The following is a 113,763-nucleotide window of genomic DNA, read 5'->3' as shown; positions in this document are numbered from 1 at the left end:
GACGGTGCGCATCTGGCCCGGCCAACTGTCGGTGATGCACAGATTGCCCGAGACAGCGCCGACCAGTTCCTGGCCCTCCGCATCGACGATCTGCAACTCCACGCCGGGCAGGGGCAGGGTGGCCGAACCCGGCTTCAGGTCGGTGGCGCCGGGCAGGGGGGTGATCAGATGGCCGCCCGTCTCGGTCTGCCACCAGGTGTCCACGATCGGGCAGCGCCCGTCCCCGACCACCTCGTGATACCAGCGCCAGGCCTCCGGATTGATCGGCTCGCCGACCGTGCCCAGCAGGCGCAGCGATTTGCGCGACGTGGCCTTCACCGGCGCGTCGCCTTCACGCATCAGGGCGCGCAGGGCCGTGGGGGCGGTGTAGAAGACCTCCACCTTGTGCTTGTCCACCACCTGCCAGAACCGGCTGGCGTCGGGATAGTTGGGCACGCCTTCGAACATCAGGGTGGTCGCGGCGTTCGCCAGCGGACCATAGACCAGATAGGAATGGCCCGTGACCCAGCCCACGTCGGCGGTGCACCAGAAGACCTCGCCCGGGCGATAGTCGAACGTCAGCTCATGGGTCCAGGCGGCCCAGAACAGATAGCCGCCCGTCGTGTGAAGAACGCCTTTCGGCTTTCCGGTGGAACCTGAGGTGTAGAGGATGAACAACGGATCTTCCGCCTTCATCGGCTCGGGCGGACAGTCGGTCGAGGCCTCGGCCGCCTCGACGGCGTAGTCGATGTCGCGGCCTTCGATCATCGGCACGTCGGCGCCGGTGCGGCGGACCACCAGAACCGTATCGACCTTCACCTTTTCCAGGGCCGCATCGACATTGGCCTTCAGCGGCACGATCTTGCCGCCGCGCACGCCCTCGTCGGCCGTGATGACCAGGTTGGAGCCGCAGTCCTCGATCCGACCGCACAGGCTGTCGGGCGAAAAGCCGCCGAAGACCACGGAATGGACCGCCCCGATCCGGGCGCAGGCCAGCATGGCGTAGGCGGCCTCGGGGATCATCGGCAGATAGATGGTGACCCGGTCGCCCTTCTTGGCCCCGTGGGATTTCAGTACATTGGCCATGCGGCAGACCTGCGCGTGCAGCTCGCCGTAGGTGATGTGACGACTGTCCGCCGGGTCGTCGCCCTCCCAGATGATCGCGGTCTCATCCTTGCGGTGGGGCAGGTGGCGGTCGATGCAGTTGGCGGCGACGTTCAGAACGCCGTCCTCGAACCAGCGGATGCGGAAATCCTCCTTCCTGAAGGAGACGTCCTTGATCCTGGTCGGCGCCTTGATCCAGTCGAGGCGTTTCGCCTGTTCGGACCAGAAGGCCTCGGGCGTCTCGCGCGCCGCGATCCGCGCCGCCTCATAGGCTCGCCGGTCCATATGGGCCTTGGCGGCGAAGTCTGCGGGAACGGGGTAGAGGTCGGAATCGGGCACGCGAGACGTCTCCAGCATCTTTAGAATCCGTATTTGGCGAACAGGATCAATCGGGTCATGTCGCCGCTCGCGCCGGATTCGATTTCGCGGTCGGCGAACATCAGCTCGGCGCCGACATCAAACGCCGTAACCGGCGACCAGATCAAGTTGGCGTGGACGCTCTGGGCCGACCGGTTGACGGCCAGACCGGTCACGCTCGTGTCATTATCGACCGACTGCGCCGACCAGATCAGGCTGGAGCGCCAGCCGGGCGCCCAGACGTGACGATAGGCGGCGAAGCCGGCGACGACGCCGATCGCGTCCAGTTCGCCCGAGGCGTCCAGCACCGCGTCGTTCGAGAAGTTCAGCCCGACGTATCGGCCGATCCCTTCGCCGCCCGTCACCATCAGGCGCAGATCGTCCTTGGCGCCGACCTTGATCTTGGTCGAGGCGGACAGACCCCAGCCGGCGGCGGTGGAATCGATGCTGGTCGACGGGTTCTGGTACTTCAGCTGACGCAGCAGACCGGCGAGCTGCAGATCCCCCCAGGGCCGCGCCAGGGCGTAGCGGGCGGTGAAGTCGGGCAGGCTGTTGTCATCGGCGATGATCCGCGCGCCGCCGCCGAACGGGGTCACGGTCGTCTCGGGGTTTTCCACAGAAACAGAGAAGGGACCGCGCGTGTAACGCACCTGGACCTGCCGCGCGAAGACCGTGCCCTCGGCCGCGCCGATGAAGTCGGCGGATTCGGGCAGGACGGCGGTGTTCTGGAAATTGGTCCACTCCTGGCCGATCAGCCAGTTGTCGATGGTCACGAAGGCGCGGCGCAGGGCCGGGTTGGCGGGGCTGGTGGTGCGCTGGTCCGCCGTGCCGGGCAGGGTCTGGAAGTCCATCTCCAGCCGCGTGCCGACCTTGTGGCCGCCGACCAGGCCGTCGGTCGTCAGCCAGAACCGGGTCTGGCGGGCGTTGAAGTCGGTCGCCGTATCCTCGTCGGCGCCGCCGATGGGGATGGAGCCGGGGATATGGAACTCACGCAGGGCGTCGCCATTGGCGGGATCGCCGCCGGAATAGCTGGAGGCCGAGGCGTCCACCTTGACGAAGCCGCCGAACTTCACTGTGTGGTCGCCGATCCGGAAACCGTCGCTCGGTGCGGCGGCCTGTTGGACAGGCGCCGGCGCGGGCGTCGGGCGGGTCTCAAGCCGGATGATGTCCTGCTGCTGCGCCGCCTGCTGGGTGCGGGCGGCCACGACTTCGGACTTGAGGGCGTTCAGCTCGGCTTCGAGCTGAGCGATTCGGGCTTCGAGGGCGGCCTGGGCGTCTTGCGCCGAGGCGACGCCGGGGGCCAGAAGCAGGGCCGCCGCCGCGCATCCTGCCGCCAGGCTGGATTTGATCATGATGGTTCCTCCCTGGCTCGTCTGTTGCGAGCGTCCGAATGAACCTTTTCCCCAAGGGGCGTATGCGGCCATTAGCCAATGGTCTAGTTTCGACCAAAGTCGAACCGCGTCATGCTGCCGCCGACGTGGCCGCCAAGAACGCCGCGCGAAGGGAAGGACGCCTGATGGATCGAATCGTCATCGCCGACGATCACCCCCTGTTCCGCGCCGCGCTGCGGTCCGCCGTCTCCAAGGCCTCGCCCGAAGCGACGATAGAGGAATGCGCCAGCCTGGCCGAGGCGCGAGCGGCCCTCAGGACGCCGACCGACCTGCTGCTTCTGGATCTCAAACTCTCCGACAGTGAAGGCATGGCGGGCCTGGCCGCCGTTCGGGCCGAACATCCCGTCGTTCCGGTCGCCGTCGTCTCGGCCAGCGAGGAGGCGAGCGTCGTGCGCCGCGCCCTGGCCCTGGGCGCCGCAGGCTTCATCCCAAAATCCGCCGCCCTTCCGCAGATGGTGGAGGCGATCACGGCTGTTCTGGCCGGCGACGCCTGGGCGCCCGAGACGCCGGAGACGGCCGGAGAGGACGACCTCGCCGCCCGGGTCGCCAGCCTGACGCCGTCGCAGCTGCGCATACTGGAAGGGTTGAAGGCGGGGCGGTTGAACAAGCAGATCGCCTTCGACCTGGGCGTCTCCGAAGCAACCATCAAGGCGCATCTGACCAGCGTGTTTCGAAAGCTGGGCGTTTATAATCGGACCCAGGCGGTGATTCTGGCTCAGCAGATGGACCTGACCCGGTGACCCTGGTTTAGGCCCTTTTCAGCTCCGCCACGCCGCGATTCGCCAACTGGTCCGCGCGCTCATTCAACGCATGGCCGGCGTGGCCCTTGACCCAGCGCCATTTGACCTCGTGCCTCTGGCGCGCCTCATCGAGACGTCGCCAAAGGTCGGCGTTCTTGACCGGCTTCTTGTCGGCGGTCAGCCAGCCGCGCGCCTTCCAGCCGCGCATCCATTCGGTCACGCCCTGCATGACATATTTGCTGTCCGTATGAAGCTCGACCTTGCACGGGCGTTTCAGCGCCTCCAGCGCCATGATGGCGGCCGTCAGCTCCATGCGGTTGTTGGTCGTATTCGCCTCGCCGCCCCAAAGTTCCTTCTCGTGACCGCCCGCAGTCTGGAGCAGGGCGCCCCAGCCGCCGGGGCCCGGATTGCCCTTGCAGGCGCCGTCGGTGTGGATGATGACGTGATCGGAGAGACTCATGGTCGCGCACACCTACAGCCTCCCTTGGCGTCGGGCCATGACTCCGCCTATATGCGGGACGAAGAAGAGTGGATGGGGCCGATCATCGGCCTCTTCGAGGAGATTACCCATGGGCTCCATGAGCATCTGGCACTGGGCCATCGTCATTGTCGTGGTCGCCGTCCTGTTCGGCGGACGCGGCAAGCTGTCCAGCATCATGGGCGACGCCGCCAAGGGCATCCGCGCATTCAAGGACGGCCTGTCGGACGACGGCAAGAAGGACGCGACGCAAGACGGCGTCGGCGCCCTGCCGCGCACCGAGGCGGAGAAGGAAAAGCACTGAAGTCCGCGTCGGGTCTTTGAGGGCTGACGCATGGGCGGGCTCGGCCCCGGTATCGGGGGCTTCGAACTATTGGTGATCGGTCTGGTGGCCCTGCTGGTGGTGGGGCCCAAGGACTTGCCTGTGCTCATGCGCCGCGTGGGCCAGATGCTGGCCAAGGCCCGGGCCATGGCCAATGAGTTCCGCTCCAGCTTCGACGAGATGGCGCGCCAGTCCGAGCTGGACGAGCTGCGTAAGGAGGTCGAGGCGCTGCGGAGCGGGCAGGGGGCCATGTACCCCCTGGGCGCCGAGGCCGATGCGGCCTTCAAGGAGATCAACGCCGGTCTGACGACGCCGCCGCCCCTCGCCTCACTGCCGACACCGGCGGTGGATGAATGGCCCGATGCGTCGCCTGTCTCCCCGCTGGAGCCGGAGCCGGAGGCCAAGTCGAAGCCCGATTCAAGGCCCAGGTCGAAGCGCAGCAGTTCGACCGCCGAAACCTCAGCAACGCCCGCTAAAACGAAGAAGACCGCCAGGGCGGGCGGGGCGGTCGCGGCGAAGACTCGCGCCTCGGCCAAGGGCGCCGCCAAGACCAAGACCCCGCGCAAGAAGGCCGTCGAGCTTTGACTATCTCCGACCGCGACGAGGCCGAGATCGAGGCGTCGCGCGCGCCCCTGATGGACCATCTGATAGAGCTGCGCAGCCGGCTGCTGGTCTGCGTGGTCGCCTTCGGTCTGGGCTTCATCCTGTGTTTCGCCTTCGCCAATCAGATCCAGATCGCCCTGATCAAACCCTATCAGGCGGCGGCGGCCATTCATGCGGCGGCGGCGGCCTCTGGAGGCCACGCCAATCCGCTGGAGCTGATCGCGATCATGACCGGCTTCAAACCCTATCCGCCCGGTTCGGCCGCCGTGGTGCAACTGATCGCCACTGCCCCACTGGAACAGTTGTTCACCAAGATGAAGATCGCCGCCTTCGGCGCGGCCGTCCTGACCTTCCCGGTCATGGCCTGGCAGGTTTACCGCTTCGTCGCGCCCGGCCTGTACCGTAATGAGCGGGGCGCCTTTCTGCCCTTCCTGATCGCCGCCCCGGTGATGTTCTGCCTGGGCGGAGCCCTGGTCTATTACGTCATGCTGCCCTTCGTCATGCTGTTCTCCCTGGGGCAGCAGGTGGTCAGCGACGGCATTTCCGTGGCTCAGACGACCAAGATTTCGGACTATCTGAACCTGGTCACCTCGCTGCTGCTGGCCTTCGGCCTGTGCTTCCAACTGCCGGTCGTGACGACCCTTTTAGGCCTGGCCGGCTTGATCAATTCCAAGATGATGGCCTCGGGCCGCCGCTACGCCATCGTCGCCGTGGTGGTGGTCGCCGCCGTCGTCACGCCGCCGGACCCCATCAGCCAGCTGATGCTGGCGGTGCCCCTGGTCATTCTCTATGAGGTCTCGATCTGGTGCGTGCGGCTGATCGAACTGCGCCGCAAGAAGGCGGACGATCTGGAAGCCGAAGCGGCCTGAGGCCGGTCCAGCCACTCCCTGCTCACCCCTTGAAAACGGCCGCCGCCTCGCTTGGCGCGCTGGACGACAAAAAGGGCGCCGGCGGTTCGCGCCGGCGCCCTTTGTTCGCCTCTGATATGTCGATCAGCAGCTGTAGTACATGTCAAACTCAACCGGGTGCGGGTGCAGTTGCAGGCGCATCACCTCTTCCATCTTCAGCTCGATGTAGCTGTCGATGAAGTCGTCATCCATGACGCCGCCCTTCTTGAGGAAGGCGCGGTCCTTGTCGAGGTTCTCCAGGGCTTCACGCAGCGAGCCGCAGACCTCGGGGATGGAGCCGCGCTCTTCCGGCGGCAGGTCGTAGAGGTTCTTGTCGGCGGGCGCGCCGGGATCGATGCGGTTTTCGATGCCGTCCAGGCCCGCCATCAGCAGGGCGACGAAGGTCAAATAGGGGTTGCCCATCGGGTCGGGGAAGCGGGCTTCCAGACGCTTGGCCTTCGGCGAGGAGACGTGCGGAATGCGGATCGAGGCCGAACGGTTGCGAGCCGAATAGGCCAGTTTCACCGGGGCTTCATAGCCGGGGACCAGACGCTTGTAGGAGTTGGTGGTCGAGTTGGCGAAGGCGTTGATGGCCTTGGCGTGCTTGATGATGCCGCCGATGTACCACAGGCATTCCTGCGACAGGCCGGCGTATTTGTCGCCGGCGAACAGGGGCTTGCCGTCGCGCCAGATCGACTGGTGCACGTGCATTCCCGAGCCGTTGTCGGCGAACATGGGCTTGGCCATGAAGGTCGCGGTCTTGCCGTAGGCGGCCGCGACGTTGTGGATGACGTACTTATACAGCTGCAGCCGGTCGGCCATGGTCAGCAGGTCCGAGAACTTCAGGCCCAGTTCGTGCTGGGCCGGCGCCACCTCGTGGTGGTGCTTCTCGGGCTGGAGGCCCAGGTCACGCATCACGCCCAGCATTTCGCCGCGCAGATCCTGACCCGAATCGACCGGGTTGACCGGGAAATAGCCGCCCTTGGGCCCAGGGCGGTGGCCCATATTGCCCTCGGTGTATTCGGCGCCGGTGTTGGCGGGCAGCTCGGTCGAATCGTAGCTGTAGCCGGTGTTGTGAGGCTGGGTGTTCCAGCGCACGTCGTCGAAGATGAAGAACTCGGCTTCCGGGCCGAAATAGACCTGATCGCCCACGCCCGAAGACTGGACATAGGCCAAGGCCTTCTTGGCCATCGAACGGCTGTCGCGGTTGTAGGGCTCGCCGGTGTCCGGGTTCAGCACGTCGCAGAACAGGAACATGGTCGTCTGCTGATAGAAGGGGTCGATATAGGCCGTGGTCAGGTCCGGCTTCAGGAGCATGTCCGACTCATTGATCGCCTTCCAGCCGGCGATGGACGAGCCGTCGAACATGGTGCCTTCGTTCAGAAAGTCCTCATCGACTAGGTCGACGTCGAAGGTCACATGTTGCAGCTTGCCGCGGGTGTCGGTGAAGCGAACGTCGACGTATTTGACGTCCTTTTCCTTGATCTCTTTGAGGATCTTGCTGGCGCTCATTCTCGGAAGTCCTGTTTCTTGGTCGTTGGGGAGGAAGAGGGGCAGGTGAAGTCAGACCGCCTGAGCCCCGGTTTCGCCGGTGCGGATGCGGATCACGTCGGCAACGTCGGAGACGAAGATCTTGCCGTCGCCGATCTTGCCGGTGCGGGCCGAGGTCTGAATGGCCTCGACGACCGCAGGCGCCAGGTCGTCGGCGACGACGACCTCGATCTTGATCTTGGGCAGGAAGTCGATGACGTATTCGGCGCCGCGGTACAGTTCGGAATGGCCCTTCTGGCGGCCGTATCCCTTGGCCTCCAGCACGGTCATGCCTTGCACCCCGACGTCCTGGAGCGCCTCTTTGACGTCATCCAGCTTGAAGGGCTTGATGATGGCTTCGATTTTCTTCATGGCGACCCCTGAACGGCGTGCGAAATGCAGCGGCGTTCGGGCGGGAATGGGACACATCAAAGCCATCGAAGGCAAGCAGTTTTCGCAGAAAAGTCACGGATATTCGGAGTTCGGATGATTGAAACCAACGACCCGGCGATCTGGCGCAATTTTCTTCCGTGGCCTGGGCCGGAAACGCATAAGCATGCGCGGGGACGTTTGGGGGTGGTGTCCGGTCGGGCGCATCAGACGGGGGCGGCCCGTCTGGCGGCGCGCGCCGGTCTGAGGATCGGCGCCGGGGTGGTGCGGATCCTTTGCCCGCCCGACGCGGTCGCGACGATCGCCTCAACGGTCACGGCCGTCATGCTGACCCCCTTCACCTCGCCCGAGGCCCTGGGGCGGGAGGTCGAGGAGATGGACGCCGTCGTCGCCGGCCCCGCCGCCGGGCTTGACGAGGGTACGGTGGCCAACATCCAGGCCCTTGCGCTGAGCGGCGCGGCCTTGGTGATCGATGCGGACGGTCTGTCGGTGTTCAAGGGCCGTAGCGCCGAACTGTTCGCCGTTCTGGACCGCGACGACGTGCTGACGCCCCATGAGGGCGAGTTCGAACGGCTGTTTCCCGGCCTGTTGAAACAGGGCAGGGCGGTCGCCGCCGTTGAGGCCGCCCGCCGCGCCCAGGCTGTCGTCGTGCTGAAGGGCGCCCAGACCCTGATCGCGGCGCCGGACGGCCGTGTGCGCCTCAATCCCAACGGCTCGCCCTGGCTGGCGACGGCTGGAACCGGCGACGTCCTGGCCGGCATGATCGGAGGCCTGATCGCCCAGCGTATGGACAGTTTCGACGCCGCCAGCGCCGCCGTCTGGCTGCATTCCGACGCCGCCGCGCGGTTTGGTCCGGGTTTGATCTCCGAAGACCTGTGCGACGTGCTGCCGCAAAGCCTGAAGGCGTTGCGGTGAAGCCGTATCAAGCGCCGCAGCAGCCTTCCTTCAGTGACGATGGATTCGCCGAAGGCGCCCTAATCCCGGCCCATTAGGCGCTCGAGTTCGCAAAGGATGAGTTCCATCGCCGAGAGGAGCGTGGCTTTTCCGTCATCATCGGGCTGAGCCGCCCATACGCATGTCCTTGCGCATGCCTCGCAAGGCCCCACGAATCCGTCAAGACGTTGGCGCGTAATCGAGCGGAGCGCGCAGCGGACTTGTACGTCGAAGGCGCTGGTGCAGCATCTCGAGGATGGGCCCGGTGCGGGAGCCTTGCAAACTCAGTCTCAGCGTTACGGAACAGGAGTCTCAGGCTTACGGCGCCAATCCTGCGGAAATGCTGAAATCTCAGGATTAGCGAAACTCAAAGCAACACCGACCAACTTGGGCTTTCTTCGCATAATATATCTTAGGCGAGAAAAGGACACTCGACCAAAGTCGCCCTGACGCTTGTCTCAGCCCTGCGTCACTCTCTCGGCCAATCGCGCACTTGCGGCGTGAAAACGGTCGGAAAGACCAGACAGCTGGGAGGCTACGCTATGACGGACAGCGCCATCGGTGCGCCGGTCGATGAGTATGTGGTGGGTAAGAACGACAAGCTGGTGATTTTGGCGTCGTCGGTCGGCACCGTTATCGAATGGTATGATTTCTATCTGTACGGGTCGCTGGCCGCGATCATCACCGTGCAGTTCTTCTCGGGCGTCAATGAGACGACCGGCTACATCTTCGCCCTGATGGCCTTCGCCGCCGGATTTGCGGTTCGACCGTTCGGGGCCGTCGTCTTCGGGCGTCTGGGCGACCTGTGGGGTCGCAAGAACACCTTCCTGGTGACCATGCTGCTGATGGGGCTGTCGACCTTCGTCGTCGGCCTGTTGCCGCCCTACGCGGCCATCGGCATCGCCGCGCCGATCATTCTGGTGCTGATGCGGCTGATCCAGGGTCTGGCCCTGGGCGGCGAATACGGCGGCGCGGCCACCTATGTCGCCGAACATGCGCCGCATGGCAAACGCGGCTTCTACACCTCGTTCATCCAGATCACGGCTACGGCCGGTCTGGTGCTGAGCCTGGTCGTCATTCTGGGCGTCCGTGTCTCGGTCGGCGAGGAGGCCTTTGCGGAATGGGGCTGGCGGATCCCCTTCCTGGTCTCGATTCTGCTGCTGGGCGTGTCGCTGTGGATTCGTCTGAAGCTGTCCGAAAGCCCGTCCTTCAAACGGATGAAGGCCGAGGGCAAGGGGTCCAAGACCCCGCTGAAGGACTCCTTCGGCAAGTGGCCGAACCTGAAGCTGGTGCTGATCGCCCTGCTGGGCCTCACCGCCGGCCAGGCCGTGATCTGGTACACGGGTCAGTTCTACGCCCTGTTCTTTCTGGAACGGGTGATGAAGCTGGACGCCACCCTCGTCTATGTGATGCTGACTATCGCCCTGGTCGCGGCCTCGCCCTTCTTCATCTTCTGGGGCTGGCTGTCGGACAAGGTGGGACGCAAGCCGGTCATCCTGGCCGGGTGCCTGATCGCCGCCCTCACCTATTTCCCGCTGTTCAACGCCCTGACCCAGGCCGCCAATCCGCGGCTGGCCGCCGCCGCCGCCTCGGCGCCGGTCGTGGTCTATGCCGATCCGGCGGACTGCAACGTCCAGTTCGATCCGATCGGCAAGACGGTGTTCAACCACTCCTGCGACCTGGCCAAATCCTATCTGGCCAAGGCCGGGGTGACCTACACCAATGTCGAGGCGCCCGCAGGCACGGTGGCTCAGGTGCGGATCGGCGACCAGGCCGTCGTCCAGAGCTTCCGTGGAGACGCCATGGCGCCTGCCGATTTCGCGGCTGAGAAAAAGGCCTGGGACAAGCAGTTGGGCGAGGCTCTGACGGCCGCCGGCTATCCTGCCAAGGCGGACAGCGATCTGGTCAACAAGCCGATGGTGGTGCTGATCCTGTTCATCCTCGGCTTCTATGTGACCATGGTCTACGGCCCGATCGCTGCGGCCCTGGTCGAGATGTTCCCGACCAATATCCGCTACACCTCCATGTCCCTGCCCTATCACATCGGCAACGGCTGGTTCGGCGGCTTCCTGCCGACCACGGCCTTCGCCATCGTGGCGGCGACCGGCAACATCTATTCCGGCCTCTGGTACCCGATCATCGTGGCGCTGGGGACGGTCGTGCTGGGCTTCCTTCTGGTCAAGGAAGGAAAGGATGTCGATCTAAACGCCTGAATTCCTGCAATCAGGCGTGGATGAGGGGCGGGTCGTCGCAAGACGGCCCGCCTTTCCCTTGTGAAAGCCCCCCTGCCTGGTTCAGATGCCGCCATGTTCAGCCTGATGATCCTCGGCCTGGTCGTCGCCTATATGGCGGTGCTGTTCGGCGTGGCCTGGCACCAGGAGCGGCCGGGCGCGCGCGGGCGCGGCCTGGGTCCGTCGGTCTATGCCCTGTCGCTGGCCATCTACTGCACCTCCTGGACCTATTATGGCGCGGTGGGCACCGCAGCCCGTGAGGGGTGGGAGTATCTGCCCATCTACATCGGCCCGGTGCTGGGGCTGACGGTGCTGTTTCCTCTGTGGCGTCGGATCGCCGCCGCCGCCCGGCGCGAGAACGTCGGCTCGATGGCGGACTTCGTGGCGTCCCGCTATGGCAAGAGCCAGACCCTGGGCGCGGTCGTGACGCTGGTCGCCATACTGGGCTCCCTGCCCTACATCGCGCTGCAGCTGAAATCCCTGTCCATGGCGGGGGCCCTGTTGACGGCGGGGACGCCGGTGGCCGGTTCCGAGAGCCTGACCGTTCTGGTGCTGGCGGGGGTGCTGGCGGGGTTCGCCATATTGTTCGGGGCGCGGCGGCCGGATCTGACCGAACACAATCGGGGCCTGATCCAGGCCGTCGGGTTGGAGTCCCTGGTCAAGCTGGGCGCTCTGCTTCTGGTCGCGGCCTTCGCCCTGTTGCTGCTGGTTCAGAACGGTTCAGGCGCGACAATCCGAGAGGGGCTGGGCGCCCTCGCCGCCCCGCCGGAGCTGACGCCTCGATTCCTGGCCATCGCCCTGATCGCCACCCTGGCCATCTTCTGTCTGCCGCGTCAGTTTCACGTTGCCTTCGTCGAGGGCGCCGACCCGAGCCATGTGCGCCGGGCCCGCTGGATTTTTCCGGCCTATCTGGTGCTGACAAGCCTGGCGGTACTGCCGCTGGTGGCCGCCGGCGCCCTGTTCGCACCCTCGACTAACCCCGACCTGCTGGTTCTGGCCCTGCCGTTCGGGCGGGGCGAGACGTGGCTGACCGCCGTCGTCTTCGTCGGGGGGTTTTCCGCCGCCACGGCCATGGTCATTGTCGAGGCCGTGGCCCTGTCGGCCATGGTGTCCAACAGCCTGATCCTGCCCTTCCTGGCGCGAGACCGATGGCGGTTGCGCGGCGACGCCTCGGACATGTCCGGCATCATATTGCAGGTGCGACGGGGGGCCATTGTGGCGGTGCTGCTGCTGGCCTGGCTTTACTATCAGGCGACTGATCAGTCGCGGGGGCTGGCGGCCATGGGGCTGGTGTCCTTCGCCGCCATGGCGCAACTGGCGCCCGCCCTGTTCGGCTCCGTACTGTGGCGCGGCGGTCACGCCCACGGCGCCCTGGCGGGCGTGACAGTCGGGATCACGGTGTGGATCGCCATGCTGGCCCTGCCCCAGCTGGCGCCGGCCGCGCCCTGGCATCTGCATGTCATGTTGGGGGTTAAGGACCCGCTGGCGTTGGGCGTCTTCGTCAGCCTGGGGCTGAACCTGGCCGCCTATGTCGGGGTGTCGCGGTTCGCCCAGCCGCGGCTGATCGACCGAGTCCAGGCGCGGGCCTTCGTCGATCGTCTGGGGCCCGACTGGCTCGAGGCGCGGCCGTCGCCGGCCGGCGCCTCGGTCGGCGATCTGCGCGCCCTCGTCGCCCGCTTCATCGGGGACGAACGCGCCGAGCGGGCCTTTGCGGCCTGGAGCGCCGAAACCGATGTCCGGTTGCGAGACGCCGATCCGGCCAATGCGAGTTTGGCAAGGGCGGCGGAGCGGATGCTGGCCGGCGCCATCGGGGCGGCCTCGGCTCGGCGGGTGATCGCCGCCGCCCTGGCCGGCGGCGGCCGCGCGCCCGAGGATGTGGTGCGGATGCTGGACGAGGCGTCCCAGGCCGTCCAATTCAGTCGGGACCTGCTTCAGACGACCCTGGACAATATCGACCAGGGCGTGATCGTCGTGGACGAAGATCTGCGCGTAACGGCCTGGAATCGCCGATATGTGTCTATGTTCGATCTCCCGGCCGGCTTCGTTCACGTCGGCTTGCCGATCGCCAGCATCTATCGACTGAACGCCGAACGCGGTGAAAGCCCCAACGACATCGACACCTGGGTGGAGCGGCGGCTGGAAGCCTTGAGCCGACGCATTCCCCATGACCATGAACGGCTTCAGCCGGACGGGCGGGTGCTGCGTTCGTCCGGGGCGCCGATCCCCGGCGGCGGCTATGTGACCAGCTATACGGACATCACCGCCCTGCGGCGGGCGGCCAGCCAGTTGGAAGAGGCCAACGAAAGGCTGGAAGCTCGGGTCGCCGACCGGACGGCTCGGCTCGAGGAAGCGCGGCGCGCGGCGGAGGAGGCGACGGCCTCCAAGACCCGCTTCCTGGCCGCCGCCAGCCACGACCTGTTGCAGCCTTTGCATGCCGCGCGGCTGTTCATCGCCGCCCTCAAGGAAGAGCCGGCCGTCTCGGGACCGGAGGCGGGGCCGGCCGGCCGCACCCTGGCCCTGAATGCGGACCGGGCCATAGACAGCGCGCACCGGCTTCTGACCGCTCTTTTGAACCTGTCGAAGCTGGAGGCCGGCGGGGTGAAGGCGGCCGTGACACAGGTGTCGCTGGACGGACTGTTCGACGAGCTGGAGCGCGAATATCTGCCGGTGGCGGAGGCCAAGGGGCTGCGGCTGACTCTGGTGCGGAGCGGTCTGTGGGTGCAGTCGGACCGGGATCTGCTGCGGTCGATGCTTCAGAACCTGATCGCCAACGCTCTTCGGTATACGGACGCCGGACGGGTGCTGGTCGGGGCGCGGCGCAAGGCCGAGACCGTGCAGATCCTGGTGTGCGACACCGGTCGAGGCATCCCCGACGCCGATCGTGAGACCGTTTTCGGGGAGTTCGTCCGCCTGCCCGGAGCGCCGGTCGATGAACCGGGCGCGGGGCTGGGTCTGGCCATCGTGCGGCGATTGTCCAGCCTGCTGGATCATCCGCTGACGCTGACGTCCCGCGTCGGGGCCGGAACCGCCTTCCGCATTACGGCGCCGCGCCGTCACGCCGATCGTCCGCCTGAGCCGGCGCCGCTGAAGGAGACGCGGCTGCCTCTGTCGGGTTTGCGGGTGCTCTGCGTCGACAATGAGCCGGTGATCCTGGACGCCTTGACGGCCCTGCTGACCCGCTGGGGCGCCCGTCCGGTCACAGCGTCCAGCCTTGAGGCCGCAAAGGCCGCGACGGGGCCGTTCGACGCCGCCTTGATCGATCTGCATCTTGGCGAAGGGCCGGAAGGGTTCGCGGTGATCGACTGGCTGAGGCCGTTGGGGGTGCGGCGGATCGCCCTGGTCACGGCCGATACGCGCGACGGCCTGAACGATCAGGCGACCGCCGCCGGAGCGGTGCTGCTGCCCAAACCCATCAAGCCCGCGGCGCTGAAAGCCTTCCTGTCCAGCTGAAGGGCCGGCTTTGGCTCAGACGGCAGGGCGCACCGTCAGCACCGATCCGCTGACGCCCTTGACCACCACGTCCTGCCCCGGTTCGGGCGCTTCGCCCTCGATCACGGCAGCCCATTCGGCGCCGGATACGAACACCCGCCCGCGGCCGGCGACGAAGGCCTCCACGACCCGGGCGCGCTGATCAAGCAGACGACTGTCCCGATCGTTGATGTCCTGGCCGGGCGGATTGGCTTTCTGCACCAGACGCCGCGACAGAATGGTGGCGATCACGGTCAGAACGGCGAAGACGGCGACCTCGCCCGGCAGGCCCAGACGCAGACCCACCGCCGTCATCACCGCCACCAGTCCCGCCGAGACCGCAGGCCACAGCAGCCATTCGGTCGAGAACATCGCCTCCACCGCCAGAAGGAGCACGCCCACGCCCAGCCAGATCCAGAACGGCTGGGCGGCATAGAGATCGGCCACAAGGGTCATGTCGCGCGCTCCGATCAGGCGGTCGGCGGAACCGACGAACGACGTGCGGTCGTCGTTGGCCGAGCAGGCTGCGGCGCGTCCTGCTGCTGAGCCTTGGCCAAGCCGACCATCTCGCCGATGCCGGCGATCGTGCCGACGAGGGCGCCCATTTCCGCCGGAACGATGACGGTCCGCTGCTGAGGGCTGCGGGCCAGGTCGGCGAAGGCCTCGACGTATTTCTGGGCGACGAAATAGTTGATGGCGTTGACGTCCCCTCGGGCGATGGCTTCCGACACCATGGCGGTGGCGCGGGCTTCCGCCTCGGCTTCCCGCTCGCGCGCCTCGGCGTCGCGGAAGGCGGCCTCCTTGCGGCCTTCGGCCTCCAGAATGGCTGCCTGTTTGGCGCCCTCGGCGCGGGCGATGGCGGCCTGTTTCTCGCCGTCGGCTTCGGTCACCACAGCGCGGCGTTCGCGCTCGGCCTTCATCTGACGGGCCATGGCGTTGGTGACGTCGGTCGGCGGGGTCAGGTCCTTGATCTCGATCCTGTTGACCTTGACGCCCCAGGGCTCGGTCGCTGCGTCTATGACGTGCAGCAGGCGGGTGTTGATGCTGTCGCGCTGGCTCAACACCTCGTCCAGCTCCATTGAGCCGACCACAGTTCGCAGATTGGTCATGCACAGTTGAGCGATGGCGTAGGTCAGGTCGTCGACCCGATAGGCGGCGCGGGCGGCGTCCATCACCTGGATGAAGACGATGCCATCCACCCGGACCATGGCGTTGTCCTTGGTGATGACTTCCTGAGTCGGTACGTCAAGAACCTGCTCCATCATGTTCATCCGCTTGCCGATTCGTTCCACGAACGGGGTCAGAAAGCCAATGCCGGGGCTCAAGGTCTTGGTGTATTTTCCGAACCGTTCGACTGTGAATTCGCGCCCTTGGGGCACGATCTTGATCACGCTGAACAGCAGCGAGACGGCGAGGAACAGCAGAACGCCGGCGAAGATGGTGAGCACGTCCATGGGGGTCCTCCTTGAGAACCCCAGGTTACGCCGCGGCAGGCGGCTGCGCCATAAAAACCGGACGCGAGACGACCGTTTCAGCCCGCCCGAGCGGCGTAAACCGCCAGACGCTCCGCAACATCTTCTTCAATATCACCATAGAACAAGTTGTAAGGGCGGGCTTTTCGTCGATCCGCCCAACTCCCTCTTTCCTTGAAGGACTCCAGATCAGGCCAGCTGTGGCGCAGCAATCCGTCGCGGCACTGGGTCTCGACCTCCCGCGCCATCAGGGCCGGCCTTGCGCCCCATTCCAGGCCGGTGGCGTTGGTGGCGCCGCGATGAAGCCGTGCGGGGACGCGCGCTTCGCCCGTTCCGCCCGTCACCGGATTGACGCAGACCGGGCGGCGGCCCGCAAGATCGACGAACTGTCCGCGCTCGTCCCAAACCGTCGCCCGTCGAAGCCGGCGATGCGCGGCCGCATCATCGGGAGCGCCGACTTGAGACCAGGCGACGACGCAGTGGATCTGCCGCCGGTCGGCGCAGGGCGGCGTGTCGGCCGGCAGGTTTTCGACGGCGATGATGGCGTCCATCAGATAGGCCGCGACCATCCGGCTTCTGAGCACGGGATCAGGCGCGATCCGTTCCCGGATCAAACGATCCAGAAGATCGGCCCCCTGCTCCACCCCCGCCAGGACGAAGGGGCCCGTCGGATGGCGACCCAACCAGACGTCGAAGGCGGACAGAATATCGTCATAGGCGAAGGCGCGCGCTTCGCGCGCGTCGTCGCGCAGGGTCAGCCGCGTATAGAGGCTGGCCTGCCTATAGCGGGGCGCGCTGACGGCGCCGGCGCGAGCGAAGGGTCCGGCGTAGTTCGGCAGAACCACGCGCTCCAGATAGGCGTCGGCCTTCTTGTCGCCGATCGCGCCGTTCCAGTCGCGGCCGCCGTCGAAGGTCGTCGAATGGACGAAGAAGACATTGGCCGCGCCGGACCCTTGCACCCGCGCGTCCAGAAGGGCCCAGGCCGAGGGCTGGGCGTAGTCGGGCGCCGGGGGCGGGCGATAGGTCTGAAACGGAATCTGCGGATCAAGGGCGGCGCGCAGAATGTCGCCCCGCCAAACGGCCACCGCCGCCGTCAACAGAAAGACCAGGACAAAGCCGCTGTATCCAATCCATTGACGCAATGTCAGATGTTTCATCGATAAGGGTCTGGCTGAGAAAGGAATTGCTGAACATAGCGCCGCACTCCCTCTTCCAGAGGCGTCGCCTGTCCCTCAAAACCCGCAGCCCGGATGCGATCCATCCGCGCCTGGGTGAAATACTGGTATCGGTCGCGGATGACTTCGGGCATGTCGATATAGGTGATCGCCTCAGGCTTGCCGGCCGCGGCGAAGGTGGCGCGCGCCAGGTCGGCGAAGGAGCGGGCCTGGCCCGAGCCGGCGTTGAAGATCCCCGAAACCTGAGGCGATTGCAGCAGGAACTCGATCACGTCGACCACATCGTCCACATAGACGAAGTCCCTCAGCTGCCCCCCGTCGGCATAGGCGGGATTGTGCGAGCGGAAGAGGCTGACGGTCTCGCCCGCCGCCACCTTGGGCCAGATCTGGGCGACGACCGACTTCATCCCGCCCTTGTGGCCCTCGTTCGGTCCATAGACGTTGAAAAATTTCAGCCCGGCCCATTGCGGCGGCGCCTGGTCCCGGTCCGCCTGTCGAACCGCATATTGGTCGAACAGCAGCTTGGAATAGCCATAGGCGTTCAGGGGCCGCAGCTGCGTCAGGGACAGGGCGTCGTCATCGTCGTTGAACCCCGTCTCGCCGTCGCCGTAGGTGGCGGCGGAGGAGGCGTAAATCAGGCGGACATTGCGGATGGCGCACCAGTCCCACAGATCGCGCGACAGGGTGAAGTTGGTCCGAAGGATCAGGTCCGCGTCGGGCTCGGTCGTCGAGGAGATCGCACCCATATGGACCACGGCCTCGATCCGTTCGGCATGGCGCTCCAGCTGGTCGAACATCTCCTCGGGAGACCAGAAATCCGCGATCGGATGTTTGGCCAGATTCCGCCACTTGCCCAGATCGGCCGTCTCCAGCCGATCACAGACGACGACGTCATAGGCCGTCTCCTCCGTCAGCCGGGCCACGATGTTGGAGCCGATGAAGCCGGCGCCGCCGGTCACCACGATCATCCGGGGCGTCATGTCAGACCTGAGGCGTCTTGGCGCCGATCTGAATGGCCAGATCGTCGAAAGCGATCAGCTGGGCCGCCAGGGCCTCGAACTGATCCAGCGGCACCATGTTCGGGCCGTCCGACGGAGCGTTGTCGGGGTCCGGGTGGGTCTCCATGAAGACCGCGTCCACGCCCACCGAAACGGCGGCGCGGGCCAGAACCGGCACGAACTCGCGCTGACCGCCCGAAGACGTGCCCTGCCCGCCCGGCTGCTGGACGCTATGGGTCGCGTCGAACACGACCGGGCAGCCGATGTCGCGCAGCACCGGAAGCGCCCGCATGTCGCTGACCAGGGTGTTGTAGCCGAAGCTGGCGCCCCGCTCGCAGGCCATGACGTTCGGATTGCCGGCCCCGACCACCTTGGCCACGACGTTCTTCATGTCCCAGGGAGCCAGGAACTGGCCCTTCTTGATGTTGATCGCCTTGCCGGTCGCGGCCGCGGCCAGCAGCAGGTCCGTCTGGCGGCTCAGGAAGGCCGGGATTTGCAGCACGTCGACCACCTCGCCGACGGGTCCGCACTGGGCCTCGGAGTGGACGTCGGTCAAGGTCGGCAGGCCGGTGACCTCGCGGATCTCGGCGAAGATCGGCAGGGAATCCTTCAGACCGATGCCCCGCGCCGCCGTCGCGCTGGTGCGGTTCGCCTTGTCGAAACTGGTCTTGTAGATGATGCCGACCTTCAGCCGCTCGCCGATTTCCTTCAGCGCATGGGCCGTCTCCAGGGCGTGCTGGCGGCTCTCCATCTGGCACGGGCCGGCGATGAAGACGATTCGGGCGCCGCCGCCGATGACGACAGGCGTCCGAAGACCTTCGGACAACGTAATGACGGCGTTGGGTCGGCTCACGGGGCGGCTCTTTCGATAGTCAGGCTTTATGGGCGCGGCCTTTGCCGCATCTATGAGGCCATCAGGTGGCGTGCATTCGCCGCAGACGCAAGTTTTCATGGAGTCGCCTGCGTGGCCGTCAAGCCTGTCGTCCTTTGGTTTCGCCGCGACCTGCGCCTGAACGACAATCCCGCCCTGAACCAGGCCGCCGCGACCGGACGGCCGATTCTGCCGGTCTTCATCCTGGACCGCGACCCGGACCGTCCGGCCGGCGCCGCCTCCCTGTGGTGGCTGGACAAGTCCCTGCGCGCCCTCGACGTTTCGCTGCAGGAGCGCGGCGCCCGGCTGATCCTGCGCCGCGGCGATTCCCTGATCCAGCTCCGCAGCCTGATCGAGGAGACCGGCGCCGACGCCGTCTTCATGAACCGGCTGTTCGAACCCGCCGCCTTCGCCCGCGACGCCGAGATCGCCCATGAGCTGAAGTCGGACGGCGTCGAATGCCGGGGCTTCAACGGGTCGCTCCTGGCGCGGCCCGGCGCCGTGCTGAACGGCTCCGACGCCCCCTACAGGGTCTTCACCCCCTTTATGAAGGCCCTTCTGGCGAGCGCCGAGCCGCCGCCGCACACGACCGGACCGCGCCGGATCGAGACCCCGGCCGAGGTCGCGAGCGAGGCCATGGACGACTGGGCCCTGCACCCGACCCGGCCCGACTGGTCGAAAGGCTTCGACTGGACGCCGGGCGAGGCCGGCGCCGCGGCGGCCCTGTCCGACTTCCTGGCGCGCGGCGCGAAGACCTACGCCGCCGACCGCGACCGCCCCGGCCTGCCGTCCACCAGCCGCCTGTCGCCCCACCTGCACTGGGGCGAGATCAGCCCCTGGCGGGCGGCTCAGCGCGCCCGCGAGGCGGCGTCGGCGGCCGAGGCGGCCAAGTTCGTCTCAGAACTGGGCTGGCGCGACTTCTCGGCCCATCTGCTCCACCATTTCCCGACGATCGTCGACCGCGCCTTCCGCCCGGAATACGAGTCCATGCCCTGGCGAAACGATCCCGAGGGCCTGGAGGCCTGGAAGCGCGGCCGCACCGGCTATCCCTTGGTCGACTCCGGCATGCGTCAACTGTGGACGACCGGCTGGATGCACAACCGGGTGCGGATGGTCGCGGCCTCCTTCCTGGTCAAACATCTGCTGATCGACTGGCGCGAGGGCGAGGCCTGGTTCTGGGACACCCTGGTCGACGCCGACCTGGCCAGCAATGTGCAGAACTGGCAGTGGGTCGCGGGCTCGGGCGCCGACGCCGCCCCCTATTTCCGCATCTTCAATCCCATAGGCCAGGGCGAGAAGTTCGACGCCGACGGCGCCTATGTCCGCCGCTGGGTTCCCGAGCTGCGCCGCCTGCCCGACCGCTGGCTCCACGCGCCATGGACCGCCCCGGCCGAAGTCCTGCGCGACGCCGGATTGCGTCTTGGCAAGGACTATCCCCGCCCTATCTTGGATCATGCCCAGGCGCGCGCCCGCGCCCTCGACGCCTTGAAGACGGTGTCGGGCCGCGACCTGCCCGCCGGCCATGACCGATGACGCCCAGACCGCCGACGCCAAAGCCGACGACGAACAGAGAGGTATCCGCATGACTGTCGCCACCCTGGACATCGAGGCCGCCGCTGCCCGCACCCCGCGCGTCTTCGCCATGCTGCTGCGTCTGCTGGCGTCGAACTGGACCTTCGGCCGGCTGACGGTCCATCTCCCGAACGGCGAAACCCATGTGCTGGAGGGCGCCCGGCCCGGCCCCAGCGGCGTGCTCGAGGTCAAGGACTATCGCTTCGCCCGCCGCGTCCTGGCCGCCGGCGACATCGGCTTCGCCGAGGCCTATATGGCCGGTGAATGGGACAGCCCCCATCTGGCCGCCCTGCTGGAGACCCTGGTCGAGAACTATGACCACATCCGCCGCCTGTTCGACGGCAACTGGCTGATGAAGGCGGTCAACTGGCTGGCCCACCGGCGCAACCGCAACAGCCGGACAGGCTCGAAAAAGAACATCCAGGCCCACTACGACCTGGGCAACGCCTTCTACTCGACCTGGCTGGACCGTTCGATGACCTATTCCTCGGCCCGGTTCGACGGCGCCGACCGGTCGCTGGAGGCCGCCCAGCAGGCCAAATACGCCGCCCTGGCCCGGATGATGGACCTCAAGCCCGGCATGTCGGTGCTGGAGATCGGCTGCGGCTGGGGCGGCTTCGCCGAGTTCGCCGCCCGCGAGATCGGCGCCCAGGTCACCGGCCTGACCATTTCGAAGGAACAGCACGATTTCGCCCGCCGGCGCCTGTTCAACGCCGGCCTCTCGGACCGGGGGACGATCGAACTGACCGACTATCGCGACGTCCAGGGCCGGTTCGACCGCGTCGCCTCCATCGAGATGTTCGAGGCGGTCGGCAAGGAATACTGGCCCGCCTATTTCGGCAAGATCCACGAGGTGCTGAATCCCGGCGGCCGCGCGGGGCTTCAGATCATCACCATCCAGGAGCCCCTGTTCGACGAATACAACGCCCGCACTGACTTCATCCAAAAATACGTCTTCCCCGGCGGCATGCTACCGTCGGAAGAGCGGCTGAAGCCGGTCGTCGCCGCCGCCGGCCTGACCTGGGGCCCCATCGAACGCTTCGGTCTGGACTATGCCGAGACGCTGAAGCTCTGGGACGATCGCTTCCAGGCCGCCTGGTCCGACATCCGGCGCATCACCGGTTTCGACGAGCGGTTCCGCCGGCTGTGGCGCTTCTATCTGGCCTATTGCGAGGCGGGCTTCCGATCGCGGCGGACCGACGTGGTGCAACTGGTGCTGGACCGCGCCTGACATTAGGCTGGGCCCATGACCCAGACCTCGCCCCTCTTTCCCCTGATCTCCACAGAGGATCTCGCCGCCCTGACGGATGATCCGTCGCTGCGCATCCTGGACGCCAGCTGGCATCTGGACGGCCGGGACGGCCGGGCCGAGTTCGCGGTCGAACATATTCCCGGCGCCCGCTTCTTTGATCTGGACGGCGTCTCTGACGGCTCCAGCGGCCTGCCCCACATGCTGCCCTCGCCCGCTGCCTTCGCATCCGCCCTGTCGGACCTGGGGATCGGCGAGGAGGACCGGGTGGTGGTCTATGATTCCGTCGGCCTGTTTTCGGCGGCCCGCGTCCGCTGGATGCTGAAGGTCATGGGCGCCGCCCATGTCCAGGTGCTGGACGGCGGTCTGCCGAAGTGGAAGTCCGAGGGACGCCCCGTCGAAGCCGGGACCCCGCCTCCGCCTTCGCCCGCCCGTTTCACCCCGGATTTCGACGCGGGCGCAGTCGCCGGGCTGGATGATGTGCGCGCCGCACTCGCAGAGGGGATTCAGGTCGCCGACGCCCGTGGTCCCGCCCGCTTCGCCGGCCAGGCGGCGGAACCCCGACCCCGCGTCCGTGCGGGCCATATGCCCGGCGCGATCAACCTGCCCTACGCCGCCCTGATCGACGGCGACGGTCGGCTGAAACAGGGGGCGTCCCTGAATGACGTCCTGGCCGACGCCGGACTGGACCCGGCCCGACCGGTCGTGACGACCTGCGGATCCGGCGTCACGGCCGCAATCATCAGCCTGGCGCTCGAAACCCTCGGGCGGCCGTCGCGCCTGTATGACGGATCATGGGCCGAATGGGGATCTCGAACCGACACCCCCGTCGCCACCGGGGCCTGACGCCGCTCAGGCCAGGATCGGCGGCGAGGCCGGGGTTTCGGTGATCGACTCGACCGGCTCGTCCTTCTCGCCGCGCGAGACGACGGTGGCCAGCACCAGGTCGCCGGTGACGTTCAGCGTCGTGCGGCACATGTCCAGGAAGCGATCGACGCCCAGGATCAGACCGATCCCTTCAGGCGGCACCTTCACCATGACCAGGATCATGGCCACCACGGGCAGTGAGCCGGCCGGAACGCCCGCCGTGCCGATTCCCCCCAGGATGCAAACCAGCATGACGATCACCTGCTGGGTCAGACTCAGCTCAACATTGAAAAACTGGGCCAGGAACAGAACCGTGACGCCTTCGAACAGGGCCGTGCCGTTCTGGTTTGCGGTGGCGCCGACGGTCAGAACGAAGCGGGCGATCTTGCGCGGGAGTTTCAACTCGTGCTCGGCCGCCTTCAGCGACACCGGCAGGGAGGCGTTGGACGAGGCGGTGGAGAAGGCCACCACCATGGGCTCGCGCACCGCCTTGAAGAAGCCGAACGGCGAGCGCCCGCCGAGAATCCAGATGACGAGGGGATAGACCACGAACATATGGATCGCCATGGCCCCGACGGCGACACCGACGAAGGCGGCCAGACGCACCAGCAGATCCCAGCCGAACAGGGCCGCCAGATTGAACATCAGGCAGGCGATGGCGATGGGCGCCAGTTTGATGAAGAGGTTGATCAGCTTCATCGTGACTTCGAGAATGCCTTCGATGACCTGCTGGAGGCGGTCGGTGGCGGGGCTCTTGGCCATGACCAGGCCGATGCCGAAGAAAAGCGCGAAGACCATGAGCGGCAGGATCTGGTTCTCCGCCGCCGCCGTGACCGCGTTGGACGGAACCAGGCCTAGGAAGAAGTCGCCGAGCTGGATGGTCTCCGGCGCATTCTGGACGATCCCGGCCGCGCCGTCGCGGCCTTGCTCCAGCAACTGTTGAGCCATGGCCGGATCGACGCCGCGACCGGGCTGCAACAGATTGACCATCACCAGCCCTATCACCACGGCGATGCCGGACACCAGTATGGTCAGAAGCAGGGTCCTGATCCCCGCCCGGCCAAGGGCGTTCAGATCCCCCATCTCCGCCACCCCGATCACCAGGGCCGAGAACAGCAAGGGGATGACCATCATGAACAGCAGGCGAAGGAAGATCTGCCCAGCCGGGCCGGTGACGTTGTCGGTCAGCCAGACGACCCAGGGCGTGTCGGCGCCGAGGGTCAAATTGACCCACAGGCCGGCGCCCAGGCCGACGGTGAAGCCGATCAGCATCAGCCAGTGGAGCGCCAAGCCCCCGCGTTTGGTCTCAGTCATCTGTCCCCCAGAAAACGATGCAAGTCGTCGCGCTTAACGGATCGGCAATCCATAGATCAAGCCGGGCGGCCGTCCGTTCCACTGTGCGTTCAATCCGCGGGCGAGGTCGAGCGGCGATTGAGAGCCCAGGTTCCGATCGAAGATTTCGCCATAGTTGCCGACTGCGGAAACAGCGTCCTTCGCCCAGGTCTTCGACAGGCCCAGCATGGCGCCGAAATCCCCTTCGGCGCCCAGCAGACGCCGGATGCGCGGGTCTTTTGCGTCTTCGGCTTGGGCTTCGACATTCTCCTGGGTCACGCCCAGTTCTTCGGCCAGGATGACGGCGTTGAGGGTCCAGCGGACCACGTCGGCCCAGCGTTCGTCTCCTGCGCGGACGACTGGTCCCAGCGGCTCCTTGGACACCACGTCTGACAATATCGTGTGCGCCTGGGAATCGGCCAGGACGGCGCGCGCAGCGGCCAGGGCCGAAATGTCGGCGCTCAGGGCGTCGCAGTCCTCGCGGCCATAGGCGTCGCGCGCCGCCTCCTCCGTGGGCAAGACGACAGGCCGGTACGGGATCCCCCGTGACCTGAAGAAGTCGTCGGCGTTGGCCTGGGCGGTCGAGCCGGCCTGGACGCAGACCCGCGCCCCATTCAGCTCAGTCGCGCTGTTCAGGCTGAGTGACCGCCGCACCAGAAAGCCCTGGCCGTCGTAATAGTTGACGCCGGCGAAGACGAAGCCTTCTCCGGCGTCGCGGCTCATGGTCCAGGATGAGTTGCGCCAAAGGACGTCGATCCTGCCCTCATCCAAGGCGGCGAACCGGTCTGAGGCCGACAGGGGCACGAAGCGCACCGCCTCGGCGTCGCCCAGGATCGCCGCCGCCATGGCCCGGCAAAAGTCGGCGTCGAAACCTCGCCATTGCCCGCGATTGTCGGTGTGGGCGAAGCCCACCAGACCCTGATGCACCCCGCAATTGAGCCGCCCGCGGCGCTTGACCGCCACCAGGGTCGGACTTTCGGGACGATCGGTCGTCACCGCCGGCGCCGGGACCGGGGGGGCGTCGTCTTCGGCGGCGCGTCTCGTGTCGTCGCGGCCGCAAGCCGCCGCCGCCAACAGCAGGACCGTCATCGCTCCGATCGCCATGATCCGCATCGCGTTCGTCTCCTCCGCTTGCGCCCGGCCGACTTTAGAGGCCTTTAGACCCTGATCCGCAAGCCATCGGAGAGGCCATGTCGCCGCATTCGGACCGCACCCGCCTGATCTCGTCCGCCACACGCCGGGGGCAGGGCCGCCGTCCGGTCAATCCGCCCGTCGAGCGGGCCTCGACCATGCTCAGCGACCGTGCGGCGGCCATGCGAGATAACGCTGATGGCCCGACCTACGGCCTGGACGGCGGGACGGCCGCGCGCCAGCTGCGGGCCGCCCTGGCCGATCTGGAAGGGGCCGAGGGCGCCTTTATCGTCCCCTCCGGCCTCGCCGCCGTCACCGTGCCTTTGCTGGCCCTGACCCGGCCGGGCGACGAGGTGATCACGACCGACGCCCTCTATGGTCCGTCGCGACGCTTTCTGTCCCGCTACCAGGCCGCGCGTGGCGTCACGTCACGATTTTTGCCGGCCGATGCGGATGCTGAAACGGTGATCGCCGCGATCGGGCCGCGCACCCGCCTGGTCCTGATGGAGTCGCCCGCCTCCCTGACGTTTGAAATGATCGACGTCGAGGCGGTGGCTCGGGCCTGTCGAGAACGCGGCGTTCTCAGCATGATCGACAACACCTGGGGCGCCGGCCTGGCCTTCAAACCCCTGGCCCACGGCGTGGACGTCAGCGTCCAGGCCCTGACCAAATATGTTTCCGGCCATTCCGACGTCCTGATGGGCGGGATCGCCGTCACGGATTCAGCCTGTCGCCGGGCGATCGCAGATACGATCGAAGACCTGGGCTGGCACGTTTCGCCCGACGACGCCTGGCTGGCCCTGCGTGGCCTGCGCACCCTGCCGCTGCGCTACGCCGAGCAGGGTCGGTCGGGTCTGATCATCGCCGAATGGCTGCAGGCCCGGCCCGAGGTGTCCCGCGTCCTTTATCCGCCCCTGCCCGGCTCTGTCGGCCATGAGCTGTGGACACGCGACTTCACCGGCGCCGCCTCCCTGATGGGGGTCGTTCTGAAGGGGGGGACCGAGGCCGCCGGCCAGGCCCTGCTTGATGCCCTCAGCCTGTTCGGCATGGGCTATTCCTGGGGCGGATTCGAAAGCCTGATCACCCACGAAACCCATCAGACGGCCTATCGCGTCTACCCACCCGCCTTGGAGGGGGAGCTGATCCGACTGCATGTGGGGCTGGAAGATCCGTCGGACCTGATTGCGGACCTGGAGCGAGGACTGGCGGCCTTCCGCGCCGTGCTCACCCTTCCTTAAGCGGGCGGCGTCATCCTTGGGCGTGCGCGCCTCGCCTGACCGATTCGATCAGCCGACCGATCCGCCCGCCTGGGAGCAGTGGGCGGCGGGCTTCGTCGTCTTCATGCTGACCGGCGCCCTTTTCGCCCCCGTCTTTGCGCCGGACCAGAGCGAGACCCCCATGCTGCGGTTCCTGTGGCTGCCGGTCTATGCGGTGACGGCGGGGCTGATCGTCTTCCGGTTCGAGCGCGTCATCCGCGCCTGGCCGGCCTGGCTGGCGGTGGGCGCCCTCGTCGGCCTGGCCTATGTGTCGCAGTACTGGTCGATCGATGCGGAGGTGACGGAGCGGCGCGTCATCGCACTGGCGATCAACAGCGCCTTCGCCGTCTATCTGGGCGCCGTCTTTAATGGCTCCGCCCTGCCCCGCCTGTTGATGCGCGCGGGCCTGGTGATGGCGATCGGCAGCCTGATCATGGTCTTCCTGTTTCCTCGGATCGGAGTGCACCAACTGGACAACGCCGGCCTGTGGCGCGGGCTCTGGTACGAAAAGAACCAGATGGGCCTGGTCATGGTGGTCGGCGCCGTCTCGGCCGCCGCCGTTCTTGTCGCCGATCATCTGGCTGACAATGGCCGCAAACCCTGGATCGCCCTCCTGACCCTGGCCCTTACCACGCTTCTGGTGGTCGCCACCCAGTCCAAGACCTCCCTGCTGTGCCTGATCCTGGGGGTCGGCATGGTCGGCGGCTGGTGGGTGCTTCGCCAAGGCGGAGCCGCCGTCACCGTGGTTGCGGTCTGGTTGGGGGTCGTCATGGCGGCCGGCGGCGCCTGGCTTTGGAACACACAGTCCGCCGTCATCCTCGAAGCCCTGGGCAAGGATCCCTCCCTGACCGGCCGGACCCTGATTTGGGAGGCGTTGATGCGCAAGGTGGCCGACCGTCCCTGGACCGGCTACGGTTTCAGCGCCTTCTGGGGCGTGGACTCCATCCCCGCGCGCGCGGTCCGAATAGAGACCCAATGGCCGGTTCCCTCGGCCCACAACGGCTGGATCGACCTTCTGGTCCAGCTGGGCTGGCCCGGCGCCGTCCTGGTGGGTTTGGTCATGGCCGTTTCGGCGGTGATGATTCTGGCCCGGCTGAACGGAATGGGCGCGCGCGAGGGTTTCTGGAGCCTGGGCTATATGACGGGCTTCTTCGTCCTGAGCCTTTCGGAGAGCGTGCTTCTGACCCACGCCAACCTGCCCTGGGTGCTGATGCTGGCGATTCTGAGCCGCGCCGTGACCTTCGATCCGCTTCCGGTGCGACCGCCGCTTGCCCGACCGGCTTCACGGGCCTACCAGAACCGGCCCCGAATCGCCTCAGACTATGTGAATGGCCGCCGATCTCTTCGCTTTTGACGACACGCCCCAGCCTCCGAAGCCGGAGGCGCCCAAGCCTGTCCCGACGCCGGGCGCTGCGGCGGCGCCCGCACCGACCCCGGCCGCTGCGGTCCCCGGCGGCTATTCCGCCTCCTCGATCGAGGTGCTGGAAGGCCTGGAGCCCGTCCGCAAACGCCCCGGCATGTATATCGGCGGCACCGACGAACGCGCCCTGCACCACCTGTTCGCCGAAGTCCTCGACAACGCCATGGACGAGGCGGTGGCCCGCCACGCCCGGCTGATCAGCGTCGATCTGGACGCCGAAGGCTATCTGTCCGTCCGCGACGACGGCCGCGGCATCCCCGTCGACCCGCACCCCAAACACCCCGGCAAGTCGGCGCTGGAGGTGGTCATGACCGTCCTCCACTCGGGCGGCAAATTCTCGGGCAAGGCCTATGAGACCTCGGGCGGCCTGCACGGCGTCGGCGTCTCGGTCGTCAACGCCCTCAGCGAAAGCGTCGAGGTCACGGTCTGGCGCGACGGTTTTGAGTGGAGGCAGGCCTTCTCGCGCGGCCATGTCCTGGCTCCGATCCAGCAGGTCGGCCCGTCCAAGAAGCGCGGCACCCTGATCCGCTTCAAGCCGGACGAGCAGATCTTCGGCGTCGGCGCGGCCTTCAAGCCCGCCCGCCTGTTCCGTATGGCGCGCTCCAAGGCCTATCTGTTCCGCGGCGTCGAGATCAAATGGACCTGCGCCCCCGAACGGATCACCGACGCCACCCCGGCACAGGCCCTGCTCCACTTCCCCGGCGGCCTGGCCGACGCCTTGGCCGATCGCATCGGTGAGCTGGAAACCGTCACCCCCACCTTCGCCGGCCGCGCCGAGCGTCAGGGCGAGGCGGGCGCCTTCGAATGGGCGGTCACCTGGTCGCCCGCCGGTTTCGGCGAGGCGGACGGCTTCATCCAGTCCTACTGCAACACCGTCTCCACCCCCGACGGCGGCACCCACGAGGCCGGCTTCCGGGCGGCCCTGGTCAAGGGGCTCAAGGCCTATGGCGAACTGACCAATGAGAAACGCGCCGCCATCATCACGGCCGAGGACGTCATCGCCAACGCCGGCGCCCTGATCAGCGTCTTCATCCGCAATCCCGAGTTCCAGGGCCAGACCAAGGACCGTCTGTCCTCGCCCGAGGGGGCGCGGATCGTCGAACAGCTGCTGCGCGACCCGCTGGACCACTGGCTGACCGAAAGCCCCAAACAGGCCAACGCCCTGCTCGGCTTCGTCATCGACCGGGCCGAAGACCGGCTGCGCCGCCGCAAGGACAAGGAGGTCCAGCGCGCCGCCGCCACCCGCAAGCTGCGCCTGCCCGGTAAACTCTCCGACTGCTCGCGTCAGGCCGCCGAGGGCACCGAACTCTTCATCGTCGAAGGCGATTCAGCCGGCGGCTCGGCCAAACAGGCGCGCGACCGCACCACCCAGGCCATCCTGCCCCTGCGCGGCAAAATCCTGAACGTCGCGTCGGCCACGGCGGACAAGCTGCGCCAGAACGTCGAACTGTCCGATCTGGCCCTGGCGCTCGGCGTCCAGCCCGGCAATCGGTTCAACATCGACGATCTCCGCTATGAGCGGATCATCATCATGACCGACGCCGACGTCGACGGCGCCCATATCGCGGCCCTGCTGATCACCTTCTTCTACCGCGTCATGCCCGAGACGATCCGTCAGGGCCGGGTCTTCATGGCCTTGCCGCCGCTGTACCGGATCTCCGCCGGCCCCTTGAGCGAATACGCCCGCGACGACGTCCACCGCGACGAGCTTCTGGCCACCGTCTTCAAGGGCAAGAAGACCGAGATCGGCCGGTTCAAGGGCCTGGGCGAAATGATGGCCTCCCAGCTGAAGGAGACCACCATGGACCCGAAGAAGCGCACCCTGGCCCGGATCACAGTGCCGGACGCCGAGGCGAGTATCGAGGATCTGGTCGAACGGCTGATGGGCAAGCGGGCTGAGGCCCGTTTCCAGTTCATCCAGGAAAACGCCCAGTTCGTTAAGGAAGAGCTGGACGTCTGATCCCGCCTGCCACGCCCCGTGACGCCCGGACCCAGGCGCGCTAGAGGGCGACAGACCAAGACCGACAGCCGGATCGATCCATGACCCAGACGCCGCCCCGCGCCGCCATCATCCTCGCCGCCGGCCAGGGCACGCGGATGAAATCGCCCCTGCCCAAGGTGCTGCATCCGGTCGGCGGGCGCGCCATGCTGGATCACGCCATTGACGCCGCCGAGGCCCTAGGCTGCGAGCGGGTGGTCGTGGTGGTGGGCGAGCATTCGCCGGAGGTCCGGGCCCACGTCGTCAACCGCTTAGGCGAGGCTGCGATCGCTGTCCAGGACCCGCCCCTGGGCACCGGTCACGCCGTGCGCGCCGCCGAACAGGCTCTGGCCGGGTTCGAAGGAGACGTGGTCGTCACCTATGGCGACGTCCCCCTGCTGAAGGCCGCCGACATCGCGCCTGTCTTCGGCGCGTCGGGGGTCACCGTGATCGGTTTCGAAGCCCGCGACCCGGGCGCCTACGGCCGTTTAATCCTCGAGGGCGACATCCTGACCGCCATCACGGAGGCCAAGGAGGCCTCGCCCGAGGTGCTGGCCGTCACGGCCTGCAACTCGGGCGTCATGGCCGCGCCGGCCGCCCTGCTTTTTTCCCTGTTGGCCCAGGTCCGCAACGATAACGCCAAGGGCGAATACTATCTGACTGACGTCGTCGAACTGGCGCGCAAGGCCGGCCATCCCACCCGCGCCGTCTTCGCCGATGAGGACGCGGTCATGGGGGTCAACGCCCAGGCGGAACTGGCCCAGGCCGAGGCCCTGTTCCAAAAGGTTCAGCGCGAGACCTTCTTAGCCGCCGGCGTGACCATGAGCGCGCCGGACACCGTCCACTTCGCCTGGGACACCCAGGTCGGAGGCGGAACGGTCATCGAACCCTATGTGGTCTTCGGGCCGGGCGCCGTGATCGAGGGCGGGGCGCGCATCCGCAGCTTCAGCCATATCGAGGGCGCGCGCGTGGCGGCCGGGGCGGAGGTGGGCCCCTACGCCCGGCTGCGGCCAGGCGCGGACCTGGGCAGGGGCGCCAAGGTCGGCAACTTCGTCGAGGTCAAGAACGTCCTTATGGCCGAGGGCGCCAAGGCCAATCACCTGGCCTATCTGGGCGATGGATCGGTCGGCGCCGGCGCCAACATCGGGGCGGGAACCATCTTCTGCAACTATGACGGCTTCAACAAGGCGCAGACCGAGGTCGGGGCCGGCGCCTTCGTCGGCTCCAATTCCAGTCTCGTCGCCCCCGTGACGGTCGGCGCGGGCGCCCTGGTCGCCTCCGGCTCCGTCATCACCGAGGACGTGCCGGCCGACGCCCTCGCCTTCGGCCGGGCCCGCCAGACGAACAAGCCGCAAGCCGCCGCCGACTTCCGTGAAAAGGCCAAGGCGAAGAAGGAGGCGGCCAAGGCCGCTAAGCTGAAATGAGCGATCTGCAAAAGAAGAACGCGGGCGAAGCCGCCGCCCAGCATGTCGAGCCCGGCATGGTGGTGGGCCTGGGGACCGGCTCGACGGCCGCCTGGTTCGTCAAGGCTCTGGCCGCCCGCAATCTGTCCGGTCTGCGGTGCGTCCCCACATCCGAAAAGACCGCCGACCTGGCGCGCGATCTGGGACTGACCCTATCGACGCTGGAAGACACGCCGCGCATCGACCTGACCGTCGACGGCGCGGACGAGGTCGGTCCCGGCTTGGCCCTGATCAAGGGGGGCGGGGCCGCCCTGTTGCGTGAGAAACTGGTGTGGGAGGCCTCCAGCCGCTGCATCGTCATCGCCGACGCCGCCAAGGTGGTTCCGGTGCTCGGCGCCTTTCCCCTGCCGATCGAGGTCGTCGCCTTCGGGCACAAGACCACGGCCAATCGTATCGCCGACGTCCTGGTCGATCATGAGATCCATGCGCCGGCGCGCGTGCGCCAGGCGGATCGCGGTCTGGTTCGCACCGACGGCGGCAATCTGATCTATGACGCGGCCTGCAAGGCCATCCACGACCCGGTCCGTTTAGCCGACGACCTGAAGCTGATCACCGGCGTGGTCGAACACGGCCTGTTCCTCGACCTGGCGGACTTGGCGATCATAGGGATGGATGACGGAGTCTACACGATTCAGCCTTAAGGCGACTATTTCTCTTCCTCATTCTTGAGCAAGACGTGCTCGCGGCGGATTGCATCTACGATTTCAGAACGCGCCACTCGCGTGCTGACGTGGCCGCGCTCTGCCGCATAGAGCCCCGCCAAATAGGCCTTGTCCCAATCAGTCAGAGATTCCGCGTCTGCGGGTTGAGTGAAGATATTCAGGATGGATGCATAAGCACTGGTGTCCGAATCGGGATCGATTTGGGCGAACGTGACCATGGCGACGTAATCCGCTAACTGCTGTATTGTGACGTTGGCCACTTGGTCGACATCGATGATTACAATCGTACGAAAAATGTCATCAACGATTTGGGAGTTCAGCCGCGACGCTGCGAATACAGGAACCACCGGCGCCATCTCGAATCCCTTAATGCAGGATCCAGAACAGTCTCCGGGAATACGGACGGCGCGCATGCCCGTGTCTGAATCGACCGGCATGGATACATTCCACCAACGGACCGGACGATCTGAAGCCCGAAACCGCCGCAGGGACTCCCTGCCTCTGTCCATTCCGGAACCGCCGATTCTAAACGTTCTAGGGCTCTCTTCAACCATAGCGTTCGCTGTTGCTGCGCCGTCTGATGTCGCCACGACCAGAGCATTGGGCGTGCAACCGGGCTTTCCAGCCTTCAGGCCCAAATCGTCCGCTATCTCTGATACGCGATCTACGATATACTGTGCAGGTTCGCGTTGCAGATTGGCGACGCCCACACACACAGGATCGCGCCATCGCGCCAGGCCCCGCCCATTGTTCGGCGCCGCAACCTCCCTCACAAAGTCGCTGATCATGCTGTCTAGAGGGCGACCGACAACTTCGACATCTTCAAGTCTGACCGCAGCAGAAGATGAAGAAGGCGTCTCAACACGTAGCTGGTCATCGCCCGATTGCGGAAAAATTACAGCCGCTGTCAAAAGGAGCCCAATCATACCCGCCACCCATTAAGTCCTGACAGCACACTGTTCGACCGCACACCCGAAGTCAACCTTTTGGCCATGTCTATGCAACCTTTTCGTGCTCTATTGACCTTAGCTTGTCTCGCTAGAACAACGTACTTATGTCAGTGGTCCGCCTGGGCTGCGGCGCGTGCCGGCTCTGTCACTGCGGCTGTGTTTCGGAGCGCTCCATGGCTGATTACGACTACGACCTCTTCGTCATCGGCGCCGGCTCCGGGGGCGTGCGTGCAGCGCGGCTGACCGCCCTGGACGGAAAGCGGGTCGCGGTGGCCGAGGAATACCGGGTCGGCGGCACCTGCGTCATCCGAGGATGCGTGCCCAAGAAGTTCATGGTCATGGCCTCCGAAGTCAGCCATGCGTTGCAGATCGCTGAGGGCTACGGCTGGTCGTTCGACCAGGCCCGGTTCGACTGGCCGACCTTTCTCGAAGCCAAGGACGTCGAAATCGCGCGTCTTTCGGGCATCTACGCCGCCAATCTGGGTAAGGCAGGCGTTGAGCTGGTCCATGGTCGGGCTGTGTTGAAAGACGCCCATACGGTCGAAATCGTCGGAAAGGATCAGGTTTTCACCGCTGAAAAGATACTGATCGCCACCGGCGGCCGCCCATGGAAGCCGGACGGCCTGACCGGGATCGAGCACGCCATCACCTCGGAAGAGGCCTTCCACCTGCCCGAACTGCCCAAGCGCATCCTGATTGCGGGCGGCGGCTATATTGCGGTGGAGTTTGCGGGAATTTTCGCCGGCCTGGGCGTCGAGACGACCCTGATCTATCGCGGGCCGAATATCCTGCGCGGCTTCGACGACGATGTGCGCGCCCATCTGGCCGGCGAGATCGAAAAGCGCGGCGTCAAGGTGATCCTGGGCTGCCAGCACGAGAAGATCGAGAAGACGCCCACCGGACTGATCAACCACCTCGAAAACGGCATGAAGCTGGAAACGGATGTGGTCATGTTCGCCACCGGCCGGGTTCCGCATGTGAAGGGCTTGGGGCTGGAAGCCGCAGGGGTCGAGCTCAACGAGGCCGGGGCGATCAAGGTGGACCGCTGGTCAAGGACGACGGCCGAAAACATCTGGGCCATCGGCGACGTCACCGACCGGATGAACCTGACTCCGGTGGCTATTCGCGAAGCGGTGGCCTTTCACCAGACCGTCTTCCGCGACAATCCCCAGCACTTCGACTATGAGGCCGTGGCGACGGCGGTGTTCAGCCAGCCGCCCGTCGGCGTGGTCGGCCTGTCGGAGGCCGAGGCGCGCCGGTCTTGTTCGGCCGGCGTCGATGTCTATGTCACCCGCTTCAGGCCGATGAAATACGCCTTCACCGGCTCAGAGGAGCGGGTTCTGATGAAGCTGGTCGTCGATGCCGACAGCCAAAGGGTGGTCGGCGTCCATATCGTCGGGCCGGACAGTCCGGAGATGATTCAGCTCGCCGCCATCGCCGTTAAGGCCGGCCTCACCAAGGCGCAATGGGATGCGACCTGCGCCGTCCACCCCACCATGGCGGAGGAGTTGGTGACCTTGAAGGAAAAGCAGTCCAGCAGCACCTCGGCGGGCTGAACCTTCCGCAATTCAGGCCGGGCCCTCAGTGTTGATAGGGCCTAGCCGCATCTTCATCCGGCCGAAGCGCACGAGGACGCCCGCGCGGGCGCTCACGGAACTGTTCGATCAGGTCCAGACGCCCCGCGTCCGGGGTCGGAACGGCGACGGGACCGTCGTTCCGAAGCAGCAGCAGCGTCGGATTACCTTTTCCGGCCGCCATCGGCCAGTCGGGCCGGCCTACTCCGTTCGGATCGCCGGAGCGGGCGAAGCTGGTCCAATAGCCCATCATGGCCTGGGAGGCGGCCTGATCCACCGGCCGCACCGGATAGGGCAGAAGCGACAACGTTCCGAAGACATAGGGCCGCTCGATCGCATGGGTGGCGCCGCCGTGCGGTTCGGGATTGTCCGGCGAGGAAATGTCGAACCGATAGAGATAGGCGGGTCGTCCCGCAGCGGCGTGCAGCCGCGCCAGCAGCCGTGCGGGTTCGGAGAATACGGCGTCGGTGATGAAACCGCGGTCAAACCCGGCCTCTCCGCCATAGGCCTGGGTGATCTGGGCACGTTCCAGCCAGGTCATGTCGTCGTCGATCATGCCGTAGCCGTTGCGGTCGGTGGGCTTCATCCACCAGAATTCGGCGCTGTTGGTCCCGATGATCAAGGGCGCCGACGACTGCCGCCCGGCGCGGAAGGCCGCCTCGACGGTCGAAGGCAAGATCCTGCCGTCGATCAGGGTCAGGTCGCCGTTGGCGAAGACCGGCGCAGGCGTCAGCAGCAGTTCGACCGGCGCCGACCGCAGATCGGCCGCCGTCATCAGATTATGGCCGTGCGCCCAAACCTCGCCCCTCTCGCGGGCGGACGGCAGGTCAAAGGCGCCGCGTCGGTCCAGGGGCGTCTGCAACTCACGCCCGAGTCCGGACTGAACGACGGCCCGGGCGAACAGATCACGCGCCGGAGGCGAGATCATCAGACGGGTCACCATGGCGCCGCCGGCGGATTCCCCGAATATGGTGACGTTGTCGGGGTCGCCGCCGAAGACGGCGATATTGGCCTTTACCCATCTCAGGGCGGCGATCACGTCCATGACGCCATAGTTGCCCGCCGGCTCATCGGCCGGCCGTTCGGCCGCCAGGGCGGGGTGATCAAAGAAGCCCAGCCGTCCCAGGCGATAGTTGAGCGTGACCACCACCATGCCCTGACGCGCCAGGTGCGACCCGTCATAGAGCGCGGCCGTGCCCGAGCCGTTCACCAGTCCGCCGCCGTGGATCCACACCATCACCGGCGCCGGCGCGGACGTATCGAGGGGGCGCCAGACGTTCAGGTTCAGGCAGTCCTCGCTCATCGGCAGGGGGCCGACGCCGGGATCGCCCTGCGGCGTGGCCTGAATGCAGATGGGGCCATAGGTCGAAGCGTCGCGACGGCCTTCCCATCGCGGGGCCGTCCCGGGCGGCCGCCACCGCATCTCTGCGACCGGCGGGGCGGCGTAGGGAATGTTCTTGAAGGCGGCGACTTCCCCCTCCGCCACACCTGTCAGCTCGCCCTGATCGATCCGCACCAGAGGCGGATCGTCGGCGGGCCGGTCTGTGGGTTGAGCGATCATCAGGGAGAGGGTGGCCAAGGCGCCGGCGATTGTCATGTCCCGTCCTTAGCAAATTCCCTCGACGGGCCAATGACGATCCGAAAATGATTTGTGCTGGCGTGAACCTTTTCGTCAGGTCGGCGTTTAGGCCCGGTTCGACTGGGGCGTGGCTTGACTGAACTTCTGACACAGGGCGCGTCGATCGCCGATTTGGCGACCGCGTTTGCGGCTTCGCCCAATCCCTATCTGTTGCTCACCCCGGATTTGCGGATCTTCGACGTCAATCAGGCCTATCTGGACGTCACCCGTTCGCATAGGCCCGATCTCCTGGGTCGGCCGCTGTTTCAGGCTTTCGATTCCGGACCGGGGCAGGAGGCGCCCGAAAACGTCCGGCAGGTCAGGGCCTCACTTGAAAAGGCGCGCGACACCCGACAGCGCGACCATCTGGCCCTCGTCCGCTATTCGCTCCCCCGACGCCTGGATGGTTGCCGGGAGGTGTTCGAGGAGCGGATCTGGAGCGCCACCCATACGCCGCTGCTCGACGCCGAGGGCGAGGTCGTCCTTCTGCTTCAGCACACGATGGATATCACGGACCTGTTCCCGGCCGCCCCGCCCGACGAACCGACCACGGCCCTCGATGCGATCGTCGGCGGTTCCGTTCTGCGGCGCGCCCAGTCGGTGCAGGAGGACAACCGTCGCCTGGAGAAGGAACGCAACCGCCTGGTCGAGATGTTCATGCAGGCGCCGGGCTTCGTCGCCATTCTGTCCGGGCCGGACCACTGTTTTCAAATGTACAACGCCGCCTATGGGCAGTTGATCGGCCACCGCGACATCGCCGGCAAGCCGATCCGAGAGGCGCTGCCTGAGCTAGCCGGCCAGGGGTACTACGAGTTTCTCGATTCCGTCTTTGCTACAGGCGAAGCCTATGAGGGGCGCGAAAGCCTGGCGCAACTTCAGCGGCGGCCCGGAGCGCCGCTGGAAAACCACTATCTCGACTTCATCTATCAGCCCATTCGGGACGAGGCCGGCCAGGTGGTCGGCATCTTCGTACAGGGTCACGACGTGACCGAGAACGTCCTGGCCGCCCGCCGTCAGAAGTCGATGATCGACGAGCTGAACCACAGGGTGAAAAACACCCTGGCGACGGTCCAGTCCATCGCGATCCAGACGGCGCGGTCCCACCGCGACCCCTCCACCTTCGCCCAGGCCTTCCAGGCGCGAATCCTGGCCCTCTCCCACACCCACGATCTTCTGACGCGGACCCATTGGGAGGGCGCCGATCTGCGCGCCATTCTGGAACACGAGACCGAGGCGTTCGGTCCGACGCGCTTCCACCTGAACGGTCCCGCCGTCGCCCTGGCGCCGGCGACAGCCCTGTCTCTGGGCATGATCTTCCATGAGCTGGCGACGAACGCCAGCAAATACGGCGCCCTGTCCACGCCCCACGGACGGGTTCTGGTCGACTGGGGCGTGGCGGATCAGACTGCGCCGAAATTAAAGCTGTCCTGGCGAGAGCTGGACGGGCCGAAAGTTACGCCACCGGACACAAGAGGCTTTGGTAGCCGATTGATTGAACGAAACATTCGCCACGATCTGGCGGGTGAGATCGATCTGGTTTACGGCAAAGACGGATTGATTGCGGAACTCATGGTTCCCCTCGACAGGACACCCGCCCTATGAACCAGCCGCTGAGTGGACGCCGTGTCTTGGTTGTGGAGGACGAGTCCCTCGTCGCCATGTTGCTCGAGACCATTCTGGAAGACATGGAGTGCGTGCCCATCGGCCCCGCGTCCAATATCGACGACGGCGAGACCCTGGCCCGCGACACGGTCGAGCTGGACGCGGCCCTGTTGGACGTCAATGTCGCCGGCCGCCAGGTCTTCCCCGTAGCGGAGGCCCTGAAAGCCCGCGGCGTCCCCTTCGTCTTCTCGACCGGCTATGGCGAAGGCGGTCTTCCGGACGAATGGCGCGGGTCGCCGACCATCCAGAAGCCCTTCACAGAGGCGGCGGTGCGCGACGCCTTGCTGAAGGCCATGGGCGTAGCCGAGGTCTGATTCGGGTTTCAAGCTCGATGGGGGGCGAACCAGCCTGTCTCCGAATGTTGAACCGCCCCGGAAACGGCCAAGACCGCCAGCGTATGTTTGATCGTGCGGGTCTTGCGCCGTCCGCCGCCTTCAAACGCCGCCGCCAGATGCTCAGGCTGCATGGGGACGCCGGCGCGTCTCAGACGGAACAGCAGGGCTGAGGCCAAGGGGCCCGGCTCCTCCGGAAGCTGCGGTCGGCTGGGCGGCGAGACCAGGACCGCCTCGGTCTGAACGGGTTGGGGCGTGATGATCCGCACCTTCTCGCTCTGATAGGCGGGACGGACGAAGCGCACCCGTCCCTGCGCCTCCTCCTCCGCCCTCCTCCGATTCAACTGCGTCAATCCCGACACGATCGTCGCCTCATCCGCATCGGCCGGCCAGCCGTAGGCCTTGCCCGCCCGCTCATCCAGCCGGCGATGAAGATGATCGAGGATGCCGATGCGGCCGCGGTCATGTCTGTCCCGTTCGGATGCGTCGAGGGGACGGGGATCGGCCGCGCGGGCCCTCGCATTATAAAGCGCTGTCATGGTGAGGTCGGGATTCTCAGCCAGGACACGCGCCCGCGTCTGGTCCAATTCCTCCCCCAGGGCCGCCAGTTCAGCCGCCTGGGCCGGCTCCAGCTCGGGAAAGGGAAAGCGGTCGAAACAGACGCCTTTCACATAGACGGCCTCGCGCTGATATTCCCCGATCCTTCCACCGTTCGCGGCGAACCAGGCCCTATGGACGCGGGACGACAGCACCGCCAGCACGGCCGGATCGTCACTGGCGATGACGACGAGCTTGTTGTCGGGCAGGACGTCCTTGTCCAGAAAGCGGAACCAGCGGTGTTTGGCGGTCTCGACAGTCACAATATAGCGATCAAGACCCGTCAGGGCCGCGCGAAGCTCGCGGCGCGGCTCGCCGAAGAGCCACCAGCTGTCCCTGTAGGCGGCGCGGTTGTTGCGCTCCCGTTCGGGCTTCACCGTCTCAAGCAGATGCTGATAGATCAGAGGATGGCGACGCCGCACGTCGGCCTCGTCCCATCCGAACAGGTCGATCACCTCAAGATTGCGACTGCGATCAGCCAGGTCGCGACCATTCCGATAGGCGCGGATCGGCGACGGCGCTCCGACCTCTGAACCGCCCAGCAGGGCGCGTCCCTGCTCCGGCGTCACCAGGAATCCGGCGCCCATCAGCTGGACGCCGCGATAGGCCAGGTGCGCATTGGACCTCAGATCGACCGCCCCGCCCAGACCCTGGTCGATCATCAGGTCCGCGCCGATGACCCCTCGCCTTTCCTGAAAGGTCAGACGGGGAAGATCGGTGTCGAGGGCGGCCTCGTCGGTCACGCCCAGCCACCGGCCCTGGCCGTCCGCCTCCCCCCTTTCCGCCACCGACATGGCGATGCGGACGTCGGCGCGGCCGACGCCGACGACCCACGGATGGTCAGGGATGGCGAATACCAATCGAACCGCCGGGCGGCGGTTGAGATGATGCGCGATGACACGGCGCGAAAAGGTCTGGGTGACGGAATTGGTGGTGATGAAGCCGAAGCGGCGCAGGATTGAGCCCGGCCGGGTCAGAATCTCGGCCGCACGATCCCACCAGACGGTCACCAGATCGGCGGAGCGAAACCGACCGCCGCGCACCTGGTCCAGGGCGGCCACATAGCCGTCGCCGAAGGCCGCACGCAGATCCTTGCCGCCCATGAACGGCGGATTGCCGATGATGAAATGCGCCTCCGGCCAGGGCGTCGGCCGTGGATCGACATAGTGTTCGACCGCACGATCCCCGCCCGTTTCGCCCAGCCGCCCAGCGATCCGCGAACAACTGACCAGGGCGTCGGCATGAACGACCCGGCGAAAGTCCTTCAAAATCGGTTCAGAGGGGGCGGCGTCGCCGAACAGGCGAAAATGCCATTGCAGATGGCCGATCCACATCACCATCTCGGCGATCCAGGCGGCGTAGGCGTTCTTTTCCAACCCATGGAATTGTTCGGGACTGACGACATGGCCGTCCAGACCCAGGCGGCCCTGCTCCTCCCCCATTTCCGCCAGAACGCCCAGAACCTCTCCCTCAAGCGCCTTCATCATATGCATGGCGACATAGAGGAAGTTCCCCGTCCCACAGGCCGGATCCAGCACACGCACCCGGCAAAGCTGATCGTGAAAGGTGCGGATCATCCGCCTTGCGCCCTGGACGTCGCCTTCGAGATAGAGCCCCAGGGCCTGAGCCTCGACCGCCTCCCAGTCCGCTCTCAGGGGCTCCATGATGGTCGGCTCGATCAAGCGTTCGACATAGGCCCTGGGGGTGTAGTGCGCCCCCAGTTCCGCGCGCTCTTGCGGGTCCAGGGCCTGTTCCAAAAGAGCGCCGAATATGGCCGGCTCGACCAGAGCCCAGTCGCACCGCGCCGCCGCGATCAGGGCCTCAAGCTCCTCTTCCGTGATCGGCAAGGGGACGGCGGAGCGGAACAGGCCGCCGTTGAAGCGGCGAAGACGCTGCTGAATCGCCAGACAATGCCCGCCCTGATCCATAAGGCCGAAGAAGACCCGCGCCCCTTCGTGGAACCGATCCGCCTTGCCCCGATAGGCTTCGAGAAACCGCAGAAAACCCCGCTCCTCGATCAGGCCGACGCTGTCGGCGAACATGGCGAAGATGCACTGCATCACGAAGAGGGCGGTCTGGTTGGCGCGCGCCGCCCGCTGAACCCGGTCCTCGCCCGCCGCCGATCGTCTCTGGCCGATCGAGCGCACCAGCCAGGCCAGACGTCGGGCGATGTCCGTCGTCGCCTCGGCGACCGCGGCGGCGGGGTCCAAGGACAGGGGGTCGAGCCAGATCCGGCGCAGCCGGTCACGGACCTCGGGCGCGCGAAGATGCTCCAGCTCGATGCGGTAAGTGGCGCGATCCGGGAAAGGGATATAGGCCTTCCCCTGACGATCGAAATCCGACCAGACCTCGATGCACCGGCCCACGTCGACGATGATCAGGAAGGGCGGCCATTCATCCAGCGCCTTGGCGTAGTTCTCGGCCTGGCGCTTCGCCGCGCGCATCAGGCGATCCACCGCCTCGGGCGAAGGTGCGCGGGGCCTGGCGCTGGGTTTGAGGAAAAGCGACAGTTGGACCGCCGGATCAAGGGGGCCGCCGTCGCGCCGCTTTGACGACTGTTTGGCCTCCAGCACGAAACAGCCGCGCTTGGCGCAGTCGATCCAGCCCTGGGTCGCGCGGCCGTCGTCATGCCGGAAGCGGACCGGCCGCTCGAAACAATAGTCCAGGTCGCCGGTTCGCTCGTCATCGGGCGCCGGGACCCCGATCAGACGGCACAGCTGAATGATGAAGGTCTGATAATGCGACCGTTCCCCGATCGGGGCCTGGGCCCAATGCGCGATAAAGGCGTCGACATCCACAGATTGCTCCCCGGCTATGGAAGCAACCTATAGTTAAATTTCGGGCTCCCGCAACCTAAGAGCGCACGCCGTCCAGCCAGCGGGCGTGCAGCACAGGCTTGCCTAGCCAATAGGCCAGTTCTGCGGGATTTTGGATGTCCCAGGCAGCCAGATCGGCCCTGAGACCGACCTCCAAACGCCCCAGGTCGGCGCCGAGACCCAGGGCGTGGGCCGCCTCTCGCGTCGCCGCAGCCAAAGATTCCTGGGGAGTCAGTCGAAACTGAACGCAGGCCAGATTCATCGCCGCCGTCATGGAGGCGAGCGGAGAGGTTCCCGGATTGCAATCTGTAGCCACCGCCATTCGGACGCCGTGACGGCGCAAGGCGTCGATCGGCGGAATCCGGGTCTCGCGCAGCATCAGAAAGGCGCCCGGCAGCAGCACCGCGACGACCCCCGCCTGGGCCATGGCCGCCACCCCGGCCTGCGTCGCATATTCGATATGATCGGCGGACAGGGCGCCGTAACGCGCCGCCAAGGCCGCCCCGCCGCTGTCGGACAACTGGTCCGCATGCAGTTTGACCGGCAGACCCAGCCCTCTCGCCTTGTCGAACAGGCGCGACACCTGATCGGGGGAAAAGGCGATCGGCTCGCAATAGGCGTCCACCGCATCGACCAGTCCCTCGGCGCAGGCGGCGGGAAGTATGTCTTCGACGGCCTCATCGACATAGGCTTCGGGGTTCGCGCGATGCTCCGGCGGCGTGGCGTGCAGACCCAGATAGGTGGTGCGAACCCGCACCCCGCCCTCTCGACCGATGCGGCGGGCGACGCGCAGCATCTTCAACTCGCTGTCTCGGTCCAGACCATAGCCGGACTTGATCTCTACGGTGGTGACCCCCGTCGCCTTCAGCCCCTCCAGCCGTTCCATGGCCGAGGCGAACAGTTCGGCTTCCGACGCCGCGCGCGTGGCCCGGACCGAAGACAGAATCCCTCCGCCGGCCCGGGCGATCGCCTCGTAGGTCGCGCCGCCCAGCCTCTGTTCGAACTCGGCCGCTCGATCGCCGCCGAAGATCAGATGGGTATGGCAGTCGATCAGACCGGGCGTGATCCATCGCCCGTCGAGCCGCTCCGTCCTGCGGGCCGAAACGGTCGGAAGGTCCGCCCGAGGTCCGATCCAGACGATGCGTCCCTCCGCCGCCGCCACAGCGGCGTCCTCGATCACCCCATAGCCCCCCTCGCCTTCGGACAGGGTCGCGGCGTGGCAGTCGGTCAGAAGCAGGTCGATCTTCATCGTCTCGGCTCCCCGGCGCGTCCACCGGAACGGGCGGAGGAAAAAAGCGCGACCAGATCATAGCGGTCGCCCGGAAAGATCTGGCGCACCTGGGTCACGCCCAAACCGTCGCGCCAGGTCCGTCGTTCCACGCAAAGGCAGGCGGCGCCCCTCTTGATCTGCAGGAGGCGCGCCGATTTGGCGTCCGCCCCCATCGCCCCGATGCGATTTTCAGCCTCGGTCCAGGGTTCTGATTCCAGGAGCCAGCTTCCGGGCGAAACCCGTTTAAAATCGACGGCGATCGCCTGGGGCGCGGCCTTCAGCCCGATCAGTCGCCGCTCGAGGGCCAGGGGAATGGAATCGGCGCTGTGCAGACAGGTCAGGTCCAAAAGGCGCGCGCCGGCCGCTAGCTCCGCTTCGGCAGGGTCCGCCGGCCCGCGTTCGATCTGCGTCAGAAGACGATAGCCGTAGACCTGTCCCCGCTCCGTCACCTCGGCCCTGAGATCGGGGATGGCCAGAAAGGCGGCGTGGGCCTTGGGCTGGGCCACAAAGGTGCCCGCCCGGCGTCGGCGCGTCACCAAGCCTCGGGCCGCCAGTTCCGACAGGGCTTTGGACACGGTCGCCCGCGAACAGCCGTAGTCCTGCATGAGCTCATGTTCGAACGGCAGCCGCCGCCCCGGCGCGAGGGCGCCCGAAAGGATGCGATCCTCCAGATCGGAATAGATGCGGCGATGCAGCGGCCCCGCGCTCACGCCAGCACCGCCTTCAAGGCCTGGCGATAGCGCGCCTCAATGGCGTCGCGCGCGACATGGCGCCCCTGCCGGACCACCAGCCGTCCCGCGCGCCAGACCGAGGCGACGCCCCCTCTGGGCGCCCCGAAAATCCAGCTGTCCAGCACCGCGTCTCCGAACCGGCCCTCGAAACTGATGTGGCCGTCGTCAAGGGCGACGATGTCCGCCGTAGCGCCCACGCTCAAACCGCAGGACACGCCGGTCGCCTGAGCGCCCCCGGCCAGGGCCTGATCAAAGAGGAGCCGTCCGGTCGAACGACCGGGGTCAGCCATGACGGCCCGGCCTCTGAGGGCCAGCCGCTGGCTGTATTCCAGCATCCGCAATTCGTCGGCCAGGCCGATCTGTACATTGGAATCCGTGCCTACGCCGATGCGGCCGTCGGCGTGATGATAGGCTGCCGCCGGGAAGATTCCGTCGCCCAGATTGGCCTCTGTGATCGGACACAGGCCAACCACGCTCCCGCGCGCGGCGACTCCCCGCCATTCGGTCTCCGCCACATGGGTGGCGTGGATCAGGCACCAGCGTGGATCGACCGGAGCGTTGGCCAACAGCCATTCCACGGGGCGCGCCCCGGACCAGGCCAGACAGTCCTCAACCTCCTTGGTCTGTTCCGCCACATGTATATGGATCGGCCCCTGTCCGGCCATGGCAAGCAGCGCCTGCAACTGTTCCGGCGTGACGGCGCGCAGGCTGTGAGGCGCCACCCCCACCCTGGCGTCCCCCAGTCCGGCGGTCAGGGCGCGGCAATCGGCGACAAGGGCCGCATAGCCGTCGAGGTCGGTGATGAACCGTCTCTGACCTTCGGTCGGCGCCAGGCCGCCGAAGCCGGAATGGGCGTAAAAGACCGGCAGCAGGGTCAGGCCGATGCCCGTCGCCTCGGCCGCCGCCGCGATCCGGGTCGCAATCTCCGCCCGGTCGGCGTAAGGCGCGCCGGTCGGGTCGTTGTGGAGGTAGTGGAACTCCGCCACCCGGGTGAAGCCGCCCTCCAGCATTTCGGCGAAGGCCAGGGCCGTGATGGCCTCGATCTCGTCAGGGCCGCCCCGATCCAGAAACCGGTACATCAGACGCCGCCACGTCCAGAAGTCGTCATCGGTCGGCCCCCGCGCCTCGGTCAAACCGGCCATGGCGCGCTGAAAGGCGTGGCTGTGCAGATTGGCGACGCCCGGCAGGGCCACGCCGCCGCCCTGGTCTTGCGGCGATCGCGCGACCTCCGTCTCCAGACGGGATATGCGGCCTTCGCGGACCCGGACCCTGACCCCGCGCGCCCAGCCTTGCGGCAGCAGGGCCGCTTCGAACCAGAGCGACAGATCGACGGGCGTGGGCTCAGGCGTCACTGGACAGGTCCATCGGGTTGCGATCAATATGTCTAGACATACCACGACGATCCGATTTGGCGAGGGAGGCCGAGATGACGTCCGACTGGCTGACCGTGCACGAGGGCGCCGCCCCCCTGATCATCGGCCTGCCCCACACGGGAACGACCATTCCTGCAGCGATCGAGGCGCGGATGAGCTCGCCCTGGCTGGCGCGCAAGGACGCCGACTGGTGGGTGGATCGGCTTTACGACTTCGCCCGGGACATGGGCGCCACCACCGTTCGCACCGCCCTGTCGCGCAGTGTGATCGACGTGAACCGCGACCCGTCCGGCGCATCCCTCTATCCGGGCCAGATCACGACCGGCCTCTGTCCGCTCGAAACCTTCGACGGCGAGCCCCTTTACCGGCCCGGCCAGGCGCCCGACGCTGCCGAGATCGAGGAAAGGCGGGCGGCCTGGTTCGATCCCTATCATGCGGCGCTTCAGGCCCAGATCGACCGGTTGCAGGCGAAGGGCCCCCTGGTCGTCTATGACGCCCACTCGATCCGATCGGTGGCGCCCCGGCTGTTCGCCGGCGAACTGCCCCAGTTCAACATAGGCGACAATGACGGCGCCACCTGTGCGCCGCGGCTGACCCAGGCGGTCGAGGCCGCCTGCGCCGTCAGCGGGGACAGTCTGGTCGTCAATGGGCGGTTCAAGGGCGGCTGGACCACGCGCCGCTACGGCCGCCCCCAAGCCGGCGTGCACGCCATCCAGATGGAGCTGGCGGACCGAGGCTATATGCGCGAACCGGCCGAGGCTCTGACGCCCGAAAACTGGCCTACTCCCTATGAGCCGGAGCGGACCGAGACGATGCGCCGTCATCTGCGCCGCGTCCTGAACGCCTGCATCACCTTCGCCGAGAGCCGGACATGAAGACCAATATGCGCGTGATCCGCAGCCCGCGCGGTCCCGAAAGGACCGCCAGGACCTGGGCCGCCGAGGCCGCAATCCGGATGTTGATGAACAATCTCGACCCGGAAGTCGCTGAACGACCGCAGGATTTGGTCGTCTACGGCGGGATCGGCAAGGCGGCGCGGGATTGGCCGGCCTTCGACCGGATCGTCCAAACCCTGACCGATCTGGCCCCCGATGAGACGCTTCTGGTCCAGTCGGGCAAGCCGGTGGGCGTGTTCCGCACCCATGCGGATGCGCCACGCGTGCTGATCGCCAACTCCAACCTCGTGCCGAAGTGGGCGACCTGGGATCATTTCTCAGAACTCGACCGTAAAGGGCTTATGATGTATGGACAAATGACCGCTGGGTCATGGATCTACATCGGCACCCAGGGCATTGTTCAGGGCACCTATGAGACCTTCATGGAGGCCGGTCGCCAGCATTACGGCGGCGACTGGTCCGGGCGATGGATACTGACGGCGGGCCTGGGCGGAATGGGCGGGGCGCAGCCGCTGGCGGCCACCATGGCGGGAGCCTCCTGTCTGGCCGTCGAATGCCAGCGCAGCCGGATCGAGATGCGGCTGAAGACCCGCTATCTCGACGTCATGTCGGAAAGCCTGGACGAGGCTCTCGATCTGATCGAGCAGGCCAAGATCAGCAAAAAACCTATCTCGGTCGGCCTATTGGGTAATGCGGCGGACGTTCTGCCTGAACTTGTCAAGCGCGGGCTGAAGCCCGACCTCGTGACGGATCAGACCAGCGCCCACGATCTGGTGAACGGCTATCTGCCCTCCGGCTGGTCCGTGGCGGAATGGGAGGACCGCCGCCAGTCCGATCCCGGCGCCGTCTCTTCAGCCGCCGCCGCCTCCATCGCCCGCCATGTCCAGGCCATGCTTGATTTCCAGGCGTCCGGCGCGCCCGTGGTCGATTACGGCAACAACATCCGCCAGGTCGCCCTGGATCAGGGCGTGGCGCGCGCGTTCGACTTCCCCGGCTTTGTGCCCGCCTATATCCGCCCCCTGTTCTGCCGCGGCGTGGGTCCGTTCCGCTGGGCGGCCCTGACCGGCGATCCGGAGGACATCCGCAAGACCGATGCGGCGATGAAACGGCTGTTTCCCGACAATGCGGGCCTGCATCGCTGGCTGGACATGGCGCAGGAAAGGATCGCCTTTCAGGGCCTTCCGGCCCGGATCTGCTGGATCGGACTAGGCGATCGTCATCGCGCGGGGCTGATGTTTAACGACATGGTCGCCTCGGGCGAGTTGTCGGGGCCGATCGTGATTGGACGGGATCATCTGGATTCCGGCTCCGTCGCCAGTCCTAATCGCGAGACCGAGGCCATGGCGGACGGGTCCGACGCCGTATCGGACTGGCCCCTGCTGAACGCCCTTCTGAACACGGCCTCGGGCGCCAGCTGGGTGTCGCTGCATCACGGCGGCGGGGTCGGCATGGGCTATTCGCAGCATTCCGGCGTGGTCATCGTCGCCGACGGCACGCCGGAGGCGGCCCGCCGGCTTGAGCGGGTCCTGTGGAACGACCCCGCGACAGGGGTCATGCGCCATGCGGACGCCGGTTACGAGGTCGCCCGTGCGGCGGCGCGGGCGCACGGTCTGAATCTTCCCAGTCTCGAGGCTTGATCATGACAGAACTGATCATCGGCGCTGCGCGCCTGACCTTGCCCCAGTTGCGCGCCGTCCTGGAGGGGCCGGTGACGGTCGCCCTGACGCCCCAGGCTTGGTCCGACGTGGAGCGCGGCGCCGAGACGGTGGCCGCCATCGTCGCTGAAGGGCGAACGGTCTATGGGATCAACACCGGCTTCGGTCTCCTGGCCAACACCTCCATCGCGCCTCAGGATCTTGAGACCCTGCAACGCAATCTGGTGCTGAGCCATGCCTGCGGCGTCGGCCCTCTCCTGCCCGACCCAGTGACGCGGCTGATGATGGTGCTGAAGATCGCCAGCCTGGCCCGCGGCGCCTCGGGCGTTCGCCGCCAGACGCTGGAGGCCCTTATCGCCCTGGTCGAGGCGGACATCCTGCCCTGTGTCCCATCCAAGGGATCGGTGGGCGCCTCGGGCGACCTTGCGCCCCTCGCCCATATGAGCAGCGTCCTGATCGGCGTCGGCGAGGCTCGTCAGGGCGGCGCGGTTCTGGACGCCCAGGCGGCCCTGGCCAAGATCGGGTTGGAGCCGCTGGTTCTGGGGCCGAAGGAAGGCCTGGCGCTTCTGAACGGCACCCAATGCTCGACCGCCCTGGCCTTGGCGGGTCTGTTCGCCGCAGAGGCGGTGTTTGCCGCAGGGATCGCGGCCGGCGCCCTGTCCGTCGACGCCCTGAAGGGGTCAGACGCCCCGTTCGATCCACGAATCCACGCCCTGCGCGGCCAGCCGGGCCAGATCGCCGTCGCGAGCCGGCTGAGAGCGCTGATGCAGGGCTCGGCCATACGCGACAGCCATAGAGACGACTGCGCCAAGGTTCAGGATCCCTACTCCCTGCGTTGTCAGCCCCAGATCATGGGCGCCGTGCTTGACGTCCTGACCACGGCGGCCGACGCCCTCGAACGCGAGGCCAATGCAGTGACTGACAACCCCCTGGTCTTGATTGACGACGGGGATGTGATTTCAGGCGGCAACTTCCACGCTGAACCCGTTGCTTTTGCAGCGGACCAGATCGCAATGGCCCTGTGCGAGATCGGCAATGTCTCCGAGCGGCGAACGGCCATTCTGGTCGATCCGAAGATGAGCGAACTGCCGGCCTTCCTGGTTCGTGAAAGCGGGCTGAACTCCGGCTTCATGATCGCCCAGGTGACGGCTGCGGCCCTTGTGGCCGAGAACCGGATGATGGCCCACCCGTGCAGCATCGACACTGTGCCGACCAGCGCCAACCAGGAAGACCACGTCAGCATGGCGACCCATGGCGCGCGACGCCTGCTGGACATGGCGGAGAACGCCGCCACTGTGGTCGCGATCGAACTGCTGGCGGCGGCCCAGGGGTTGGAGTTCCACCGTCCTCTGACGAGTTCCCAGGACTTGGAACGGGTCTACGCCCTCGTCCGCGAAGCCGCCGCCCCCTACGCCAGCGACCACTATTTCGCGCCCGACATCGCCCGCGCGACCGACGGGGTGCGGGCGGGGCGGTACCGCCCCTTCGCCCTCGACCTGCTGCCCTCCGCCTGAGACGGAGGCGGCCCCTGATCAGGGCTGGCGTTCCACCGCCAGCGCATAGGCGCCGGTCTCATTGGGGGCCAACGCCTGGGCGCGCACGACGTACCAGCCGTCTTCCGGCGCGGTCCATTCCAGCTTGGCGTGGGTGTCCGACAGCCCGTCATCGTCCGTCGCCAGACTGGTGAAGGCTTCGCCCCCTTCGCCCAGATCCAGGAAGGCGTCAAAGGCGTTCGAGACCAGGGTGATGCGCAGCTTCTCGTCCTTCTTGGCCTGGAAGCGATAGGCGTCGTAGTAGGCGCCCTCTTCGGTCATGGCGTCGGTGGAACTCAGGGTTCCGCGCGCCGTGGCGCCGACCAGGATGCTGCCGGGTTCCGGCTCCGGGCCGCGCTCGGTCAGTTCGAGGGCGTAGAGCCCGTCCTCTTCCGCCGACAGGGGCATGACCCGGATGACGTAGTCGCCGGTCTTCGGCAGGGTGAAGTTCAGCCGCGAATCCGTACCCTGGGCCAGGCCGTCGTCGTCGCTGGCCAAGGCGGTGAAATCGCCTTCGGCGGCCCCAACCTCCAGATAGGCGTCGAAGTCGCCGGATCGAAGGATCGCCTGGATACGCTGTCCCTCCGCGCCGGAGAAGGCGTAGGCGTGATAGTGTTTGCCGCCATCTGACTGGGGATCTTCGGTCTTGATCTCGCCTTCGACCGTGTCGCCGAACTGTATCGGCGTCGGCGGCGGCGGGGGCGCGACTTCGCTGACGGTCAAGGTGAATCGTCCCTCTCCGTCGCCGCTGAAGGCCCGCGCCTCGACCACATAGTCTCCCGCCGTATCGAGGGTCGCCGTCAGGCGCGAATTCGTACCCACGCCTGCGCCGTCGTCGTCCTGGGCGATCACACTGCCATCAACACCGTTTCGCAGGACCAGATAGGTGTCGAAATCCTTTGACGACAGTTCAATGGCGACCCGCTGACCCGCCTCAGCGCTGAAGCGATACAGCTGGGCGCGTTGACCGTCGTCATTGGCCCCCGTGTCGGCATTCAGTTCGCCCTCGACCTTATCGCCGATCGCGAGGGGTTTCGCCGGCGGGGCGTCAGGGGCGGGCGCCAGTCCGATCGTATAGGCGCCGGTTCCGTCCTGCACGGCCGTGGCGCGGATCACATAGTCGCCCGCCGTCGGCGCCGTGAAGACGAGGCGGGAGTTCAGCCCCTGATCGGGGCCGTCGTCATTGTGAGCCAGTTCGACGAAGTCGCCGCCCGCCATTCGCCCGACCCGCACCAGAGTATCGAAGTCGTCGGAGTTCAGGGTGATGATGACTCTCTGGCCCTGTTCCGCTCGGAAGCCGTAGGCGTCATAGGAACCGCCGTCCTCCTGTTGGGGGTCGCGGTCGGTCAGTTCGCCGGCCTCCTCGGCGCCCAGTCGGATCCGCGCGGGCCGGGGCGCTCGGGCCGGGGCGGGCCGTTCGCGGAGCGACAGGCTGTAGCCCCCGCCGTCCGTTCCCGACAGGGTCCGCGCCCGCAGCACATAGGTTCCGTCCTCTTCGGGCGTAAAGCGCAGCCGCGCGTCCGTGCCCTCACCCAGACCGTCGTCGTCTTCCGCCAAGGCCTCGTCCGATCCTTCGGCGTAAAGGGCCAAATAGGCGTCAAAGGAGTCGGATCTCAGCACCGCCTCCAGCCGCTGGCCCGCGCGCGCGGCGAATCGATAGTCGTCGTAGACATAGTCGCCGTCGGTGTCCCGGGCGTCGCCGTCCCCCAGGGCGCCGTCAACGGTCGCGCCGATCCTCAGGCTGGCAGCCTCCTGCGCCAGGGCGGGCGAGACGCTCCAGATCAGGGCCAGGGCGCCGGCGGCGGCGAGAAGCGAGGGCTTCATGAAGAACACTCCAAGAGTTTGCGCCCGATCATAGACGCAGAACGGGGACGGCTGTAAATCGCGCCATCCCCTTTCCGTCCCTTCTCGCCCAGGAGCTCTCATGTCGGCCGAGCCCGCGCACGCCATACTGATCGACGGCAAGGCCTATGCGGCCGCCCTGGTGGACCGGGTCGCCGCCGCCGCCGCCCGCCTGGAGGCCAATGAGGGGGTGAAGCCTGGCCTGGCCGTCGTCATCGTCGGCGAAGATCCGGCCAGCCAGATCTACGTCCGCAACAAGGGCGAGACCACGCTGCGCGCCGGCATGCGGTCCGACACCCACCGCCTGCCCGACACGATCAGCCAGGAAGATCTGCTCGCCCTCATCGCGACCTTGAACGCCGATGCCGACATCCACGGCGTTCTGGTGCAGTTGCCGCTGCCGAAACACATCGACTCCTCGGTCGTTCTGGACGCCATTGATCCCGACAAGGACGTCGACGGCTTTCATGTGGTCAATGCGGGACGGCTGGCGGTCGGACTGCCCGGCATGGTCCCCTGCACCCCGCTGGGCAGTCTGATGCTGTTGAAGGATCAGCTGGGCGACCTGACGGGTCTGAACGCCGTCATCGTGGGCCGGTCGAACATCGTGGGCAAGCCGATGGCGCAGCTGCTGCTGGCCGAAAACTGCACCGTCACCGTGGCCCATTCCAAGACCCGCGACCTGGCCGCCCTTTGCCGCACGGCCGACATACTGGTGGCCGCCGTCGGCCGGCCTGAGATGATCAAGGGCGACTGGATCAAGCCGGGCGCGACCGTGATCGACGTCGGCATCAATCGCGTACCGTCCGCCGATCCGGTCAAGGCGGCCGAGGGCAAGACCCGCGTGGTCGGCGATGTCGCCTTCAAGGAAGCGGTGGAGATCGCGGGTCGCATCACCCCAGTTCCCGGCGGCGTCGGCCCCATGACTATCGCCTGCCTGCTGGCCAACACCTATTCGGCCGCCTGTCGCTCCATCGGCGTCGAACCGGAGCCATTGGACGCTTGAAGCGTTGCGGCCGTAGGGCGATAGTCGCCGCCACGGCGCTGATCGCCGAGAGGGGAGAAACCATGGCTCGTTCCAATGCTCGCGCTCTGGCCTTGGCCGCAACGCTCGTCGCTGTTCCGGCGGTGTCCGCCTGCGGCTACAATACGATTCCGACCAAACAGGAACGGGCTGAAGCCGCCTGGGCCGACGTCCAGGCCCAGTATCAGCGCCGGGCGGATCTGGTGCCCAATCTGGTCGCCACCGTTCAGGGCGCGGCGATCCAGGAACGCACCACCTTGACGGAGGTGATCAACGCCCGCGCCCGCGCGACTTCGGTCAATGTCTCGGCCGCTGACCTCAGCAATCCCCAGGCCTTTCAGCAGTACCAGCAGGCCCAGGGGCAGCTTTCCGGCGCTCTGTCGCGCCTTCTGGTCTCTGTCGAAGCCTATCCCCAGCTCCAGGCCAACCAGAACTTCCTGACCCTGCAGTCTCAGCTGGAGGGGACGGAAAACCGGATCACCATCGCCCGCCGCGACTACAATGAGGCCGTGCGGGACTACAACACCACCCTGCGGACCTTCCCCAATGTGATCTGGGCCAAGACGGTCCATTCCGGCTCGCAGCCGATGCAGCTGTTCACCGCGACGGCCGAAGCCCAGTCGGCGCCCAAGGTGGAGTTCAACCTCGGAGCGCCGGCCGCTGCACCGGGCGGCGGGGCGGCGCCGGTGACGCCGGGATCCGCCCCGCCCGCGCAGTGACGTCCTCGTGAGCGGTTTTCTCGCCCGAGTGAAACATCGTGCGGTCGCGGCCGGTCTGGCGGGCCTTCTCACGACCTTGATCATCGCCCTGGCGGTCGCGTCGGCGGCCTTGGCGGAGCCGGCTTTTCCGCCCCTTTCCGGCCGTGTCGTCGATCAGGCGGATCTTCTGGACGCGGCGACGGAGCAGGCCCTTACGGAAAAGCTGGCGGCGCTGGAGGCTCAGTCCAGCGACCAGCTGGTCGTGGTTACGGTGCCGAGTCTGGATGGGCTGGAGATCGAGGACTACGGCTATCAACTGGGGCGCGCCTGGGGGATCGGGCAAAAGGATCAGGACAACGGCGCCCTGCTGATCGTGGCCCCAACGGAACGCAAGGTCCGGATCGAGGTCGGCTATGGGTTGGAGCCGATCTTGACCGACGCCTTCTCGTCCCAGCTCATTCGCAACCGAATCCTGCCGGCGTTCCGCGAGGGCGACTATTCGGGCGGGATCGTCAACGGCGTGGACGGCCTGATCGAACAGCTTCGGCTTGACCCGGCCGAGGCGGAGGCGCGGGCCGCTGCGGCCCAGGCGGAAGAGGCCGACTCCGGTCCGGCGATCCCCCTGATCGTCATCGCCCTCATCGGCTTGGGCCTCTTCGTCATCGGGGTCGGTTTTGCGAACGGCGGCCGCCGCCATCGACGCGACGGCGTATCGCCCATACTGATCTGGGCGGCGTCCGAGGCCTTGAAGAACGCCGGACGCGGCGGCGGAGGTTTCAGCGGAGGGGGCTTTGGCGGATTCAAGGGCGGCGGCGGCGGGTTCGGCGGCGGCGGCGCCTCGGGAGGATGGTGATGCGACTGACCGAAGGCGATCGGGGCCGCATCGCCGAAGCGGTGGGCCAGGCCGAACGGGCCACCTCAGGCGAGATTTTCTGCGTTCTGGCCGGGCGCGTTTCGTCCTATGTCGATGTCAGCCTGGTCTGGGCTGCATTGGCGGCTCTGGCGGTCCCGGCCCTGCTCATTCCCTTCGGCTTCGGTCTGAGTTGGCCCGAAGGTTGGCCGACGAGCGGCTGGCAGGCTGCGCATGCATCGACATCAGCGGTCGCGGGCCAGACCTTGGCCGTCTATGCCCTGATCCAGGCCCTTCTCTTCGCCCTCGTCTTCGTGCTGACGCGCATTCCGCCGGTGCTGCGTTGGGTCACGCCGCGCTCGATCCGGCGTGCGCGGGTTCGGGCCGCCGCCTTGCAGCAGTTCCTCGCCCACGGCGTCCATGTCACGCGCGAACGGACCGGCGTTTTGATCCTCGCCGCCCTGGCGGAACATCAGGTCGAGCTGATCACGGACGAGCTGATCCTTCAGAAGGTCGATGCGGGCGTCTGGGCCGACGCCGTGGCCGCCCTGGTGCGGGGGCTGAAAGCCGGGTCGCCTGCGGCCGGTTTCGAGGCCGCAGTTCGACAGTGCGGCGATGTGCTGGCTGCGCATTTTCCACCCCGCCCCGACAATCCCAATGAGCTTTCGGACCGGCTGATCGTCCTTTGATCGTCGCACCGCCGTCGTAATCCGCGCCCAAAAGGTCTAGCCCTGCGTCCCTGCCCCCGCCTACCGGGAAATCATGCCTCGCCTCTTGACCTATAATGTTCACCGCTGCGTCGGCACGGACAAGCGCCTGGACGTCGGTCGGATCGTCGCCGTCATCGGCGAGCATGAGCCGGACATCGTCTGCCTCCAGGAGCTGGATGTCGGTCGGCGGCGCACGGGCAGAGTCGATCAGGCCGAGGCCATAGCTCAGGGCCTGGCCATGACCTCGCGCTTTCACCCCGCCATGCGAGTGGAGGCCGAGCTTTACGGCGACGCCATCCTGACCCCCCACCCCGAGCGGTTGATCCGAGCCGACGCCCTGCCTACCGTCCGCGGCATTCCGGGATTGGAGCCGCGCGGCGCCCTCTGGTCCGAGATCATGATCGACGGCGCGGCCGTGAATGTTCTGAACACCCATCTTGGCCTTGTGCCTCGGGAGCAAAGACTGCAGGCCGCCGCCCTGGTCGGGTCAGGCTGGCTGGGCGGATGTCAGGGTCCGACCCTGCTGGCCGGAGACTTCAACGCCACATCGATCACCCGCCCCTATCAGACCTTGGCGCGGCGTCTCGACGACTGTCAGCGTCGCCTCGATCTGAAGCCTTCGGTGAAAACCTTTCCGTCCAGCTTTCCGGCGATCCGGATCGACCATTGCTTCGTCAGCCCCGAGATCCGCGTCACGGGCGTAAGATCCGACTTTTCTCCCTTGGCGAGGGTGGCGTCGGATCACCTGCCTCTGATCATCGACTTCGACATCGTTCCGGACGCCTGAACTCGCTCATCCGGCTTAGAGCCGGGGCCTTCCGGACGGAACCGCTGCGCGGAGCCTCAGCCCGGCGCCAGGCCGCCCTCGGAGGCGGGCCGCGTTCGATGGGATCGATTCAACCGTTTCCACGGCCGCCAGGCGTCGCCCGTGGAGGTGGGGTCGCCCAACTGCCATTCGGCGATAAGGCGCTCGATAGCCGTCGGGGGTTCGGCGCCCAGCGGTCGCAGCCGCTCGCTTTCGAAGCTGCAGATGGCCGCCCCGGTGGACCCCATCACTCCCTCCACGGCGGCGAACTCTTCGGCGGCGACGCCGATCCAGTGCGCGATCGTGCGATGGCGGTGGGCGCGAATTACTGCGCGCCCGGCGTCGTCCCGGGGTTCGGCGGCCACGTCGCATTCGGTGTCCAGCCCCATCGACCGATTGTTCAGATTGGTGGAGCCGATCCGCAGCAGCTGATCGTCAATGATGGACACCTTGGCGTGGACGATGATCCGGTCGCCTCTTCTGGTCAGGGGGGAAAAGGCGAAGAAGCGGTTGTAACGGTCCGCCTGCTCCAGCCGGTACAGGACCTCGGCGCGGGCGGTGTCCATGGTGATGCTGTCGAACCAGCTGGGGCTCTTGCCGGTGGACACCACCACCACTTCCGGCCCGTCCACCTCCGCCAGCCGTTCGGCCAAGGCGGCGGCGATCACGGGCGAGGTGAAATATTGGTTCTCCAAATAGATCAGCCGTTTGGCGCGTCGGATCGACTCCAGATGCAGGGTCTCGTTTTCCCGCACCTCGTGACGGCCTGACCATTTCGGCTCGGTCCGGGCGATGCCGATCGGGACATTGGTCATCTGAACCGGCACGCCGTCCGGCCAGGGGTCGTTGTCCACCTCGTCCGGCGCAGTCCTTTCCCAGGTCGCACGGAACCAGCGCTCGCGCGCCAGGTCGCCTAGGGCGCGCGCCGCTTCGCCGTCCATGACGCACATCACCTCGTGACGCGCCTTGCAGATGAGCCCGCTGGGCAGGGCTCGCCGCGGATCCCCGTCCAGATGCTCGTCTGAGTCCCAGCGGTCGGTCGAGATGTCGCCCCCGCCGCAGAAGGCGACCCGGTCATCGATCACGATCACCTTCTGATGATGGCAGGCGCCGATCGGGCCCGGCGCGTCCATGCGGAACTCGACCATACGTTTGCGGAACCAGCGCTGGGCCCGGTGCGGATAAAAGCCTTGGGATGCCGCGATCAGCAGCGGTGATTTCCAGATCAGAAGCCGAACGTCGAGTTCGGGCTTGCGCTTCACCAGCATCCGCAGCTGATGGCCGATCTCATGCTGTTTCTCACCGGGCCGGGTTTCGGGGTCCAGGTGGGTGCGGGGGTCGAACTGCCAACCCAGGATGACGATCGACCGCTCCGCCTTTTGCAGGGCGGACGAGAGGGCGTCGAAATAGGCCTCATTCTCCATCAGAATCGAGAAGCGGCCGGCGGGCGCGCTGCGCCACACCCCGGCGCCGGGGCCCAACAGACTTCCTTCATAGCCGTCAGCGACTTGGGTCATTCCGCCTGCCTGCCCGATTCGCGTGACACCGCGATGGGACCCTTGCCGTCTCCGTTCCATGGACCCTCGGCGCGGTCAATCTTTGGCGGCAGGATTGTGACGTTCGCCAAAAAGGCGCATAAGTGCGCAGCCGAGCGGGCGGGGAGGAGTTTTCAATGCAGGTGCTGGTCGAACTGATCGCCGGCCTTGTCGCCCTGCTGGCCGCCCTCGTCCTCTCGCAATTCGGGGTGGACATCCACGCCCCGGCGACTGGCAAGCGCGAAGTTCACCGCGTCCAGGACTGCCGCACGGACGACGCCGGCGCGCTCAAGACAGACGCTCGGCCGGACTGCTGATTTCGAACCGTCCACTCCTGTTGAACCGGTTCGACTTGGACCTTGGGTTTCAACTCGCTAGGGTCGAATCGGCGCGTGCTCGCGCGCCTGCGCATGAATCGAGCTCGACGCCTGATGAAATCCCGTAACCGGCCGCCGCTGACCCTGACGAACGAAGACGCCGTCCTGCCTGAGGAGACGCCGGACATCGCCCTGCCCGCCACCGAGCGATTTGACGGCGAGCCCGGCCACGTCGCGGACGAACCCCGCGGCGAAAGTCTGCCGCAGGCCGAGCTCGCGCCCCTTCCGCCGCCGCCGCCGGAACGTCCGATCTCTGAGCGTCGCCGCCGTCGACTGGCGGAAGAGGCGCGGCGCGCCCAAGAAGAGGCGGAGCGCCTGAACGCCGAAGCCCAGATCGCGGATCACGCGCCTGCCGAGCCTGAGCCGGAGCCCGCCCCCCAGCGTCGCCCCCCCTCCCGTTTCCGGATCAGAACGCCGGATCAAGACCAGCCGGTTTCGCAACAGGCGTCGGAGGCCGCGTCGGCTCCCATCGACGAACCGACGATCGCCGACGCCGCAGCGGCTCCGCTGGAAATGGCGGTCGCCCAGGGCCAGCCGCCGGCGCCCTTCGAACGCTCCCCGCCCGTCCCAGCCTCGCCCGGGAGCTCGACGCCGGCCCCAAGCGGCCGCAACGCCTATCTGTTCGCCGGCCTGGCCTCGGCCGTGTGGATCGGAGGGGTCGCGTCATGGGCGGCCTATGAGGTCGGCGCAGGCGGGACGGACCTGGATCCGCTCAGGATCGCCGTCTACGTCCTGCTCGCCCTGGCGCCCGCCAGCCTGACGCTGGTCCTGGCCAACGCCATTCTCCAGGGCGCCGGCCTGGCGGCCGAGACGCGGCGCGCGCGCAGAATGGCTGAATCGCTGGTGTCTCCCACGGCTTTCGCCGCAGATCAGGCGGGGCAGGTCCTGACCTCGCTTCGGACCGACATCGACCACGCCGCCCTTGCGGCCGAGCGCGCCCGCAGCGACATGGCCCTGCTTCGGCAGGCCCTGGCCGAGGAGACCGAGCGTCTGAACGAGGCGGCGGAAGCCGCCGGCCGCACGGCCCGACGCCTGGTCGAGAACCTCGGGCGGGAGCGGGATCAGATGCAGGCCCTGGGCCTTCATCTGGACAGCCAGGCCGCAGGGGTCCTCGACGCGGTCGAGCGCCAGTCGCGCATGGTCGCCGACGCCTCCGACCTGGCTCAAGCCCAGCTTCGCGAGGCGGAAGCCGCCTTGGCCGCCCGAGCCGCCGACATGGCGGCGGCTGCGGGAGAGGCTCAGGACGCCGCTCGCGTCGCCGCCGATGATTTGGCGCGCCAGACGATCCGCCTGGAGAATGCGGGCTCGGGGGTCGCCGAACAGATTCAGTCGGTCGAGGAAGGGCTCAGCCAGCAGCGCGCAGCCCTGGTTACCGCCGCCTACGCCCTGCGCACCGATCAGGAGGACTTCTCCGCCCAGGTCGAGAGCCAACGGGCCCAGTTCGTCGAACATCTGTCGGCGACACGCGCCGCCCATAACGAAATGGGACAGACCTCCGAGGCCTCGATCCAGGCCTTGCGGGAAATTCTGGAAGCCGCCGGCGATCAGTTCCGCGCTCTCATCGACATGTCTCAGCGCGAGGCGGACGGCTTCGACGCCGCCACAAAGGTCTCGCTCGATCGGTTCGAAGCCTTGGCCGCCGATGCGCGCGACACCCTGATGGAGGAAACCCGCCGCGCCCTGGAGCAGATGCGCGCCACGGCCGAGGATTCCCGCGCCGCCGCCGCCGACGCCTCCGAACAGGCCCGGCTGCGCGCCGACCGCCTTGGCGAAGCCCTGTTCGAGGCCGCGCAGAAGGCCGACCAAGCCGCTGATGCCCGGATCGAAGACGCCCGACGCATCGTCGGTGAAACCTCCGGCCTGCTGGAACAGGCCGGCGAACGGATGGTCCAGCGGCTGGAAAGCCTGATCGATCGCCTCAACGCCGCCCTCTCCGAGATCGACACGGCCGTAGCGGATGTCGATGAAAGGGCCGCCCGCCTGCCCGAACAGGCGCGCGCGCGCGTCGACGCCGTTCGCGCCAGTGTGGAAGAAGGGCTGAACGCCCTGGCCGCCGCCTCGCGCAAGGCGGCCGAGGACACCGAGGCGCTGGATGTCGGCTTCCAGGAAAGGGTTCGCCGAAACTACGACATGTTGACGGAGGCGGTGCGCCTGATGGGCGTGGTCTCAGGCGACGCCCCGACCGGCCGCCGCCGAGACCCTGATTTTGAGCCGGAGCCCCGGCCTTCGTCTCGCCTGCCCGCCTCGCCGCCGGAGCGCGAAGAGGACAAGGGCTTCGGCCTGCGGGGCCGCCTGCGTCTGGCGCCGACCGAGCCGGACAAGGCCAAGTCGCCCGGCGCCGGCCTGGGCTGGGCCGAACTGGTCGCGGGCGGCCCGGAAGCGCCGCCGCTGGACCTGGACACCCCGACCGCCGCCGCGCCGGACACGGCGGCCCTGTCGGACCGCGTCTCGGCCGCCATCCGCCGCATGGGTGTCGATCCCAACGCCCTGTTGCCGCGCTCGCGCGTGGAAGAGGCGGCGCGCCTGCTGGGCGAAGGCGACCCTGACGGCGCCCGTCACATCGTCCGGCGCGTCGCCCCGGCCGCCGTCCGCAGCGTGTCTCGGCGCGTGCTGAGCGACCCCGAACTCCGCGCAGACGCGGAACGCTATGTCCGGGTCTTCGCCCAGGAATTGGCGAGCGCGGCGCGCATGCGGGATCTTCAGGCCATCCAGACCCGCCTGGCGTCCGACGGCGGCCGCGCCTTTATGTTGTTGGACGCAGCGGTCGGCGATCTGGGATGAGGCTTGACGTCGGCCCCCTGTTTCCTTCACCTGTCTTCGTCACGGAAACTTCATGGAATTCGTGGGGATCGGGGCCGGCATGATCATTGAGACCGAAACGCCGGGGCGATCCGACCGTCGACCCGGCATCGCCATATGCGCCTATGAGGCGGACGCGCCCGGCTGGGATCTGGTCGAGGATCTTTCGGGCGAGGTCTGGAGCCCTGCCGGCGCCCGCACCCTGCGCATTCCGGCCGAGGACCCGGATCATCTGGCTCGGATGATCGGGAGCGTCCTGGACAGCGGCGACTGCCGCGCCGTTCTTCTTGTCGGACGTAATCCAAAGGGGGGCGGCTTCCGCATGCAGATGCGCGCCGAAAACCGCGCGCTGGATCGCAAATCCCGCCTCTCCGACACCGGCCCCGCCGTCGCCCGGACAACGGCTCCTGTGGCGGATATCGTCCGCGCCTTGAACGAAATCGGTTTGGCGGCCGATGCTTCATCGGACTCTGTCGATGATGTGGGCTCCTATCTCCTTTATCGGGTTTTGGCCGATCTGCCCGACGAAGCGCATACCCCGGCCGTGGGCCTTCTGCGCGCGCCGCCGGGCGCCGACGAGGCGGCGGTGAAGAAGGCGGTGAAGACCGCCGCCTCTGTAATGGCGGGGCAGATGGCGCTTCTGCCGCGCTTCTGACGTTTGCCCTCGGCGGATCAACCGGTAGAGCCGGATCGGCTCAAGAGGAAAAACTCCCCGGTTCCGCCCGAAACGATCATGCCCTAGGGTCGATCCATGATGGTGAACCGCAATCTGATCGTCTTCGCCGCGTTCAACGGCGCCATGGCCGTGGCGCTCGGCGCCTTCGCCGCTCATGGTGCGGCGCCGCAGGTCCGGACGCTGCTGTCGACCGGCGCGGCCTATCAACTCACCCATGCCGTCTTCGCCCTGGCCTGCGCTGTCTGGACCGGAGGCGGGCGGCTGGCGCGGCTCGCCGGATGGCTCGGGGCGGCGGGCGGCCTGGTGTTCGGGCTCGCCCTGGCCCTTCTTGGCGTGCTCAGCCTATCGACCATGGGAATGGTCGCTCCAATCGGCGGTCTGCTGATGATCTCGGCTTGGTTTTGCCTCGCTGTTGCGGCATTGCGACCCTAGTTTCCAGTACGGCCGCGCTTGCAGCCTCTCAGAAAGACCTCTCCATGGCCTTCCCTGCGCCTTCAGAGCCGCGTCGAGACCTTTATCCCGAGATCGAGCCCTTCGCTTCCGGCTGGATGCAGACCGACGGGGTCCATGAGATCTATTATGAGGAATGCGGCAATCCCCAGGGCCGGCCGGTCCTGGTCCTGCACGGCGGCCCCGGCGGGGCGGTCAATCCGGGCATGCGGCGCTATTTCGACCCGGCGCGGTACCGGATCATCCTGTTCGATCAAAGGGGGTGCGGCCAGTCCCGACCCCATGCGTCCCTGGAAAACAACACGACCTGGACCTTGATCGAGGACATCGAACGGCTGCGCGAGCGCTGCGGCGTCGATAAGTGGGTAGTGTTCGGGGGATCGTGGGGCTCGACCCTGTCGATGGCCTACGCCATCACCCATCCTGAACGGGTCATGGCCCTGGTGCTGCGCGGCATCTTCCTTCTGACCAAAAAGGAGTTGCACTGGTTCTATCAGGACGGCGCCTCGATGATCTTCCCCGACGCCTGGGAACGCTTTGTCGAGCCGATTCCAGTCGCTGAGCGCGACGATCTGATGGGAGCCTATCACAAGCGACTGATCGGCGAGGATCAGGTCGAGCGGGCGCGCTGCGCCGTCGCCTGGTCCTGCTGGGAAGGCGAGACCGTCAGCGTGGAAGGGCCCAGCGCCAAGCCGGACAAGTTCGCCGACCCGACCTTCGCGGTCGCCTTCGCGCGGATTGAAAACTGGTTCTTCACCAACGCCGGCTTCTTTCCTGAAGACGGGTGGATTCTGAAGAATGTGGACCGGATGCGCCACATTCCCTGCTGGATCGCCCAAGGCCGGTTCGACGTCGTGACGCCGATCGCGGGCGCCTGGGCCCTGCACCGCGCCTGGCCTGAGGCGAAGCTGGACATCGTTCCCGACGCCGGCCACGCCTCGTCGGAGCCGGGCGTAATCGACAGCCTCATTCGCGCAACGGACTGGGCGGCGAATCTCTGAAGCGGCGCCGGGCGGGGTCGATCCCGCCCGGCGCCCTTCGACCGTCAGGCCGCGTCCACCAGGACCACTTCGGCGTCCGACAGGGCCTTGACCGTCACCAGCTCCTCTTGGGCTATGGCCGCGCCGTCTCTAGCGTTCAGCCGAACCCCATTGACCTCGATCTCGCCCTTGGCCGGGACCAGATAGCCGCGACGGGCGGCGCCCAGCGGATAGTCGGCGCTGTCGCCGGCGTTCAGGGTCGCCGCCACGATCCGCGCATCGGTGCGAATGGGCAGGGCGCCCCCGCCGCTCTCGGACGTGTCCCCGTCAAAGCCGGACGCCAGGACCACGAACTGACCCGACCGCTCGCCCTTGGGAAAGGGCTTGGAACCCCAGCTGGGGGCCTCGCCGCGCCTGGTCGGCTCGATCCAGATCTGGAAGATTCGCGTCAGCTCCGGCTCGGCGTTGTATTCGGCGTGGCGGATGCCGGTGCCGGCGCTCATCACCTGGACGTCCCCGGCCACGGTGCGGCCCTTGTTGCCCAGGCTGTCCTCATGGGTGATGGCCCCGTCGCGGACATAGGTGATGATCTCCATGTCGGCGTGCGGGTGAGGCGGGAAGCCGGTCCCGGCGGCGATCTCATCGTCATTCCAAACCCGCAGATTGCCCCAGCTCATCCGCTTGGGATCATAGTAGTTGGCGAAGGAGAAGTGATGTTTGGCGTTCAGCCAACCATGGTTGGCGCCGCCGAGAGATTCAAAGGGTCTGCGTTCGATCATCGGTCTGTCCTCAGGCCGGGCCGTCCCGGCGTCATTGACTTGACGCCAAGATAGAGATCGACGACCGAACAGAAATAGAAACCCCTGAAACTCATCGTTTCCGACTTGGAGGTCGCCATGTCCCGCCTGCCTGACCTCGAGGCCCTCGCCATCTTCGCCAAGGTGGCGGAGGCCCAGTCTTTCTCCGGCGCGGCTGACGCCCTGGGCCTGTCCAAGGCGACGGTGTCCAAGGCGGTGACGCGGCTGGAACAACAACTGAAGACCACCCTGCTCCATCGGACCTCGCGCCGTTTCGCCCTGACCGACGCGGGGCGCAATCTGGCGGCGCGCGCGGGCCAGATGTTGGCTGAGGCGGAAGGGGCGGTGTCCGAGGCCCTGGACATGTCCGTGACGCCGCGCGGCCTCGTGCGGCTGGCCGCGCCCATGTCGTTCGGCATGGCCTATGTCGCCCCGGCCCTGCCGCAGTTCCTGGCGACCCATCCGGATGTCTCGGTCGATCTGCATCTGTCGGACGAGGTGGTCGATCTGGTGGGCGGCGGCTTCGACTGCGCCCTGCGCATCGCCGCCCTGCCCGACTCATCGCTCACGGCGCGTCGTCTGCGGCCGGTCGAGCGGTTCCTCGTGGCCTCGCCTGACTATCTGGCCCAGCGCGGGCGGCCGATCCATCCGAACGATCTGGAGCGGCATTCCTGCCTCGGCTACGCCTATATGCCGACCCCGGACGCCTGGCGCTTCATCAATGACGCCGGCGAAGAGGTCGTGGTGCGGCCGCGCGGGCCGTTGCGAGCCAATAATTCCGACGCCCTGACCGCCTCCCTCTGCGCGGGCCTGGGCCTCTTCCCCCAGCCGGACTTCATCTATTGGAGGGACGTCGCCGAAGGGCGGCTGGAAACGGTGATGACCGACTGGCGCCTGCCCCCCATCGCCCTGCATCTGGTTGCGCCCAGCGGCGGACCGCGCCCGGCGCGCGTGTCGGCTCTGATGGATTATCTGGCGAAGACCTTCAGCGCTCCGCTCTGGCCCGGTGACAAGGTCGGCCGCTGAGGCTCAGCCGCACTTGACCTGCTGGATCACGCCGGTCGCCTCGTCATAGACGAAGTTCACTCGGTTCTCGCGATAGTCCATCGTGGCCGCGCAGGTGGTGCACAGGAGGCGGAAGGTCTGACCTTCCGGCGCGCTGGGCACCGTCGAACGGTTCCGGCCCACATAGGCCTGATAGTCCTCCACCTTGCAGGCTTTGAACGCGGTGTCGCCCCCCGGCGCAGCGCCGGCGGCGGGCGTCTCGGTCGGGGCGCAGGCCGACAGGGCCAGGCCCGCCGACATCAGGGTCGTCAGGATGAAGGCGGTCTTCATGGTCGTCTCTCCAAAAGCCAGCGTCAGCCGCAGCGGACCTGTTCGATGATCCCTGTCTGGGCGTCGTAGAATATGTTCAGCCGGTAGGCCGAAAAATCATGGGTGACCGGGCAGGTGGTGCAGGTCACGCGCCGGTTGACGACATCCACAGGCACCGGGATTTCGGTCTTGGGCCGCCCCACCAGATACTGAAGTTCCCCCGCCTTGCAGACATCGGTCGTCTGGGCGGTCGGCATGCGACTGCCCACGGGCGGCGTGACCTGCGCCTGTTCCACGGTTCGCGGGGCCGGCTTTTCGGCGACGGGCGTGGAACAGCCGGCTAAGGCCGCCAAGACGATCAGGCCGCCTTTTCCCAGCGCCCTGCGTCCGTCTGCCGCCAATAGGCCAGCTCCGCGCCCTGGGCCTTCAGCGCCTTCCAGCGGCCGCGCGCCTGCTGAAGCGCCGTTGCGTCCCGACCGTCGAAAATGATGAAGCATCTTTCGATCCCTTCCGTGGCGCCCAGTTCTGCGTCATCGACGATGAACAGCGCCTGAGCGCCGTTCAGGTTCTCTCCCGATTCGCTGAGAAGCACCGGCTGGCGATCGGCATGGGGCTGATCCGCCCGACCGTGCGGCAGAAAACTCTCTTCGTGGAAGGTCCACAGCCGCTCGTCCAGATCATCCAGCCGATGGGCATGAGACGATTTTATCAGGGCGCGCCAGCCCCGCTCGAGGGTCTTCTCGAGCAGGGTCGGCAGCACCTGGTCCAGGGAGGACCGCTCCAGGTGGTAGAACCAGATTTCGGGCTTGCCGCTCATCCGGCTCTACCGTCCAGGGCTCAGGCTTCGTAGGTGTCGGCCACCATCCGGTCCAGGGTGCGCACGGCGAAGCCGACGCCGCCTTCCGGCACGGTGGGGCTGGGGCTCTTGTTCGCCCAGGCGGTCGGCGCGATGTCCAGGTGCGCCCACGGCACGCCGTTGGTGAAGCGCTGCAGGAACAGGGCCGCGGTGATCGAGCCGCCGGCGCGGCCGTTGCCGGTGTTCTTCACATCGGCGATCTTCGAATCAATGTGCTGTTCGTAGATGGCCGGGATCGGCATGCGCCAGAAGTTCTCGCCCACCTTCTTAGAGGCGGCCAGGATCGGCTCGGCGACCTCGTCCGAGTTCGAGAAGACGCCGGCGTAGTCCAGGCCCAGGGCCACGATCATGGCGCCGGTCAGGGTGGCCAGGTCGATCATGAACTTCGGCTTGAACCGCTCCTGCGTGTACCAAAGGGCGTCAGCCAGGACGAGGCGGCCCTCGGCGTCGGTGTTGATCACCTCGACCGTCTGGCCCGACATGGACACGACCACGTCGCCCGGACGCTGGGCGTTGCCGTCCGGCATGTTCTCGACCAGGCCCAGCACGCCCACGGCGTTGACCTTGGCCTTGCGGCCGGCCAGGGCGATCATGGTTCCGGTCACGGCGGCGGCGCCGCCCATGTCCCACTTCATGTCCTCCATGCCTTCGGCCGGCTTGATCGAGATGCCGCCGGTGTCGAAGCAGACGCCCTTGCCGACGAAGGCCAGGGGTTGGGCGCCCGCCTCGCCGCCGTTCCACTTCATGATCGCCAGCTGGCTTTCGCGACGGCTGCCCTGGCCGACGCCCAGCAGGGTGCGCATGCCCAGCTTCTCCATCTCGGCCTCGCCGAGGATTTCGACCTCCAGGCCCAGGCTCTCGAGCGCCTTGACGCGGCGTGCGAACTCGGCGGGATAGAGGACGTTGGCGGGCTCGGACACCAGATCGCGGGCGAAGATCACGCCGTCAGCCACAGCGGTCAGCGGCTCCAGGGCGGCCTCGGCGGCGCGCAGGTCGGACGTCACGACGCGCACCGTGTTGATCGACGGAATCTTGTCCGGCTTCTGGGTCGTCCGGTATTTGTCGAACCGGTAGGCGGCCAGTCGCACCGCGAAGCCGACGCGCGCGGCCTGTTCGGGGCTCAGGTTGGAGGCGTCGATGGTCAGAACCTCGGCGCCCGACAGTTTCACCGCCGCATAGGCGTTGCCGCCGAACGCCTCGACCGCCAGGTCGTCGATTTTGTCCGCCGACCCAGCGCCGACCAGCAGGATGGACTCCGCCTTTGCGCCCGAGACGGCCGCAACCATCAGGGTCTGGCCAGCCTTGCCGACGAACCGCCCCTTGCTCATCGCGCGGGTCAGGGCGCCGCCGGACTGTTCGTCCAGCTCCGACCCGGAGCCGGCGAGGACGCGATCTTCATGAACAGGCACGGCCAGGATTTCAGCGGCGTCAACGGCAGCGACGAACTCGATCTTCATTCAACGACTCCAGCCGGGCCCCACCCGGCGCTCACAACAGAAGAAAAAGACAAACGGCGCGTCTGCATGTCGCGGACGCGCCCTCCTGTGCTACTAGATGCGCCTCATCGCCGCCGCCTGCAACCGGGCGAAGTCCATCCGCCCATGACCCTGATCCAAAGATACCTTTTTCGCCAGCTCTCCCTACCCGTGGTCGCGGCGTGCGCGTCCCTGGCTGGAATCGGAATTTTGAGTCAGAGCCTCGACCAGCTCGAGGTCATCGTGGAACGGGGGCAGAGCGTATGGGTGATGGTCAAGCTGACGCTTTTGGCCCTGCCCCAGTTGCTGGCCGTCATCCTGCCCATAGGCCTGTTCGTCGGCGCCCTGATCGCCCTGACCCGGCTGCAGCGCGAACAGGAACTCACCGCCGCCTTCGCCGGAGGCATGACCCGTTGGCAGGTCATATCGCCAGCGGCGCGGCTCGCGGTCCTCGTGCTGATCCTGAACCTGATCATGACTCTGTTCGCCCAGCCCTGGGCCCAGCGGGAGGCCCGCAACCAGGCCTTCGCCATCCGCACCGATCTGGCGGCCCTGCTTGTCGAGGAAGGCCAGTTCGTCCAGGGGCCGGACGGGCTGACCGTCTATGTCCAGCAGATTGAGCAGAACGGTCTTCTGAAGAACCTTTTCGTCTATCTGGACGACGGCAAGTCCAGCCAGAACTGGAGCGCGGCCGAGGCCCGCTTCGGGCGTGACGCCGCCAATGAGCCGGTCCTGACCATGATCGACGGCTCCTGGCAGAAATATTCCTCGCGCGGCGTACTCGAAACCCTGTCTTTCGACCGCTACGACTTTCCGCTGGGACAGTTCTCGGCCGTGACCGAGCAGATTCGCTACAAGCCGGCCGACCTCTATCTGCGTCAACTGTTCAACCCGACCCCGCGCGTGCTCGAAACGGCGGGCTCGCGGGGAGAACTTCTGGCGGAGGCCCATGCGCGGATATCAGCGCCGCTTTACGCCTTGACCGCCATGGCCATGGCCCTGGCGGCGATCCTGGGCGGCGCCTTCAGCCGCACCGGCTATTCGCTTCGCATCGCTAAGGCGGCCGGTCTGTTTCTGCTCGTGCGGGTGATCGGCTATGGCCTGGTCGCGGCCAGCGCCTGGAACCCCTGGATGAACCTGCTCCAATATATCGCGCCCCTCGCCGCGACCGCCTTGGCGCTCCGGCTTCTGTTTCGCGCACTTAAGCCGCGAAAGCGCCGGTCCTGGGCGATCGTTGAGCGGCTGCGGCCCCTGTCTCCGGCTAGGACGGGGTGACCATGAGGTCTCTGTCCCTTCCCGCCCGGTCCTTGCGTTCGCGCCTTCCCCGTCTGGGCCGCATCGAAATCTATGTACTGATTCAACAGTTGCGCGCCTTGGGCGTGGCCCTGGCGGTGATCTCCGCCCTGGTCATGCTGATCGACTTCGTCGAGGTGTCGCGCGGCGTAGGATCGGATCAGGATCTCTCGGCCCTGCGCATCCTGGGGCTGGTGGCGCTGAAGTCGCCGGCGGTGATCGTCCAACTGCTGCCCTTCGTCTTCCTGTTCGGCACCTTGGGCGCCTATATCGGCCTGAACCGACGCAGCGAACTGGTCGCCATGCGGGCGGCGGGGGTGTCGGCCTGGCGTTTCGTCCTTCCGGCGGCCGGGATGGCCTTCGCCCTGGGCGTTCTTACAGTGACCGTTCTGGGGCCCTTGGCCTCAGCCGGCGACGGTCTGTGGCAGCGCGAACGCGCCCGCATTTCCGGCGCCGCCAACGATGACCAGACGGACGCCCCCATTTGGCTGCGCGAAGGCGACGATCAGCGTCAGATGATCATCCGAGCGGGACGTCAGGACCGCGCCAACGCCCGGCTTCTGGATGTCACCTTCTTCATCTACGTCACGGATGCGGAAGGAAATCGCGACTTTTCCGAACGGATCGACGCCCAGTCGGCCGCGCTCAGCGCCGGCCGCTGGCGTCTGACCAACGCCGTCGGCGCCAGCATCGGCCAGAGGGCTGTCGCCTATTCAAGCCTCGATCTGCTCTCCAGCCTGGCGGACGAAGAGGCGTTCGAGCGATTCGCCCGTCCCCAATCGACGCCCTTCTGGTCCCTGCCGAATCAGATCCAGCGGATCGAGGACGCCGGCTTCGCCTCAACCGCCTATCGCCTTCGGCTTCAGCAGCTGCTGGCGACGCCCCTGGTCTTTGCGGCCATGTCCATACTGGCGGCGGCTTTCTCTCTACGTCTGATGCGTCTTGGGGACCTGGCGAGGATGAGCGTGGCAGCGGTCGTGCTGGGCTTCGCCTTCTTCTTCCTGAACCAATTCAGCTCGGCCATGGGTTCGGCCGAGGTGGTGCCGCCCCTGGTGGCGGCATGGCTGCCGCCCTTGTTGACGGCCCTCGCCGCCTTCACCTTGCTGTTCTATACCGAAGACGGCTAAGCGAGCGCCTCGCTCAAGACAGACGGATGCTTCATGCAAGGTGATCGCGATCGGCGTTCAAGGGCCTTACGGGCTAGGCTTTTGGCCGGCGCGGCGCTCCTGGCGTGTCTGCCCTTCGCGGAAGAGGCGCTCGCCCAGGCTCAGCCGGTGCCGGATCAATCGGCGGTTTCCGACGTCCTGCCCCAGGGCGCCGTCTATGTGGACGCCGACAGCGCCGGCCGTGTCGGCGACACGATCGTCGCCCAGAGCAACGGCGCGCGCCGGGTCTATCTGCGCGCTGACGGTCATGTGCTTCGGGGCGAGAACCTGACCTATGATCTGTCCACCGGCGCGGCCGCGGCCGACGGCCGGGTGGAGGCGATCGCGCCGGACGGCACGGTCGTCTACGCCAGCCATTTGGAGGCCGACGGCGAACTGAAGGCGGCCGTCGCCGTCGATTTCGCCACCCGTTTCAGCAACGGCGCCAGCCTGATGGCCGCGACGGCGGTTCGCCGAAGCGAACGGGTCAATGAGCTGAACTACGCCGTCTTCACCCCCTGCCCCATCTGCGACTACAAGGGCCCCAAGACCCCCAGCCTCTCGATCCAGGCCGAGAAGGTGGTTCAGGATGAGGCCCTGCGCGCCGTCATCTACCGCAATGCGATGTTCCGCATCGGCGGGGTGCCCGTCTTCTACACCCCCTTTTTCGCCCACCCGGATCCCACCGTCGAACGCGCGTCCGGCTTCCTGGTGCCGATCGTCAACTATGACGAAGGCCGCGGCGTCTCGGTCGAAACCCCGTATCTGCACGTCGTCTCGCCATCCGAGGACTGGCTGATTAGCCCGCAGTTCAACACGCGAGTCTCGCCGCTTTTGAACCTTCAATGGCGCCGTCGCTTCGTCAACGGAACGATCGTCGCCCGCGGCGGCTATACCTACGAGCGGACCTTCGGCGACTTCGATCGGGACGGCGACGGGGATTACGAAACCAATATCCGCTTTGGCGACAAGGAGCACCGCAGCTATCTGCTGTCCCATGGCGCGTTCGATCTGTCGGGCCCCTGGCGCCTCGGCTTCACGGCCGAGCGGACGTCCGACAAGACCCTGTTCGACCGCTATGACATTCAGAACCCCTATCAGGACAACGGCCTCTATTACGGCGACCGTCGTCGTCTGATCAGCCAAGTTTACGCCGAGCGTCAGACCGACCGTTCCTATATTTCGATCGCAGCCTTTTCGATCCAGAGCTTGAGACTGGACAACCGCTTCGCCGACACGGATTTCCGCGACGCGGAAGGGTTCAAGGTCTTTGAAAACGACGGCGCCCTGCCGATCGTCGCCCCCCTGGTCGACGCCCGCTGGGAGCCGTCGGGCCTGATCGGCGGCGGCCGGCTGCGGCTGAAGGGGTCCGCCGTATCCCTGTATCGCGACGTTTTCGTCGGCGCGCCGGTGCTCAATCCGGACATCGTGCCTGGGGCCCCAGCGGGGCTTTCGGGCGTGGACAGCCGGCGGATCACAGGTCAGGCGGAGTGGCGTCGCGTCTTCATCACGCCCCACGGCCTGCGTATCGAGCCCTTCGTCGACGGCCGCGTGGACTTCTACGCCCTGTCCGACCTGCCGCCGATGATGGGCGTCGAAAGCGACGAGACGCTGAGCCGCACGCGCGCAAGCGCCGGGGTGGACCTCAGTTACCCGCTGGTGCGTCGCACGCCGCGCGGCGACGTCATTCTGGAGCCGGTCGCCCAGCTGTCGGTCTCCAACAAGTCCGACATCGACCCCCGCATTCCCAATGAGGATTCACAGGTCATCGAACTGGATGAATCCTCCCTGTTCCGCATGGACCGCTTCTCGGGCTATGACCTGGTGGAAGGCGGCGCCCGTTTCACCGCCGGCGCCCGGGCGACGATCCGCTGGTCCGAAGGCCGCAGCGCCAGCCTTTTCGTAGGCCGCAGCTATCGCGCCGACGACGAAGACGCCTTCCGCACCACCATACCCGACAGCACGACCGGCGCCCTCTACGACCCCACCGGCCTGGCCTCCTCGGCTTCCGACTGGGTGGTCCAGGGCAGTTTCTCGCCTTCGGACCGTATCCGCAGCTGGGGCCACGCCACCGTCGACGGGTCGGGCGACATCCGGCGCGCCGAGGCCGCGCTGGACGGACGTTGGGGCCAGCGCAACCTGGCCAGCTTCAGCTATATCGTCGATCGGTCCAATCCGTTGTCAGGGCCGCTCAATCGGAACTATGAATTCGTCCAGCTGGCGGGTCAGCAGTTCGTCTACGGCCACTGGGGCGTGGCCGTAGCCGGGATCGCCGACCTGGAGCGCAACGTCATCACCCGCCAGGAGGTCGGCCTCCTTTTCGACGACGATTGTTTTCGGGTCGAGATCGGTTATCGCCGCGACAATACGCGGGTTCGGGCCAGTGGTCCGTCGGACGGGGTGTATCTACGCCTAAACCTCGCCACTTTCGGAGGTTCAGGTTATGGACAGGGCGGATTGCGTTGAGCATGACGCTGTACGGGGCGCGACCGCCTGCCGGCCCGGCCGGTGGACCGCTGTGAGGAATCAGGACGACCAATGGGTTTGATGCGTTATTCGACGGGGGCTGCGCTCGCGGCGCTCCTCCTCGCCGGTTCGGCCTATGGTCAGACGGCGCCCGCTCCGGCCGCCCAGCAGCCGACGGCCGCAGGCGCGCCCAACCCGGCGGCCGGAGACGGACCGGTTGCGGCCCGCGCCGCGCCTCAGTTCGAACTGGCCGACGGCATTGTCGCTACGGTTAATGACAAGATCATCACCGGCTATGATCTGCGCCAGCAGATGCTGATGCTGATCGCCTCGTCCCAGGTTCAGCCGACGGAACAGAATCTGCCGGCGATCCAGCAGGCGGCGCTGAACCGACTGATCGAAGAACGGCTGAAGGCCCAGGAAATCACCAAGTTCGAGACCTTGAAGGTCACCGACCAGGAGATCGACGAGGAAATCGCCCAGATGGCGCGCCAGGCCGGCGTCACGCCGGCCGCCTATATGGAGTTTCTCCAGCAGGGCGGCATTCAGCCCAGCGCCTTCCGCGAAAACCTGCGCACGGAGATCGGCTGGAGCCAGCTGGTGCCCGGCCGCTTCAACAGCCGCGCCCGACCCAGCACGCTTCAAGTCGAGCAGGAGCTGCGCCGCCTGAACGAGGCGGCGGCCCAGCCCCAGTATCTGATCGGTGAAATCTACATCGAAGCGGCGCGGGTCGGCGGCCAAGAGGCTGCGATGAACGGCGCCCGCCAGCTGGTGCAGCAGATCATTCAGGGCGCGCCCTTCCAGGCGGTCGCCCAACAGTTCTCCTCCGCCCCGTCCGCCTCGGCCCGCGTCCCCGGCGACGCAGGCTGGGTGGTCAAGGGCACGGTGCAGCCGGCCCTTCAGACCATCTTCGACCAGCTCCAGCCCGGCCAGCTGTCGAACCCCGTCCCGGTCGATGGCGGCGTGTACATCATCTATATGCGAGACAAGCGTGACGGCGCGGCGACCAGCCTGGTTTCGTTGAAACAGATGATGGTCGAACTGCCGGAATCGGCGTCCGAGGCCGAGCTCGCAGCGGCCACCCGGACTTTGGAAGGCCTGCGCCAGGGACTGAACTGCGACAACATCCTGTCCCAGGCGCGTGCGACCCAGGGCGTGATCGGCGCCGACCTGGGCGAATCGGACGTGGCCAATCTGGCGCCCCAGTTCCAGCAGTTCGCCCGCACCGGCGAGATCGGCTCGGTCTCGACCCCGATCCGCACGCCGCTCGGTCTTCATCTGGTCGCCGTCTGCGGCAGGCGCGTCGGGGGCCCTGAGGCCCCTAATCGTCAGCAGGTCGAGAACCGGCTGCGCGGCCAGAACCTGGCGGTGCTGGAGCGTCGCTATATCCGCGATCTGCGCAACGACGCCCTGATCGAGTTCAAATGACCCGGCCTCTGGTCCTGACGCTGGGCGAACCCGCCGGCGTCGGGCCGGAGATCGTGGCCGCCGCCTGGCGGGCGCGTTCGGCCGACATGCTGCCGTTCGCCGTAATCGGCGACGCCGCCCTGCTTGAGGCGCAAGGGATCGCCGTCGCCGACGTCTTCACGCCCGGCGAGGCCGCCCAGCATTTCGAGCGGGCCCTCCCGGTCATTCACCGCGCCCTGCCTGCGCCGGTGACAGTCGGCCTTCCCGACCCGGTCAATGCGCCCTCGGTCGCCGACGGCATCGAAGAGGCTGTCAGCTTCGCCTTGTCGGGCGAAGCCTCGGGTCTGGTCACAGCCCCCATCGCCAAGGCGCCTATGTACGCCTCGGGCTTCCGCTTCCCTGGCCATACCGAGTTCATCGCCGAACTGACCGCCGACGCGCCCTATGCGGGGACGCGTGGTCCGGTGATGATGCTGACCGCCCGGGACCTGCGGGCCTGTCTGGTCACCATCCACGTCGCTCTGGACCAGGTTCCGGAACTGGTCACGGCCGAGCGGGTCGCCCGCACCGCCCGCGTCGTCCACGAAAGCCTGAAGCGCGACTTCGCCATCGCCCGCCCGCGCCTAGCCATGGCCGCCTTGAACCCCCACGCGGGCGAAGGCGGCGCCCTGGGGCTGCAGGAGATCGAGACCCTGATCCCCGTCGCCGAACAGCTGCGCGGCGAAGGGATCGACATCACCGACCCCAGACCCGCCGACACGCTGTTCCACGACGACGCCCGCGCGACCTATGACGCCGCCATCTGCATGTACCACGACCAGGCCCTGATCCCGGTCAAGACTCTGGACTTCTGGGGCGGCGTGAACGTGTCCCTGGGCCTGCCCGTCATCCGCACCTCGCCGGACCACGGCACAGGTTTCGACATCGCCGGCAAGGGGATTGCGCGCCCCGACAGCCTGATCGCCGCCGTTCGTCTGGCATCGGAGATGGCGGCGGCCCGCGCCGCGCGCTAACAGGGCGTGTGACCGACCTTCCTTCCCTCCGCGAAACCCTCGACGCCCACGGCCTGTCGGCGAAAAAGAGCTTCGGCCAGCATTTCCTGCTGGACCTCAATGTCACGCGCAAGATCGTCCGCCTGGCCGGTCCGTTCGACGGGCGCGCCGTGATCGAGGTCGGCCCCGGCCCCGGCGGCCTGACCCGCGCCCTGCTGGACTCCGACGCAGGCCCCGTGGTCCTCGTCGAAAAGGATCCGCGCTTCATTCCCCTGCTGACCGAACTGGACGACGGCTCGGGCCGGCTGACCATCGTCGAGGCCGACGCCCTGAAGGTGAAGGAGGCGGACCTGGTCTCCGGCCCCGCCCACCTGGTCTCCAACCTGCCCTACAATGTCGGCACCGCCCTGCTGATCAAATGGCTGACCGGTCCCTGGTTGCCCCACAGCCTCACCCTGATGTTCCAGAAGGAGGTGGCCGAGCGTGTGGCCGCTGGTCCGGGCGAAGACGCCTACGGCCGTTTGGCGGTCATTTCCCAGGCCGTCTGCACGGCGCGCATCGTCATGCACCTGCCCGCCGCCGCCTTCACCCCGCCGCCCAAGGTGGCCTCGGCCGTGGTCCATCTGATTCCGCTGGACGAGCGTCCTTCGCCCGAACGCCTTAAGAAGCTTGAACGCGTCACCGCCGCCGCCTTCGGCCAGCGCCGCAAGATGCTGCGCTCCAGCCTCAAACAGCTCGGCGGCGCCGCCCTTTGCGAGGCCGCCGGCATCGAACCCGACGCCCGCGCCGAGACCGTCGACGTCGCCGGCTTCCTGCGGCTGGCGGACGCCCTGGCATGACCGTCGAACCCTTCCGCGCCATCACCGTCAGCCGTCTGGCGCACCAGTTGAAGTCCGAAGGCCGGTCGATCATCCATATGGAGTTCGGCCAGCCCTCGACCGGCGCGCCCGCTGCCGCCGTCGCCCGCGCACATCAGGTGCTGGACGCCGACGCCATGGGCTATTGGGAAAGCCCCGACCTGCGCGCCCGCATTGCTCACCTGTACCAGGATCGGTACGGCGTGACGGTCGATCCCGCCAACATCCTGCTGACCTGCGGGGCCTCGCCCGCCCTGGTCCTGGCGCTCAGCGTCCGGTTCAAGCCGGGCGACCGCATCGCCCTGGCCCGTCCCGGCTATGTCGCCTATCGCAACAGCCTGCGCGCCCTGCATCTGGAGCCGGTGGAGATCGCCTGCGGTCCCGAGACCCGGTTCCAGCTGACCGCCGCCCAGCTGGAGGCGCTCGATCCCGCTCCGGCCGGCGTCATCATCGCCAGCCCGGCCAATCCGACCGGGACCATCATCCCGGAGGCCGAACTCGCCGCCATCGCCGAGGTCTGCCGCGCGCGAAACATCGCCATCCTTTCGGACGAGATCTACCACGGCCTGTCCTACGCGGGCCCGACCCCGTCGATGCTGCAGTTCGCGCCGGACGCCCTGGTGATCAACAGCTTCTCCAAATACTGGAGCATGGCCGGCTGGCGGTTGGGCTGGCTGCTGGTCCCCGAGGCCCTGATCGAGGCCGCTCGCGCCTATATCGGGAACATGTTCCTGACCCCGCCCAGCCTCAGCCAGCACGCGGGCCTGGTCGCCATGGACGCGATCGGCGAGCTTGAGGGCCATATCCAGACCTACGCCCGCAACCGCGAGCTGATGCTGGCGGCCCTGCCGGCGCTTGGATTGAGGAAGATCGCGCCGCCTGACGGCGCCTTCTACATCTGGGCCGACATCGGCCACCTGACGGACGACAGCGTGGCCTTCTGCGAACAACTGCTGCGCGATACCGGCGTGGCCACCGCGCCGGGCGTGGATTTCGACCCCGTCGATGGTCGACGCTACATCCGCTTCAGCTTCGCGGTCTCGACAGGGGAGATCAAGGCCGCGTTGGAACGAATCACGCCTTGGTTCGCCGCTCGAAATCCAGGCTGAGCCGATCCGCGAAAGGCGGCAGGCCCATGGTGGGTCGTACCTAAGCAATCGCCCCTAGGCCGATATTTACCCTCTGGAACCTGCCTTGTGGGAAAAGGAGTGCAGTTGCGTAGCGCATAGGACGACATCGCGTAGGACGCCCCCGCCGGCGCGATGTCGTCGCCGCTTCACAGCCGAAGACGACACTGCGGCGGCCTCTCCCCCCCTCCCGCCAGCCGCGGTGTCGTTGTTCGTCAGACAGGCTCGCGTAGCAGGGCGGCCTTGTAATCCCCCACCCACAGATTGCGGAACCGGCGCGATCGCTCGGCGTGATAGATGTGCGCCAGCTCGGCGTAGGACCGGTCAAAATCCTCGTTGACGATCACATAGTCGAAGGCGTCGCAGTGTTCGATCTCACCCTTGGCGTTGGCGACGCGGCGCTCAATGACATCGTCCGAATCCTGCGACCGGGTGACCAGTCGTCGGCGCAGCTCTTCCAGGCTGGGCGGCAGGATGAAGACCCGCACCGCGTCCTCCGGGCATTTCTCGGCTACGTCGCGCGCGCCCTGCCAGTCGATGTCGAACAGGACGTCACGTCCCTCAGCCAGGGCCCGATCGACCGGCCCGCGCGGGCTGCCGTACAGATTGCCGTGGACATCGGCCCATTCCAGGAAGGCGTCGGCGTCGATCAGCTTCTGGAACCGCTCGCGATCCACGAAATTATAGTCGCGACCGTCGACCTCGCCGGGACGGATGCCCCGCGTCGTCATCGACACCGACAGTTCCAGCCCCCCGTGGTCCGCCATCAACCGACGGCACAGCGACGTCTTGCCGGCGCCCGACGGGCTGGCGACGATGAGGAGGACGCCCCGGCGGGGCGAGCGTTCATTCGACATTCTGAACCTGTTCACGCAACTGTTCGATGACGGCCTTCAGCTCGAGGCCGATTCCAGTGAGCGCCGTCGTAGCCGATTTCGAGCAGAGGGTGTTGGCCTCGCGCATGAATTCCTGCAGCAGGAAGTCCAGTTTCCGTCCGGCCGGCGGCGCGGTCATCAGCTGGCGCGCCGCAGCGACATGGGCCGACAGCCGGTCCAGCTCCTCGCGCACGTCGGCCTTGGCCGCCAGCGACGCAGCTTCCAGAAAGATTCGCTCTTCCAGGCCCGGCGCATCCGGCGCCAGTTCGGCCATACGGCGGCTGAACCGGTCGCGGATGGTGGCGACCTGGGCTTGAGCCTCGCCTTCGGCCGAAGCGACCAGACCTTCGATCCGGGCGATGAAGTCCGCCAGTAGCGGCGCCAGCTGGGCGCCTTCGGCGTTTCGCGCGCCCTTCAAGGCGTCCAGGGCGGCCTCGACTGTTCGCGCCATCTCGACCTCCAGCGCGGCGCGCGCCTGCGGATCCTCCACCTCCTCCGGCGCCTCTATGACGCCGCGCAGGGCCAGGAGGCCGTCGGCGGACGGCGGCGTCGCCCCGTCCTCGGCCAACTCATTGGCCAGGGTCAAATAGCGGGCCAGCAAGGGCGCATTGATCGTAACGGCCGCCTCCGCCCCCTCCGTTCGTTTGGCCTGTACGCCGACGGAGATCTGTCCGCGGACGAATCGCGCCTGGGCGGCTGTCTTCGCAGCCCTCTCCAAGGTGTCGAATCCGTTCGGCCCTCGATACCGAACCTCCAGATTGCGCCCATTGACCGACCGCACCTCGACCGCCCAGGTCCAGCCCTCACCGGCGCCCTCGGCCCGGCCAAAGCCCGTCATTCCAGAAATCAGGCTCATCTCAGACCCTGGGTCGCGCCGGCAGGCAGGGTGAGGGTGGCCTGTCCGCCCTCCGCGTTCGGATCGGTCATGGGCGCAGGGCTGGCCTCAGGCGCGACCGGCGCCTGCGTCTCGGGCGGCAGGCCGGCCTTCTGTCGCTCAATCTGACGCCAGCGCGCCACATTGCGCAGATGCTCTTCATAGGTGATGGCGAAGACGTGGCCGCCTGATCCGTCGGCGACGAAGAACAGGGCCGGATCCGCCGGCGGGTTCAGCACGGCCTCCAGCGCCTCCTTGCCGGGATTGGCGATGGGCGTCGGCGGCAGGCCGTCGATCTGATAGGTGTTCCAGGGCGTCTGACGCTGCAGCTCTGACCGGCGGATGCCGCGCCCCAGCGGCCGCCCCTGGGTCAGGCCGTAAACGATGGTCGGATCGCTCTCCAGCCGCATCCCCTGCCGCAGTCGGTTGGAGAAGACCGCCGCCACGCGAGGCCGCTCGGCCGCCAGCCCAGTCTCCTTCTCGACGATGGAGGCCAGGATCACCGCCTCTTCCGGGTTGCGGGCCACTGTGCCCGGTCCCCGCTGCGCCCACAGCAGCCGCAGATTTTCCTTCGCCGCCCGCTGCATCCGATCGATCACCGACTGGCGGGTGTCGCCGCGTGACACCTCATAGGTGTCGGGCCACAGACTGCCTTCCTCGGGCGTCGTCTCGACGGTTCCGGTCAACACCGGCTCCTTGGCCAGGATGTCCACCGCCTGGGCCGAGGACCAGCCTTCCGGCAGGGTCACGAAATGGCGCACCACCCGCCCCTCGACCAGCAGGTTCAGCACTCCGGCCAGCGAGGTCCCCGACGGCACCTCATATTCCCCGGCCCGCAGCTTGCGGTCCGCACCGGTGAAGGTGGCCGCCGCCTTGAACAGGTCGGTCGAACGGATCACCCCCGCCGCCTTCAACTGGGCGGCGATGGCGGAGACGCCCGAGCCGCTGGCCAGGGTCACGACCGTTCGATCCCCCTGCCGTGCGCCCGGTCCTGGCCCGTAATAGACGCCCCAGACGACGGCGAGGGCGGCGATCAGGAACAGGCTGAAGGTCGCTGAGGCGGTCAGCAGACTGACCGTCAACCCCGACCGCTTCTCCACACGCCTGTCACCCCGCCCCCGTCCGAACATGTCAGTCGACCTTCTTGAAGATCACCGAGGCGTTGGTGCCCCCGAAGCCGAAACTGTTGGACATGGCGACGTCGATCTTCATCGGCTTGGCCTTGTTCGGCACCAGGTCGATCGGGGTCTCCATCTCCGGGTCGTCCAGATTGATCGTCGGCGGCGCGACCTGGTCACGGATGGCCAGGACGCAGAAGGCCGCTTCGATGGCGCCGGCCGCGCCCAGCAGGTGGCCCGTCATCGACTTTGTCGAGCTGACGGCCAGGTTCTTCGCATGGTCGCCGACCAGGCCCTCGATGGCCTTCAGCTCGATCCAGTCGGCCATGGTCGAGGTGCCGTGGGCGTTGACATAGTCAAGGTCCGACGGCTGCAGCCCGGCGCGCTTCAGCGCCGCCTTCATGGCGCGCGCCCCGCCCTCGCCGTCTTCGGACGGGGCGGTGATGTGATAGGCGTCGCCGCTCATGCCGTAGCCGACGATCTCGGCGTAGATCCTGGCGCCGCGCGCCTTGGCGTGTTCGTACTCCTCCAGCACCAGGATCCCTGCGCCCTCGCCCATGACGAAGCCGGCATGGCCCCGGTCATAGGGACGCGAAGCCTTCTCCGGCGTATCGTTATAGGCGGTGCAAAGCGCCTTGCAGGCTAGGAAGCCGGCGATGCCGATCGGCACGATCGAGCTTTCCGCCCCGCCCGCCACCATGATGTCCGCGTCGTCCAGGGCGATCATGCGCGCCGCATCGCCGATGGCGTGGGCGCCGGTGGCGCAGGCGGTCACCGCCGCATGATTCGGCCCCTTCAGCCCGTGCCGGATCGAAATCTGCCCTCCGGCCAGATTGATCAGGGCGCTGGGGATGAAGAAGGGGCTGACGCGGCGCGGCCCCTGCTCTTTCAAGACGATGGCCGTATCGGCAATGGGGCCCAGGCCGCCGATGCCGGAGCCGACCATGACCCCGGTCCGCTCCTTGTCCTCGTCCGTCTCGGGCTTCCAGCCTGCATCGTGCAGGGCCTCGTCCGCCGCCGCTATGGCGTACAGGATGAAGTCGTCGACGCGCTTTCGGTCCTTGGCGGACATGATTTTCTCGGGGTCGAAGTCGCCTTCGCCGCCGCCGCCGCGCCCGTCGACGCTCGGCACTTCGCCGGCGATGGTGCAGCCATAGCCCTCGGTGTCGAAGGCCGTGATCGGACCGATGCCCGACCGTCCCTCGACGATGCCCTTCCAGCTCTTGTCGACGCCCCAGCCCAGGGGGGTCAGCAGACCGATGCCCGTAACGACGACGCGGCGCATGGTGCGTGCTCCTTCAACTCCAATCCTGTCCCGGGGAATCACTGCGGATTCGCGAGGGTCAGAAACAGTAAAGGCCGCCGGGCGTCTCCGCTAGGAGCGCCGGGCGGCCCTGTGATCTGTCAGCCTGTCGGCCGCCAGTCGGGGCTGGATCAGCCCGCCGACTTTTCGTCGATGAACTTGACCGCATCGCCGACCGTCTGGATGTGCTCGGCGGCGTCATCCGGGATCTCGATGTCGAACTCTTCTTCGAAGGCCATCACCAGCTCGACGTTGTCGAGCGAGTCGGCGCCCAGGTCGTCGATGAAGCTGGCCTTTTCCGTGACCTTGTCCGGATCGGCGTCCAGGTGGTCGATGACGATCTTGCGAACGCGCTCGAGGGTGTCGGACATGAGTGTCTCTCTGCCTGTTTAAAATCGCCGTAGAGGCGGGGGTAGCTTCAGAAATCGCCGTCTCACGGCAGCGACGACGATGCAAGCCCGAAAGCCTGAACCGCCGATGCGTTCCTGCCCTTTAGCACAGGCTTTCGGGCGGGAAATAGTCTGTTGCGTGTCGTGATGACGATCAGATCATCGCCATGCCGCCGTTCACATGCAGGGTCTGGCCCGTCACATATGCGGCTTCGTCAGACGACAGATAGACGGCGGCGGCCGCGATCTCGTGGCCCGTGCCCAGCCGGCCCGCCGGAATCCGGCCCAGAATGGTCTCGCGTTGCTGGTCGTTCAGCACGTCGGTCATGGGCGAGGCGATGAATCCCGGCGCGATGCAATTGACTGTGATCCCGCGCGATCCGACCTCCTGCGCCAGCGACTTGGAAAAGCCGATCATCCCGGCCTTCGACGCCGAATAGTTGGTCTGGCCCGGATTGCCGGTGACGCCCACGACCGAGGTCACGCCGATGATCCGGCCCGACCGGCGCTTCATCATCCCCTTCACCGCCGCGCGGGTCAGGCGGAAATAGCTCTCCAGATTGATCTGGATGACCGACTGGAAATCTTCGTCCTTCATCCGCATCAGGAGGCCGTCCTTGGTGATGCCGGCGTTGGCCACCAGGATGTCCAGGGCTGAGCCCGCCGCCGTCTCGGCCGCGTTCACCAGATTGTCGACCGAGTCGGGGTCCGACAGGTTCGCCGTCGCGAAATGCGCCCGCTCGCCCAGTTCTTTGGCCAGATCCGCCAGCACCGCCTCGCGTGTGCCCGACAGCACCACGGTCGCGCCCTGGGCGTGCAGCGCCCGCGCCACCGCGCCGCCGATCCCGCCCGTCGCGCCAGTCACCAGCGCGGTCTTGCCTGCAAGATTGAACATTTATGTCTCTCCGAAGTGGCGAGTGATTAGTGGCGAGTGACGAGGAAAAGCAAAGTCGGGCGGCGAAAGTCTCGCCACTCGTCACTCGCCACTCGTCACTCCCCTCGCAAAGGCTTCCAGCTCTTCCGGCGTATTCAGAGGCAGACTCTCGGCGTCGGGCGCGATCCGCTTGGCCATGCCGGTCAGCACCTTGCCGGAACCGACCTCCACGAAGCGGGTCACACCCCCTTCGCTCGCCATCCACTCCATGCTCTCGCGCCAGCGCACCCGGCCGGTCACCTGCTCGACCAACAGCCGGCGGATGACTTCAGGATCGCTCTCCGGCCGCGCCAGCACATTGGCCACCACGGGAACCGCCGGCGCCAGAATGGTCGCCGAGGCCAGGGCCGTCGCCATCTCGTCCGCCGCCGGCTGCATCAGCGGGCAGTGGAAGGGCGCCGAGACGTTCAGCGGAATCGCCCGCGCCCCCAGTTCCTTGGCCTTTTCGATGGCCCGGTCCACAGCCGCCTTCTCGCCCGAGATGACGATGTTGCCGGCGTTGTTGTCATTGGCGACCACGCAGACGCCGACTTCAGCGCCGGCCGCCGCTGCGGCCTCGGCCAGGGCCAGATCGGTCTTGGGCCCGATCAGCGAAGCCATCGCCCCCTGCCCGACCGGAACCGCCCGCTGCATGGCCTGGCCGCGCAGTTTCAGCAGCCGCGCCGTATCCGACAGCGAGATCGCCCCGGCCGCCGCCAGGGCCGAATATTCGCCCAGAGAGTGACCGGCCACATAGGCCGCCTTGGCCACGTCGAAATCAAACTCGACCTTCAGCGCCCGGATGACCGCGACCGACACCGCCATCAGGGCCGGCTGGGCGTTCTCGGTCAGGGTCAGCTGATCCTCGGGGCCTTCGCGCATCAGCACCGACAGCTTCTGGCCCAGGGCCTCGTCCACCTCGGCGAAGACGTCGCGGGCGGAGGCGAAGGCGTCGGCCAGTTGCGCGCCCATGCCGACGGCCTGGCTGCCCTGTCCCGGAAACAGAAGTGCGAGGGTCATCGACCGCTCCCTGAATCATTGATCAAGAGCGCGGACCCCTAAGGCCAGACTTCCGTCAGGGCAAGTCGGCGCCTATTCGGCCCGCCGCGCTCTGACCTTGATCCGGACGTCGACCATCTTAGAGACCCAGTCGCCGGTCGCGTCGGATTCCAGGCCCAGGTTCAACGCGGTCCGGTCCAGTTGTAGCCGACCCTCCACCGTCGCGACGCCGCCGGCCTCACGATAGGTGAAGGGCAGGACAACTCGCAGACTGGTCGTCTTGATCCGCAAGCGGCCCGTGGCCTGGTATCGATCCCCGCCGAGCGACCGGAAGCCCGTCGTCTCGAACCGGGCGGTCGGATATTGGCCGACGTCGAACCATTCAGCCCCCTGGATCGAAGCCTCCTGCGTCGAATCCCCCGTCCGCGCCGAGCCGGTCTGGACGGTGATCACCGCCTTCGACCCCGCCAGATCGGCAGGGTCGAACCGGATCTGGCCGCTCCAGCGTTCGAACCGGCCGTTGAAGGCGGCGCCCGACTGGCTCCCGGCGAAGGCGATCTCGGAGGCCTCGCGGTCTATGGTCCAGTCGACGGCCTTTTGCGACGCCTCCGCCGCCGCAGCCGGTTCGGCGACTTCGACCTCCGCCGCCTGGACGTCCGTCGGTTCGGCCGGGATGTCGGGCTCGGGCGCCGGAACGGGCGCGATTTCAGGTCGAGGCGTCGGTTCAGTCCTGGGGGCAGGCTGCGCGGCTATCGCCCCGGCCGTCGCCACGACGAGGATCAGGGCCAGGCCGAGACCGCGTTCCGCCCAGGCCGCGCGCGCGTCCGGCTCCACGCCTTCCTCGGAATCCTCTCCGCCCTGCCTCAGACTTGGAACCATGCGCGCCAGGACGCCGTCGCGGTCGAGGAACTGGTGTTTCAGCGCCGCCCCGACGTGCAGGATCACGAGGACGACCGCGCCCCAGGCCATGGCGGCGTGCGCGCCCATGGCCGAAAAGGCCACAGCCCGTCGCGCCTCCGTCGCCAGTTCGGCCACCCCCGGCAGGTGCGGGACGGGAAACAGGCCGAACCAGCGGGTCGCCACCTCCAGCGCCCGGTCCTGCGACACAGCCCAGCCGGCCGAGACATACAGCCACCCCGTCAGCGGCAGACCCAGCATCAGGGCGTAGAAGGCCGCATGGGTCGCATGGGCGGCGAAGGCCTCCCACCGCTTCATCCCCGCGGGCAGGGCCGGCGGCCGATGCGTCAGCCGCCAGACGATCCGCACCAGGGTCAGGGCCAGAATCAGAAAGCCGATCGACTTGTGGAGCTGGAACAGGCGGTAGGCTGCGGCCTGGCTCCCCGGCTGTTCGATAGCGGCGGTCATCCACCACCCCATCGGGATCATGGACAGGATGCAGAGCGCGATCACCCAGTGCAGGGCGACGGCGACGGCGGAATAGCGGCGGGCGGCCATCGGGCTCTCCGGATCAGGACGCAAGCAGCTCCCGCCGCCTCGGCCATCGCCGTGCGAGGAAGCAAGACAGCCCTCTACACCCGCAGCGGCTGATTTCGCAACAGACACTGTATCGTTTGGTCCTGGTTGTCAGTGGTCCGCCTCGACGATGGAGAACAAATGTTCTTGCTCTGTTCTCATTTTTGATCCACCTTCCCTTTCATGCAAACCGCCAAGGGAAGAGGCGCGCGTTCGAATGCGACAGGCCGTTACGAGCCCGAGCAGCGTGAGTCGTTCGACGACGGCTGGACGAACGACGACGCCCAGGCCGCGCCGTTGCGCACCACCCTCACGCCCGAACACGCCCGCACCATCATCGCCCGGAACGACAGTCCCGACATCGGTTTCGACCGCTCCATCAACCCGTACAAAGGTTGCGAACATGGCTGTATCTACTGCTACGCCCGTCCGTCCCATGCCTGGATGGGCCTATCCCCGGGCCTGGATTTCGAGAGCCGGATCTTCTTCAAGCCCGAGGGCGCACGTCTGCTGGAACAGGCCTTCCTCACCCCCCGATACCGGTGCAAACGCATCCACATAGGCGGCAATACCGACCCCTATCAGCCGGTCGAGCGCGAGCTGAAATCGACCCGCTCGATCCTGGAGGTCATGCGGCGTTTCAACCACCCCTTCAGCATCATCACCAAGTCGGTGCTGATTGCGCGCGACGCCGATATTCTAGGGCCCATGGGCCAGGCCGGCCTGGCCTCGGCCTTCGTCTCCATCACCACCCTGGACCGGGGCTTGGCCCGCGCCATGGAGCCCCGCGCCTCAACCCCGGCCAAACGGCTGGAGGCGATCCGTCGTCTCGCCGACGCGGGCTGTCCCGTCGGGGTCGGCTTCGCCCCGGTCATTCCCGGCCTGAACGACCACGAGCTGGAGTCGGTGCTCGAGGCGGCGGCCAAGGCCGGAGCGACCCGGGCCATGTATGTCACCCTGCGCCTGCCGCTGGAGATCAAGGATCTGTTTCGCGAATGGCTGGCCGACGCCCGCCCCGATCGCGCCGCCCGCGTCATGTCCCTGATCCGCCAGACGCGCGGAGGCAAGGACTATGACGCCGACTGGTCCCAGCGGATGCGGATGAAGGGAACCGGTCCCGTCGCCGAACTGATCGGCGCCCGCTTCAAGGCCGCCGTCAAACGCTACGGCCTGGATGCGCCGCTGCGACCGCTCGACGAAACCCAGTTCCGCATCCCCGCCGACGCCCGGCCGCAGTTGGAGCTGTTCGGCTAAATCATGCCGCTCCTGGGTGATGCTCGTAATCTTGACGAAAGACACTCGCATTTTCAGCCCGTTGAGGGCGTCAAACCGCCCCGAACCCGGCGCTTTTCATCTGTGTGGTAAGCTCGTGAACAGGTTTTTGACAATCCAGCCCGTCAGGGAGCTCCCGCCAAAATGTGCACTAAAGTGCACTAATTTTTTTGGACAGGCCTTAGTCGGCGACCGACGGATCAATCGCCCGCGTGACCAGGTCGCGCCAGGTGGGGTCCGTGTCGTCGACCAGATCGACGTCCTCCATCAGGGCCACCGCCCCCTCCCCGTCCGGCAGGATGAGGCCCAGGATCTCCATCTCCTCGCCGTCCGGCCCCAGATGGCTCTCGGCCTGGATGGCGACGGCCGCCTGTTCGCCGTCCTCCTCCCACCAGATCACCGGCTGGGGCAGGTCCATGACGATCGGGCGCGGATCATCGGTGTCGCCCAGGGCGAAGACGGCCCGTCGCGCCTGAACGTCGTCCAGGGTCGCCACCGCCCCGACGAAGGGCGTCAGCCGGCCCCAATCGTCGACGTCGAACCCGCCCCCGTCGTCCTCCGGCCCCGCGCGCAGTTCATCATCCATGGGCCTACCGCTTGAAAACACCGACAAGTTCGACATGGGCCGACCAGAGGAACTGGTCCACCGGCGTGACCCGCTCCAGCCGGAACCCGGCGTCGATCAGCACTCGCGCGTCCCGCGCAAAGGTCTGGGGATTGCACGACACCCCGACCACCACCCCGGCCTTGGTCCCGGCGATCTGGGCCGTCTGGTCGATGGCCCCGGCGCGCGGCGGGTCGAACACGATGGCCTCGCACCCTTTCAGGTCATAGGGGGTCAGGGGCCGTCGGAACAGGTCGCGCGCCTCGGCCGTGATCGGCTTCATCCCCTTGGCCGAGCCTACGCCCGCCTTCAGGGCCGCGATCCCCGCCTTGGACGCATCGGCCGCGATCACCGGCGCCACCGTCGCCAGCGGGAAGGTGAAGGTCCCGGCGCCGCAGAACAGGTCGGCGATCTTCTTGGCCCCCTTCACCGCCGCCACAGCCCGCTCAACCATGGCCGCCTCGGCCTGGGGCACGGCCTGCAGAAAGCCCCCCGCCGGCAGGGGCACGGTGGCGGGGCCGAAGCCGATCAAGGGTTGACGCGCCATCATCAAGGCGTCGCCCGCGAGGCTCAGCCGCGCCAGATCGACCCGCCGCGCCGCCTCTATGGCCCGCATCTGGGCGTCGGCCGACAGCCCTCCGCCCGAGCGCCGCTCGACCCCCGTCACATCCACGTCGAGCCCAGACAGGGTCGAGGTCACGTGCAGGGTCGGCGCCGACTTGGGATGCTCCAGAAAGGCCGCCGCCACCTCGGTCAGGGCCGGGATGGCGCGGATGATCCGGGAATCGGCCACCGGGCATTCCCGCACCTCGACCAGCCGCCACGACCGCCGCGCCTTGAAGCCCAGCACCACCCGGCCGTCCTGGGTTCGGCGCGCGTGCAGAGCCACCCGACGGCGCGTTCCGGTGGGACTCGCCACCGTCGCCTCGAGCTCGGTCTCGATCTTCTCGCGCGCCAGGGCCAGCCGCACCTGTTCGCGCTTCCACTCCAGATAGGGTCTGTCCGCCCAGTGTTGCAGCGAGCAACCGCCGCAGTCGCCGTACTGGGGCGACACCGGCGCGATCCGGTCTGGGCTGGGGGTCACGATCTCGACCTGCTCCAGCCGCCCGTCGACGACTTCCCCCCGCACCATCTCCCCAGGCAGGGTTAGGCCCGCGAAGACCGGCCCCTGCGGCGTCTCGGCGACGCCGTCGCCCTGGCCGCCGACGCGGCTGATGGTAAAGGTCTGCATCGCCGGGCTTCTAGCCCCGACGCTCCCCCGCGCCAAGCCACCGCCTCAAGCAGCGCTGAGCGCGATAGGCCCACGAAACATGAACGAAGATGAACAGCCCGCTCAAAAGCCGTTCAGCTTCGCGGTCCTAAACCTGCATGCAACAGACAGCCGGTCCAGCCGTTCAGCGCCCGTCACTGAACGTCCGACCATAAGGGGTTGAAGATGCGCCTTTCCAACACGTCACTCGCCGCAGTTGCGGCCCTTACGATCGGCGCCTTGGCCGCCCCGGTCTCCGCCTCGGCTCAAGCCTACAGCTACAGCCGCAACTACGGAACCGGCGCCTACGCCCCCGCCTATGACTACGGCCGCTATGGTCGGCAGACCTACGATCCCTGCGCCCGCGAGCGAGAAGGACGCACCGGCGCCGGCGCCGTGATCGGCGGCGGCGCGGGCGCCGTCATCGGCTCTCAGCTGGCCGCGCGCGGACGCCGCACCGAAGGCAGTATTCTGGGCGGGGTCGTGGGCGCCGTCATCGGCTCGCAAGTCGGCCGCTCCAGCTCGGACGCCTGCCGCAGCTATCAGGCCGGCTACGCCTCCAACGGCTATTACGGCGGCGGCTACAGCCAGCCGAGTTACGGCTATTACGACGATCGCTATACGGGCGATAACGGCTATCGCTACGACGACCGCCGCGACGACTACGCCGACGACCGGTACGATGATTACCGCTCGCGCCCGATCGATTCCTATCAGAACTCCGACCGATGCCGCTTGGCGGAAAGCCGCATCCGTCTGCCGGACGGTCGCACGGACACCCGCTATGTCCGCACCTGCCCCGACCAGTACGGCCGCTATCGCGTCGTCGATTAATTTCAGCCCCCCTGTCAAATCGACGACGTGACGGGAGCCGCCGGAGGATCAGTCCTCCGGCGGTTTCTCATTTTTGAGGGGCTACCGGCCTTTGGCCTATTTGAGCCGGCGCTAGGAGGGCTCCAACGCTTCGCGCGGCTTAGGGCTGTTTAGCCTGGCTGATTGGCCCAGAGCAGGAACTCGACATTGCCGTCGCCGCCGGTGATCGGGCTTTCGGTCGTCGCCTGGACGGCCCAACCCAGGGCCTCCAACCAATCCCTGACGCGCTCCACAGCGGCGGCGTGGGCGGCCGGATCCTTGACCACGCCCTTCTTGCCGGCGCCGGGACCGTCCGCCTCGAACTGCGGCTTCACCAGCGTGACCAGATCCGCGCCGGGCGCCGCAAGATCCAGGGCGGCGGGCAGCACCTTGCTCAGGCTGATGAAGCTGGCGTCGCACACGATCACAGACGGCGCCTCCGGAATCAGGTCGCGCGTCAGATCGCGCGCGTCCGTCCGCTCCAGATTGACCACGCGCGGATCGGCCGCCACCCGGTCGTGCATCTGCCCAAACCCGACATCGACCGCGAACACCTTGGCCGCCCCGCGCTCCAGGCAGACCTCGGTAAAGCCGCCGGTCGAGGCGCCGACGTCCAGCACCACCCGCCCCTCGATCGCCACAGGCCAGACGGTCAAGGCGTGATCCAGCTTCAGCGCCCCGCGCCCGACCCAGCGGTGGGCCGGTTCCGCCTCGATTTCGGCCTCCTCGGCGATCTGCTCCGAGGGCTTGGCCACGACGCGCCCATCCGCCTTCACCCGCCCCGCCTCAATGGCGGCGCGGGCGCGGGAACGGGTGTCAAACAGTCCCCGCGCGACGAGCAGTTGGTCGATACGCATCTAAATCCTCCCCCATCGGGGGAGGGGGACCGCGCGCAGCGTGGTGGAGGGGCCCCGCCCCGGACACCAGCCTTGGATCGAGCCCCCTCCACCGCTTCGCGGTCCTCCTCCCCCCGCGGGAGAGGATTGGGTCATCCGATCTCGCTGAGCCGCGCCAGCGCCGCCAGCAGCTTGACCTTGCCCGCCTCGGCCTCGGCCAGTTTGGCGCGCTGCTCCTCGACCACTTCGGCCGCGGCGCGCGACACGAAGTTGGGATTGCCCAGCTTCTTGTTCACATGGCCGATATCGGCGTCAAAGACGGCGATCTCCTTTTCCAACCGCGCCCGTTCGGCGGTCAGGTCGATGATCCCCGCCAGCGACAGGGCCGCCGTCGATCCGCCCGAGACGAAGGTCACGGCCCCCGTCGGCGCGGCCTCCGCCGATCCGACCTCGGACACGCGACCTAGGGTCAGGATCAGGTCGCGATGGCGCGCGATTCGCTCGGCCGTGGCTGCGTCCAGCGCGACGAAGGCCAACGGCGGCTTGGCCGACGGCGGCACATTCATCTCGGCCCGCAGCCCCCGGATTTCGCCGACCAGATCGACCAGCCAGCCGATCTCGGCCTCGGCCGAGGCTTCGATGAAGCCGTCCGGCAGCACCGGCCATTCGGCGCCGATCAGCAGGGTCTCACGCGCCGGCCCCTCCTTGCCCAGCTCGGCCCACAGCTCCTCGGTGATGAAGGGCATGACCGGGTGCAGCAGCTTCAGCGTCTGGTCCAGGGTCCAGGCCGTCATGGCTCGCGTTTCGGCCTTTGCGGCCTCGTCCGAGCCCTGGAAGATCGGCTTGGCCAGCTCCAGATACCAGTCGCAGAAGACGTTCCAGACGAACCGGTACAGCGCCCCGGCCGCATCGTCGAACCGCCCGCCCTCGATGGCCTCCGACACGGCCCGCTCGGCCTTGGTCAGTTCGCCCCGGATCCAGCGGTTGATCGTCTGTTCGACGGTCGCGGGATCGAAGCCCTTGACGCGGGCGCAGCCGTTCATCTGGCTGAACCGGGCCGCGTTCCACAGCTTGGTGCCGAAGTTGCGGTATCCCTCGATCCGCTGCTTCGACAGCTTGATGTCGCGCGTGCCAGACAGGATGGCCATGGTGAAGCGCAAGGGATCGGCGCCCAGCTCATCGATGATGCCCAGGGGGTCGATGACGTTCCCCTTGGACTTTGACATCTTCTGGCCCTTCTCGTCGCGGACCAGGCCGTTGATGATGACCCGCTTGAACGGGACCTCGTCCATGAAGTGCAGGCCCATCATCATCATCCGGGCGACCCAGAAGAAGATGATGTCCGCCGCCGTGACCAGATCGCTGGTCGGATAGAACCGCTCCAGATCCTCGGTCTTCTCGGGCCAGCCCATGGTCGAGAACGGCCACAGGGCCGAGGAGAACCAGGTGTCCAGCACGTCCTCGTCCTGGGTCAGGGCGACCTCGGAATCATAGTCCGCCATCGCCAGTTCGCGGGCGTCTTCTTCCGTCTCGGCGACATAGATCTCGCCGTTCGGACCGTACCAGGCCGGGATCCGGTGGCCCCACCATAGCTGGCGGCTGATGCACCAGGGTTCGATATTCCTCAGCCATTCGAAATAAATCTTCTCGTACGACTTCGGCTCGAACACCGTCTCGCCCTGCTCCACCGCCTTCAGCGCGGGCTGGGCCAGGACCTTGGCGTCGACGTACCACTGGTCCGTCAGCCAGGGCTCGATGACCACGCCGGAACGGTCGCCGTGCGGCACCACATGCTTGGTCTTCTCGATCTCGCGCAGCCAGCCCTCTTCCTCGGCGCGAGCCACGATGGCCTTGCGCGCGGCGAAGCGGTCCATGCCGACGTATTCGGCCGGGATTTCCGGCACGTCGTCGGCGACGATCCGGGCGAAGGCGTCCATGACGTTCAGGGCCGGCAGGCCGGCGCGCTTGCCGACGCCGAAGTCGTTGAAATCATGCGCCGGGGTGATCTTGACCGCGCCCGAGCCCTTGGTCGGGTCAGCATACTCATCAGCCACAACGGGAATACGGCGTCCGGTGATCGGCAGGGTCACGAACTTGCCGACCAGCCCCTTGTACCGCTCATCCTCCGGATGAACGGCCACGCCGGTGTCGCCCAGCATCGTCTCGGGCCGGGTCGTCGCCACCACGATGAAGTCGCGCGTCTCCCATTCCGTCGCCTCGCCGTCCTCGTCAAAGGCGACGGGGTGTTCGTAGGTGACGCCGTCCGCCAGCGGATAGGCGAAATGCCAATAGGCGCCGTCCACCTCGCGCTGCTCGACCTCCAGGTCCGAGATGGCGGTCTGGAAATGCGGATCCCAGTTCACCAGCCGCTTGTCGCGATAGATCAGGCCCTCCTTGTGCAGTTGCACGAAGACCTTGCGCACGGCCGCGTTCAGCCCCTCGTCCAGGGTGAACCGCTCGCGCGACCAGTCGCACGAGGCCCCCAGGCGGCGCAGCTGGCGCACGATGGTCCCGCCGCTCTCAGCCTTCCATTCCCAGACCTTGTCGATGAAGGCGTCGCGGCCCATGTCGCGCCGCCCGACGTTTCCGGCGGCGGCCAGCTGACGCTCGACCACCATCTGGGTCGCGATACCGGCGTGGTCCGTACCCGGCAGCCACAGCACCGCCTTGCCCTTCATCCGGTGATAGCGGGCCAGGATGTCCTGGAGCGTATTGTTCAGCGCATGGCCGATGTGCAGGCTGCCCGTCACATTCGGCGGCGGAATGACGATCGAATAGGCGCCCTCTGCCCCTTCCGTGCGGGGCGCGAACAGGCCGCTCTCTTCCCACTGGGCGTACAGGCGGGGTTCGGCGGCCTGGGGTTCGAAGGTCTTCTCGAGCATGGGTCTTCTTTGATCGTTGTCGTGCGGCCAGGGCGCGGCCTTGAATGACAAAGGGCGGCCCCTTCAGGAGCCGCCCCTCGATAGTCTGAGGTGAAGCGAAGGGCTAGGCGCTGCGCGCGATGCGTTCGACTTCCCTCTGTACCGCCGCCTGGACGATCCCCGGCAGATTGTTGTCCAGCCAGTCCTTGAGCAGCGGACGCAGCATTTCCGCCACCATGGCCTCGACCGTATTGCCGCTGACGAAGCTCATGTCGCCTCCCGCCGGCGCAGGCGCGGCCTCCGGCTTCTTGAAGCTGGCCGCCAAGCCCGCAAAGGCCGAGGCGGCGCTGGCGGCGGCGCTTTCGCCGACCAAGGCGTCATAGCCGCTGGACGCCGCAGGCGCCGGCTCCGTCGCGGCAGGGGCCTCTTCAACGGCTTCGACCACATCCAGATCGCCGATGCTCTCGGCGGCAGGCGGCGCTTCATAAAGCTCGGTCAGCTCGAGAACGTCTTCTTCCGCAGCCGCTGGTTGGGGCTCGGCTTCGGCGACCGGCTCCGGCTGGGCGGCGAAGATGGTCTCGGCCGGTTCCGGCTCAGGCTCCGGCTGGGGTTCCGGTTCGGGGGCGGCTTGCGGCTCCGCCGCCGCAGCAGCGGGGGTTTCCGCCGGCGCCTCGTCTTCGGAGATGATCCGGCGAATAGACGCCAGGATCTCCTCCATGGTCGGTTCCTGCGCGGGCTGATCGGTCATGGCTAAACCTTGGAGAGACCTGGAACAAACTGAGACACGACGCCAGACGTCGCGACACGCCCCGAAAAGACTGCTGATCCCCCCGGTCGCCCGTTTGTCGTCGCACCAACGCCCGCCGGAATCAACGGGCGTTTTAGGCTTGAAGGCTGATCAGACGCTCAATTCTGCGGCGCCGTCTCGACAACTTCGCTTTTCAGCTGGGCGTCGATCGGGGCGTCGGGCGCATCGTCAGCGTCCACGACGGGCGGCGAGGCCACCCGGTCCAGCGCCTCGATCACGCCGTCCCAGGGCAAGGCCCCGCGATTGCGCACGCGGTCGTAGTTGGCCTTGGCGTCATAGGCTTCCAGCGTCGGGTTCAGGGCAGGCCCTTCCAACTGTCCCATGGCCGACAGGAGCGAGGCGCGGGCGACATATTCGGCCGCACGCGCGCTGGCCAGGGCGGTCTGGGCCGAGCGCAGAGCCACTTCCTGGTTCAGCACGTCCAGAGTGGTGCGAAGGCCCACCTGGGCCTCCTGCCGCACGCCCTCGGCGGCGACGGAGGCGGCGCGAACCGCCTCGTTCCCCGCGGTGACGTTCGCCCGTGTGGACAGAACCTGGGCGTAGGCGGAACTGACGTTCTGCAGGATGGTGCGCCGTTCGGCCTCGATGGCGATCTGGGCGGCGTTGGCCTGTTCCAGAGACTGGGCGACCCGCGAACGGTTCAGGCCGCCGGTGAACAGCGGCACCGACAGGGTAGCGCCGGCCGTAAAGCTGCGGCGATCCGCCAGCTCATCCAGATTGCTGAGGTCGGTCGCCGTACCGCCGTAGGAGGCTGTCGCGCGAATGGAAGGCAGATATTCGGCGCGCGCCGCCGCCACCGCCGCCTCGGCCTGCTGAAGCCGGTATTGCGCCGCCAGAAGACCGGGGTTGCGCGCCAGGGCCACCTCCATGGCGGCGTCGAAATCGGCCGGAATCGTCGGCAGGACGGGGGCGGCCTCCAGGTCGGTCGGCGACTGGCCCACCACGGCGGCATAAGCGGCGCGCGAGGTCGACAGTTGCGCCCGCGCGCTGGCCAGGTCGGCCTGCGACTGAGCCAGGGAGGCTTCGGCCTGGGCCACGTCGGTGCGGGTGATCTCCCCCACCTCGAACCGTGCGCTGGTCTCTTCCAGCTGGCGCTGAAGAACCGACAGATTCTCCTCGCGAATACGCAGGATCTCCATGTCGCGGGTGACGTTCACATAGGCCTGGATCACCGCCAGCATGACCGACTGTTCGGTACCGCGCAGGGTCTCCCGGCCCGCCAACACCCCGGCGCGGGCCTGGTCGATCGCCAGGGCGCTGCGTCCCGCCGTCCAGATGTTCTGGGACAGGCTGACCCCAGCCGTGGCGCCGTCGCTCTCGCTCGAGGAGCTGGAGACCTGGGTGTCGGGCACGCCGTCGTTGTTGGTGTCGACGAACTGGGTCACGGTCGGAAAGTCGTTGCGGGTGTAGCTGGCCCCCACCGAACCGCTGAGCGTCGGCCGCAGGCCCGACCGCGCCTGAACGACCGTCTCGTCCAAAGCCCGCTGGTTGGCGCGTTGCGCCAGCAGGTTCGGATTGGTGCGATAGGCCAGGGCGATCGCATCCTGGAGGGTTTCAGCCCAGGCGGGCGCGCCCAGTCCGGTCACGAGAGCAACCACAGCGGCCGAAGCCAGGGTACGCGAGCGTTTCAACATTGTCCGTCCTTGCCTGACGCCCCCGCGAGCGTCCGATGTTCTTCAGCGTAACTGCGGCTTCCGCCCGTTCCACGCCAGTTAAGTTTTTTTCACGCTCACCGCCGAGTCCAGGCTGCACCCGGGCTTACCGTCGGTTTCACAGGGCGAAACTGGGCGCCGGCGTCAGTTCCGCCAGGAGGGCCGGCGACGAATCGAACAGTTCGCGGCGAGACAGCCCTTCTCGGCCCTTGGTGTAGAGGGCCGCCTTGCCGATAGCGCCGCGACGCTCGACCAGAACCATCCGACCGCCGATCCGCAGGGCGGCGCCCCAGGCGTCCGGCAGGGCGGCGACGCCGCCTTCGCAGACGATCAGATCCCAGCCCTCGCCGACCGGTCGGCTCAGCGGGGCCAGGGCCGTCGCGACGCCTTCCGCCTCCAAAGCCGCCCCGACAACGTCGAACACCGCCTGTTCGGCTTCCTGAGCCGTCACCGTCAAGCCCATGCGCGCTAGCACCGCCGCAGCATAGGGCGCCGCTATGGCCAGGGCCTTTTCGCCCTCGCGGGCGTCGGCGGCCTGAAGCAGTTTCGACAAATCCCGCGCCGGCATCAATCGACGGTCGGCCGCGATCTCGACCTCAGCATCCGAATAGGCGGCGAAGATCCGGTCTGGCGCGCAATAGTTCTCGCGCGGCACCGCCATCATCGCCTTGTGGATCTCATGGCTGGTGACATCGTTCACGCGAACCTGGGAATCGACCATGGCCTTGCGCTCGGCAGTGAAATCCATCTGTGGTCAGCCTTCAAACGGGAGGGGGAGAGGAATTATCGCGTGCTTATAGTTCCGTGCGTTGCAGCGGACAATCCGATCTGATAGCGAACGCCCCTCGCGATGACCGCCCCCGAGTGATCGGGGATCACAGCGGCCTGATGGCGGAGTGGTGACGCAGAGGACTGCAAATCCTTGCACCCGGGTTCGATTCCCGGTCAGGCCTCCATCGCGAAGAGACGCTGCACTGAAAAGGGGCGCGAACCGCACGGTTCGCGCCCCTTTTGTCTCAGCCGCCGATCCGAATCAGACCGGTGCGGTGATCCACCCGATCGCACCGGCCGCGCCCAAGGCGGCGACACCCAAGGCGATAGCCAGAGCGACCCTGGCGTTCCTGTTCAGAAAGTACAGAAGATTCATGATCAGCCCCCCAGCAGGCTGATGGTCGCCACAACTTCGTTCGACACGCAAGGTGAATAGAAGGTTAACGCTTAAACTCTGGGTGATCTCCGTTCGAGGTCATCTGATACAGAGCCAGGGCGCTGGTCGCCGCGACGTTCAGCGAATCAAAGCCGCCCGCCATGGGAACGCCGACCGCCCGGCATCGACCGATCACCTCTGGGGGCAGGCCCGGCCCTTCGGATCCCAACACGACGGCCACCGGTCCGCTGCGACGATAGTCGGCCAATCGCTCGGTCGCCGAGGGCGTCAGCGCCAGCACCTCGACGCCGGCCGCTCGAAGCGCCTCGACCAAGGCTGACGCCCTGGTTCCCACGGCGAATGGGGTTCGCAGCACGGCCCCGACGGAAACCCGAATGGCCTTGCGATAGAAGGGGTCGCAACAGAGGTCGTCCAGAAGAACCGCCCGCGCGCCAAAGGCGGCCGCATTGCGGAACAGGCCGCCCATATTGTCGTGATTGCCGACGCCGCAGGCCACGACGAACACATCATCCGCTCGCACGTCGCACAGCAGGGCCTCGACGGAAGCCGTCGCCGGCTTCTCCCCCAGGGCCAGGATGCCGCGGTGCAGGGCGAAGCCCGCGATCCCGTCAAGCACCACCTGGGGCGCCGCATAGACGGGAACGTCGGCCGGAAGGCTCGCAATCACGTCCGCCAGCGCCTCGACGCGCTTCTGCGCCAGCAGGATCGCGCGTGGACGACAGCGTGAAGCGGCGGAGGCCAGAACGCGCAAAACCACCTCGCCCTCGGCCACGAACAGTCCCTCTCGGCCGGTCAGGTCCCGTTCGCGGATGTGGCGAAAGCCGGCGATCCTCGGATCGTCAGGGTCATGGATGGAGATCGTGCGCATTCGTCATTTTCCCCATTGCACGAATCGAACGGCCGCTGCTATAGGCCCGCCTCCCGAGCAGTTCCGCGGTAGCTCAGTGGTAGAGCAGCCGACTGTTAATCGGCTGGTCGTAGGTTCGAATCCTACCCGCGGAGCCACTCGGGATTAGTCGCCGACGAGATCGGCGGCGCCCCCTTCCCTTCACATCCGATCGCTCACCGCCGCCTTTCGCATGCGGCGACGACCTCGGCCTGTCGATCAGGTGACGCGGCGTTTCTCCAGCTTTCGCGCCAGGGTGCGGCGGTGCATGCCAAGGCGGCGGGCGGCCTCTGAGATGTTGAAATCGGTCTCAGCCAGGGTCTCGTGAATGCGTTCCCATTCCAGAGTCTTGATGGAGGTGGGGCGAGTAGTCAGCGGCGTATCGGCGTCGCCTGCGGCCTTGCCGAAGGCGGCCTCGATGTCGTCGGTGCTGGCCGGCTTGGCCAGATAGTGGCGGGCGCCCAGTTTGATGGCCTCCACCGCCGTCGCGATACTGGCGAAGCCGGTCAGAACGACGATGTTCATCTCGGGGTCCAGTGCATGCAGGGTGGAGACGCAGGCCAGGCCCGAGGCGCCCCCCAGTTTCAGATCCACTACGGCGAAGCCGGGCCGATGCGTCTTCAAAACCTCGCCCATCTGGTCGGGGCCGTCGGCGCTGACGACGGTGTAGCCGCGACGCTCGAAGGATTTCCGCAGGGTGCGCGAAAAGGACTCGTCGTCCTCGACGATCAACAGCACGGGGGCTTCATCGCTCATGGAAGTTCTCCAGCAGAATTATCCTCCGGCGCCAGGACGTCGATCGGGACGGTCAGCCGCACCTCTCCCCCGCCTGCGGCGGGATTGGACGCTTCGACCACGCCGCCGAGGGAGCGGATCACATTGACCAGCAGAAACAGGCCCAGGCCCGCGCCAGGGCGATCCTTCGTCGTATTATAGGGCTTGCCCAGCCGCTCAAGAACCGTGGCGGGAAAGCCCGGCCCATTATCCCGCAGCGTGACCTGCAAACAGCCTTCGCTCACCGTAGGCGTGACGATGACCCGCCGCGCGCCCGCCTCGACCGAATTGTCGAACAGGACGCTCAGAACCTGTCGCAGGGCCGGGTCGGCGATGATCCGTGGATCGAGTCCGTTCCACGGCGTCAGCTCCACCTTCACGCGGCTGTCCCGCGCGCCCCAGCCGTCGGCGACCTCGCGCAGAAATCGCACTAGGGTGGTTTGGGTCGGCGCCTGTCCCCTCGCCTCTCCGGCCGACATCAGAATGCCGGTCACAATGGATTTGCAGCGCTCCACCTCGGCCTGCATCACCTCCATGTCCTGGGTCAGATCGGCGTTGGCCTTCAGCAGAGGCATGCGACGCCAGTCGCTGAGGATGACCGAGAGAGAGGCCAGGGGCGTCCCCAACTCATGGGCCGCCCCGGACGCGAGCAACCCCATGCGAACGATGTGATCCCGCTCGGTCGCCTGCTGCCGAATGTCCGCAAGATAGGCGTCCCTGGCTCTCAGATTCTCCGTGATCCGGGTGATGAACAGCACCAGCAGCACCGCGATGAGCAGAAAACAGATCAGACCGCCCGCCAAATAGAGGCTTAAGCCCCCGCCATGCTCCGCAGGGAGGTCGAGCGGGCGGTTGAACAGACCCAAGCCTGCAAAACACAGGCTGGTCACGACGATCAGCGACCAGGCATAGGCCGGCGCCAGAAGCACGGCGCCCAGAACCACCTGCAAAATATAAAGGGCGACGAACGGATTGGTCGAGCCGCCGGTCAGGAACAGTTGCCACGTCAGGGCGGCGACGTCGGCGAGAAGCGCCAGCATCAGCTCCTGATCGGATATGGCGTCGCGCCTCTGGGTCAATGGAATGCTGATTAGGTTCACCACCACCAGACCGGCCGGGGCGACCAGCAGCCAGCCGATCGGAACCCGAATACCCATGACGAAGTGGACGATCAGGACGGTGGCGATCTGTCCCGCCACGGCCAGCCATCGCAACTGCACCAGAAGGCGAAGATTGCGGCGGTTTACGGCTTCCTGAGACACCGCCGTCTCGCGCCAGTCGCCCATTCCGAACAGGCGCTGCAAGACCGAGTTCATGGCGCCGCCCGTCGGCGTCGCGTTTCGCGCGCCAAGACGCCGTATCCGACCAGGGTCAGCAAGGCCATGCCGAACCAGGTGAGGGCGTAGACGAGATGAGAGTTCGGAAAGGCGATAACTGTCAATCCGCCTCGCGGCCATCCATCCGGGTTCGGTCGGGCGTCGGCGTCGATGAAATAGGGTGCGGCGTTCGACAGGCCGCGCGCCGCCGCAATGGCCGCGACGTCGCGCGAATACCAGCGCCCCGCGCCGGGATCATTGGCGCGAAGAAAGCCGCCTCCGGGCTCGGTGACGCGCAAAAGACCCACGACGGTCTGCGGACCGCCCACCTGCGCGCCGCTTCGAGTCTCGGGCGCGCGCCTCTCGGGGGTAACGAAGCCCCGGTTGACCAGAACGGTGAAGCCTTGCGTCGTTCGCAGCGGCGTCAGAACCCAGAAGCCGGCGCCATAGTCGGTCACCGCCTGAACCAGGGTCTCGCGGCCATGATCGAACACGCCGCGGACCATGACCCGTCGGTACTGATCATTGGCCTGAGACAGCGTCGCCCAGGCGGCGGGGCCCGGCGCCGCTTGAGGGGCGGCGTGAACCCGGGCGTCCACCTGTGCGATCAGCTCGGTCTTCCACCTCAGCCGCTCGAGCTGCCAGACGCCAAGGGCGACGAAGCCGGCGAACAGCAGGGCCGCCCCCAGCCCGGCCCAGAGGAGAACCGGGGAAGTACGCCGCGCGATGGACTGCCGGGCCTGGATGGCGGTCTCCTAGCCGTCCTCTCAGGAGGACATCTGGCTCATGTCATGGGTGGAGGGCATCATATTGGTGTTCAAATGATACATGACCCACAGCGAGCCCGACAGGGCGATGACCACGACGATGATCGTGAAGATCAGGGCCAGCATGGTCCAGCCCCCTTCGGACTTCGAATTCATGTGCAGGAAGTAGATCATGTGCACCACGATCTGCACCACGGCGAAGGCCATGACGATCAGGGCGGTGGCCTGGGTCGGCAGGACCCCGGTCATGACCAGCCAGAAGGGGATGGCCGTCAGGATCACCGACAACACAAACCCGATGAGATAGCTCTTGAAGGAGCCGTGATTATGCCCCTCGTGGCCCAGGTGGTCGGTGTCGTGGGACTCCGGCGAGTGGTCGTTCTTGTCGGCGCTCATCGAACCATGCCCAGCAGATAGACGAAGGTGAAGACGCCGATCCAGATGACGTCGAGGAAGTGCCAGAACATCGACAGGCACATCAGGCGGCGCTTGTTGGCGGGGATCAGCCCCTTCCAGCTGACCTGGACCATCAGCGTCACCAGCCAGATGATGCCGAAGGTCACGTGCAGGCCGTGGGTGCCGACCAGGGTGAAGAAGGCCGACAGGAAGGCGCTGCGTTGCGGCGTCGCGCCTTCATGGATCAGGTGGGCGAACTCGTAGAGCTCGATCCCCAGGAAGGCCAGACCAAACAGGCCAGTGACGGCGAGCCAGATCAGCGTCTGGCGCGTCTTGTTCTTGTCCATCGCCAGCATGGCGAAGCCGTAGGTGATCGACGAGAACAGCAGCATGGCGGTGTTGACCGCTACCAGCTCCAGGTCGAACAGCTCCTTCGGTCCGGGACCTGCGGCATAGTTGCCCCCCACGACGCCGAACACGGCGAACAGCATCGCGAAGATGAGGCAGTCGCTCATCAGATAGAGCCAGAAGCCCAGCATGGTGCTGGAGCCTTCCTCGTGATGCGGCTCCTCTTCCAGGTGGAAGACGTTCGGGTCGTCGATCTTGATCGCCGTCGCGCTCATGGATCAGCCCTCCGTTCCGGCCAGGAGGCGGGTGCGCGCCTCTTCGGTCGCGCGGACCTCATCCGCAGGGATGTAGTAGTCGCGCTTGTAGTTGAAAGTATGGGCGATCGAGACCGCCAGCACGCCCAGGAAGCTTAGCGCCGCCAGCCACCAGATGTACCAGACCAGGGCCAGCCCCATCACCAGGCACAGGCCGGAGATGATGACGCCGGCGCCCGTGTTCGAGGGCATGTGAATGGCCTTGTAGCCGCTCAGCGGGCGCTGATACTTCTTCTTCTTCATGTCCCACCAGGCGTCGGCGTCATGGACGACGGGGGTGGAGGCGAAGTTATAGGCCGGCGGCGGCGAAGAGGTCGCCCATTCCAGAGTCCGGCCGCCCCAAGGGTCGCCGGTCGTGTCGCGCAGCTTGTCGCGATTGATGATCGAGACCGCGAACTGGATGAACATGGCGGCGATGCCCAGGGCGATGACGCCCGCGCCGATGGCCGCGATCACGAACCAGATCTGCAGCGACGGATCGTCGAACACGCGCATCCGGCGCGTCACGCCCATCAGCCCCAGAACGTACAGGGGCGCGAAGGCCAGCCAGAAGCCGGGCACCCAGCAACAGAAGCTCACCATCCCCCAGAACTTGTCCAGCTTGAAGCCGAAGGCCTTGGGCCACCAGAAGTTGATGGCGGCGAACAGGCCGAACAACACCCCGCCGATGATGACGTTGTGGAAGTGGGCGATCAGGAACAGCGAGTTGTGCAGCACGAAGTCGGCCGGCGGCACCGCCAGCAGCACGCCCGTCATACCGCCGATGACGAAGGTCAGCATGAAGGCGACCAGCCACATCATCGGCAGTTCGAAGCGGATACGGCCGCGATACATGGTGAACAGCCAGTTGAAGATCTTCGCGCCCGTCGGGATCGAGATGATCATCGTGGTGATGCCGAAGAAGGAGTTCACCGAGGCGCCTGAGCCCATGGTGAAGAAGTGGTGCAGCCACACCAGGTAAGACAGGATGGTGATGACGACCGTGGCGTAGACCATGGAGGTGTAGCCGAACAGCTTCTTGCCCGAGAAGGTCGAGGCGATCTCCGAGAAGACCCCGAACAGCGGCAGGATCAGGATGTAGACCTCCGGGTGACCCCAGATCCAGATCAGGTTCACGTACATCATCGGATTGCCGCCGAAGTCGTTCGTGAAGAAGTTGGTGCCGACGTAACGGTCCAGCGTCAGCAGGGCCAGGACGGCGGTCAGGACCGGGAAGGACGCCACGATCAGCACGTTGGTGCACAGCGAAGTCCAGGTGAAGACGGGCATCTTCATCATGCCCATGCCGGGCGCGCGCATCTTCACGATGGTGGCGATCAGGTTGATCCCGGACAGGGTGGTCCCCACCCCCGCGATCTGAAGCGCCCAGATATAGTAGTCGACGCCGACGCCGGGGCTATAGCCGATCCCCGACAGCGGCGGATAGGCCAGCCAGCCCGTCCGGGCGAACTCGCCGACGAAGAGCGAGGCCATTACGATGACGGCGCCGGCCGTCGTCATCCAGAAGCTGAAGTTGTTCAGGAAGGGGAAGGACACGTCGCGCGCGCCGATTTGGAGCGGCACGACATAGTTCATGATGCCCGTCACCAGCGGCATGGCCACGAAGAAGATCATGATCACGCCGTGGGCGGTGAAAATCTGGTCATAATGGTGGGCGTTCAGATAGCCCTCGGATCCGCCGAAGGCCATGGCCTGTTGCAGGCGCATCATGATGGCGTCGGCGAAGCCGCGCACGAACATGATCAGACCCAGGATCATGTACATGATCCCGATCTTCTTGTGGTCCACGGTGGTGAACCACTCCTTCCAGAGATAGCCCCACAGTTTGAAATAGGTCAGGGCGCCGACCAGGGCGGCCCCGCCGAGCACGACGACGACCATGGTCGCCAGCACGATGGGCTCGTGCGGCAGGGCCTCGAGCGTCAGCCGCCCGAAGATAAGGGGAATGAGGGTGTCAGCGTTCATCGACTGTGTTCGCTCAAGCGTTGGGGGCGGAACGGACGTCGGTCGAAACCGCCCCCGTCGATTGTTGTGATCGGGACAGCGCCGCCATCGGCTGTCCCTGAAGCGACAGGCCCTGCCCCATCAAAGGAGCCAGGCTGACCGGGGCGCTGACCGAATCCAATTCAGCGCGGCGAATACGCTCTGCGGCGGCCGCCTCGGCCTGCAAGGGGGTGCAGATGGTCATCACATAGCTGTCGTCGGAGCCGAAGACGGCGGCGTTCTTCCCGCGGCCGGCGTACTTGTCGTAGACCAGCGGCATGGTGTTACGCACCGAAGCCATGGTGAGGCCGCCCTTGCGGTCGATCTGCATCATCTCGCCCATGCACATCTTGCCGGGCTCGACACACATATTGAGGATGGCGTCCCACAGTCCGCCTTCGACATTGGCGAAATAGAGGGCCGGGACCTTCTCGCTGGGCTTTTCCAGTTCCAGATAACGCTCGCGGTCCAAGGCCTGACCGCCGCGCCGCACGCCGGCGATCCAGCCGTCGAACCCGGCCTGATCGACCCCGTGGAAGACGAAACGCATGTGCGAGAAGCCGTCGCCCGAATAGTTGGCCGAAAAGCCCTCATAGTCGCCGGGCCGGTTGATCACGGCGTGCAGCTTGGTCTCCATGCCGGGCATGGCGTAGATCTGGCCCGCCAGGGCCGGAATATAGAAGGAGTTCATCACCGAGGAGGAGGTGATGTGGAACCGGATCGGACGATCCACCGGCGCAGCCAGTTCATTGACCGTCGCCACCCCGTACTGCGGATAGATGAACAGCCACTTCCAATCCAGGGCCACCACATTGACCTGCAGGGGCTCGACGTTTTCGGCCACGGCCTGCCCCGGCTTGATCCGATCGATCGGGCGATAGGGGTCCAGAAGGTGCGTGCCCGCCCAGGTCAGGGCGCCCAGGCAGATGATGATCAGCAGCGGCGCCGCCCAGATCACGACTTCCAGATGGGTCGAGTGGTCCCAGTCGGGCTGATATTCGGCCTCCTTGTTCGACGCCCGGTATTTCCAGGCGAAGAAGACGGTCAGGCTCATCACCGGCACGATGATCAGCAGCATCAGCAGGGTCGACACCATCAACAGATCGCCCTGCTGCTGGGCGACGTCGCCTGCGGGTTTTAGGACGACCAGGTCGCAGGCCGACAGCGCGGCTGCCAGGGGCGCGAGCAGGAGTAGGCGCAGAAGGCGCAAGACGGCTCCAATCGGAAAACGTCGGACAAGGGGGAGGAGTCGCGACGGTTGGCGTTCGAATTCGGCCCGATAGTCAGCTTCGACGCGGAACGACATTGGACAATCTGTCCTATCCCCTTGGACCGCCTTTCATCGCAAAGGGCGCGCGGTCATAATACGGCGTCAGTGCCGCGACCTTCCAATTTTACCCGTTTTACGGAGCGATGCCAGCCCATGTCCGCCTCGACGACCCCCTCGTCAGAGTCGCTGGAACGCGACGCCGCCGCCCTCCATGCCCGTCATGACCATAGCCATGGCAAGGTGGACGCCGGGGAGATCGCCATTGGTGTGATCATCGGCCGCACGTCGGAGTTCTTCGACTTCTTCGTCTACGCCATCGCCTCGGTCGTGGTGTTCCCGCAATTGATCTTTCCCTTTGCGGGTCCGATCGGCGGCACCCTGCTGTCCTTCGCCGTCTTCGCCCTGGCCTTCCTGGCGCGGCCTCTCGGCACCGCCCTCTTCATCGCCATCGACCAGAAGTTCGGGCGCGGCGCCAAGCTGACGACCGCTCTGTTCCTTCTGGGCACTTCGACCGTCGCGGTCGCCTTCCTGCCGGGCTACGAGACGATCGGGATCGCCGCCGCCGTCCTGCTGGGCGTCTTCCGCATCGGCCAGGGCGTCGCCCTGGGCGGCGCCTGGGACGGGCTGGCGTCGCTTCTGGCCCTGAACGCGCCGGAGAACCGGCGCGGCTGGTACGCCATGATCCCGCAGTTGGGCGCCCCGATCGGATTGATCGTCGCCTCTGCCCTGTTCGCCTTCTTCCTGAACACCCTGTCGGCCGCCGACTTCCTGGATTGGGGTTGGCGCTATCCGTTCTTCGTCGCCTTCGCGATCAACGTCGTGGCTTTGTTCGCGCGGCTTCGGATCGTCGTCACCCCCAGCTTCCAGAAGCTGTTCGAGACGCGCGAACTTCAGCCGGTGCCGGTCCATGCCGCCGTCAAGGCCGAGGGTCCGCGCATCGCCATCGGCGCCTTCGCCCCCCTGGCCAGCTTCGCCATGTTCCACATGGTCACCGTCTTCCCCCTGTCCTGGGTCTTCCTCTTCACCCAGGAGACGCCGGTGCGCTTCCTGCTAATCGAAATGGTCGGCGCCGCCTTCGGTCTTCTGGCCATCCTGGCCTCGGGCCTTCTGGCTGACCGTTACGGCCGACGGACCCTGCTGGCGATCACCGCCGCCGGCATCGCCGCCTTCTCGGGCTTTGCACCCCAACTGCTGAACGGCGGCGCGATCGGCGAGCTGACCTTCATGATTTCCGGCTTCATCCTGCTGGGCCTGTCATTTGGCCAGGCCTCGGGTCCGGTGGCCTCCAGCTTCTCCCTGGCCAACCGCTACACGGCCTCGGCCCTGACGTCAGATCTGGCCTGGCTATTCGGGGCCGGGTTCGCTCCCCTCGCCGCCCTGTGGATCTCCAGCCAGTTCGGCCTGATCGCCGCCGGCGCCTATCTGCTGTCCGGCGCGATCTGCACCCTGGTCGCCCTGTGGATGAACCGCGAGCTGGCCCGCAGCGCGTCGGATAAGCAACGGGCCGCAAAGGCCTGATCACCAACCGATCTGACCTTCCAACCCCGGTTCCGCCTTGCGGGACCGGGGTTCTTGCTGCGTGAAGGCCAAACTCAGGGCCTTTCATGCAAAACGGGCGATGCCTAAGCATCGCCCGTTCGGCCGCACGATGGACAGGAAGCCCCGTCGATCAGAAGCGGTAGCGCGCCCCGATGTAAATCTGGCGGCCGGTGTGATGGTAGACATAGGTGCTGTCGCGCGATCCGCCTAGGTCGCCGTGGTTCTGACGGTTTTCCTCGTCCGTCAGATTCAGCCCCTCAACCGACAAGCTGAGGCTGTCCGTCAGATTGTAAGAGGCAGAGGCGTCGATCGTCGTCGTCTCGGACTTGCCCTGGAACGGAATCAGACCCGCCGCGCCGTTTGAACCCGGGACATTCTGGTAATAGGCGTCGCGGTAGGCGGCTGAGACCCGCGCGTTCAGCTTGCCGTCGTCATAGTAGAGGGTCGCGTTCCAAGCCTCGGGCGACAGGTTCACCAGATCCTCAGTCACGATGACGGTGCAGCTCGCCGTGGTGCAGTAGTCGATCTCAGACTCGACGTGGGTGTAGTTCAGCAGCGCGCCGATGTTGGACAGCGGCCCCGGCAGGAAGCTGAAAGTCTGCTGGTAGCTGATTTCAAACCCCTTCAGCGGCCCCCCTTCCGTATTGGTAGGGGTGCTGAACACATAGGGCGAACCGGGCGGCCGGGTGGAGACCGCCGGGAAGGCCACAGGATTGAGCGCCGTCAGTTCGCCGTAGGTCAGGGTCTGCTGGGTCGTCTGCACGAAGGTGGAGATGTCCTTGTAGAAATAGGCGAAGGACAGCAGGGCTTCGGGCGCGAAATAATATTCGACCGACAGATCATAGGTCTTGGCGCGATAGGGCTCCAGTTCGACGTTTCCAAGCGAGGCGGTGTTGCTCGATGCGTTGACCGCGCTCAGCGCGAAGACCGGAACAAGGCTGGTGACCGGCGGACGCGACATCACCTTGGCGGCGCCGAAGCGGACGATCAGGTCCTCCATCGGCTCAACCGCGACGTTCAGCGACGGCAGGGTGTCTTCATACTCGTTCTGGCCCGTCACCGGCGTCGCCACCCCGCCGACGTTGGAATAGCCCAGGGCTTCGACCTCGGTCTTGACCTGACGCACGCCGACATTGCCGCGGACCGGCAGGCCCATGATCTCCAGATTCCAATCCGCCTGAACGAAGCCGCCCGTGTCGGTCTCCGTCACCTCGCGCCAGTTGCCGTAGGTAGAAGGGTTGCCGTTCAACCCGACCAGACGGAAGTCGCCGCCGGCCACCCCGGTGTCGCAGTTGCAACGATAATCCCAGACGGTCTGCAGCGCCTCCAGGTCCGGACGGATCCAGGATGTCGCCGCCCCGGCGGGCAGGTCCAGATTCTTGCCGAACCCGGTCCGCAGATCCGTCACATCCGCCATGGTCACCCCAGCCGGAAGCGCCGGCGCGCCATTCGCCACACGCGCAAAGGCCCGGCTGCTTGATTCATATTCCTTGCGGCTGACGCCCGCCTTCAGCGTCAGGCGCTCGCTCAGCTCGAACGCGAAATTGGCTTCGCCGGTGGTGTAGACATTGTCCTGAAAGTTGGCGCTGGAGCGCAGCTCGGACCGGGGCTGGGCGCCGGTCGGGCCGACGATGGACCATTGCGTCGGATCGGTGACGTCAAAGCCCCAGTTGATGGCCGGAAGATTGCGATTTTCCCGGAAATCATAGGAGTAGCCGTCGACATTCTGTCGGTCGATGATGGCGCTGACCTGCACCGGATTGCCGAAGCTCGATTCCGCCCGGCCAATCAGGCCGTTGAACCTCAGTCGGTCCGAGAACTCGTGTTCGACCGCAAAGGTCATCTGTTTGAACTCAGTCTCCAGGACGTCGAACCGCTGCTCGCTGCGGATGTCCATGTCGTCGAGCCGGGCATAGGTCATCTCGCCGGTGTCGGGATCGATTGCAAAATCGACGATGTCCACCTGGGGCTTGCCGCCCTGATCCGCCCCGCGGCTGAGGGACCAGGCTTGCAGGAAGTTCTCGCTGCGGGTCGAATCCAACTTGGAGTAGAGCATATCCAAGGTGAACAGGGTCGGACCGTTGCCGGGCCGCGCCTGAAGCGAAAGGGTCGCGCCGAGCCGCTCTTGACCATGTTCAAGGCTGCCGTAGCGCGGAATACGCGGATGATAGGTGTTCGCCGGGCTGGGCAGGACGCTGCCGTTCTGGAAACCCCCGTCGGCGCTGGCCGGGCCCCAACGGACGGAGCTGAAGCCTTCTTCGAGGCTCTCACGTTCGCTGTAGGCGATGGAAAACAGGGCGCCCAGCTGATCGTCGGCCCAGGTGTTGGAGATCAGGCCCGCGAAGCGGGGGCTCCAGTCTTCCGACAGGTCATTGTAGCCGTACTGGCCAGACAGCGCGCCTTGGAAGCCCATCTTGTCGAAGGGTCGGCTGGTCCGAAGGTCCACCGTGGCCCCCAATGAGCCCTCCTCCACCTCGGCCGAGGAGGTCTTGCGCACCGTGATATTGTTGAAGAGCTCCGAGGCGAAGACGTTGAAATCGAAGCCCCGCCCTCGGTTGACGCCGCCGGAAGAATCGGTCGCCCCGGTGGAAGCCTGGGCTTCGATGCCGTTGATCCGCGTCCGGGTGAACTCCGAACTTAGACCCCGGACGGTCAAGGTGCGGCCTTCGCCGGCGTCGCGGTCAATGGACACGCCGGGAATACGCTGGATCGACTCGGCGAGGTTGGTGTCAGGGAAATCAGCGATGTCTTCGGCCGAGATGGCGTCCACCACGCCAGCCTCGCGTCGCTTGATATTCAGGGCGTTCTGAAGGCTGGCCCGAAAACCGGTGACCACGATCTCATCAACCTCAGTGGCGTTCTGCGGCTGGGGCGCCGTCTCGGTCGCCTGAGCGGCGGCGTCGTGCGCCATGAGCGCGAGGGTCAAGGCGCCGAGCGATGCGGTCGCGGTCAGGGCGCGTTGAGCGAATTTCTGGCGTGGGGTCATTTGGTTTTCTCCTCCCGTTCATGGCCCTCGGAGATCAACCGCCTCCGTTCAGCCGCCCGCTGCTGGCGGACGACACCGGTGTCAGCTTTGGTTTGCCAAAGTACTGCTACCGGTGTCATAGTTGTTGTACGCACAGTCGCCTTTCTATTGCAAGACGGACGTCTGACGGGTTTTCGAGGCCCGCGCATCATAGGCAAGGCGGCCTTGCCGACCATTACCGACCGGGCGACAGAACACCGGCGACAGGGAAGGACATCAGGTTGAAGCAGCCCCTCTCCAGCAGTTCCGCAGGACAGACGCCCATGACGCGGCGAACGGCCTTAGCGGCGGGTTTGTCCGCCGCCGTTATAGCGCAAACGGCGACGGCAGGGCCGCGCGCCTCGGCGCCGCGCGTGACGACGACGGCTGGGCCCGTCATCGGCCTGCGGGAAAGGGAGCTCAGCGTCTTCAAGGGGATTCGCTACGGAGCCCCGACACGGCGATTTCGGCCGCCCGAACCGCCCGTGCCTTGGCGGACGCCGGTCCTCGCCGTCCAGTTCGGCGCCGCCGCTCCCCAACGCGGGGATGAACCCAACCAAAGCGAAGACTGCCTTTTCTTGAATGTCTGGACCCCTGGCGCCGACGCCGCTCGGCGGCCGGTGATGGTCTATATCCACGGCGGCGCCTACGCCACCGGCTCGGGCTCGCACCCCCTCTATGACGGCTCGCGACTGGCCGCAGAGGAGGACGTGGTCGTGGTCACGCTTAATCATCGCCTCAACGCCTTCGGCTACGCCTATCTGGCGCGGCTCGTTCCAGGCTTTGAAGACTCCGGCAACCTCGGTCAGCTTGACCTGATCCTCGCGCTGCGATGGGTTCGCGACAATATCGCGGCCTTCGGCGGCGATCCTGATCGAATCATGCTGTTCGGCCAGTCCGGGGGCGGCGCGAAGATCGCCACCCTGATGGCCATGCCGGCGGCGGAAGGCCTGTTCCACTGCGCCGCCACCATGAGCGGTCAGCAGGTCACGGCGTCCGGACCGATCAACGCCACCACTCGCGCTGTGACGTGGTTGAAGGCCCTGGGGCTGACACCCGATCGCGCGGCCGAAGCGGCGACCCTGCCGGTGGAGCGCCTGCTCGAAGCCCAGGCGGTGCAGGACCCGATTCTCGGATTCGGCGGGCTGTATTTCGGCCCGGTCCTAGATTTCCGCGCCCTGCCCCGACATCCCTTCTATCCGGACGCCGCGTCCTCGGGTCTCAAGACGCCCATGATCATCGGCAATACGCGCGAGGAGACGCTGGGCTTCATGGGCGACGATCCCAAAAACCAGGACCTGACCTGGGACACGCTACCGGGTCGATTGACGCCGTCCGTCATGCGGATCGACGTCGCGCCCGAGGTCGTCGTCGACGCCTATCGTCGCATGCATCCCGACTGGTCGCCCGACCAGGTGTTGATCGCCGCGACCACGGCCGGCCGCTCCTGGCGTGGCGCGGTGATCGAGGCCGAGGAACGCGCCAAGGCCGGAGCGCCCGCCTGGGTCTATCAGCTCGACTTTCCCGGCGTCATGGCCTCTGGCCGCAAGGGCGCCTTCCACACGGCGGACATCCCCCTGGTCTTCGGAACTGTCGCCTCGCCCGAATCCCGCGTGAACGGTCCTGGCGCCGAGACCGTCTCAGCGGCCATGCGAAAGGCATTCGCCGCCTTGGCGCGGGACGGTGATCCGAACCACCCGGGCCTGCCGCGCTGGGACCGTTACGAACTGCCACAGCGCCAGACTCTGCTGTTTGATGTCGAGCCACGCATGGCGAACGATCCCAGGGGCGACGAGCGCGCCTTCTTCGCCGCCATTCCCTATATCCAGCCCGGAACCTGACCCGCCTAGAGCGGCACGTTCAGCCGACCGGCCCAGGCCCGGACCAAGGCAGGCCAGACCTGGGCGGGCCGGCCCTGGATCAGACGTACGCCGAAGCCGTGGCCGCCTTCTTGAAAGAGGTGCGCCTCCGTCGGCACGGCCGCAGCCTTCAGCGTGCTCAACAGTTGAAGGCTGTTCTCGACCGGGACCGCCAGGTCGTTCATGGCGTGAAGCAGGAAAACCGGCGCGGCGTCCCGCCAGTCCATCGCCTCCAGAGAATAGGCCCTGATCTGGTCCGCTGCGGGAGCCTGGCCCAGCAGATGGGTTCGCGAACCCTGGTGGGCGTGGGGATCAGCCATGGTGGCCACCGGGTACATCAAGACCGTCAGGTCGGGCCTTAGCGAAACGGCGTCTTCGGCGTCGATGGCGGGATAGGTCTCATCGCGCCTGGCGCTGAGCAATCCTGCGAGATGCCCGCCCGCAGAGGCCCCGAGGACGCCGATCCGCGCCGGGTCCACTCCATAGACGTCCGCACGTGAGCGGATCAGCCGCATCGCCCGTTGCGCATCCTGTAGCGGGGCGTCCGGCCCGGCGGCCCAGCCATCCGCCGGAAGTCGGTAGCGAAGCACGAAACAGGTCGTACCGGTCGCCGCAAAGACGCGGGCGACGTCGTAGCCCTCTTTGTCAAGAACCGCCCAACGGTAGCCGCCGCCCGGGATCAACAGCAGGGCCGAGCCGTTGGGCCGTGCCGGCCGAAAGACTGTCAGCATAGGGTCTTCGGTGTACTGGGCGTAGCGGTCGTGAAAAGCCGGATCGGTCGAACGCTCCGGCACGATCGGCGTGAGCCGCACCCCCTCCCCGCCCGGCGCGCCGCGGGGCCACAACCGGATCGTTTCGTCGGGATCGGGCGGCGGGGCCGCCTGCCGCTCTCCAGCAGAGAAAGCCTCGGCCGCCGCCGGTCGTCCGAAGGCCAGGCCGCCTGCGGCCAAGACCAGGCCGAGCAGATGTCTTCGAAGCAGCTTCATCTCTTCATCCAAAAAGAAGCGGCCGGACGAGTGATCGTCCGGCCGCGCTTTGATCAGACCTTGGCCGGAGCGTACTTCGGCGAAAGCAGATGCACCACCAACAGGGCGATCAGATAGGCTGAAGCCGCCACGATGAAGATCGGCGTATAGGTGCCGATCTGCTCCAGCACATAGCCGGCGTACTTCGCCATCGCCATGCCGCCGATGGCCCCCAACATGCCCCCGATCCCGACGACCGAACCGACCGCCGAGCGCGGGAAGACGTCGCCCGGCAGGGCGTAGAGATTGGCCGAAAAGCCCTGGTGGGCCGCAGTGGCCAAACCGATGATGCCGACCGCCACCCAGAGGTTGGACGCCATGGCGGCGAAAGCGACCGGGACGGCGCACAGGGCGCAGATCAGCATGGTGATCTTGCGGGCCCTATTGACGCTCATGCCGCGGTGCATGAAGCGAGACGACAGCCAGCCGCCGCCGACCGATCCCACGTCCGACAACAGGTAGATGGCGACCAGCGGGGGGCCGAAGGATTTCAGATCAAGTCCGTAGGTTTTGCCGAGGAAGTCCGGCAGCCAGAACAGGAACATCCACCAGATGGGGTCGATCAGGAACTTGCCCAGGGCGTAGGCCCAAGTTTCCTTGACGCCCAACAGCTTGGTCCATTTGACCTTTTCAACGACATCGGCAGGATCCTGCTCGATATAGGCCAGCTCGGCAGCCGACAGCCGCTTCTGTTCGCGGGGCCGGCGATAGACCAGGAGCCAGATCGGCAGCCAGATTAGGCCCAGCAGGCCGGTGATGACGAAGGCCAGTTGCCAGCCGAAGGCCAGAACCAGACCCGGAACGATCAGGGGCGTGACAATGGCGCCGATATTGGTGCCCGCGTTGAACAGGCCCGTCGCCAGGGCGCGTTCCTTCTTTGGGAACCACTCGGCGACGGCCTTGATGCCTCCAGGGAATCCGCCGGCCTCGCCGACGCCCAGGAGCATGCGCGCCATCATGAAGTGCGACAGATCCCGCGCCGCGCCGTGCAGGATGTGGCCGATCTGCCAGATGCCGAATGCCACGCCCAAGCCCCAGCGCGCGCCGACGCGGTCCATGATCCGGCCCCAGAGCAGATAGGCCACGGCGTAGGAGGCCTGGAACCAGAAGACGATGTCGGCGTAGTCGGTCTCCGACCAACCGAACTCGGTTGACAGCATGGGCTTCAAGAAGCCGATCATCTGGCGATCGACATAGTTGATGACCATGGCTGCAAACAGCAGCCACATGATGATCCACCGATACTTGCCCGGCGACGGCGCCTTGATCTCAATCGGTCCTGCGCTTGACGCGTCGGTCATGATTATTCCCGTTCCTGATGGTTCCTCACGCGTCCCGGCTCTCTCGTCCCTCAACGGCGGCCAGGTTGACGTGTTTAAGAAGATTACTGCGCTTCAGCCCTCACGACCGAGCAATGGAGTTCGGCAACGCCCCTGAATACGCATACGGCCTGATCCCCTGCATGGACCCGGTGTACGCCGGTAACGGCGCCGGTGGAGATCAACATGCCGGCCTTCAGCGGTCGGCCCCATCGGGCGCAATGCTCGGCCAAGAAACGGACGGACTCCATTGCGCCGCCCTGAAGCGACGCAGAACCTCCGACACCGACGCTCTCGCCGTTGACGAAGGTTTCGACCTCGATCGCTTCCAGCCGCTCGCGCCAATCCGCCAATTCAGGCCCGATGATCAGGCCGCCGTTGTTGCCGAAGTCTGAGGCGACGACTGCGGAGCCCAGGTCATTGATCGCCGACAAGGGGCTGCCCGCCAGCTCGACGCCCACGAAGATCTTGTCGATCGCCGCGACGGCGTCCGCCAAGCTCCAATCCGTTTTGTCGGGGTCCAGATCATGACCGATGCGGGCGATGAACTCGGACTCGACGGCTGCAAAGCCGCCCTCGATCTCCGGCAACGCCGTCGCGGCGCCTTCAGCGCTCGCCCAAACATTGCGTGCAAAGATGGCGCCGGCCAGTCGGTGAACCCCCAACTCCGGCTGCTGTGAAGGCGGCACTCCGCCGACCTTCCATCCGACGACCTTGTCGGGAAACCGCTCTATGGCGGCGGACTGGATCGCATAGGCCTGGGCCATGTTTTCGGGAATCCGACCTGGATAGTCCGGCGTGGCGCGGCAGGCCAGTCGCGCCGCCACGAACCGCGCTGCGATCTTATCCGGCTCCACGGCGACAGAGGCCGTCCCGATTTCGGCGATCGGCGTCGCGCTCATGACGCGACGCTCACGAATGAATAGGTGCGGATCAAGGTAAGGCCTCGCAAACAGGCCGCGATAAGAGCGAGGGAGGAAACCGGTGTCAATGCGCTTTGAAGAGGTTTGTAGCGTCCGACGCGAGTCGGCGTTATGGCTGAAGCTCGACAAGAAGGAAGGAGCCGCACCTTGGCTCAAGACGATCCGCGCCCCGGCAAGACGGCTAAGCGGGCCACCATCAACGACGTCGCCCGCGTGGCGGAAGTGTCCAAAAAGACCGTCTCGCGCGTGATCAACCAGTCGCCGTTCGTGCGCCAGGACACGCGGGAACGAGTCAATGCGGTCATCAAGGCGTTGGGCTTTACGCCCGATCCCCAGGCGCGCGGGCTGGCGTTCCGCCGCTCTTTCCTGATCGGCCTGATCTACGACAACCCCAGTCCGACCTATGTCGTCAATATGCAGCAGGGCGTGCTGGACGCCCTGAAGGGTTCGGGGCTGGAACTTGTCGTCCACCCTTGCAACCGCAACTCCCCTACTCTGCTTGAGGACATCCGAGGCTTCGTGGAGCGGCAAAGGCTCTATGGCGTCATCATGCCCCCGTCGGTGTCTGAGGACGAGGCGGTCATCGCGCTGCTGCGCGAACTGGATTGCCCCTATGTCCGGATCGCCTCGGTGGCCCTGGATGAGCCGGCGTCGATGGTGGTGACGAACGACGGAATAGGGGCGGCTGAGGCGGCGAATCACCTTGCCGACCTTGGCCACCTGCGGATCGGTCTGGTTCGCGGGCCGGACCTGTTCCGATCATCGGCGGTGCGAAGCAAGGGCTTTCTCGACGCCCTGTCGGCGCGCGGGATTCCACTGGCGTCCGAATACGACTTCAAGGGCGCCTATACGTTTGAATCAGGCGTTGAAGCCGGCCACGCCCTGCTTTCCTTGGCCCACCCGCCCAGCGCCATCTTCACCCTCAACGACGACATGGCGATCGGGATCATGCAGGCGGCCCGCGAGCGGGGGCTGGAGCTGCCACGCGACCTGTCGATCGTCGGGTTCGACGATCTGCCCATGGCCGCGCGGGTCTGGCCGAACTTGACCTCCGTCCGCCTGCCGATTCGCGACATGGGCCGCATGGCGGCCGAGAAGCTTCTGGCGCCCATGCGCGGCGTGGATGCGGCCCAGTTGAAGCAGCCGGAAGTCCGACCTGCTCTCGTGGTGCGGAAATCCGCTATCCCTGCGGCTTGAAAACGCTTTTCAAAAAGGCGGCCGGCGCGGGCCACGCGCCGGCCGAGCCTTGGCCTTATGCGGGCTCCAAAGCCTTCGCGCCGCTCAGAACGCCCTTCAGATAGTCGCGAATATCTTCGTCCGTAGCGTTGGCGAAGAAGTATTCGGAAAACCGCTCGCCCGCGATCGCGGCTTTCAGCAAGTCCTGATCCATCTCCTTCAGCACGGTCAGCATGTCCTTGCAGGATGCGGCCTTCAGATCGCGCAGCACGCCTCGG

The 113,763-nt window shown here is 66.7% G+C and carries 97 protein-coding genes and 2 tRNA genes (2 of these 99 cut by a window edge); 46 read left to right on the top strand and 53 right to left on the bottom strand.

The window, feature by feature from the left end; translation table 11 throughout:
- Positions 1 to 1,440 carry the 5' portion of an acetate--CoA ligase gene (gene acs / locus GGQ93_RS05145; RefSeq protein WP_183215539.1) on the bottom strand. The gene continues 513 nt to the left of window position 1, outside the view, so only the first 1,440 of its 1,953 coding nucleotides appear in the window; its start codon is at positions 1,438 to 1,440; its stop codon lies beyond the left edge, outside the window.
- Between the two features lie 2 nt (positions 1,441 to 1,442).
- Positions 1,443 to 2,792 carry a DcaP family trimeric outer membrane transporter gene (locus GGQ93_RS05140; RefSeq protein WP_183215537.1) on the bottom strand — a complete coding sequence of 450 codons (1,350 nt, stop codon included), beginning with the start codon at positions 2,790 to 2,792 and terminating at the stop codon, positions 1,443 to 1,445.
- Between the two features lie 164 nt (positions 2,793 to 2,956).
- Here GGQ93_RS05140 and GGQ93_RS05135 point away from each other — a divergent pair, with 164 nt between their 5' ends.
- A complete protein-coding gene (locus tag GGQ93_RS05135) occupies positions 2,957 to 3,571 on the top strand; it encodes a response regulator transcription factor (RefSeq protein ID WP_054765768.1) in 615 nt (204 codons plus the stop codon).
- A 7-nt stretch (positions 3,572 to 3,578) separates the two neighbouring features.
- Here the strand turns inward: GGQ93_RS05135 and rnhA are convergent, their stop codons facing one another.
- Positions 3,579 to 4,031 carry a ribonuclease HI gene (gene rnhA / locus GGQ93_RS05130; protein ID WP_182713577.1) on the bottom strand — a complete coding sequence of 151 codons (453 nt, stop codon included), beginning with the start codon at positions 4,029 to 4,031 and terminating at the stop codon, positions 3,579 to 3,581.
- Between the two features lie 109 nt (positions 4,032 to 4,140).
- On the opposite strand from rnhA, the gene GGQ93_RS05125 reads away from it, so the two are divergent.
- The 3 genes from GGQ93_RS05125 to tatC are packed head-to-tail and all read left to right on the top strand — an operon-like array spanning position 4,141 to position 5,843.
- Positions 4,141 to 4,353 carry a twin-arginine translocase TatA/TatE family subunit gene (locus tag GGQ93_RS05125; RefSeq protein ID WP_054765770.1) on the top strand — a complete coding sequence of 71 codons (213 nt, stop codon included), beginning with the start codon at positions 4,141 to 4,143 and terminating at the stop codon, positions 4,351 to 4,353.
- A 30-nt stretch (positions 4,354 to 4,383) separates the two neighbouring features.
- Entirely contained in the window at positions 4,384 to 4,956 is a 573-nt protein-coding gene (tatB, locus tag GGQ93_RS05120) for a Sec-independent protein translocase protein TatB (RefSeq protein ID WP_183215535.1), read from the top strand.
- Complete coding sequence (gene tatC, locus GGQ93_RS05115) at positions 4,953 to 5,843, top strand: twin-arginine translocase subunit TatC (protein WP_054765771.1); 891 nt, start codon at positions 4,953 to 4,955, stop codon at positions 5,841 to 5,843. Before tatB ends, tatC begins: the two co-directional genes overlap by 4 nt.
- A gap of 123 nt (positions 5,844 to 5,966) precedes the next feature.
- On the opposite strand, the gene glnA is transcribed toward tatC, so the two are convergent.
- Entirely contained in the window at positions 5,967 to 7,373 is a 1,407-nt protein-coding gene (gene glnA / locus GGQ93_RS05110; protein WP_054765772.1) for a type I glutamate--ammonia ligase, read from the bottom strand.
- Between the two features lie 51 nt (positions 7,374 to 7,424).
- Complete coding sequence (locus tag GGQ93_RS05105) at positions 7,425 to 7,763, bottom strand: P-II family nitrogen regulator (RefSeq protein WP_054765773.1); 339 nt, start codon at positions 7,761 to 7,763, stop codon at positions 7,425 to 7,427.
- 114 nt (positions 7,764 to 7,877) lie between these two features.
- On the opposite strand from GGQ93_RS05105, the gene GGQ93_RS05100 reads away from it, so the two are divergent.
- From GGQ93_RS05100 to GGQ93_RS05090, 3 genes are all read left to right on the top strand, one after another.
- Positions 7,878 to 8,696, top strand: a complete 819-nt coding sequence (locus tag GGQ93_RS05100) for an NAD(P)H-hydrate dehydratase (protein WP_183215533.1) — start codon at positions 7,878 to 7,880, stop codon at positions 8,694 to 8,696.
- A gap of 560 nt (positions 8,697 to 9,256) precedes the next feature.
- Positions 9,257 to 10,927: an MFS transporter gene (locus GGQ93_RS05095; protein ID WP_054765775.1), complete on the top strand. Its 1,671-nt coding sequence runs from the start codon at positions 9,257 to 9,259 to the stop codon at positions 10,925 to 10,927.
- Positions 10,928 to 11,020: 93 nt separating this feature from the next.
- Positions 11,021 to 14,395, top strand: a complete 3,375-nt coding sequence (locus GGQ93_RS05090; protein ID WP_183215531.1) for a hybrid sensor histidine kinase/response regulator — start codon at positions 11,021 to 11,023, stop codon at positions 14,393 to 14,395.
- A 15-nt stretch (positions 14,396 to 14,410) separates the two neighbouring features.
- On the opposite strand, the gene GGQ93_RS05085 is transcribed toward GGQ93_RS05090, so the two are convergent.
- The 5 genes from GGQ93_RS05085 to kdsA all read right to left on the bottom strand — a co-directional run bounded on the left by GGQ93_RS05085 (position 14,411) and on the right by kdsA (position 18,911).
- Entirely contained in the window at positions 14,411 to 14,869 is a 459-nt protein-coding gene (locus GGQ93_RS05085; RefSeq protein ID WP_183215529.1) for an NfeD family protein, read from the bottom strand.
- A 14-nt stretch (positions 14,870 to 14,883) separates the two neighbouring features.
- Positions 14,884 to 15,867, bottom strand: a complete 984-nt coding sequence (locus GGQ93_RS05080; RefSeq protein WP_054765777.1) for an SPFH domain-containing protein — start codon at positions 15,865 to 15,867, stop codon at positions 14,884 to 14,886.
- A 77-nt stretch (positions 15,868 to 15,944) separates the two neighbouring features.
- Positions 15,945 to 17,042: a DUF3089 domain-containing protein gene (locus GGQ93_RS05075; protein ID WP_183215527.1), complete on the bottom strand. Its 1,098-nt coding sequence runs from the start codon at positions 17,040 to 17,042 to the stop codon at positions 15,945 to 15,947.
- Complete coding sequence (gene rfaD / locus GGQ93_RS05070; protein ID WP_221233571.1) at positions 17,039 to 18,040, bottom strand: ADP-glyceromanno-heptose 6-epimerase; 1,002 nt, start codon at positions 18,038 to 18,040, stop codon at positions 17,039 to 17,041. Before rfaD ends, GGQ93_RS05075 begins: the two co-directional genes overlap by 4 nt.
- A gap of 1 nt (position 18,041) precedes the next feature.
- A complete protein-coding gene (gene kdsA, locus GGQ93_RS05065; protein WP_224764268.1) occupies positions 18,042 to 18,911 on the bottom strand; it encodes a 3-deoxy-8-phosphooctulonate synthase in 870 nt (289 codons plus the stop codon).
- 111 nt (positions 18,912 to 19,022) lie between these two features.
- On the opposite strand from kdsA, the gene GGQ93_RS05060 reads away from it, so the two are divergent.
- From GGQ93_RS05060 to sseA, 3 genes are read left to right on the top strand one after another with little or no spacing between them, the layout of a single operon-like run.
- On the top strand, positions 19,023 to 20,462 hold the full coding sequence (locus GGQ93_RS05060; RefSeq protein ID WP_183215525.1) for a cryptochrome/photolyase family protein: 1,440 nt from the start codon (positions 19,023 to 19,025) through the stop codon (positions 20,460 to 20,462).
- Between the two features lie 49 nt (positions 20,463 to 20,511).
- A complete protein-coding gene (locus tag GGQ93_RS05055; protein WP_183216077.1) occupies positions 20,512 to 21,732 on the top strand; it encodes a class I SAM-dependent methyltransferase in 1,221 nt (406 codons plus the stop codon).
- Between the two features lie 15 nt (positions 21,733 to 21,747).
- The gene (sseA, locus tag GGQ93_RS05050) at positions 21,748 to 22,596 is read left to right on the top strand and encodes a 3-mercaptopyruvate sulfurtransferase (RefSeq protein ID WP_183215523.1); all 849 of its coding nucleotides are present in this window, start codon (positions 21,748 to 21,750) and stop codon (positions 22,594 to 22,596) included.
- 6 nt (positions 22,597 to 22,602) lie between these two features.
- On the opposite strand, the gene GGQ93_RS05045 is transcribed toward sseA, so the two are convergent.
- Both GGQ93_RS05045 and GGQ93_RS05040 read right to left on the bottom strand, forming a co-directional pair.
- Positions 22,603 to 23,931, bottom strand: a complete 1,329-nt coding sequence (locus tag GGQ93_RS05045) for a dicarboxylate/amino acid:cation symporter (RefSeq protein WP_183215521.1) — start codon at positions 23,929 to 23,931, stop codon at positions 22,603 to 22,605.
- Between the two features lie 33 nt (positions 23,932 to 23,964).
- Positions 23,965 to 25,062, bottom strand: coding sequence for an amino acid ABC transporter substrate-binding protein (locus GGQ93_RS05040; protein WP_260171166.1), 1,098 nt, complete (start codon positions 25,060 to 25,062; stop codon positions 23,965 to 23,967).
- Between the two features lie 77 nt (positions 25,063 to 25,139).
- Here GGQ93_RS05040 and metC point away from each other — a divergent pair, with 77 nt between their 5' ends.
- From metC to rpiA, 5 genes are all read left to right on the top strand, one after another.
- A complete protein-coding gene (gene metC / locus GGQ93_RS05035; RefSeq protein ID WP_183215519.1) occupies positions 25,140 to 26,318 on the top strand; it encodes a cystathionine beta-lyase in 1,179 nt (392 codons plus the stop codon).
- A gap of 22 nt (positions 26,319 to 26,340) precedes the next feature.
- Positions 26,341 to 27,690: an O-antigen ligase family protein gene (locus tag GGQ93_RS16400; RefSeq protein WP_224764272.1), complete on the top strand. Its 1,350-nt coding sequence runs from the start codon at positions 26,341 to 26,343 to the stop codon at positions 27,688 to 27,690.
- The gene (locus GGQ93_RS05025) at positions 27,665 to 29,716 is read left to right on the top strand and encodes a DNA topoisomerase IV subunit B (protein ID WP_183215518.1); all 2,052 of its coding nucleotides are present in this window, start codon (positions 27,665 to 27,667) and stop codon (positions 29,714 to 29,716) included. Before GGQ93_RS16400 ends, GGQ93_RS05025 begins: the two co-directional genes overlap by 26 nt.
- 80 nt (positions 29,717 to 29,796) lie before the next feature.
- Positions 29,797 to 31,158 carry a bifunctional UDP-N-acetylglucosamine diphosphorylase/glucosamine-1-phosphate N-acetyltransferase GlmU gene (gene glmU, locus GGQ93_RS05020; protein ID WP_183215516.1) on the top strand — a complete coding sequence of 454 codons (1,362 nt, stop codon included), beginning with the start codon at positions 29,797 to 29,799 and terminating at the stop codon, positions 31,156 to 31,158.
- Complete coding sequence (rpiA, locus tag GGQ93_RS05015; protein WP_183215515.1) at positions 31,155 to 31,838, top strand: ribose-5-phosphate isomerase RpiA; 684 nt, start codon at positions 31,155 to 31,157, stop codon at positions 31,836 to 31,838. The genes glmU and rpiA overlap by 4 nt, the downstream gene beginning before the upstream one ends.
- Positions 31,839 to 31,843: 5 nt before the next feature.
- Here the strand turns inward: rpiA and GGQ93_RS05010 are convergent, their stop codons facing one another.
- Positions 31,844 to 32,785 (bottom strand): hypothetical protein, encoded by a 942-nt coding sequence (locus GGQ93_RS05010; RefSeq protein WP_224764271.1) that lies wholly within the window; start codon positions 32,783 to 32,785, stop codon positions 31,844 to 31,846.
- Between the two features lie 197 nt (positions 32,786 to 32,982).
- Here GGQ93_RS05010 and gor point away from each other — a divergent pair, with 197 nt between their 5' ends.
- Positions 32,983 to 34,365 (top strand): glutathione-disulfide reductase, encoded by a 1,383-nt coding sequence (gene gor / locus GGQ93_RS05005; RefSeq protein WP_183215513.1) that lies wholly within the window; start codon positions 32,983 to 32,985, stop codon positions 34,363 to 34,365.
- Between the two features lie 25 nt (positions 34,366 to 34,390).
- On the opposite strand, the gene GGQ93_RS05000 is transcribed toward gor, so the two are convergent.
- Positions 34,391 to 35,980, bottom strand: coding sequence for a carboxylesterase/lipase family protein (locus GGQ93_RS05000; protein WP_224764266.1), 1,590 nt, complete (start codon positions 35,978 to 35,980; stop codon positions 34,391 to 34,393).
- 114 nt (positions 35,981 to 36,094) lie between these two features.
- Between GGQ93_RS05000 and GGQ93_RS04995 the strand changes: the two genes are divergently transcribed.
- Both GGQ93_RS04995 and GGQ93_RS04990 read left to right on the top strand, forming a co-directional pair.
- The gene (locus tag GGQ93_RS04995; protein ID WP_224764265.1) at positions 36,095 to 37,603 is read left to right on the top strand and encodes a PAS domain-containing HWE histidine kinase family protein; all 1,509 of its coding nucleotides are present in this window, start codon (positions 36,095 to 36,097) and stop codon (positions 37,601 to 37,603) included.
- Positions 37,600 to 37,977: a response regulator gene (locus tag GGQ93_RS04990; RefSeq protein ID WP_183215511.1), complete on the top strand. Its 378-nt coding sequence runs from the start codon at positions 37,600 to 37,602 to the stop codon at positions 37,975 to 37,977. Before GGQ93_RS04995 ends, GGQ93_RS04990 begins: the two co-directional genes overlap by 4 nt.
- An 8-nt stretch (positions 37,978 to 37,985) precedes the next feature.
- Here the strand turns inward: GGQ93_RS04990 and GGQ93_RS04985 are convergent, their stop codons facing one another.
- Genes GGQ93_RS04985 through GGQ93_RS04970 form a run of 4 tightly spaced genes read right to left on the bottom strand, consistent with a single transcriptional unit; the run spans position 37,986 to position 44,761 of the window.
- Positions 37,986 to 41,390, bottom strand: a complete 3,405-nt coding sequence (locus tag GGQ93_RS04985; protein ID WP_221233570.1) for a class I SAM-dependent DNA methyltransferase — start codon at positions 41,388 to 41,390, stop codon at positions 37,986 to 37,988.
- A gap of 55 nt (positions 41,391 to 41,445) precedes the next feature.
- On the bottom strand, positions 41,446 to 42,657 hold the full coding sequence (gene hutI, locus GGQ93_RS04980) for an imidazolonepropionase (RefSeq protein WP_183215509.1): 1,212 nt from the start codon (positions 42,655 to 42,657) through the stop codon (positions 41,446 to 41,448).
- Positions 42,654 to 43,388: a histidine utilization transcriptional repressor HutC gene (gene hutC, locus GGQ93_RS04975; RefSeq protein WP_183215507.1), complete on the bottom strand. Its 735-nt coding sequence runs from the start codon at positions 43,386 to 43,388 to the stop codon at positions 42,654 to 42,656. Before hutC ends, hutI begins: the two co-directional genes overlap by 4 nt.
- Positions 43,385 to 44,761 (bottom strand): formimidoylglutamate deiminase, encoded by a 1,377-nt coding sequence (locus GGQ93_RS04970; RefSeq protein ID WP_183215505.1) that lies wholly within the window; start codon positions 44,759 to 44,761, stop codon positions 43,385 to 43,387. Before GGQ93_RS04970 ends, hutC begins: the two co-directional genes overlap by 4 nt.
- Positions 44,762 to 44,835: 74 nt before the next feature.
- Here GGQ93_RS04970 and hutG point away from each other — a divergent pair, with 74 nt between their 5' ends.
- From hutG to hutH, 3 genes are read left to right on the top strand one after another with little or no spacing between them, the layout of a single operon-like run.
- Positions 44,836 to 45,657 carry an N-formylglutamate deformylase gene (gene hutG / locus GGQ93_RS04965; RefSeq protein ID WP_183215503.1) on the top strand — a complete coding sequence of 274 codons (822 nt, stop codon included), beginning with the start codon at positions 44,836 to 44,838 and terminating at the stop codon, positions 45,655 to 45,657.
- A complete protein-coding gene (gene hutU / locus GGQ93_RS04960; protein ID WP_183215501.1) occupies positions 45,654 to 47,315 on the top strand; it encodes a urocanate hydratase in 1,662 nt (553 codons plus the stop codon). Before hutG ends, hutU begins: the two co-directional genes overlap by 4 nt.
- Positions 47,316 to 47,317: 2 nt before the next feature.
- Positions 47,318 to 48,847 carry a histidine ammonia-lyase gene (gene hutH / locus GGQ93_RS04955; protein WP_183215499.1) on the top strand — a complete coding sequence of 510 codons (1,530 nt, stop codon included), beginning with the start codon at positions 47,318 to 47,320 and terminating at the stop codon, positions 48,845 to 48,847.
- 18 nt (positions 48,848 to 48,865) lie between these two features.
- On the opposite strand, the gene GGQ93_RS04950 is transcribed toward hutH, so the two are convergent.
- Positions 48,866 to 50,689 (bottom strand): PPC domain-containing protein, encoded by a 1,824-nt coding sequence (locus GGQ93_RS04950; protein ID WP_183215497.1) that lies wholly within the window; start codon positions 50,687 to 50,689, stop codon positions 48,866 to 48,868.
- A 100-nt stretch (positions 50,690 to 50,789) separates the two neighbouring features.
- Between GGQ93_RS04950 and folD the strand changes: the two genes are divergently transcribed.
- From folD to GGQ93_RS04925, 5 genes are all read left to right on the top strand, one after another.
- On the top strand, positions 50,790 to 51,713 hold the full coding sequence (gene folD, locus GGQ93_RS04945; protein ID WP_183215495.1) for a bifunctional methylenetetrahydrofolate dehydrogenase/methenyltetrahydrofolate cyclohydrolase FolD: 924 nt from the start codon (positions 50,790 to 50,792) through the stop codon (positions 51,711 to 51,713).
- Positions 51,714 to 51,775: 62 nt separating this feature from the next.
- Positions 51,776 to 52,450 carry a LemA family protein gene (locus tag GGQ93_RS04940; RefSeq protein WP_054765800.1) on the top strand — a complete coding sequence of 225 codons (675 nt, stop codon included), beginning with the start codon at positions 51,776 to 51,778 and terminating at the stop codon, positions 52,448 to 52,450.
- Positions 52,451 to 52,457: 7 nt separating this feature from the next.
- Positions 52,458 to 53,282 carry a TPM domain-containing protein gene (locus GGQ93_RS04935; protein WP_183215493.1) on the top strand — a complete coding sequence of 275 codons (825 nt, stop codon included), beginning with the start codon at positions 52,458 to 52,460 and terminating at the stop codon, positions 53,280 to 53,282.
- The gene (locus tag GGQ93_RS04930) at positions 53,282 to 53,968 is read left to right on the top strand and encodes a TPM domain-containing protein (RefSeq protein ID WP_224764264.1); all 687 of its coding nucleotides are present in this window, start codon (positions 53,282 to 53,284) and stop codon (positions 53,966 to 53,968) included. Before GGQ93_RS04935 ends, GGQ93_RS04930 begins: the two co-directional genes overlap by 1 nt.
- Before the next feature lie 73 nt (positions 53,969 to 54,041).
- Entirely contained in the window at positions 54,042 to 54,776 is a 735-nt protein-coding gene (locus GGQ93_RS04925; protein WP_183215489.1) for an endonuclease/exonuclease/phosphatase family protein, read from the top strand.
- A gap of 56 nt (positions 54,777 to 54,832) precedes the next feature.
- Here the strand turns inward: GGQ93_RS04925 and GGQ93_RS04920 are convergent, their stop codons facing one another.
- Positions 54,833 to 56,311: a phospholipase D-like domain-containing protein gene (locus GGQ93_RS04920; protein WP_183215487.1), complete on the bottom strand. Its 1,479-nt coding sequence runs from the start codon at positions 56,309 to 56,311 to the stop codon at positions 54,833 to 54,835.
- A gap of 155 nt (positions 56,312 to 56,466) precedes the next feature.
- On the opposite strand from GGQ93_RS04920, the gene GGQ93_RS04915 reads away from it, so the two are divergent.
- The 5 genes from GGQ93_RS04915 to pip all read left to right on the top strand — a co-directional run bounded on the left by GGQ93_RS04915 (position 56,467) and on the right by pip (position 61,632).
- Positions 56,467 to 56,646, top strand: a complete 180-nt coding sequence (locus tag GGQ93_RS04915; protein ID WP_054765804.1) for a hypothetical protein — start codon at positions 56,467 to 56,469, stop codon at positions 56,644 to 56,646.
- 114 nt (positions 56,647 to 56,760) lie between these two features.
- Positions 56,761 to 59,487 carry a tipN gene (locus tag GGQ93_RS04910; protein WP_224764263.1) on the top strand — a complete coding sequence of 909 codons (2,727 nt, stop codon included), beginning with the start codon at positions 56,761 to 56,763 and terminating at the stop codon, positions 59,485 to 59,487.
- Between the two features lie 79 nt (positions 59,488 to 59,566).
- Entirely contained in the window at positions 59,567 to 60,160 is a 594-nt protein-coding gene (locus tag GGQ93_RS04905; protein ID WP_183215485.1) for a C15 family peptidase, read from the top strand.
- A gap of 96 nt (positions 60,161 to 60,256) precedes the next feature.
- Positions 60,257 to 60,613 (top strand): DUF423 domain-containing protein, encoded by a 357-nt coding sequence (locus GGQ93_RS04900; protein ID WP_007445956.1) that lies wholly within the window; start codon positions 60,257 to 60,259, stop codon positions 60,611 to 60,613.
- A gap of 44 nt (positions 60,614 to 60,657) precedes the next feature.
- Positions 60,658 to 61,632 carry a prolyl aminopeptidase gene (pip, locus tag GGQ93_RS04895; RefSeq protein WP_183215483.1) on the top strand — a complete coding sequence of 325 codons (975 nt, stop codon included), beginning with the start codon at positions 60,658 to 60,660 and terminating at the stop codon, positions 61,630 to 61,632.
- Between the two features lie 44 nt (positions 61,633 to 61,676).
- Here pip and GGQ93_RS04890 read toward each other — a convergent pair whose 3' ends face one another.
- Positions 61,677 to 62,390: a pirin family protein gene (locus tag GGQ93_RS04890; protein WP_183215481.1), complete on the bottom strand. Its 714-nt coding sequence runs from the start codon at positions 62,388 to 62,390 to the stop codon at positions 61,677 to 61,679.
- Between the two features lie 117 nt (positions 62,391 to 62,507).
- Here GGQ93_RS04890 and GGQ93_RS04885 point away from each other — a divergent pair, with 117 nt between their 5' ends.
- Complete coding sequence (locus GGQ93_RS04885; protein WP_183215478.1) at positions 62,508 to 63,434, top strand: LysR family transcriptional regulator; 927 nt, start codon at positions 62,508 to 62,510, stop codon at positions 63,432 to 63,434.
- A gap of 3 nt (positions 63,435 to 63,437) precedes the next feature.
- On the opposite strand, the gene GGQ93_RS04880 is transcribed toward GGQ93_RS04885, so the two are convergent.
- The 4 genes from GGQ93_RS04880 to GGQ93_RS04865 all read right to left on the bottom strand — a co-directional run bounded on the left by GGQ93_RS04880 (position 63,438) and on the right by GGQ93_RS04865 (position 66,035).
- Complete coding sequence (locus GGQ93_RS04880; RefSeq protein ID WP_182714739.1) at positions 63,438 to 63,743, bottom strand: hemolysin; 306 nt, start codon at positions 63,741 to 63,743, stop codon at positions 63,438 to 63,440.
- A 23-nt stretch (positions 63,744 to 63,766) separates the two neighbouring features.
- Positions 63,767 to 63,979, bottom strand: a complete 213-nt coding sequence (locus GGQ93_RS04875; RefSeq protein ID WP_054766951.1) for a hypothetical protein — start codon at positions 63,977 to 63,979, stop codon at positions 63,767 to 63,769.
- A 101-nt stretch (positions 63,980 to 64,080) separates the two neighbouring features.
- Positions 64,081 to 64,539: a DNA polymerase III subunit chi gene (locus tag GGQ93_RS04870; RefSeq protein WP_054765808.1), complete on the bottom strand. Its 459-nt coding sequence runs from the start codon at positions 64,537 to 64,539 to the stop codon at positions 64,081 to 64,083.
- Between the two features lie 20 nt (positions 64,540 to 64,559).
- Complete coding sequence (locus tag GGQ93_RS04865; protein ID WP_182714740.1) at positions 64,560 to 66,035, bottom strand: leucyl aminopeptidase; 1,476 nt, start codon at positions 66,033 to 66,035, stop codon at positions 64,560 to 64,562.
- 66 nt (positions 66,036 to 66,101) lie between these two features.
- Here GGQ93_RS04865 and GGQ93_RS04860 point away from each other — a divergent pair, with 66 nt between their 5' ends.
- From GGQ93_RS04860 to GGQ93_RS04830, 7 genes are all read left to right on the top strand, one after another.
- On the top strand, positions 66,102 to 67,328 hold the full coding sequence (locus tag GGQ93_RS04860; RefSeq protein WP_224764262.1) for an LptF/LptG family permease: 1,227 nt from the start codon (positions 66,102 to 66,104) through the stop codon (positions 67,326 to 67,328).
- A 2-nt stretch (positions 67,329 to 67,330) separates the two neighbouring features.
- Positions 67,331 to 68,473: an LPS export ABC transporter permease LptG gene (gene lptG / locus GGQ93_RS04855; protein ID WP_183215474.1), complete on the top strand. Its 1,143-nt coding sequence runs from the start codon at positions 67,331 to 67,333 to the stop codon at positions 68,471 to 68,473.
- Between the two features lie 81 nt (positions 68,474 to 68,554).
- Positions 68,555 to 70,957 (top strand): LPS-assembly protein LptD, encoded by a 2,403-nt coding sequence (locus GGQ93_RS04850; RefSeq protein WP_224764261.1) that lies wholly within the window; start codon positions 68,555 to 68,557, stop codon positions 70,955 to 70,957.
- Between the two features lie 72 nt (positions 70,958 to 71,029).
- Positions 71,030 to 72,385, top strand: coding sequence for a peptidylprolyl isomerase (locus GGQ93_RS04845; RefSeq protein WP_224760935.1), 1,356 nt, complete (start codon positions 71,030 to 71,032; stop codon positions 72,383 to 72,385).
- Positions 72,382 to 73,377, top strand: coding sequence for a 4-hydroxythreonine-4-phosphate dehydrogenase PdxA (gene pdxA / locus GGQ93_RS04840; RefSeq protein ID WP_183215470.1), 996 nt, complete (start codon positions 72,382 to 72,384; stop codon positions 73,375 to 73,377). Before GGQ93_RS04845 ends, pdxA begins: the two co-directional genes overlap by 4 nt.
- An 8-nt stretch (positions 73,378 to 73,385) precedes the next feature.
- Positions 73,386 to 74,195, top strand: coding sequence for a 16S rRNA (adenine(1518)-N(6)/adenine(1519)-N(6))-dimethyltransferase RsmA (rsmA, locus tag GGQ93_RS04835; RefSeq protein ID WP_183215468.1), 810 nt, complete (start codon positions 73,386 to 73,388; stop codon positions 74,193 to 74,195).
- Positions 74,192 to 75,322, top strand: coding sequence for a pyridoxal phosphate-dependent aminotransferase (locus GGQ93_RS04830; protein ID WP_183215466.1), 1,131 nt, complete (start codon positions 74,192 to 74,194; stop codon positions 75,320 to 75,322). Before rsmA ends, GGQ93_RS04830 begins: the two co-directional genes overlap by 4 nt.
- 233 nt (positions 75,323 to 75,555) lie before the next feature.
- Here the strand turns inward: GGQ93_RS04830 and gmk are convergent, their stop codons facing one another.
- From gmk to GGQ93_RS04790, 8 genes are all read right to left on the bottom strand, one after another.
- Positions 75,556 to 76,197: a guanylate kinase gene (gene gmk, locus GGQ93_RS04825; protein ID WP_152950293.1), complete on the bottom strand. Its 642-nt coding sequence runs from the start codon at positions 76,195 to 76,197 to the stop codon at positions 75,556 to 75,558.
- Positions 76,187 to 77,071, bottom strand: a complete 885-nt coding sequence (locus tag GGQ93_RS04820; RefSeq protein ID WP_183215464.1) for a YicC/YloC family endoribonuclease — start codon at positions 77,069 to 77,071, stop codon at positions 76,187 to 76,189. Before GGQ93_RS04820 ends, gmk begins: the two co-directional genes overlap by 11 nt.
- The gene (gene mltG / locus GGQ93_RS04815) at positions 77,068 to 78,219 is read right to left on the bottom strand and encodes an endolytic transglycosylase MltG (protein WP_054765818.1); all 1,152 of its coding nucleotides are present in this window, start codon (positions 78,217 to 78,219) and stop codon (positions 77,068 to 77,070) included. Before mltG ends, GGQ93_RS04820 begins: the two co-directional genes overlap by 4 nt.
- A 1-nt stretch (position 78,220) precedes the next feature.
- Positions 78,221 to 79,492 carry a beta-ketoacyl-ACP synthase II gene (fabF, locus tag GGQ93_RS04810; RefSeq protein WP_183215462.1) on the bottom strand — a complete coding sequence of 424 codons (1,272 nt, stop codon included), beginning with the start codon at positions 79,490 to 79,492 and terminating at the stop codon, positions 78,221 to 78,223.
- Positions 79,493 to 79,641: 149 nt separating this feature from the next.
- Complete coding sequence (locus tag GGQ93_RS04805) at positions 79,642 to 79,881, bottom strand: acyl carrier protein (RefSeq protein ID WP_008264317.1); 240 nt, start codon at positions 79,879 to 79,881, stop codon at positions 79,642 to 79,644.
- Between the two features lie 172 nt (positions 79,882 to 80,053).
- The gene (gene fabG, locus GGQ93_RS04800) at positions 80,054 to 80,794 is read right to left on the bottom strand and encodes a 3-oxoacyl-[acyl-carrier-protein] reductase (protein WP_183215460.1); all 741 of its coding nucleotides are present in this window, start codon (positions 80,792 to 80,794) and stop codon (positions 80,054 to 80,056) included.
- A gap of 81 nt (positions 80,795 to 80,875) precedes the next feature.
- A complete protein-coding gene (gene fabD / locus GGQ93_RS04795) occupies positions 80,876 to 81,832 on the bottom strand; it encodes an ACP S-malonyltransferase (RefSeq protein WP_183215458.1) in 957 nt (318 codons plus the stop codon).
- 72 nt (positions 81,833 to 81,904) lie between these two features.
- Positions 81,905 to 83,266, bottom strand: coding sequence for a cytochrome b/b6 domain-containing protein (locus GGQ93_RS04790; RefSeq protein ID WP_183215456.1), 1,362 nt, complete (start codon positions 83,264 to 83,266; stop codon positions 81,905 to 81,907).
- Positions 83,267 to 83,467: 201 nt separating this feature from the next.
- Between GGQ93_RS04790 and GGQ93_RS04785 the strand changes: the two genes are divergently transcribed.
- On the top strand, positions 83,468 to 84,538 hold the full coding sequence (locus tag GGQ93_RS04785; protein ID WP_183215454.1) for a PA0069 family radical SAM protein: 1,071 nt from the start codon (positions 83,468 to 83,470) through the stop codon (positions 84,536 to 84,538).
- A gap of 199 nt (positions 84,539 to 84,737) precedes the next feature.
- On the opposite strand, the gene GGQ93_RS04780 is transcribed toward GGQ93_RS04785, so the two are convergent.
- A complete protein-coding gene (locus tag GGQ93_RS04780; RefSeq protein ID WP_183215452.1) occupies positions 84,738 to 85,142 on the bottom strand; it encodes a hypothetical protein in 405 nt (134 codons plus the stop codon).
- 4 nt (positions 85,143 to 85,146) lie between these two features.
- Positions 85,147 to 86,391: a class I SAM-dependent RNA methyltransferase gene (locus GGQ93_RS04775; protein ID WP_183215450.1), complete on the bottom strand. Its 1,245-nt coding sequence runs from the start codon at positions 86,389 to 86,391 to the stop codon at positions 85,147 to 85,149.
- A 204-nt stretch (positions 86,392 to 86,595) separates the two neighbouring features.
- On the opposite strand from GGQ93_RS04775, the gene GGQ93_RS04770 reads away from it, so the two are divergent.
- Entirely contained in the window at positions 86,596 to 87,243 is a 648-nt protein-coding gene (locus GGQ93_RS04770) for a YMGG-like glycine zipper-containing protein (protein ID WP_183215448.1), read from the top strand.
- A gap of 149 nt (positions 87,244 to 87,392) precedes the next feature.
- Here GGQ93_RS04770 and GGQ93_RS04765 read toward each other — a convergent pair whose 3' ends face one another.
- The 5 genes from GGQ93_RS04765 to GGQ93_RS04745 all read right to left on the bottom strand — a co-directional run bounded on the left by GGQ93_RS04765 (position 87,393) and on the right by GGQ93_RS04745 (position 94,166).
- Positions 87,393 to 88,118: a TlyA family RNA methyltransferase gene (locus GGQ93_RS04765; protein WP_183215446.1), complete on the bottom strand. Its 726-nt coding sequence runs from the start codon at positions 88,116 to 88,118 to the stop codon at positions 87,393 to 87,395.
- 131 nt (positions 88,119 to 88,249) lie between these two features.
- A complete protein-coding gene (locus tag GGQ93_RS04760; RefSeq protein WP_183215444.1) occupies positions 88,250 to 90,979 on the bottom strand; it encodes a valine--tRNA ligase in 2,730 nt (909 codons plus the stop codon).
- Between the two features lie 103 nt (positions 90,980 to 91,082).
- A complete protein-coding gene (locus GGQ93_RS04755) occupies positions 91,083 to 91,706 on the bottom strand; it encodes a DUF2497 domain-containing protein (protein WP_054765828.1) in 624 nt (207 codons plus the stop codon).
- 158 nt (positions 91,707 to 91,864) lie between these two features.
- Complete coding sequence (locus GGQ93_RS04750) at positions 91,865 to 93,400, bottom strand: TolC family outer membrane protein (RefSeq protein ID WP_054765829.1); 1,536 nt, start codon at positions 93,398 to 93,400, stop codon at positions 91,865 to 91,867.
- A 136-nt stretch (positions 93,401 to 93,536) separates the two neighbouring features.
- Positions 93,537 to 94,166, bottom strand: a complete 630-nt coding sequence (locus tag GGQ93_RS04745) for a protein-L-isoaspartate O-methyltransferase family protein (RefSeq protein ID WP_183215442.1) — start codon at positions 94,164 to 94,166, stop codon at positions 93,537 to 93,539.
- Positions 94,167 to 94,300: 134 nt separating this feature from the next.
- Here GGQ93_RS04745 and GGQ93_RS04740 point away from each other — a divergent pair.
- Positions 94,301 to 94,374 (top strand) — tRNA-Cys (locus tag GGQ93_RS04740).
- 255 nt (positions 94,375 to 94,629) lie between these two features.
- Here the strand turns inward: GGQ93_RS04740 and GGQ93_RS04735 are convergent.
- Positions 94,630 to 95,454, bottom strand: a complete 825-nt coding sequence (locus tag GGQ93_RS04735; RefSeq protein ID WP_183215440.1) for a TrmH family RNA methyltransferase — start codon at positions 95,452 to 95,454, stop codon at positions 94,630 to 94,632.
- 62 nt (positions 95,455 to 95,516) lie between these two features.
- Between GGQ93_RS04735 and GGQ93_RS04730 the strand changes: the two genes are divergently transcribed.
- A tRNA-Asn gene (locus tag GGQ93_RS04730) sits at positions 95,517 to 95,591 on the top strand.
- Between the two features lie 100 nt (positions 95,592 to 95,691).
- On the opposite strand, the gene GGQ93_RS04725 is transcribed toward GGQ93_RS04730, so the two are convergent.
- From GGQ93_RS04725 to cyoA, 7 genes are all read right to left on the bottom strand, one after another.
- Positions 95,692 to 96,228, bottom strand: coding sequence for a response regulator transcription factor (locus GGQ93_RS04725; RefSeq protein ID WP_054765832.1), 537 nt, complete (start codon positions 96,226 to 96,228; stop codon positions 95,692 to 95,694).
- Positions 96,225 to 97,562: an ATP-binding protein gene (locus tag GGQ93_RS04720; protein WP_183215438.1), complete on the bottom strand. Its 1,338-nt coding sequence runs from the start codon at positions 97,560 to 97,562 to the stop codon at positions 96,225 to 96,227. The genes GGQ93_RS04725 and GGQ93_RS04720 overlap by 4 nt, the downstream gene beginning before the upstream one ends.
- Complete coding sequence (locus GGQ93_RS04715; RefSeq protein WP_311734591.1) at positions 97,559 to 98,236, bottom strand: SURF1 family protein; 678 nt, start codon at positions 98,234 to 98,236, stop codon at positions 97,559 to 97,561. The genes GGQ93_RS04720 and GGQ93_RS04715 overlap by 4 nt, the downstream gene beginning before the upstream one ends.
- Positions 98,237 to 98,329: 93 nt before the next feature.
- On the bottom strand, positions 98,330 to 98,725 hold the full coding sequence (gene cyoD / locus GGQ93_RS04710; protein ID WP_152950309.1) for a cytochrome o ubiquinol oxidase subunit IV: 396 nt from the start codon (positions 98,723 to 98,725) through the stop codon (positions 98,330 to 98,332).
- Positions 98,722 to 99,348 (bottom strand): cytochrome o ubiquinol oxidase subunit III, encoded by a 627-nt coding sequence (cyoC, locus tag GGQ93_RS04705; RefSeq protein WP_054765835.1) that lies wholly within the window; start codon positions 99,346 to 99,348, stop codon positions 98,722 to 98,724. The genes cyoD and cyoC overlap by 4 nt, the downstream gene beginning before the upstream one ends.
- Positions 99,349 to 99,351: 3 nt before the next feature.
- Positions 99,352 to 101,352 (bottom strand): cytochrome o ubiquinol oxidase subunit I, encoded by a 2,001-nt coding sequence (gene cyoB, locus GGQ93_RS04700; RefSeq protein ID WP_054765836.1) that lies wholly within the window; start codon positions 101,350 to 101,352, stop codon positions 99,352 to 99,354.
- 13 nt (positions 101,353 to 101,365) lie between these two features.
- A complete protein-coding gene (cyoA, locus tag GGQ93_RS04695) occupies positions 101,366 to 102,580 on the bottom strand; it encodes a ubiquinol oxidase subunit II (protein WP_183215435.1) in 1,215 nt (404 codons plus the stop codon).
- Between the two features lie 213 nt (positions 102,581 to 102,793).
- On the opposite strand from cyoA, the gene GGQ93_RS04690 reads away from it, so the two are divergent.
- A complete protein-coding gene (locus GGQ93_RS04690; RefSeq protein ID WP_183215433.1) occupies positions 102,794 to 104,158 on the top strand; it encodes an MFS transporter in 1,365 nt (454 codons plus the stop codon).
- A gap of 151 nt (positions 104,159 to 104,309) precedes the next feature.
- Here GGQ93_RS04690 and GGQ93_RS04685 read toward each other — a convergent pair whose 3' ends face one another.
- Complete coding sequence (locus GGQ93_RS04685; RefSeq protein ID WP_183215431.1) at positions 104,310 to 107,165, bottom strand: TonB-dependent receptor; 2,856 nt, start codon at positions 107,163 to 107,165, stop codon at positions 104,310 to 104,312.
- Between the two features lie 302 nt (positions 107,166 to 107,467).
- On the opposite strand from GGQ93_RS04685, the gene GGQ93_RS04680 reads away from it, so the two are divergent.
- On the top strand, positions 107,468 to 109,024 hold the full coding sequence (locus tag GGQ93_RS04680) for a carboxylesterase/lipase family protein (protein WP_183216062.1): 1,557 nt from the start codon (positions 107,468 to 107,470) through the stop codon (positions 109,022 to 109,024).
- A gap of 5 nt (positions 109,025 to 109,029) precedes the next feature.
- Here the strand turns inward: GGQ93_RS04680 and GGQ93_RS04675 are convergent, their stop codons facing one another.
- From GGQ93_RS04675 to GGQ93_RS04665, 3 genes are all read right to left on the bottom strand, one after another.
- The gene (locus GGQ93_RS04675; RefSeq protein ID WP_183215429.1) at positions 109,030 to 110,028 is read right to left on the bottom strand and encodes an alpha/beta hydrolase; all 999 of its coding nucleotides are present in this window, start codon (positions 110,026 to 110,028) and stop codon (positions 109,030 to 109,032) included.
- A 53-nt stretch (positions 110,029 to 110,081) separates the two neighbouring features.
- Positions 110,082 to 111,368 carry an MFS transporter gene (locus tag GGQ93_RS04670; protein WP_152950316.1) on the bottom strand — a complete coding sequence of 429 codons (1,287 nt, stop codon included), beginning with the start codon at positions 111,366 to 111,368 and terminating at the stop codon, positions 110,082 to 110,084.
- Positions 111,369 to 111,451: 83 nt separating this feature from the next.
- Complete coding sequence (locus GGQ93_RS04665; RefSeq protein ID WP_183215427.1) at positions 111,452 to 112,438, bottom strand: 2-keto-4-pentenoate hydratase; 987 nt, start codon at positions 112,436 to 112,438, stop codon at positions 111,452 to 111,454.
- Positions 112,439 to 112,456: 18 nt separating this feature from the next.
- On the opposite strand from GGQ93_RS04665, the gene GGQ93_RS04660 reads away from it, so the two are divergent.
- Complete coding sequence (locus GGQ93_RS04660; RefSeq protein ID WP_224764259.1) at positions 112,457 to 113,506, top strand: LacI family DNA-binding transcriptional regulator; 1,050 nt, start codon at positions 112,457 to 112,459, stop codon at positions 113,504 to 113,506.
- A gap of 55 nt (positions 113,507 to 113,561) precedes the next feature.
- On the opposite strand, the gene GGQ93_RS04655 is transcribed toward GGQ93_RS04660, so the two are convergent.
- Positions 113,562 to 113,763: the 3' portion of an RpiB/LacA/LacB family sugar-phosphate isomerase gene (locus GGQ93_RS04655; RefSeq protein ID WP_054765843.1), read on the bottom strand. The gene runs 461 nt beyond the window's last position; only the last 202 of its 663 coding nucleotides appear in the window; its start codon lies beyond the right edge, outside the window — the gene reads right to left on this strand; the stop codon is at positions 113,562 to 113,564.

Origin of the sequence: Brevundimonas aurantiaca, assembly GCF_014199955.1 — a bacterium.
Classification (GTDB): domain Bacteria; phylum Pseudomonadota; class Alphaproteobacteria; order Caulobacterales; family Caulobacteraceae; genus Brevundimonas; species Brevundimonas aurantiaca.
Note: the sequence above shows the minus strand (reverse complement) of the source record. Positions and strands in the feature narration are given on the sequence as shown.

Excerpts from the sequence above, each read along its gene's own strand:
- GGQ93_RS05140 (WP_183215537.1), bottom strand. The coding sequence starts at position 2,792 with ATGATCAAATCCAGCCTGGCGGCAGGATGCGCGGCGGCGGCCCTGCTT.
- GGQ93_RS05135 (WP_054765768.1), top strand. The coding sequence starts at position 2,957 with ATGGATCGAATCGTCATCGCCGACGATCACCCCCTGTTCCGCGCCGCG.
- rnhA (WP_182713577.1), bottom strand. The coding sequence starts at position 4,031 with ATGAGTCTCTCCGATCACGTCATCATCCACACCGACGGCGCCTGCAAG.
- GGQ93_RS05125 (WP_054765770.1), top strand. The coding sequence starts at position 4,141 with ATGGGCTCCATGAGCATCTGGCACTGGGCCATCGTCATTGTCGTGGTC.
- tatB (WP_183215535.1), top strand. The coding sequence starts at position 4,384 with ATGGGCGGGCTCGGCCCCGGTATCGGGGGCTTCGAACTATTGGTGATC.
- glnA (WP_054765772.1), bottom strand. The coding sequence starts at position 7,373 with ATGAGCGCCAGCAAGATCCTCAAAGAGATCAAGGAAAAGGACGTCAAA.
- GGQ93_RS05105 (WP_054765773.1), bottom strand. The coding sequence starts at position 7,763 with ATGAAGAAAATCGAAGCCATCATCAAGCCCTTCAAGCTGGATGACGTC.
- GGQ93_RS05100 (WP_183215533.1), top strand. The coding sequence starts at position 7,878 with ATGATTGAAACCAACGACCCGGCGATCTGGCGCAATTTTCTTCCGTGG.
- GGQ93_RS05095 (WP_054765775.1), top strand. The coding sequence starts at position 9,257 with ATGACGGACAGCGCCATCGGTGCGCCGGTCGATGAGTATGTGGTGGGT.
- GGQ93_RS05090 (WP_183215531.1), top strand. The coding sequence starts at position 11,021 with ATGTTCAGCCTGATGATCCTCGGCCTGGTCGTCGCCTATATGGCGGTG.
- GGQ93_RS05085 (WP_183215529.1), bottom strand. The coding sequence starts at position 14,869 with ATGACCCTTGTGGCCGATCTCTATGCCGCCCAGCCGTTCTGGATCTGG.
- GGQ93_RS05080 (WP_054765777.1), bottom strand. The coding sequence starts at position 15,867 with ATGGACGTGCTCACCATCTTCGCCGGCGTTCTGCTGTTCCTCGCCGTC.
- GGQ93_RS05075 (WP_183215527.1), bottom strand. The coding sequence starts at position 17,042 with ATGAAACATCTGACATTGCGTCAATGGATTGGATACAGCGGCTTTGTC.
- rfaD (WP_221233571.1), bottom strand. The coding sequence starts at position 18,040 with ATGACGCCCCGGATGATCGTGGTGACCGGCGGCGCCGGCTTCATCGGC.
- GGQ93_RS05055 (WP_183216077.1), top strand. The coding sequence starts at position 20,512 with ATGACTGTCGCCACCCTGGACATCGAGGCCGCCGCTGCCCGCACCCCG.
- sseA (WP_183215523.1), top strand. The coding sequence starts at position 21,748 with ATGACCCAGACCTCGCCCCTCTTTCCCCTGATCTCCACAGAGGATCTC.
- GGQ93_RS05045 (WP_183215521.1), bottom strand. The coding sequence starts at position 23,931 with ATGACTGAGACCAAACGCGGGGGCTTGGCGCTCCACTGGCTGATGCTG.
- GGQ93_RS05040 (WP_260171166.1), bottom strand. The coding sequence starts at position 25,062 with ATGCGGATCATGGCGATCGGAGCGATGACGGTCCTGCTGTTGGCGGCG.
- metC (WP_183215519.1), top strand. The coding sequence starts at position 25,140 with ATGTCGCCGCATTCGGACCGCACCCGCCTGATCTCGTCCGCCACACGC.
- GGQ93_RS05025 (WP_183215518.1), top strand. The coding sequence starts at position 27,665 with ATGGCCGCCGATCTCTTCGCTTTTGACGACACGCCCCAGCCTCCGAAG.
- glmU (WP_183215516.1), top strand. The coding sequence starts at position 29,797 with ATGACCCAGACGCCGCCCCGCGCCGCCATCATCCTCGCCGCCGGCCAG.
- rpiA (WP_183215515.1), top strand. The coding sequence starts at position 31,155 with ATGAGCGATCTGCAAAAGAAGAACGCGGGCGAAGCCGCCGCCCAGCAT.
- GGQ93_RS05010 (WP_224764271.1), bottom strand. The coding sequence starts at position 32,785 with ATGATTGGGCTCCTTTTGACAGCGGCTGTAATTTTTCCGCAATCGGGC.
- gor (WP_183215513.1), top strand. The coding sequence starts at position 32,983 with ATGGCTGATTACGACTACGACCTCTTCGTCATCGGCGCCGGCTCCGGG.
- GGQ93_RS05000 (WP_224764266.1), bottom strand. The coding sequence starts at position 35,980 with ATGACAATCGCCGGCGCCTTGGCCACCCTCTCCCTGATGATCGCTCAA.
- GGQ93_RS04990 (WP_183215511.1), top strand. The coding sequence starts at position 37,600 with ATGAACCAGCCGCTGAGTGGACGCCGTGTCTTGGTTGTGGAGGACGAG.
- hutI (WP_183215509.1), bottom strand. The coding sequence starts at position 42,657 with ATGAAGATCGACCTGCTTCTGACCGACTGCCACGCCGCGACCCTGTCC.
- hutG (WP_183215503.1), top strand. The coding sequence starts at position 44,836 with ATGACGTCCGACTGGCTGACCGTGCACGAGGGCGCCGCCCCCCTGATC.
- hutU (WP_183215501.1), top strand. The coding sequence starts at position 45,654 with ATGAAGACCAATATGCGCGTGATCCGCAGCCCGCGCGGTCCCGAAAGG.
- hutH (WP_183215499.1), top strand. The coding sequence starts at position 47,318 with ATGACAGAACTGATCATCGGCGCTGCGCGCCTGACCTTGCCCCAGTTG.
- GGQ93_RS04950 (WP_183215497.1), bottom strand. The coding sequence starts at position 50,689 with ATGAAGCCCTCGCTTCTCGCCGCCGCCGGCGCCCTGGCCCTGATCTGG.
- folD (WP_183215495.1), top strand. The coding sequence starts at position 50,790 with ATGTCGGCCGAGCCCGCGCACGCCATACTGATCGACGGCAAGGCCTAT.
- GGQ93_RS04940 (WP_054765800.1), top strand. The coding sequence starts at position 51,776 with ATGGCTCGTTCCAATGCTCGCGCTCTGGCCTTGGCCGCAACGCTCGTC.
- GGQ93_RS04930 (WP_224764264.1), top strand. The coding sequence starts at position 53,282 with ATGCGACTGACCGAAGGCGATCGGGGCCGCATCGCCGAAGCGGTGGGC.
- GGQ93_RS04925 (WP_183215489.1), top strand. The coding sequence starts at position 54,042 with ATGCCTCGCCTCTTGACCTATAATGTTCACCGCTGCGTCGGCACGGAC.
- GGQ93_RS04920 (WP_183215487.1), bottom strand. The coding sequence starts at position 56,311 with ATGACCCAAGTCGCTGACGGCTATGAAGGAAGTCTGTTGGGCCCCGGC.
- GGQ93_RS04915 (WP_054765804.1), top strand. The coding sequence starts at position 56,467 with ATGCAGGTGCTGGTCGAACTGATCGCCGGCCTTGTCGCCCTGCTGGCC.
- GGQ93_RS04910 (WP_224764263.1), top strand. The coding sequence starts at position 56,761 with ATGAAATCCCGTAACCGGCCGCCGCTGACCCTGACGAACGAAGACGCC.
- GGQ93_RS04905 (WP_183215485.1), top strand. The coding sequence starts at position 59,567 with ATGATCATTGAGACCGAAACGCCGGGGCGATCCGACCGTCGACCCGGC.
- GGQ93_RS04900 (WP_007445956.1), top strand. The coding sequence starts at position 60,257 with ATGATGGTGAACCGCAATCTGATCGTCTTCGCCGCGTTCAACGGCGCC.
- pip (WP_183215483.1), top strand. The coding sequence starts at position 60,658 with ATGGCCTTCCCTGCGCCTTCAGAGCCGCGTCGAGACCTTTATCCCGAG.
- GGQ93_RS04890 (WP_183215481.1), bottom strand. The coding sequence starts at position 62,390 with ATGATCGAACGCAGACCCTTTGAATCTCTCGGCGGCGCCAACCATGGT.
- GGQ93_RS04885 (WP_183215478.1), top strand. The coding sequence starts at position 62,508 with ATGTCCCGCCTGCCTGACCTCGAGGCCCTCGCCATCTTCGCCAAGGTG.
- GGQ93_RS04880 (WP_182714739.1), bottom strand. The coding sequence starts at position 63,743 with ATGAAGACCGCCTTCATCCTGACGACCCTGATGTCGGCGGGCCTGGCC.
- GGQ93_RS04875 (WP_054766951.1), bottom strand. The coding sequence starts at position 63,979 with ATGCCGACCGCCCAGACGACCGATGTCTGCAAGGCGGGGGAACTTCAG.
- GGQ93_RS04870 (WP_054765808.1), bottom strand. The coding sequence starts at position 64,539 with ATGAGCGGCAAGCCCGAAATCTGGTTCTACCACCTGGAGCGGTCCTCC.
- GGQ93_RS04865 (WP_182714740.1), bottom strand. The coding sequence starts at position 66,035 with ATGAAGATCGAGTTCGTCGCTGCCGTTGACGCCGCTGAAATCCTGGCC.
- GGQ93_RS04860 (WP_224764262.1), top strand. The coding sequence starts at position 66,102 with ATGTCGCGGACGCGCCCTCCTGTGCTACTAGATGCGCCTCATCGCCGC.
- lptG (WP_183215474.1), top strand. The coding sequence starts at position 67,331 with ATGAGGTCTCTGTCCCTTCCCGCCCGGTCCTTGCGTTCGCGCCTTCCC.
- GGQ93_RS04845 (WP_224760935.1), top strand. The coding sequence starts at position 71,030 with ATGGGTTTGATGCGTTATTCGACGGGGGCTGCGCTCGCGGCGCTCCTC.
- pdxA (WP_183215470.1), top strand. The coding sequence starts at position 72,382 with ATGACCCGGCCTCTGGTCCTGACGCTGGGCGAACCCGCCGGCGTCGGG.
- GGQ93_RS04830 (WP_183215466.1), top strand. The coding sequence starts at position 74,192 with ATGACCGTCGAACCCTTCCGCGCCATCACCGTCAGCCGTCTGGCGCAC.
- gmk (WP_152950293.1), bottom strand. The coding sequence starts at position 76,197 with ATGTCGAATGAACGCTCGCCCCGCCGGGGCGTCCTCCTCATCGTCGCC.
- GGQ93_RS04820 (WP_183215464.1), bottom strand. The coding sequence starts at position 77,071 with ATGAGCCTGATTTCTGGAATGACGGGCTTTGGCCGGGCCGAGGGCGCC.
- mltG (WP_054765818.1), bottom strand. The coding sequence starts at position 78,219 with ATGTTCGGACGGGGGCGGGGTGACAGGCGTGTGGAGAAGCGGTCGGGG.
- fabF (WP_183215462.1), bottom strand. The coding sequence starts at position 79,492 with ATGCGCCGCGTCGTCGTTACGGGCATCGGTCTGCTGACCCCCCTGGGC.
- GGQ93_RS04805 (WP_008264317.1), bottom strand. The coding sequence starts at position 79,881 with ATGTCCGACACCCTCGAGCGCGTTCGCAAGATCGTCATCGACCACCTG.
- fabG (WP_183215460.1), bottom strand. The coding sequence starts at position 80,794 with ATGTTCAATCTTGCAGGCAAGACCGCGCTGGTGACTGGCGCGACGGGC.
- fabD (WP_183215458.1), bottom strand. The coding sequence starts at position 81,832 with ATGACCCTCGCACTTCTGTTTCCGGGACAGGGCAGCCAGGCCGTCGGC.
- GGQ93_RS04790 (WP_183215456.1), bottom strand. The coding sequence starts at position 83,266 with ATGGCCGCCCGCCGCTATTCCGCCGTCGCCGTCGCCCTGCACTGGGTG.
- GGQ93_RS04785 (WP_183215454.1), top strand. The coding sequence starts at position 83,468 with ATGCAAACCGCCAAGGGAAGAGGCGCGCGTTCGAATGCGACAGGCCGT.
- GGQ93_RS04780 (WP_183215452.1), bottom strand. The coding sequence starts at position 85,142 with ATGGATGATGAACTGCGCGCGGGGCCGGAGGACGACGGGGGCGGGTTC.
- GGQ93_RS04775 (WP_183215450.1), bottom strand. The coding sequence starts at position 86,391 with ATGCAGACCTTTACCATCAGCCGCGTCGGCGGCCAGGGCGACGGCGTC.
- GGQ93_RS04770 (WP_183215448.1), top strand. The coding sequence starts at position 86,596 with ATGCGCCTTTCCAACACGTCACTCGCCGCAGTTGCGGCCCTTACGATC.
- GGQ93_RS04765 (WP_183215446.1), bottom strand. The coding sequence starts at position 88,118 with ATGCGTATCGACCAACTGCTCGTCGCGCGGGGACTGTTTGACACCCGT.
- GGQ93_RS04760 (WP_183215444.1), bottom strand. The coding sequence starts at position 90,979 with ATGCTCGAGAAGACCTTCGAACCCCAGGCCGCCGAACCCCGCCTGTAC.
- GGQ93_RS04755 (WP_054765828.1), bottom strand. The coding sequence starts at position 91,706 with ATGACCGATCAGCCCGCGCAGGAACCGACCATGGAGGAGATCCTGGCG.
- GGQ93_RS04750 (WP_054765829.1), bottom strand. The coding sequence starts at position 93,400 with ATGTTGAAACGCTCGCGTACCCTGGCTTCGGCCGCTGTGGTTGCTCTC.
- GGQ93_RS04745 (WP_183215442.1), bottom strand. The coding sequence starts at position 94,166 with ATGGATTTCACTGCCGAGCGCAAGGCCATGGTCGATTCCCAGGTTCGC.
- GGQ93_RS04735 (WP_183215440.1), bottom strand. The coding sequence starts at position 95,454 with ATGCGCACGATCTCCATCCATGACCCTGACGATCCGAGGATCGCCGGC.
- GGQ93_RS04725 (WP_054765832.1), bottom strand. The coding sequence starts at position 96,228 with ATGAGCGATGAAGCCCCCGTGCTGTTGATCGTCGAGGACGACGAGTCC.
- GGQ93_RS04720 (WP_183215438.1), bottom strand. The coding sequence starts at position 97,562 with ATGAACTCGGTCTTGCAGCGCCTGTTCGGAATGGGCGACTGGCGCGAG.
- cyoD (WP_152950309.1), bottom strand. The coding sequence starts at position 98,725 with ATGAGCGCCGACAAGAACGACCACTCGCCGGAGTCCCACGACACCGAC.
- cyoC (WP_054765835.1), bottom strand. The coding sequence starts at position 99,348 with ATGAGCGCGACGGCGATCAAGATCGACGACCCGAACGTCTTCCACCTG.
- cyoB (WP_054765836.1), bottom strand. The coding sequence starts at position 101,352 with ATGAACGCTGACACCCTCATTCCCCTTATCTTCGGGCGGCTGACGCTC.
- GGQ93_RS04690 (WP_183215433.1), top strand. The coding sequence starts at position 102,794 with ATGTCCGCCTCGACGACCCCCTCGTCAGAGTCGCTGGAACGCGACGCC.
- GGQ93_RS04685 (WP_183215431.1), bottom strand. The coding sequence starts at position 107,165 with ATGACCCCACGCCAGAAATTCGCTCAACGCGCCCTGACCGCGACCGCA.
- GGQ93_RS04680 (WP_183216062.1), top strand. The coding sequence starts at position 107,468 with ATGACGCGGCGAACGGCCTTAGCGGCGGGTTTGTCCGCCGCCGTTATA.
- GGQ93_RS04675 (WP_183215429.1), bottom strand. The coding sequence starts at position 110,028 with ATGAAGCTGCTTCGAAGACATCTGCTCGGCCTGGTCTTGGCCGCAGGC.
- GGQ93_RS04670 (WP_152950316.1), bottom strand. The coding sequence starts at position 111,368 with ATGACCGACGCGTCAAGCGCAGGACCGATTGAGATCAAGGCGCCGTCG.